The 112,503-nt window shown below is 71.9% G+C and carries 100 protein-coding genes and 1 pseudogene (1 of these 101 only partly in view); 25 read left to right on the forward strand and 76 right to left on the reverse strand.

Going from position 1 to position 112,503, the window contains the following annotated elements; translation table 11 throughout:
* Positions 1 to 423: the 5' end (the start) of a recombinase RecA gene (gene recA, locus K6U06_RS05045; RefSeq protein ID WP_262320812.1), read on the reverse strand. The gene continues 660 nt to the left of window position 1, outside the view; the window shows 423 of its 1,083 coding nt (coding positions 1–423); its start codon is at positions 421 to 423; the stop codon falls past the left edge of the window.
* Between the two features lie 234 nt (positions 424 to 657).
* On the opposite strand from recA, the gene K6U06_RS05050 reads away from it, so the two are divergent.
* A complete protein-coding gene (locus K6U06_RS05050; protein ID WP_262320813.1) occupies positions 658 to 1,302 on the forward strand; it encodes an ACT domain-containing protein in 645 nt (214 codons plus the stop codon).
* A 46-nt stretch (positions 1,303 to 1,348) separates the two neighbouring features.
* On the opposite strand, the gene K6U06_RS05055 is transcribed toward K6U06_RS05050, so the two are convergent.
* From K6U06_RS05055 to rpsO, 15 genes are all read right to left on the reverse strand, one after another.
* A complete protein-coding gene (locus K6U06_RS05055; RefSeq protein ID WP_262320814.1) occupies positions 1,349 to 2,665 on the reverse strand; it encodes a competence/damage-inducible protein A in 1,317 nt (438 codons plus the stop codon).
* Between the two features lie 2 nt (positions 2,666 to 2,667).
* Positions 2,668 to 3,279, reverse strand: coding sequence for a CDP-alcohol phosphatidyltransferase family protein (locus K6U06_RS05060; RefSeq protein WP_262320815.1), 612 nt, complete (start codon positions 3,277 to 3,279; stop codon positions 2,668 to 2,670).
* Between the two features lie 4 nt (positions 3,280 to 3,283).
* Positions 3,284 to 4,609: a 30S ribosomal protein S12 methylthiotransferase RimO gene (rimO, locus tag K6U06_RS05065; RefSeq protein ID WP_262320816.1), complete on the reverse strand. Its 1,326-nt coding sequence runs from the start codon at positions 4,607 to 4,609 to the stop codon at positions 3,284 to 3,286.
* A 28-nt stretch (positions 4,610 to 4,637) separates the two neighbouring features.
* Positions 4,638 to 4,790, reverse strand: coding sequence for a DUF5679 domain-containing protein (locus tag K6U06_RS05070; RefSeq protein ID WP_262320817.1), 153 nt, complete (start codon positions 4,788 to 4,790; stop codon positions 4,638 to 4,640).
* Between the two features lie 38 nt (positions 4,791 to 4,828).
* Positions 4,829 to 5,689, reverse strand: coding sequence for a homoserine kinase (thrB, locus tag K6U06_RS05075; RefSeq protein ID WP_262320818.1), 861 nt, complete (start codon positions 5,687 to 5,689; stop codon positions 4,829 to 4,831).
* A gap of 42 nt (positions 5,690 to 5,731) precedes the next feature.
* Positions 5,732 to 8,260 (reverse strand): DNA translocase FtsK, encoded by a 2,529-nt coding sequence (locus K6U06_RS05080; protein ID WP_262320819.1) that lies wholly within the window; start codon positions 8,258 to 8,260, stop codon positions 5,732 to 5,734.
* Between the two features lie 106 nt (positions 8,261 to 8,366).
* Positions 8,367 to 10,028, reverse strand: a complete 1,662-nt coding sequence (locus K6U06_RS05085; RefSeq protein ID WP_262320820.1) for a ribonuclease J — start codon at positions 10,026 to 10,028, stop codon at positions 8,367 to 8,369.
* A gap of 29 nt (positions 10,029 to 10,057) precedes the next feature.
* Positions 10,058 to 10,963 (reverse strand): 4-hydroxy-tetrahydrodipicolinate synthase, encoded by a 906-nt coding sequence (gene dapA / locus K6U06_RS05090; protein WP_262320821.1) that lies wholly within the window; start codon positions 10,961 to 10,963, stop codon positions 10,058 to 10,060.
* A gap of 92 nt (positions 10,964 to 11,055) precedes the next feature.
* Positions 11,056 to 12,177 (reverse strand): ferritin-like domain-containing protein, encoded by a 1,122-nt coding sequence (locus K6U06_RS05095; RefSeq protein WP_262320822.1) that lies wholly within the window; start codon positions 12,175 to 12,177, stop codon positions 11,056 to 11,058.
* A 284-nt stretch (positions 12,178 to 12,461) separates the two neighbouring features.
* Complete coding sequence (locus tag K6U06_RS05100) at positions 12,462 to 13,331, reverse strand: ABC transporter permease (RefSeq protein ID WP_262320823.1); 870 nt, start codon at positions 13,329 to 13,331, stop codon at positions 12,462 to 12,464.
* Positions 13,321 to 14,151: an ABC transporter ATP-binding protein gene (locus K6U06_RS05105; RefSeq protein ID WP_262320824.1), complete on the reverse strand. Its 831-nt coding sequence runs from the start codon at positions 14,149 to 14,151 to the stop codon at positions 13,321 to 13,323. Before K6U06_RS05105 ends, K6U06_RS05100 begins: the two co-directional genes overlap by 11 nt.
* 134 nt (positions 14,152 to 14,285) lie before the next feature.
* Complete coding sequence (gene dapB / locus K6U06_RS05110; RefSeq protein ID WP_262320825.1) at positions 14,286 to 15,074, reverse strand: 4-hydroxy-tetrahydrodipicolinate reductase; 789 nt, start codon at positions 15,072 to 15,074, stop codon at positions 14,286 to 14,288.
* Positions 15,075 to 15,096: 22 nt separating this feature from the next.
* Positions 15,097 to 16,341, reverse strand: coding sequence for a M16 family metallopeptidase (locus K6U06_RS05115; protein ID WP_262320826.1), 1,245 nt, complete (start codon positions 16,339 to 16,341; stop codon positions 15,097 to 15,099).
* Positions 16,342 to 16,351: 10 nt separating this feature from the next.
* Positions 16,352 to 18,787: a polyribonucleotide nucleotidyltransferase gene (locus tag K6U06_RS05120; RefSeq protein WP_262320827.1), complete on the reverse strand. Its 2,436-nt coding sequence runs from the start codon at positions 18,785 to 18,787 to the stop codon at positions 16,352 to 16,354.
* Positions 18,788 to 19,127: 340 nt separating this feature from the next.
* Positions 19,128 to 19,385, reverse strand: a complete 258-nt coding sequence (rpsO, locus tag K6U06_RS05125; protein ID WP_262320828.1) for a 30S ribosomal protein S15 — start codon at positions 19,383 to 19,385, stop codon at positions 19,128 to 19,130.
* A gap of 251 nt (positions 19,386 to 19,636) precedes the next feature.
* Between rpsO and arfB the strand changes: the two genes are divergently transcribed.
* Both arfB and K6U06_RS05135 read left to right on the forward strand, forming a co-directional pair.
* Entirely contained in the window at positions 19,637 to 20,116 is a 480-nt protein-coding gene (gene arfB / locus K6U06_RS05130; protein ID WP_262320829.1) for an alternative ribosome rescue aminoacyl-tRNA hydrolase ArfB, read from the forward strand.
* 91 nt (positions 20,117 to 20,207) lie between these two features.
* The gene (locus K6U06_RS05135; protein WP_262320830.1) at positions 20,208 to 21,815 is read left to right on the forward strand and encodes a gamma-glutamyltransferase; all 1,608 of its coding nucleotides are present in this window, start codon (positions 20,208 to 20,210) and stop codon (positions 21,813 to 21,815) included.
* Between the two features lie 484 nt (positions 21,816 to 22,299).
* On the opposite strand, the gene K6U06_RS05140 is transcribed toward K6U06_RS05135, so the two are convergent.
* The 22 genes and pseudogenes from K6U06_RS05140 to K6U06_RS05240 form a co-directional block, all read right to left on the reverse strand.
* Positions 22,300 to 23,271 (reverse strand): bifunctional riboflavin kinase/FAD synthetase, encoded by a 972-nt coding sequence (locus tag K6U06_RS05140; protein ID WP_262320831.1) that lies wholly within the window; start codon positions 23,269 to 23,271, stop codon positions 22,300 to 22,302.
* Positions 23,272 to 23,327: 56 nt separating this feature from the next.
* Positions 23,328 to 24,287, reverse strand: coding sequence for a tRNA pseudouridine(55) synthase TruB (gene truB, locus K6U06_RS05145; RefSeq protein WP_262320832.1), 960 nt, complete (start codon positions 24,285 to 24,287; stop codon positions 23,328 to 23,330).
* Positions 24,284 to 24,778 (reverse strand): ribosome-binding factor A, encoded by a 495-nt coding sequence (locus tag K6U06_RS05150; protein WP_262320833.1) that lies wholly within the window; start codon positions 24,776 to 24,778, stop codon positions 24,284 to 24,286. Before K6U06_RS05150 ends, truB begins: the two co-directional genes overlap by 4 nt.
* 116 nt (positions 24,779 to 24,894) lie before the next feature.
* The gene (locus K6U06_RS05155) at positions 24,895 to 25,188 is read right to left on the reverse strand and encodes a DUF503 domain-containing protein (protein ID WP_262320834.1); all 294 of its coding nucleotides are present in this window, start codon (positions 25,186 to 25,188) and stop codon (positions 24,895 to 24,897) included.
* Between the two features lie 17 nt (positions 25,189 to 25,205).
* The gene (gene infB / locus K6U06_RS05160; RefSeq protein WP_262320835.1) at positions 25,206 to 28,445 is read right to left on the reverse strand and encodes a translation initiation factor IF-2; all 3,240 of its coding nucleotides are present in this window, start codon (positions 28,443 to 28,445) and stop codon (positions 25,206 to 25,208) included.
* 9 nt (positions 28,446 to 28,454) lie between these two features.
* Positions 28,455 to 28,748: pseudogene (locus K6U06_RS24615) on the reverse strand (YlxR family protein); the annotation flags it as partial.
* A gap of 35 nt (positions 28,749 to 28,783) precedes the next feature.
* Positions 28,784 to 30,238, reverse strand: a complete 1,455-nt coding sequence (gene nusA, locus K6U06_RS05165) for a transcription termination factor NusA (RefSeq protein WP_262320836.1) — start codon at positions 30,236 to 30,238, stop codon at positions 28,784 to 28,786.
* Positions 30,235 to 30,918 (reverse strand): ribosome maturation factor RimP, encoded by a 684-nt coding sequence (gene rimP, locus K6U06_RS05170; RefSeq protein WP_262320837.1) that lies wholly within the window; start codon positions 30,916 to 30,918, stop codon positions 30,235 to 30,237. Before rimP ends, nusA begins: the two co-directional genes overlap by 4 nt.
* Positions 30,919 to 31,135: 217 nt before the next feature.
* On the reverse strand, positions 31,136 to 32,563 hold the full coding sequence (gene proS, locus K6U06_RS05175) for a proline--tRNA ligase (RefSeq protein WP_262320838.1): 1,428 nt from the start codon (positions 32,561 to 32,563) through the stop codon (positions 31,136 to 31,138).
* Between the two features lie 58 nt (positions 32,564 to 32,621).
* Positions 32,622 to 33,863 (reverse strand): GNAT family N-acetyltransferase, encoded by a 1,242-nt coding sequence (locus tag K6U06_RS05180; protein WP_262320839.1) that lies wholly within the window; start codon positions 33,861 to 33,863, stop codon positions 32,622 to 32,624.
* 39 nt (positions 33,864 to 33,902) lie between these two features.
* Entirely contained in the window at positions 33,903 to 35,144 is a 1,242-nt protein-coding gene (gene ispG / locus K6U06_RS05185; RefSeq protein ID WP_262320840.1) for a flavodoxin-dependent (E)-4-hydroxy-3-methylbut-2-enyl-diphosphate synthase, read from the reverse strand.
* 60 nt (positions 35,145 to 35,204) lie between these two features.
* On the reverse strand, positions 35,205 to 36,530 hold the full coding sequence (locus K6U06_RS05190; RefSeq protein WP_262320841.1) for a M50 family metallopeptidase: 1,326 nt from the start codon (positions 36,528 to 36,530) through the stop codon (positions 35,205 to 35,207).
* Complete coding sequence (gene dxr / locus K6U06_RS05195) at positions 36,527 to 37,729, reverse strand: 1-deoxy-D-xylulose-5-phosphate reductoisomerase (protein WP_410050989.1); 1,203 nt, start codon at positions 37,727 to 37,729, stop codon at positions 36,527 to 36,529. The genes K6U06_RS05190 and dxr overlap by 4 nt, the downstream gene beginning before the upstream one ends.
* A 13-nt stretch (positions 37,730 to 37,742) precedes the next feature.
* Positions 37,743 to 40,478, reverse strand: coding sequence for a phosphatidate cytidylyltransferase (locus tag K6U06_RS05200; RefSeq protein WP_262320842.1), 2,736 nt, complete (start codon positions 40,476 to 40,478; stop codon positions 37,743 to 37,745).
* Positions 40,479 to 40,597: 119 nt separating this feature from the next.
* Positions 40,598 to 41,167: a ribosome recycling factor gene (gene frr, locus K6U06_RS05205; protein ID WP_262320843.1), complete on the reverse strand. Its 570-nt coding sequence runs from the start codon at positions 41,165 to 41,167 to the stop codon at positions 40,598 to 40,600.
* Entirely contained in the window at positions 41,167 to 41,928 is a 762-nt protein-coding gene (pyrH, locus tag K6U06_RS05210; RefSeq protein WP_262320844.1) for a UMP kinase, read from the reverse strand. Before pyrH ends, frr begins: the two co-directional genes overlap by 1 nt.
* Positions 41,929 to 42,014: 86 nt before the next feature.
* Entirely contained in the window at positions 42,015 to 42,824 is an 810-nt protein-coding gene (gene tsf / locus K6U06_RS05215) for a translation elongation factor Ts (protein WP_262320845.1), read from the reverse strand.
* Between the two features lie 163 nt (positions 42,825 to 42,987).
* On the reverse strand, positions 42,988 to 43,998 hold the full coding sequence (gene rpsB, locus K6U06_RS05220; protein ID WP_316044688.1) for a 30S ribosomal protein S2: 1,011 nt from the start codon (positions 43,996 to 43,998) through the stop codon (positions 42,988 to 42,990).
* A 175-nt stretch (positions 43,999 to 44,173) separates the two neighbouring features.
* Positions 44,174 to 45,016: an RNA polymerase sigma factor WhiG gene (gene whiG / locus K6U06_RS05225; RefSeq protein ID WP_410050990.1), complete on the reverse strand. Its 843-nt coding sequence runs from the start codon at positions 45,014 to 45,016 to the stop codon at positions 44,174 to 44,176.
* Between the two features lie 80 nt (positions 45,017 to 45,096).
* Positions 45,097 to 46,431, reverse strand: a complete 1,335-nt coding sequence (locus K6U06_RS05230) for a DNA-processing protein DprA (RefSeq protein ID WP_262320847.1) — start codon at positions 46,429 to 46,431, stop codon at positions 45,097 to 45,099.
* Positions 46,428 to 47,954, reverse strand: coding sequence for a YifB family Mg chelatase-like AAA ATPase (locus tag K6U06_RS05235; RefSeq protein WP_262320848.1), 1,527 nt, complete (start codon positions 47,952 to 47,954; stop codon positions 46,428 to 46,430). The genes K6U06_RS05230 and K6U06_RS05235 overlap by 4 nt, the downstream gene beginning before the upstream one ends.
* Before the next feature lie 110 nt (positions 47,955 to 48,064).
* Entirely contained in the window at positions 48,065 to 48,841 is a 777-nt protein-coding gene (locus tag K6U06_RS05240; RefSeq protein WP_262320849.1) for an enoyl-CoA hydratase/isomerase family protein, read from the reverse strand.
* Positions 48,842 to 48,865: 24 nt separating this feature from the next.
* Here K6U06_RS05240 and K6U06_RS05245 point away from each other — a divergent pair, with 24 nt between their 5' ends.
* Positions 48,866 to 49,084: a hypothetical protein gene (locus tag K6U06_RS05245; RefSeq protein WP_262320850.1), complete on the forward strand. Its 219-nt coding sequence runs from the start codon at positions 48,866 to 48,868 to the stop codon at positions 49,082 to 49,084.
* Between the two features lie 16 nt (positions 49,085 to 49,100).
* Here K6U06_RS05245 and K6U06_RS05250 read toward each other — a convergent pair whose 3' ends face one another.
* The 13 genes from K6U06_RS05250 to K6U06_RS05310 form a co-directional block, all read right to left on the reverse strand.
* Positions 49,101 to 50,306 carry a trans-sulfuration enzyme family protein gene (locus tag K6U06_RS05250; protein WP_262320851.1) on the reverse strand — a complete coding sequence of 402 codons (1,206 nt, stop codon included), beginning with the start codon at positions 50,304 to 50,306 and terminating at the stop codon, positions 49,101 to 49,103.
* Positions 50,303 to 50,755, reverse strand: coding sequence for a YraN family protein (locus K6U06_RS05255; RefSeq protein WP_262320852.1), 453 nt, complete (start codon positions 50,753 to 50,755; stop codon positions 50,303 to 50,305). The genes K6U06_RS05250 and K6U06_RS05255 overlap by 4 nt, the downstream gene beginning before the upstream one ends.
* Entirely contained in the window at positions 50,659 to 50,952 is a 294-nt protein-coding gene (locus K6U06_RS05260; RefSeq protein WP_262320853.1) for a DUF2469 domain-containing protein, read from the reverse strand. The genes K6U06_RS05255 and K6U06_RS05260 overlap by 97 nt, the downstream gene beginning before the upstream one ends.
* Before the next feature lie 103 nt (positions 50,953 to 51,055).
* A complete protein-coding gene (gene lepB, locus K6U06_RS05265) occupies positions 51,056 to 51,685 on the reverse strand; it encodes a signal peptidase I (RefSeq protein WP_262320854.1) in 630 nt (209 codons plus the stop codon).
* Positions 51,686 to 51,748: 63 nt separating this feature from the next.
* Positions 51,749 to 52,099, reverse strand: a complete 351-nt coding sequence (rplS, locus tag K6U06_RS05270; RefSeq protein WP_262320855.1) for a 50S ribosomal protein L19 — start codon at positions 52,097 to 52,099, stop codon at positions 51,749 to 51,751.
* Positions 52,100 to 52,174: 75 nt separating this feature from the next.
* Entirely contained in the window at positions 52,175 to 52,900 is a 726-nt protein-coding gene (trmD, locus tag K6U06_RS05275) for a tRNA (guanosine(37)-N1)-methyltransferase TrmD (RefSeq protein ID WP_262320856.1), read from the reverse strand.
* 13 nt (positions 52,901 to 52,913) lie between these two features.
* The gene (gene rimM / locus K6U06_RS05280) at positions 52,914 to 53,390 is read right to left on the reverse strand and encodes a ribosome maturation factor RimM (RefSeq protein ID WP_262320857.1); all 477 of its coding nucleotides are present in this window, start codon (positions 53,388 to 53,390) and stop codon (positions 52,914 to 52,916) included.
* Between the two features lie 26 nt (positions 53,391 to 53,416).
* Positions 53,417 to 53,689 (reverse strand): KH domain-containing protein, encoded by a 273-nt coding sequence (locus tag K6U06_RS05285; RefSeq protein ID WP_262320858.1) that lies wholly within the window; start codon positions 53,687 to 53,689, stop codon positions 53,417 to 53,419.
* Positions 53,686 to 53,982, reverse strand: a complete 297-nt coding sequence (gene rpsP / locus K6U06_RS05290; RefSeq protein ID WP_262320859.1) for a 30S ribosomal protein S16 — start codon at positions 53,980 to 53,982, stop codon at positions 53,686 to 53,688. The genes K6U06_RS05285 and rpsP overlap by 4 nt, the downstream gene beginning before the upstream one ends.
* A gap of 79 nt (positions 53,983 to 54,061) precedes the next feature.
* Complete coding sequence (ffh, locus tag K6U06_RS05295) at positions 54,062 to 55,432, reverse strand: signal recognition particle protein (RefSeq protein WP_262320860.1); 1,371 nt, start codon at positions 55,430 to 55,432, stop codon at positions 54,062 to 54,064.
* Positions 55,433 to 55,505: 73 nt separating this feature from the next.
* Positions 55,506 to 56,720, reverse strand: coding sequence for a signal recognition particle-docking protein FtsY (ftsY, locus tag K6U06_RS05300; protein WP_262320861.1), 1,215 nt, complete (start codon positions 56,718 to 56,720; stop codon positions 55,506 to 55,508).
* Between the two features lie 31 nt (positions 56,721 to 56,751).
* Positions 56,752 to 57,864, reverse strand: a complete 1,113-nt coding sequence (locus K6U06_RS05305; protein ID WP_262320862.1) for a glycosyltransferase family 4 protein — start codon at positions 57,862 to 57,864, stop codon at positions 56,752 to 56,754.
* The gene (locus K6U06_RS05310) at positions 57,864 to 58,286 is read right to left on the reverse strand and encodes a hypothetical protein (RefSeq protein ID WP_262320863.1); all 423 of its coding nucleotides are present in this window, start codon (positions 58,284 to 58,286) and stop codon (positions 57,864 to 57,866) included. Before K6U06_RS05310 ends, K6U06_RS05305 begins: the two co-directional genes overlap by 1 nt.
* Positions 58,287 to 58,340: 54 nt before the next feature.
* Between K6U06_RS05310 and K6U06_RS05315 the strand changes: the two genes are divergently transcribed.
* On the forward strand, positions 58,341 to 60,191 hold the full coding sequence (locus tag K6U06_RS05315) for a hypothetical protein (RefSeq protein WP_262320864.1): 1,851 nt from the start codon (positions 58,341 to 58,343) through the stop codon (positions 60,189 to 60,191).
* Here the strand turns inward: K6U06_RS05315 and smc are convergent.
* The 10 genes from smc to rsmD form a co-directional block, all read right to left on the reverse strand.
* Positions 60,175 to 63,702: a chromosome segregation protein SMC gene (gene smc / locus K6U06_RS05320; RefSeq protein ID WP_262320865.1), complete on the reverse strand. Its 3,528-nt coding sequence runs from the start codon at positions 63,700 to 63,702 to the stop codon at positions 60,175 to 60,177. The two genes, K6U06_RS05315 and smc, sit on opposite strands and share 17 nt — an antisense overlap.
* Positions 63,703 to 63,752: 50 nt before the next feature.
* On the reverse strand, positions 63,753 to 64,586 hold the full coding sequence (gene mutM, locus K6U06_RS05325; protein WP_262320866.1) for a bifunctional DNA-formamidopyrimidine glycosylase/DNA-(apurinic or apyrimidinic site) lyase: 834 nt from the start codon (positions 64,584 to 64,586) through the stop codon (positions 63,753 to 63,755).
* Positions 64,587 to 64,608: 22 nt separating this feature from the next.
* Complete coding sequence (gene rnc, locus K6U06_RS05330) at positions 64,609 to 65,466, reverse strand: ribonuclease III (RefSeq protein ID WP_262320867.1); 858 nt, start codon at positions 65,464 to 65,466, stop codon at positions 64,609 to 64,611.
* A complete protein-coding gene (locus K6U06_RS05335) occupies positions 65,426 to 65,689 on the reverse strand; it encodes an acyl carrier protein (protein WP_262320868.1) in 264 nt (87 codons plus the stop codon). The genes rnc and K6U06_RS05335 overlap by 41 nt, the downstream gene beginning before the upstream one ends.
* Before the next feature lie 94 nt (positions 65,690 to 65,783).
* Positions 65,784 to 66,755, reverse strand: coding sequence for a phosphate acyltransferase PlsX (plsX, locus tag K6U06_RS05340; RefSeq protein WP_262320869.1), 972 nt, complete (start codon positions 66,753 to 66,755; stop codon positions 65,784 to 65,786).
* 22 nt (positions 66,756 to 66,777) lie between these two features.
* Positions 66,778 to 66,957, reverse strand: coding sequence for a 50S ribosomal protein L32 (gene rpmF, locus K6U06_RS05345; RefSeq protein ID WP_262320870.1), 180 nt, complete (start codon positions 66,955 to 66,957; stop codon positions 66,778 to 66,780).
* 101 nt (positions 66,958 to 67,058) lie between these two features.
* Positions 67,059 to 67,583 carry a YceD family protein gene (locus tag K6U06_RS05350; protein ID WP_262320871.1) on the reverse strand — a complete coding sequence of 175 codons (525 nt, stop codon included), beginning with the start codon at positions 67,581 to 67,583 and terminating at the stop codon, positions 67,059 to 67,061.
* Positions 67,584 to 67,652: 69 nt separating this feature from the next.
* Positions 67,653 to 68,225 (reverse strand): hypothetical protein, encoded by a 573-nt coding sequence (locus tag K6U06_RS05355; protein WP_262320872.1) that lies wholly within the window; start codon positions 68,223 to 68,225, stop codon positions 67,653 to 67,655.
* A 28-nt stretch (positions 68,226 to 68,253) separates the two neighbouring features.
* Complete coding sequence (gene coaD / locus K6U06_RS05360) at positions 68,254 to 68,739, reverse strand: pantetheine-phosphate adenylyltransferase (protein WP_262320873.1); 486 nt, start codon at positions 68,737 to 68,739, stop codon at positions 68,254 to 68,256.
* The gene (gene rsmD / locus K6U06_RS05365; RefSeq protein WP_262320874.1) at positions 68,736 to 69,320 is read right to left on the reverse strand and encodes a 16S rRNA (guanine(966)-N(2))-methyltransferase RsmD; all 585 of its coding nucleotides are present in this window, start codon (positions 69,318 to 69,320) and stop codon (positions 68,736 to 68,738) included. The genes coaD and rsmD overlap by 4 nt, the downstream gene beginning before the upstream one ends.
* Before the next feature lie 50 nt (positions 69,321 to 69,370).
* Between rsmD and K6U06_RS05370 the strand changes: the two genes are divergently transcribed.
* Positions 69,371 to 69,559 carry a hypothetical protein gene (locus K6U06_RS05370; RefSeq protein WP_262320875.1) on the forward strand — a complete coding sequence of 63 codons (189 nt, stop codon included), beginning with the start codon at positions 69,371 to 69,373 and terminating at the stop codon, positions 69,557 to 69,559.
* A 30-nt stretch (positions 69,560 to 69,589) separates the two neighbouring features.
* Here K6U06_RS05370 and K6U06_RS05375 read toward each other — a convergent pair whose 3' ends face one another.
* Positions 69,590 to 72,070 (reverse strand): PAS domain S-box protein, encoded by a 2,481-nt coding sequence (locus tag K6U06_RS05375; protein ID WP_262320876.1) that lies wholly within the window; start codon positions 72,068 to 72,070, stop codon positions 69,590 to 69,592.
* A 282-nt stretch (positions 72,071 to 72,352) separates the two neighbouring features.
* On the opposite strand from K6U06_RS05375, the gene K6U06_RS05380 reads away from it, so the two are divergent.
* The 3 genes from K6U06_RS05380 to K6U06_RS05390 are packed head-to-tail and all read left to right on the forward strand — an operon-like array spanning position 72,353 to position 74,395.
* Positions 72,353 to 73,705 (forward strand): MFS transporter, encoded by a 1,353-nt coding sequence (locus tag K6U06_RS05380; protein ID WP_262320877.1) that lies wholly within the window; start codon positions 72,353 to 72,355, stop codon positions 73,703 to 73,705.
* 49 nt (positions 73,706 to 73,754) lie between these two features.
* Positions 73,755 to 73,997 (forward strand): type II toxin-antitoxin system Phd/YefM family antitoxin, encoded by a 243-nt coding sequence (locus K6U06_RS05385; RefSeq protein ID WP_262320878.1) that lies wholly within the window; start codon positions 73,755 to 73,757, stop codon positions 73,995 to 73,997.
* Complete coding sequence (locus K6U06_RS05390) at positions 73,994 to 74,395, forward strand: PIN domain-containing protein (RefSeq protein ID WP_262320879.1); 402 nt, start codon at positions 73,994 to 73,996, stop codon at positions 74,393 to 74,395. Before K6U06_RS05385 ends, K6U06_RS05390 begins: the two co-directional genes overlap by 4 nt.
* 50 nt (positions 74,396 to 74,445) lie before the next feature.
* Here K6U06_RS05390 and recG read toward each other — a convergent pair whose 3' ends face one another.
* Both recG and K6U06_RS05400 read right to left on the reverse strand, forming a co-directional pair.
* The gene (gene recG / locus K6U06_RS05395; protein WP_262320880.1) at positions 74,446 to 76,626 is read right to left on the reverse strand and encodes an ATP-dependent DNA helicase RecG; all 2,181 of its coding nucleotides are present in this window, start codon (positions 76,624 to 76,626) and stop codon (positions 74,446 to 74,448) included.
* Positions 76,623 to 78,275, reverse strand: a complete 1,653-nt coding sequence (locus K6U06_RS05400) for a DAK2 domain-containing protein (protein ID WP_262320881.1) — start codon at positions 78,273 to 78,275, stop codon at positions 76,623 to 76,625. The genes recG and K6U06_RS05400 overlap by 4 nt, the downstream gene beginning before the upstream one ends.
* 81 nt (positions 78,276 to 78,356) lie before the next feature.
* On the opposite strand from K6U06_RS05400, the gene rpmB reads away from it, so the two are divergent.
* Positions 78,357 to 78,551, forward strand: a complete 195-nt coding sequence (rpmB, locus tag K6U06_RS05405; protein ID WP_262320882.1) for a 50S ribosomal protein L28 — start codon at positions 78,357 to 78,359, stop codon at positions 78,549 to 78,551.
* Between the two features lie 151 nt (positions 78,552 to 78,702).
* Here rpmB and K6U06_RS05410 read toward each other — a convergent pair whose 3' ends face one another.
* Together K6U06_RS05410 and thiL are read right to left on the reverse strand one after the other, a co-directional pair.
* A complete protein-coding gene (locus K6U06_RS05410; RefSeq protein WP_262320883.1) occupies positions 78,703 to 80,583 on the reverse strand; it encodes a helix-turn-helix domain-containing protein in 1,881 nt (626 codons plus the stop codon).
* Positions 80,584 to 80,598: 15 nt separating this feature from the next.
* A complete protein-coding gene (gene thiL, locus K6U06_RS05415) occupies positions 80,599 to 81,567 on the reverse strand; it encodes a thiamine-phosphate kinase (protein ID WP_262320884.1) in 969 nt (322 codons plus the stop codon).
* Between the two features lie 173 nt (positions 81,568 to 81,740).
* On the opposite strand from thiL, the gene K6U06_RS05420 reads away from it, so the two are divergent.
* Together K6U06_RS05420 and K6U06_RS05425 are read left to right on the forward strand one after the other, a co-directional pair.
* Positions 81,741 to 83,543 (forward strand): phosphoenolpyruvate carboxykinase (GTP), encoded by a 1,803-nt coding sequence (locus tag K6U06_RS05420; RefSeq protein WP_262320885.1) that lies wholly within the window; start codon positions 81,741 to 81,743, stop codon positions 83,541 to 83,543.
* A 17-nt stretch (positions 83,544 to 83,560) separates the two neighbouring features.
* Positions 83,561 to 83,800 carry an Lrp/AsnC family transcriptional regulator gene (locus K6U06_RS05425; RefSeq protein ID WP_262320886.1) on the forward strand — a complete coding sequence of 80 codons (240 nt, stop codon included), beginning with the start codon at positions 83,561 to 83,563 and terminating at the stop codon, positions 83,798 to 83,800.
* A gap of 45 nt (positions 83,801 to 83,845) precedes the next feature.
* Here the strand turns inward: K6U06_RS05425 and K6U06_RS05430 are convergent, their stop codons facing one another.
* Positions 83,846 to 85,000: a CaiB/BaiF CoA transferase family protein gene (locus tag K6U06_RS05430; protein WP_262320887.1), complete on the reverse strand. Its 1,155-nt coding sequence runs from the start codon at positions 84,998 to 85,000 to the stop codon at positions 83,846 to 83,848.
* Positions 85,001 to 85,098: 98 nt separating this feature from the next.
* Between K6U06_RS05430 and K6U06_RS05435 the strand changes: the two genes are divergently transcribed.
* Positions 85,099 to 86,298, forward strand: coding sequence for a hypothetical protein (locus K6U06_RS05435; RefSeq protein WP_262320888.1), 1,200 nt, complete (start codon positions 85,099 to 85,101; stop codon positions 86,296 to 86,298).
* Here K6U06_RS05435 and K6U06_RS05440 read toward each other — a convergent pair.
* Positions 86,222 to 86,926 carry a helical backbone metal receptor gene (locus tag K6U06_RS05440; RefSeq protein ID WP_262320889.1) on the reverse strand — a complete coding sequence of 235 codons (705 nt, stop codon included), beginning with the start codon at positions 86,924 to 86,926 and terminating at the stop codon, positions 86,222 to 86,224. The two genes, K6U06_RS05435 and K6U06_RS05440, sit on opposite strands and share 77 nt — an antisense overlap.
* Positions 86,923 to 87,513: a PH domain-containing protein gene (locus K6U06_RS05445; RefSeq protein WP_262320890.1), complete on the reverse strand. Its 591-nt coding sequence runs from the start codon at positions 87,511 to 87,513 to the stop codon at positions 86,923 to 86,925. The genes K6U06_RS05440 and K6U06_RS05445 overlap by 4 nt, the downstream gene beginning before the upstream one ends.
* 303 nt (positions 87,514 to 87,816) lie before the next feature.
* Between K6U06_RS05445 and K6U06_RS05450 the strand changes: the two genes are divergently transcribed.
* Entirely contained in the window at positions 87,817 to 89,994 is a 2,178-nt protein-coding gene (locus tag K6U06_RS05450; protein ID WP_262320891.1) for an ATP-dependent DNA helicase UvrD2, read from the forward strand.
* Between the two features lie 140 nt (positions 89,995 to 90,134).
* Positions 90,135 to 90,572, forward strand: a complete 438-nt coding sequence (locus K6U06_RS05455) for a hypothetical protein (RefSeq protein WP_262320892.1) — start codon at positions 90,135 to 90,137, stop codon at positions 90,570 to 90,572.
* Positions 90,573 to 90,667: 95 nt separating this feature from the next.
* Here the strand turns inward: K6U06_RS05455 and K6U06_RS05460 are convergent, their stop codons facing one another.
* The 3 genes from K6U06_RS05460 to K6U06_RS05470 form a co-directional block, all read right to left on the reverse strand.
* Positions 90,668 to 91,441: an exodeoxyribonuclease III gene (locus tag K6U06_RS05460; protein WP_262320893.1), complete on the reverse strand. Its 774-nt coding sequence runs from the start codon at positions 91,439 to 91,441 to the stop codon at positions 90,668 to 90,670.
* Between the two features lie 132 nt (positions 91,442 to 91,573).
* Positions 91,574 to 91,777 carry a hypothetical protein gene (locus K6U06_RS05465; RefSeq protein WP_262320894.1) on the reverse strand — a complete coding sequence of 68 codons (204 nt, stop codon included), beginning with the start codon at positions 91,775 to 91,777 and terminating at the stop codon, positions 91,574 to 91,576.
* A gap of 296 nt (positions 91,778 to 92,073) precedes the next feature.
* A complete protein-coding gene (locus tag K6U06_RS05470) occupies positions 92,074 to 94,395 on the reverse strand; it encodes an NYN domain-containing protein (RefSeq protein ID WP_262320895.1) in 2,322 nt (773 codons plus the stop codon).
* Between the two features lie 60 nt (positions 94,396 to 94,455).
* Here K6U06_RS05470 and K6U06_RS05475 point away from each other — a divergent pair, with 60 nt between their 5' ends.
* Both K6U06_RS05475 and K6U06_RS05480 read left to right on the forward strand, forming a co-directional pair.
* Positions 94,456 to 95,829, forward strand: coding sequence for a M20/M25/M40 family metallo-hydrolase (locus K6U06_RS05475; RefSeq protein ID WP_262320896.1), 1,374 nt, complete (start codon positions 94,456 to 94,458; stop codon positions 95,827 to 95,829).
* A complete protein-coding gene (locus K6U06_RS05480; RefSeq protein ID WP_262320897.1) occupies positions 95,826 to 96,449 on the forward strand; it encodes an HAD-IA family hydrolase in 624 nt (207 codons plus the stop codon). The genes K6U06_RS05475 and K6U06_RS05480 overlap by 4 nt, the downstream gene beginning before the upstream one ends.
* A 325-nt stretch (positions 96,450 to 96,774) precedes the next feature.
* Here K6U06_RS05480 and K6U06_RS05485 read toward each other — a convergent pair whose 3' ends face one another.
* Positions 96,775 to 100,650 (reverse strand): multifunctional oxoglutarate decarboxylase/oxoglutarate dehydrogenase thiamine pyrophosphate-binding subunit/dihydrolipoyllysine-residue succinyltransferase subunit, encoded by a 3,876-nt coding sequence (locus K6U06_RS05485; RefSeq protein ID WP_262320898.1) that lies wholly within the window; start codon positions 100,648 to 100,650, stop codon positions 96,775 to 96,777.
* A 91-nt stretch (positions 100,651 to 100,741) separates the two neighbouring features.
* Here K6U06_RS05485 and ettA point away from each other — a divergent pair, with 91 nt between their 5' ends.
* The 7 genes from ettA to K6U06_RS05520 all read left to right on the forward strand — a co-directional run bounded on the left by ettA (position 100,742) and on the right by K6U06_RS05520 (position 107,785).
* Positions 100,742 to 102,421, forward strand: a complete 1,680-nt coding sequence (ettA, locus tag K6U06_RS05490; RefSeq protein WP_262320899.1) for an energy-dependent translational throttle protein EttA — start codon at positions 100,742 to 100,744, stop codon at positions 102,419 to 102,421.
* A 53-nt stretch (positions 102,422 to 102,474) separates the two neighbouring features.
* Positions 102,475 to 102,735 carry a hypothetical protein gene (locus tag K6U06_RS05495; protein WP_262320900.1) on the forward strand — a complete coding sequence of 87 codons (261 nt, stop codon included), beginning with the start codon at positions 102,475 to 102,477 and terminating at the stop codon, positions 102,733 to 102,735.
* 37 nt (positions 102,736 to 102,772) lie between these two features.
* Complete coding sequence (locus tag K6U06_RS05500) at positions 102,773 to 103,564, forward strand: alpha/beta fold hydrolase (protein WP_262320901.1); 792 nt, start codon at positions 102,773 to 102,775, stop codon at positions 103,562 to 103,564.
* Positions 103,565 to 103,703: 139 nt separating this feature from the next.
* Positions 103,704 to 104,597 (forward strand): TIGR01777 family oxidoreductase, encoded by an 894-nt coding sequence (locus K6U06_RS05505; RefSeq protein ID WP_262320902.1) that lies wholly within the window; start codon positions 103,704 to 103,706, stop codon positions 104,595 to 104,597.
* A gap of 31 nt (positions 104,598 to 104,628) precedes the next feature.
* On the forward strand, positions 104,629 to 105,516 hold the full coding sequence (locus K6U06_RS05510; RefSeq protein ID WP_262320903.1) for a glycosyltransferase family 2 protein: 888 nt from the start codon (positions 104,629 to 104,631) through the stop codon (positions 105,514 to 105,516).
* 42 nt (positions 105,517 to 105,558) lie between these two features.
* A complete protein-coding gene (locus K6U06_RS05515; protein WP_262320904.1) occupies positions 105,559 to 106,818 on the forward strand; it encodes an NAD(P)/FAD-dependent oxidoreductase in 1,260 nt (419 codons plus the stop codon).
* Between the two features lie 70 nt (positions 106,819 to 106,888).
* Positions 106,889 to 107,785 carry an SDR family oxidoreductase gene (locus K6U06_RS05520; protein WP_262320905.1) on the forward strand — a complete coding sequence of 299 codons (897 nt, stop codon included), beginning with the start codon at positions 106,889 to 106,891 and terminating at the stop codon, positions 107,783 to 107,785.
* Between the two features lie 9 nt (positions 107,786 to 107,794).
* On the opposite strand, the gene K6U06_RS05525 is transcribed toward K6U06_RS05520, so the two are convergent.
* The 3 genes from K6U06_RS05525 to malQ are packed head-to-tail and all read right to left on the reverse strand — an operon-like array spanning position 107,795 to position 111,312.
* On the reverse strand, positions 107,795 to 108,340 hold the full coding sequence (locus tag K6U06_RS05525) for a 2'-5' RNA ligase family protein (protein WP_262320906.1): 546 nt from the start codon (positions 108,338 to 108,340) through the stop codon (positions 107,795 to 107,797).
* Positions 108,337 to 109,407: an ATP-dependent DNA ligase gene (locus K6U06_RS05530; protein WP_262320907.1), complete on the reverse strand. Its 1,071-nt coding sequence runs from the start codon at positions 109,405 to 109,407 to the stop codon at positions 108,337 to 108,339. The genes K6U06_RS05525 and K6U06_RS05530 overlap by 4 nt, the downstream gene beginning before the upstream one ends.
* Before the next feature lie 48 nt (positions 109,408 to 109,455).
* The gene (gene malQ, locus K6U06_RS05535; protein WP_262320908.1) at positions 109,456 to 111,312 is read right to left on the reverse strand and encodes a 4-alpha-glucanotransferase; all 1,857 of its coding nucleotides are present in this window, start codon (positions 111,310 to 111,312) and stop codon (positions 109,456 to 109,458) included.
* 133 nt (positions 111,313 to 111,445) lie between these two features.
* Here malQ and K6U06_RS05540 point away from each other — a divergent pair, with 133 nt between their 5' ends.
* Positions 111,446 to 112,387, forward strand: coding sequence for a DUF72 domain-containing protein (locus K6U06_RS05540; protein WP_262320909.1), 942 nt, complete (start codon positions 111,446 to 111,448; stop codon positions 112,385 to 112,387).
* Positions 112,388 to 112,503 lie beyond the last annotated feature (116 nt).

The following is a 112,503-nucleotide window of genomic DNA, read 5'->3' on the forward strand; positions in this document are numbered from 1 at the left end:
CCGGATCAGCATGTCGGTGATCTCGAGGGCCTGCTCGCCGGTGTCCGGCTGGGAGATCAGCAGGTCGTCGACGTTGACCCCGATCGCCGCGGCGTAGACCGGGTCCATGGCGTGCTCGGCGTCCACGTAGGCACAGATGCCACCGTTGCGCTGGGCCTCGGCCACGACGTGCATGGCCAAGGTCGACTTGCCGGAGGACTCCGGCCCGTAGATCTCCACGACCCGCCCTCTCGGCAGGCCGCCGATCCCGAGGGCGATGTCCAGGGCGAGGGCCCCGGTCGGGATGGCCTCGATGGCCATGCTCGACTTCTCGCCCATCCGCATGACGGCGCCCTTGCCGAACTGCTTCTCGATCTGGCCCATCGCCATATCGAGTGCCTTGTCTCGCTCCACCGTGTGCCTTTCGTGTCGCTCTGCTGTCATTGCCTACCGTCCCAACGTTGGTTGCACCGTGACCCTACGGAAGGGGTGTGACAGTCCCGACCAACCGGCATCTTGAAGAGCGGCGGGGACCACACCGCTGTCATGCAGACACCCTATGCACGAACGGATGTTCGATGGTGGATGGTTTGCGGCGACCGGTCGCCGCCCGGCGGTTCACGGGAGGCTGACCCCGGAGAAACATTGCCGAAATCTGACGTCCGTACGGTCCGGTTCATGCCGTTCCTCGTCCGTCTGCGCATCGCTCTGGCCGATCAGCCCGGCGCGCTGGCCCGCGTGGCCGCGGTGATCGCGGAGCACGGAGGCAACATCACCGCAGTCGACGTCCACCGGGCCGGGGTCAACGCGGTCGACGACGTCGTCGTCGAATGGCCCGACGACACCGCGGACATCGACCGGCTGCGGGACGCCCTGGCCGGCAGCGGCGCCGGCGACCTGCGCTCCCACCAGGCGGCCCGCCAGGTCGACCCGGTGGTCGCCGCCCTCCGCCGGGCGGTCGACATCGTGGCCGCAGGGGGCGGCGACAGCGACTTGATCGCTGCGGTGGCGGAGGTGTGCGCGTCGCCGGCGGTGTGGATATCCCCGGCGGGAGAGGACACCGCCATCGAGGCGGGCCGCATGGCGCGCGAGGGCGGCGGTGCGGTGTCGGTGCGGACCACCGAGCTACCGGCCGCGGTCGCCGAGCGGCTGCCAGGCGAGGCGTGGCTGCTCGCGGTACCGGACCCGGAGGTGGTGGGCGACGGCCGGGTCGTGTTCGTGGCTCGGGGCCCGCAAAGCGAGTTCACCAACACCGAGATCGCCCGGATAGAGGCTCTGATGGACCTTGACGCCCGCGTCGCGAGGATGCAGGCCGGCCGGTAGCCAACCGGCAGAGCGGCTGGTCCTCCGGCCGGGCGGCGGCCCGCTTCTAGCCGGCGGTTGGTCGCGGCTGGTCCGCCGGCAGGCCGAGCAGGCGGCGACGGAGGTGGTCCAAGGCGGAGATGACCGTCAGCGCCCGCACCTCCGGGCGGCCTCCCGGCAGCGACAGGCGCGCCGCGGCGGTCGATCCCTCCAGCCACGACCCGACCCAGACCGTCCCGACCGGCTGCCCTTCCTGCTCGTCGGGCCCCGCGACGCCGGTGACCGCCAGGCCTACGTCCGCGCCGAGGACCCGCGCCGCTCCGGCAGCCATCGCCTCGGCGGTTCGGGAGGAGATGACCGGTCCTTCGGGCACCCCGAGCACGTCGCGCTTGACGTCAGTGGCGTAGGACACCACGCCGCCCCGGAACCAGCGGGAGGCGCCGGGGACGTCTGTGAGGCGTGAGCCGAGGAGGCCGCCGGTCAGCGACTCGGCGACCGCCAGGGTCAGGCCGCCGGCGAGCAGCGCGTCGCCGACCACCGACTCCATGGTCTGCTCGTCCACCGCGAACACCCGGTCGCCGAGCAAGGCCCGCACCTCGGCCTCCTCCCCGTCGAGCAGGGCGGCGGCTTCCGCGTGGAGCAGGCCCTCGGACCCCTCGTCGGCCTCTGCCGTGACCTTCGCCGTGATCCGCACCTTGATCCCCTCCGCGCCGCTCGCCAGGAACGCGATCGCGGGGTTGCCGACCCTCTCGAGGGCATCGAGGCGCGGCGCCAGGATGTCCGCCACCGTCGACTCGCCCAGGCCCCAGGTGCGCAAGGTCCGGCTGGCGATGACCGACCGGTCGCCTGAGCGGGCGAGCAGGTCGGGCAGCACGGCCCGCTCGATCATCTCGCGCATCTCTCCCGGCACGCCGGGCACCGCGTAGATCACCCTGGCCGCTTCGCCGGCGACGGGGCCGGTAACCGGGCAGATCAGGCCGGGCGCGGTTCCCCGCACCTGGGGGATGACCGTCGCCCCCGCGGGGACGTCGGCCTGGCGCCGGTTGTTGTCGGTCATGGGGTGTCGCCAGCGAGCGAACATCTCCTCGATGCGCTGCTCCACGTCCTTGTCTCGCTCCAGCCCGACGCCCATGACCTCGGCGATGGCCTCCCTCGTTATGTCGTCCTGGGTCGGACCGAGGCCGCCGCAGCAGATCACCGCGTCGGCGCGCCCCAAAGCGGCCCGCAGCGCCGCGGTGATGCGGGCCCGGTTGTCGCCGACCTTCACCGCCATCACGCAGTCGAGGCCATGCGCGGCGAGCTGCTCGCCTATCCACGCCGAGTTGGTGTCGATCACGTAGCCGAGCAGGAGCTCCGTGCCGACCGCGACGACCTCGACGCGCACGCTCAGGGCCTGCCGGCCCGCCGGACTGCGCCGGAGCGGCCGTCGGCCAGGTACTGACCGAAGCTGACCACCGCCAGAAGGACCGCGACCCACAGCACCTCGCGCCCGACCGCCGGGTGGTGACGGCCGATGGCCGGGATCAAGATCAGCCCGACGGCGAGGTCCTGGGTGGCGGTCTTGGCCTTGGCCAGGGGTCGGGCCGGGATCGAGACGCCGCCCCGGGAGCGGGCGCTGCGGTACAGGCTCATGGCCACCTCGCGAGCGGCGATGATCACCACCGGAACCCAGCTCACCCTCCCGCTGCCGGCCAGGGCCGCTAGGGCGCCGAGCACCAGCGCCTTGTCGGCCAGCGGATCCAAGAACGCCCCCGAGGTGGTCGGCCCCTCGCGGCGGGCGACCCACCCGTCGAGGAAGTCGGTGCTGGCCAGAACGACCCAGACCGCGACGTTGGCCCACGACGGGCCGAGGACCACGATTAGCACGACCATGAACGGCGTAGCCAGCATCCTGAGCATGGTGATGGCGTTGGCCGGCGTCACCCGCGCGCTGCGCTGGTACTTGAACACCCGAGGGCCGGTGCGCAGCTCGGCCTCCGGCCTGGGGACGCTGGCCACCGGCTCAGCCGGCTCTCGTGAGCGCAGCCGCGGTCACCTCTGCGCCGCTGCCGGCCGGGACGGCGTCTAGGTCGGGGCCGTCCGCGGCGACGATCTCGACATCGACGAACGAGCCCACCGGGAGCGAGAGGGGCACGTTGATGATCCCGTCGATCTCGGGGGCTTCCCGGTGGCTGCGGGCCACACCCGGACTGTCGACGAGCACCCGTGTCGTGGTACCCACTAGGGCGCTGCGGGCCGCCGCGGTGAGGCGATCTTGGATCTCGCTGCACTCCGCCAGGCGCTCCTGCATCAAGGCGGGGGCGACGGCGCCGTCCAGCCCGGCGGCGTAGGTGCCGTCCTCGGCTGAGTACGAGAAGAATCCGGCCCAGTCCAGGCGGGCCTCCTCGAGGAAGGCCAGCAGCAGGTCGTGGTCCTCCTCGGTCTCCCCCGGGTAGCCGACGATGAACGACGACCGGAACGCGGCGTCGGGGTAGCGGGCCCGGATGTCGGCGATGCGGTCGAGGAAGCGCTCCCCTGAACCCCAGCGCCGCATCCGCCGAAGGTGGGGGCGGGAGACGTGCTGGAGGGAGAGGTCGAAGTAGTGGCAGTCCGTGGCGCCCATCACATCGATCAGACCGTCGGTCAGATCGGATGGATACAGGTACAGGAGCCGGGTCCGGGCGGCTCGCTGCGCCACGCCGGCGACGAGCGCCTCGATCTGCTTGGCGCCCAAGTCCCGGCCGTAGGAGGCCAGGTCCTGAGCGACGAGGACCACCTCGGGCACCGCGAGCGATTCCACTTCGGCGAAGATCGCCTCGGGGAGCCGGGAGCGCTGCGCGCCCCGGAACGACGGGATGGCGCAGAACCCGCACTTGCGGTCGCATCCCTCCGCCACCTTGACGTACGCCCATGGGGCCGAGCTGGCCGGCCGGGGCAGGTTGAGCAGGTCGAAGGCGGGGACCGGGACCGAAGCGGCGGGCCCGCCAAGAGCCGGCTTGACCCCAAGGGTGACCGACACCGCCGCCTCGGGGGGCGCCAGCGCCGCGCCGAACCCGGCCACCCGGTCGACCTCCGGCAGGGCCGCGGCGAGCTCGTCGCCGTAGCGCTCCGCCATGCAGCCGGTCACGACCAGCTTGGCGCCCGGCCGGCGGGCGTCGGCCAGCGCCAGCACCGTATCGATCGACTCTCGCCGAGCCGCTTCGATAAAGGCGCAGGTGTTGACCACGACGAGATCCGCCTCGCCGGGGGCCGAGGCCGCCCCGTAGCCGTCAGCTTCGAGGGTGCCGACCAGCTTCTCGGAGTCCACCTGGTTCTTGGGGCATCCGAGGGTTTCCAGCCAGTACCGCACCGCTGCAGCCTACAAGGAGGCCGGGTGCCTACTTCTTCGTGCTGAGCATCCGGTTCATCTTGGTGCCGCAGACCGGGCAGGTGCCCTGTGCCGCGGGCCGCCCGTTGGCGAGTGTGACCTCTTCGCCCTCGAACTCACGCTTGGTCTTGCACTTCACGCAGTATCCCTCGTAGGTGGCCATGAGGCTTCCTCTCTGTAGGCGGACGGGACCACGCCACCCTAGTGACCGGCATCCCCTAGCACGGTGACCCCCTCCCGGTCGGCGTCGAGCAGCAGGACCCGCCCGGGTACGGAGCGGGCCTGCAGCGCCGAGCCGGTGGCGGCTTGGACCGCCGCCGCATCCTCCGCCGCGCACACCGCGAGGAGGCTGGGACCAGCCCCCGACCAGCACGCGCCGAGGGCGCCGGCACCGATCATGTCAGCCAGGATGCCCGGCGCTTCTGGGAACAGCGACGAGCGGGCGTCTTGGTGGAGCCGGTCCTCGAACGCCTCCTGCCCGAGGAGTCGATGATCGGCCAGGCCGGCGACGGTCAGCGCCATCCGCCCCAGGTTGAACCGGGCGTCGGTGTGCTCGACCTGCGCGGGCAGCGCAGCGCGAGCTTCTTTGGTGGCCAGCGCTCGGTCCGGAACCGCCACCACGAAGCGGAGCGCCGGGTCCAACTCGAGGCGGCGGGTGACGGGGCGTCCCGCGACCATGGTCGCCGCGACCAGGCCGCCGAGAGCGGAAGCCGCGGCGTTCTCGGGATGCCCGTCCACCCGGGCGCCGATGGCGAGGGGATCCGCGGCGCCCGCCGCGGCCGCGGTGGCCACCGCCAAGGCCGCCGAGGAGCCGAGGCCCCTCCCGACGGGGATGTCGGAGTGCACCCGAATGTGCAGCCGGTCGTGGCCTACCACCTCGACGGCTATCTGCGCCGCCAGGTGGGTGGCGTCAGCTGGCAGTTCGGATCCGCAGCCGGTGGCGCTCACAACCAGCCGATCTGCGGGGGTGACCTCGACCTCCACGTACAAGGCGAGGGCCACGGCCAAGACGTCGAAGCCGGGACCGAGGTTGGCCGAAGAGGCGGGGGAACGGGCGCGCACGGGCGCACACGGTAGGCGACGCCGGAGCAGCGCCCGCGAGGCTCAGCTCGGGGACCGACCTTCGAGCTCCTCCACCGTCATCAGCACCGTCCGAGCCTTGGATCCCTCCGACGGTCCGACCACCCCGCGCTGCTCGAGGAGGTCCATGATCCGCCCGGCCCTGGCGAAACCGACCCGGAGCTTGCGCTGCAGCATCGAGGTCGATCCGAGCTGGCTGCGCACCACCAGGTCCATGGCCGCCTCCAGCATGTCGTCGTCATCGTCGCTGTCACCGCCTACGCCGTGGGCGCCGCCGGGGGCGTCGTCGCTGCCCTCGACGCCTTCCACGTAGCGGGGCTCGGACTGGCGCCGCCAGAAGGCCACCACCTTGCGGACCTCGTCCTCGTCGACCCACGAGCCTTGGATCCGGCGGGCCACGCTGGAGCTGGCGGTGAGCAGCAGCATGTCGCCCTTACCGATGAGCCGCTCGGCTCCCGGCTGGTCCAAGATGACCCGGCTGTCGGCCAGCGAGGACACCGCGAACGCCAGACGGGACGGCACGTTGGCTTTGATCACGCCGGTGATGACGTCGACCGACGGGCGCTGGGTGGCGATGACCAGGTGGATGCCGACGGCGCGGGCCATCTGCGCGATGCGCACGATCGACTCCTCGACGTCGCGCTTGGCGACCATCATCAAGTCGTTGAGCTCGTCGATGACGATGACGATGAACGGCAGGCGGGCGTACTGCTTGGACTCGGGGCCGTCGGGGCCGACGGGCGCGCCGAGCGGCGCCTCGGTGACCAGGTCCCCCCGGTCGTAGGCGTCGTTGTAGCCGGTGATGTCCCGGACGCCCACCTCGGCCAGGAGGTCGTAGCGGCGCTCCATCTCGTGGACCGCCCAGGACAGCGCATTGGCGGCCTTCTTCGGGTTGGTCACCACCTGGGTCAGGAGGTGGGGCAGGCCGTTGTACTGGCCCAGCTCGACCCGCTTGGGATCGACCAGGATCAGGCGGACCTGATCGGGGGTGGCCCGCACCAGCAGCGATGTGAGCACCGAGTTGATGCAGCTGGACTTCCCGGCGCCGGTGGCACCGGCGATGAGGATGTGGGGCATCGTCGCCAGGTTGGCCAGCACCGGGCGCCCGGCGATGTCCCGGCCCATCGCCACCTCGAGGGGGTGTTTGGCCTCGTGGGCCTCGGCGGAGGACATGATGTCGCCGACGGCCACCAGCTGGCGCTGGACGTTGGGCACCTCGATGCCGATGGCCGAGCGGCCGGGGATCGGCGCCAGGATACGAACGTCGGCGGCGGCCATGGCGTAGGCGATGTCGCGCTGCAAGCTGGTGACCTTGGCCACCTTCACGCTCGGGCCGAGCTCCAGCTCGTAGCGGGTGACCGACGGACCGACGGTCATGTTGACCAGGCGGGTCTCCACGCCGTGGGACGCCAAGGCGTCCTCCAGGGTCTGGCCGAGCCGCTCGATCGCCTTCCGGTCGATCTCGGTGGCCTTCGACCGCTTGAGGAGCGCGACCGGCGGCAGCCGCCACGTCCCGTCGGTCGCGGCCGGGCCGAGCGCGATCTTCATCTGCTCGGGGTCGGCGTCGTGAGCGTCGGGCGCCGGGGGGAGGGTGATGGGCACCGGCGGTCGGACGGGAGCTGCGTCCACCCCGGCGCCGTCCGGCGATGTCTCGTCGTCGACGCCGGGAGCCTCGGGCTGCCCGGTGCCGGAGGTCGGCGCCCCGGCCCCCTTCTTGGAGCGCGCCTTGCGGGCGGTGTGAGCCGCTTCGCTCTCCTGATCGTAGGGTCCGGCGGTCGGATGGCGGGCCGCGGCGTCGCCGCGGGCGTCTCTGTTGCCGGTGTCGAGCGCCCACCGCCAAGCGGCCCGGCATCCCCGGGCGACGCTGCGCAACCCGTAGGCGATCCGCCCGGCCGCGTCGCGCGCCGGGGTCCCGGTCACGACCAGCAGGGCGACGGCCAGCAGCGCCAGGAGAACGAGGGTGGCGCCCCACACGGCCAGCCCGGCGCGCAGCGGGATGCCGGCGCCGGCGCCAACCAGACCGCCCGCGCCGCGCAGCGCAGCCAGGCGGTGCGGCCAGTGGGCCGGCCCCCATGCGTTGTCGGCCAGGCCGGCCAGCGCCAGCAGCCCGACCACCGTCCCGAGCGCCACCCGCGACGGTCGCCGGTGGGCGGCGCGCGCCGACGCCGCGTCGGCGGCCTGCTCGCTGCGCCACGACGGCCGGTGCTCGCCGCTGATCAAGACCCCGCCGAGCCCGGCCAGGGCCACCGGCACCAGGTAGCGGACCCGGCCCAGAAGGTCGCCGGTCGCCGCCTTCGCCGCCCGGCCCGCCGGTCCGGCCAGGTCGCTCCAGATCCCGAGCGCGGCCAGCACGGCCAGCACGATCAGGGCCACGCCCCACACGTCGTCGGTCTGGCGGCCGAGGACCTCGCGCAGGCGGGCCCCGAGCCCCGGCCCGCGCGGCGGGCGGGGGGCGGGCCGGGTGGAGTGACGGCGGGCCGGCGCCTTCTTCTTCGGAGCGGCGCGCCGGGACGAGCCGCGTGAGGACGGAGTACGGCGAGTCGCAGTAGCCACAGCACTCACGAGCGTAACAGCAGCCACTCCAGCCACAAGGGACGATGAGCGCCACCGCTGGACGGCTGCCCCGCCGCGCCGGGGCGCGGCCGCTGGGAAGGAGGTCTCAGACCTCCATGACGACCGGGACGATCATCGGCCGGCGGCGGGTCCGCTCCTGCACGAAGCGTCCGAGGGCCGAGCGGGCCCTCCTCTTCATCGCCTCGTACTCGAAGGACCCGGACTCGGCGCCCTCGGCCAGAGCCTTCAAGACCGCGACCCTGGCCTCTTCGAGGAGGCCTTCCGCCTCGGGCGCGTACACCCAGCCACGGGTGATGATCTCAGGCCCGTTGAGCACCTCCCCCGACTTGCCGTCGACGGTGAGCACGACGATCACCACGCCTTCCTCGGCCAGCACCTTGCGGTCCCGGAGGACGCCCCGGCCGACGTCGCCGACGATGCCGTCGACGTAGAGGTAACCCGCGGGGACCTCCCCCGCGAAGTCGATGCTGTCGTCGGTCAGCTCGATGACGTCACCGTCCTCGGCGAGGAGGATCCGTCCCTCGGCGACCCCCATCTGGCGGGCCAGGCGGGCGTGGTGGCTGAGGTGGCGGAACTCGCCGTGGACCGGGATGAACGAGTTGGGGCGGGTGAGCGAGAGCAGGGTCTTCAGCTCCTCGCGCCGGGCGTGGCCGCTGACGTGGACCCGGGCCAGGCCGGAGTGCACGACCTCTGCGCCCAACCGGCACAACCCGTCGATGACCTTGCCGACGCTGGTTTCGTTGCCCGGGATGGCGTGAGACGACAGGACCACCAGGTCGCCTTCGCCGACGGTCAGCCACTTGTTGTCGCCCGACGCCATGAGGGCCAGCGCGGACATCGGCTCTCCCTGCGAGCCGGTGGAGATCACGCACACCCTGCGAGGATCGAGGTTGGAAATCTTCTCGATGTCGACCAGGCTGGCGTCGGGGATGGACAAAAGCCCCATGGACCGGGCCAGCGCCACGTTCTTGCCCATGGACCGACCGAGGGTGGCCAGGGTCCGCCCACCGGCGATGGCGGCGTCGGCGATCTGCTGGATGCGGTGGATGTGGCTGGCGAAGCAGGCGACGATGACCCGTTTGTCGGCGTGGGCCGCGAAGAGGTCGGCGAGCACCTGGCCGACGCTGCTCTCGCTGTCGGTGTGACCGTCCTCCTCGGCGTTGGTGGAGTCCGAAAGCAGCAGCCGGATCCCCTTCTCGGATGCGATCGCCCCGATGCGCGCCAGGTCGGTGGCCCGCCCGTCGACGGGGGTCAGGTCGATCTTGAAGTCGCCGGAGTGCAGGATCACGCCCTGGGGGGTGTGGAAGGCGGTGGCGAAGCCGTGGGGCACCGAGTGGGTGACGGGGATGAACTCGACGTCGAAGGGGCCGATCTTGCGCCGCTCGTTGTCCTTGACCGGGATCAGCTTGGTCCGCCCGAGGAGGCCGGCCTCCTCGATGCGGCTGCGAGCCAGGCCGAGCGACAACGAGGAGCCGTAGATGGGGAACTCGAGGTCGCGCAGCAAGAAGCTCAGGCCGCCGCAGTGGTCCTCGTGGCCGTGGGTGACGATGCAGCCCTCGATGCGGTCCCGGCGCTCGAGCAGCCAGGTGAAGTCAGGTAGGACCAGGTCGACGCCGGGCATGTCGGCCTCGGGGAACATGATCCCGCAGTCGAGGATCAGGATCCTTCCCTCCACCTCGATGCAGGCGCAGTTGCGGCCGATCTCCCCCAGGCCTCCGAGGAAGACGATCCTGACGGGGCTAGCCACAGAGGGGTCGCAGGCAGTTAGGCAGGGATTCAGACATTCAAAAGCTCCAGTTCGCGAAGGAGGGTGGTGGCCGCCTCGTCGATGCCCGACGGGGCCGGGCCGAGCGGGAGCCGGCACTGGCCGGCGGGCCGCCCGAGGGCGCGCAGGACGGCCTTGGTGGGGATGGGGTTGGGGGCGTCGTCGGAGGACTGGAACCGGTGCGACGAGATGAGCGAGGCGTTGACCGCCCGGGCCCCTTCGACGTCACCTTTCCAGAACGCCTCGGCCATCTGGGCGAGCAGCCGGCCGGCCCAGTGCGACTCGACGGAGATGACCCCGCACGCCCCGACGGCGAGCAGCGGCAGCGTATCGCCGTCGTTGCCCGAGTACAGCTCGAAGCCGGCCGGAGCGCCGGCGACCAGCCTGGCCGCTCCGGCCGGATCGGCCGTGGCGTCTTTGACCCCGGCGATGACGCCGTCGCCGGCCAGGCGCCAGATGACTTCGGGGGCGACCCGCCGGCCGGTGCGCACCGGGATGTCGTAGAGCCACACCGGCAGGTCACCGGCAGCGGCCCCGATGGCCCGCATGTGGGCCTCGATGCCGGACTGCGAGGGTCGGTTGTAGTAGGGGGTGACGGCCAGGATGCCCGTCACCCCGGCCGCGACCGCGGCTCGGGTGAGCTCCACCGAGTGGGCGGTGTCGGCGGTGGAGGTGCCCGCCACGACGGGCACGTCGACCGCGCCGGCAACGGTGCGCCACAGGTCCACTTTCTCCGTGTCCGACAGCGCCGGGCTCTCCCCTGTCGTGCCGCACACGACCAGCGCGTCGTTGCCGTTGGCTACCAGCCACCGGGCCAGTTCCGCTGCGCCGTTCAAGTCGAGGGCACCCGACTCGTCGAATGGGGTGACCATCGCGCACACAACGGTGCCGAGGCGACCGGGGCCTGGGGTTGGCATGCCCTTTACACTACCGACCCGGCCCGGGACCACCCGTCCCTATCGGTGGCGGCGGCTGTCGTCCCGAGCGGCGCAGCCCCAGACCCGGGCGGTCAGTACTGGGCCAGCTCGAAGACGGTGAACTCCTCGGCGGTGTCGGGCAGGTCCTCGAACTCGATGACGCCGAGCTCCTGGAAGCGCTCCCGCAGCCACGTGTCGCCGTTGTCGAGCAGGCCGAGCTTCTTGCAGTTGGGGACGATCTTGGCGAAGAGCATCCGCTGGAACAACTGGCGTTCCGGCGAGCGCGACACGACCTGCATGGCCTCCTTGACCGGCACGCCCATGCGTTCCCACACCTCTTGCTGCAAGAACCGGTCGCGCATGCGCACCGCGGCCTCGTATGCGAACTCCTTGCGCTCGCGCAGCTCCGCGGTGCTCAGACCGGCGTAGAACTCTTGGAGCGACAGCACGCCGAACGCTACGTGGCGGGCCTCGTCGGACATGACCATGCGCAGCAGCTGCTTGAGCAGCGGCTCGGTAGTCGTGTCGTGCAGGAAGCCGAACGCGGCGAGGGCCAACCCCTCGACCATGATCTGCATACCGAGGTAGGTCATGTCCCAACGGCTGTCGCTGATGATGTCGTCGAGCAGCATCCGCAGGTGGGCGTTGATCGGGTAGTTGCCCCCCAGCTTGTCGTTGAGGTACCTGGCGAAGACCTCCACGTGGCGGGCCTCGTCCATGACCTGGGTGGCGGCGTAGTACTTGGCGTCGATCCACGGCACGGTCTCGACGATGCGAGACGTGCAAAGCAGCGCCCCCTGCTCGCCGTGGAGGAACTGCGAGAGCATCCAGCGCTGGCTCTCCACGCCGAGCTCCAGCCACTGCGCATCCGACCAGTGCTCGAAGGGCGTGCCGCTCACGTCGATGTCGAGCCCGTTGGCGCCCATCACCTCCCGGTTGGCGGCGACCACGGCCTCCGGGTCGACGTCGGTCGACCACGGCAGATCGGTGGCGCCGTTCCACTGGGACGACTTCGCCTTCTCGTAGAGGCGGTCCAGGCGGGGCCGGGACCCCTTGGCGTAGTCCCACGTGAAGAGGGAGTCGAAGCGGGAATCGACCCGATGGTCCGCGGCGTCCACGTCGCGGTTGGAGATCGAGAGGATGGCCTCGAGATCGTTGACGTCGGACCTACCGATCAGCTGCTCGTTGGTGGCGGCGTCGCCGGTCACGGTCATCTGGAACCCCCTGTGTCCTGCACCGGCAGGTGCTGAGCTATCACTGTTATCTTAACCACTGGTCAGCAGGTGGTCCAGCCCCGCGGTCGGGCTCTGGGGTACTCCTCGATCCGACGGTGGCCGTCTGCGGGCGCCGTTGCCGCGTTGGGGGCCGTTGCCGCTGTGCGCCCCGTTGCCGCTGTCCGCCCCGTTGCCGCGTTGCCGCGTTGCCGCGACGCGGACCGCGCCCGGGGCGCCTTGCAGGCCGGTGGTCGGCCCGGTGCTCTAGGCAGAAGGCGGGTCGCTCAGCGGTCGCTGCGAGCGTGGCGGCTCCACGCCAGCAGCCAGCGCTCGAGAGCGGCGATGACCAGTGTGAGGGCGACGCCCATCGCGGCCAGGCAGATGATCGCTGCGTAGACCCGGTCGAGCTGGTTGTTGCTCGAGGCCTGGGTTATCAGCGTCCCGAGACCGGCGCTCGATCCGGGAGCGACGAACTCGGCGACGACCGCGCCGATGACCGACAGCGGCAAGCACACGCGGGCTGCCGCGAAGAGGTTGGGAAGCGCCGAGGGAAGCTGCACCCGCCATAGCGTCTCGCGCCTGGACGCATGGAGGGTAGCCATCACGTCGAGCACCCGCGGATCGCTGGAGCGCAGCCCGGTCAACGCGTTGATCAGCGCCGGGAAGAACACGATGATCGAGGTCACGATGACCTTCGGGGTCCGCCCGAACCCGAAGGCGACCACCATCGCCGGCGCCACCGCCACGACGGGGGTCACGTTGAGGACCACGGCGAGGGGCATTACCGCCCGCTGCACCACCCGGACCTGGGACATCAAGACCGCCAGTACCACTGCCGCGACGAACCCGATTCCGAGCCCGAGGAGGGCCTCGACGAGCGTCGTTCGGGCGTCGGAGGCGAACAGACCCGGGTGGTGAGCGAGTTGCGACCACGTCGCCGCCGGGCGGGGAAGCAGGTAGCGATTGTGAGTCGCCAGAAGCTGCCACACCACACCGACCACGACCAGGGCCACCAGGGCAGGAAGGACGACAGCCGCGCCCCGGCGAAGCGGGCCTGACCGGCTGTCCTCGCCGGGGGCCCCCTCGGGGGCGGGCGCCACGCCCACCAGGGCCGACGACCCCGGGTCCTGGTCGGCGCGCAGTTCAGGCGGCATCGGCCCAGCCCTTCCGCAGCGCCAGGCGGACCTGCGTCTCCGCGTCGTGGAACTCCTCGGACAGCTCGACCGCCGGTCCCCGCGGCCGGGCGATCCCGATCGTGATGTCGGCGATGATCCGGCCCGGCCGGCTCGACATCACGATGACCCGATCGGACAGGGCCACGGCCTCGGCCACCGAGTGGGTGACAAACAGCACAGTCTTGCGGTGGGCCTGCCACAAGTCGAGGAGCCGGTGGCGGACCGACTCCCTCGTCAGCTCGTCGAGCGCGGAGAACGGCTCGTCCATCAACAGCACCGGCGCACCGAACGCGAACGCCCGGGCGACGGCGACGCGCTGCTGCATGCCGCCGGAGAGCTCCGCGGGACGCTTCTCGAGGGCCTCCCCCAAGCCGACGGCAGCGAGCACCTCCGCGGGGTCCAGCGTCGCACCTTCGACGCGATGCGCACTGCTCCGGCGCCCTCCGGCCCGGTTGACCTGGAACGGGAGCCGGACGTTGTCGAGCACGCTGCGCCACGGCAGCAGCGCCGGTGACTGGGGCACCAGCCCAATGAGCTTGTCGCGACACGCCTGTAGCGGGCTGGTGTCGAGGACCCGGATGGTGCCCGAGTCAGGGGTCAACAGCCCGGCCACCAGGCGCAGCAGAGTGGACTTCCCGCACCCGCTGGGCCCGATGACGCTCACGAAGCTGCCGGGCGCGATGTCGAGATCGATGTCACAGAGCGCGGCCGTCCGGCGGTCGCCGCGCCCGAACGCCTTCGAGACGCCGACCAGCGAGATGCCCACGTCTTCGCTTCGCTGCCCGGCGTCCGGTGTCATACCGACCATGATGGTCTGCCAGTCACGATGGTCTGCCAGTCAGATGGTCTGAGAGTACGGCCGACCGGCCAGGGCCGGGTCGGCGAGCTCTGCACCGACCCGAGACCCGACTCGGTGGTCACGGCCGGAGGTCGCTACAGGCCGAGGAGGGGGTCGATCCCGACGGTGAGGCCGGGACGAGCCGCCACCGCCTTGAGAGCCAGCACCACGCCGGGCATGAACGACGACCGGTCCAGCGAGTCGTGGCGGATGGTGAGGGTCTCCCCGGTGGTGCCGAGCAGCACCTCTTGGTGAGCGACCAGACCCCGCAGGCGGACCGAGTGGATACGGATCCCGCCGGGTCCTTGCCCGCCCCGGGCGCCCGCGACGGTCTCGGAGCGGGTCGGATCCGCGGCCCACTCCCCCGACGCCGCGGCCATCCGCTCGGCGGTGCGCAACGCGGTCCCAGACGGGGCGTCGACCTTCCGGTCGTGGTGCAACTCGATGATCTCGGCGGTCTCGAACCACGGGGCGGCCAGCTCGGCGAAGCGCATCGACAGCACCGCTCCGATCGCGAAGTTGGCGGCCAGGATGCAGCCGAGCGGGCCGGTGCTCGGATAGAGGTGGGCCAGCTCTTGCTCTCCCGCCGCCCCGAGCCCGGTGGTCCCGATGACCAGGTGCAGGCCGTGCCCGGCGCAGAAGCGGGCGTTGGCCGCGACCGCGTCAGGGGTGGTGAAATCGACCGCGACGTCGGCACCCGCCGCGACCGCGGCGTCCACCTCCGCGCTGTAACGCAGCGTCGTGTCGCGCTCGCCTGGCACCTCGGTTCCGTCGCGCGCCGGGTCGATGGCGGCGACGAGGTGGAGCGCGGCGTCGGCGTCCACCGCCGCGCACACCGCGGAGCCCATCCGGCCGCCGGCGCCGATCACCGCGACGTTGATCATCGAGAGCTCCTGTCCCGGACCGTCAGTCCGACGGTCCGACGACGACGGTGGTGCGGGCCTCCGACAGGAGGGACCGGGCCAGATCGCCGACCGATTCGACGGTGACCGCGTCCAGGCGGGCGTCGAGCTCCTCGACGGTCGGCACCTCGCCGTGCACCAGCTGCGAGTGGGCGATGCGGCTCATCCGGGCGCCTGAGTCCTCGAGTCCGAGGGCCAGGGACCCCCGGAGGTGGGAGCGGGCCGCGGTCAGCTCTCCGGCGGTGATGCCTTCGGACGCCACCCGGTCCAACTCGGCGTGGATCAGCTCGAGGACCTCCTCGACCTGCCCGGGGGACGTACCGGCGTAGACCGCGAAACCGCCGGAGTGCTCGAACGCCAGCCGGTAGGAGTACACCGAGTACGCCAGCCCGCGCTCCTCGCGGATGGACTGGAACAGGCGGCTGGACATGCCACCACCGACCACGTGGTCGAGGACGGTCAGCGCGTGGCGTTCGGGATCGTCGCGTCTGGGACCGCGGACGCCGACTATCAGGTGGGCCTGCTCGGTCGGTCTGACCACCATGGCCTCGCCCTTGGTCGCCGCGCCCGGCGGGTCGCGCCGGGGGCGGGCCCCTCCAGGACGGCCGCCGTCGGCCCGGTCCAGCCCGGCTTGCAGACCGGCGACGATCTGGGCGTGGTCGATGTTGCCCGCCGCCGCGAACACCAGGTTGGCCGGCCGGTAGTGGTGGGCGTGGAACGCGGCGATCCGCTCCGGGGGCATGGCCCTGATGGTCGACTCGTCGCCGAGCACCTCGCGGCCGAGGGGGTGGTCAGGGAAGAGGGCCTCGGCGAAGACGTCGTGTACCAAGTCGCCCGGCTCGTCGCCGTGCATCAGGATCTCCTCGAGGATCACCTGGCGTTCGGCTTCGACCTCCTCGGGGCGGAACGACGGCGACCAGATGATGTCGGAGAGGATCTCCAAGCCGAGCTCGGCGTCGGCGGCCAGCGCCCGGACGTAGAAGGCGGTGTACTCCTTGGCGGTGAACGCGTTGATGTCGCCGCCCACCGCGTCGACGGTCTCGGCGATCTGGCGGGCGCTCCTCGTGGGCGTCCCCTTGAACAGCAGGTGCTCGAGGAAGTGCGATGCCCCAGAATCGGCCGGCTCTTCGTCGACCGAGCCGGTACCGACCCAGAACCCCATCGCCACCGAGCGGACTTCTGTCATCCGCTCGGTGACGACGGTCAGGCCGTTGTCGAGGGTCGTGGTGGCGAGCGCCTCCTGGGTCACCGCGCCGAAGCTAGCGGCGGCGACGGGGGTTGCGGCGGGGGCCACCGCCGCTGGCGCCGTTGCCGCCGGACTCGCCGGCAGGCCCGAGATCGCCGAAGGTGGCGGAGGCTTCCGCCTCCCAGCTCTCCTCGAAGGAGGCGACCGGAGCGGCGTCGCCCTCGTCGTCGGCTACGGCCACCGGGCTGGGGGCGGCTTCGCTGCGCCGCTCGCGCGGTTCGCGGGGCTCACGGCGCGGCGCGGGGGCGTCACCGCCGTCGTCGGCGCCTTCGCCGGTCAGTGACAGCGATACCTTGCCCTGCGGGTCGATGTCGTCGACCCTCACCTCGATGTCGTCGCCCAGGTCGACGACGTCCTCGACCCGGTCGATGCGCTTGCCCCGGCCCAGCTTGGAGATGTGGACCAAGCCGTCGCGGCCAGGGAGGATGTTGACGAAGGCGCCGAACTTGGTGATGTTGACGACCTTGCCCTGGTACACCGCGCCGACCTCGGCCTTGGGCGGATCGAGGATCAGCTCGATCCGGCGCCTGGCCTCGGCTACCGCGCCGCCGTCCTTGCCACCGATGGTGACGGTCCCGACGACACCGTCGTCGTCGACGTTGATGTCGGCGCCGGTCTCCTGCTGCAGGGTGTTGATGACCTTGCCCTTCGGGCCGATCACCTCACCGATCTTGTCGAGGGGGATCTCGAGGCTGACGATCTTCGGAGCGGTCTCGCGCACCTCGGTGCGCGGCGAGGCGATCGCCTCATGCATCACGTCGAGGATCGTGAGGCGGGCCTCGCGGGCCTGGGTGAGGGCCCGGGTCAGGACCTCCGTGGGCAGGCCGGCGATCTTGGTGTCGAGCTGCAGGGCGGTGACAAACTCGGCCGTCCCGGCCACCTTGAAGTCCATGTCACCGAACGCGTCCTCGGCGCCGAGGATGTCGGTCAGGGCGATGTAGTTGTCGTCGCTGCCGTCAGCCTCGCTCCCGGAGATCTTCACCAAACCCATGGCGATGCCGGCCACCGGAGCCTTGATCGGCACGCCGGCGTCCATCAGCGACAGGGTCGAGGCGCACACGGACGCCATGGACGTCGAGCCGTTGGACGCGAGCACCTCCGAGACGAGCCGGAGCGCGTAGGGGAACTCCTCGACCGGCGGCACGACCGGCAGCAGCGCCCGCTCCGCGAGGAGGCCGTGACCGATCTCGCGCCGCTTCGGGCTACCCACCCGGCCGACCTCGCCGTTGGCGGAGGGCGGCATGTTGTAGTGGTGCATGTACCGCTTCTTGTCGTCCACCCCGAGGGTGTCGAGGAGCTGGTCCATGCGGGGCATTCCGAGGGTGGTGACGTTGAGGACCTGGGTCTCGCCACGTTGGAACAACCCGGAGCCGTGAGCGGTCGGGATCAGCCCGACGGTCGCTGACAGCGGGCGGATGTCCGCCGGCTGGCGCCCGTCGATGCGCACCCCGGAGGAGGCGATCCGCTGGCGGACGATCTTCTTGGTCAGCGACCGGACCGCCTGCTTGATCTCCTTTTCCCGCCCTTCGAACTCGCCGGCGAGCTCGGCCACGATCTCCGCGGTGGCGACGTCAGTGGCCTTCTCCCGCTCCGCCTTGACGGTGATGGTGGACACCTTGTCGATGCGGTCGGTGCCGACCTCGGTCACCCGGGCCAACACGTCGTCGCCGTAGTCCTTCTGGGGCACGAACGCCAACGGCGGGCGGGTGCCGGCCTTGGCCACCAGCTCGCGCTGCAGCTCGATCGACTCCCGGATCCAGGTCTTGGACGCCTCGAGGCCCGCCGCGATGGCCTCCTCGGTGACCTTGGGGGCGCCGCCTTGGTACAGCTCCCACGCCGCCTCGGTGCCGCCGGCCTCGACCATCATGATGGCGACGTCGCCATTGTCGAGCTGGCGCCCGGCGACGACCAGCTCGAAGGCCGCCTCGTCACCCTCCTGGTAGGTGGGGTGGGGCGCCCACTCCCCCTCGCCGGTCCAGGCGATGCGCACCGCGCCGAGCGGGCCCTCGAAGGGGATGCCCGAGAGCATCAGCGCGGCGCTGGCCGCGTTGATGGCCAGCACATCGTGAGGGTTCTCCTGGTCGGCGCCGATCACGGTGACCACGACCTGGGTCTCGTTGCGGTAGCCGTCCGCGAAGCTCGGCCGCAGCGGACGGTCGATCAGCCGGCAGGTGAGGATGGCCTGGTCGCTCGGGCGGCCCTCCCGGCGGAAGAACGAGCCGGGGATCTTGCCCGCGGCGTACATCCGCTCCTCGACGTCCACGGTGAGGGGGAAGAAGTCGATCCCCTCCCGGATGCCGTTGGCGGCGTTGGCGGTCACGAGGACCTCGGTGTCGCCGATCCGGCCGACGACCGCGCCCTGGGACTGCTGGGCCAGGAGGCCGGTCTCGAAACTGAGCGTCTTGTCCGTGCCGGAAACGGCGGCGGAGACGGTGGTGGCACCTTCCATGGGTGCTCTCCTTTCGGTCCCGGGATGAGCCCGGGAGTAGGAGCGGCGGGGCCAGTTCCCAGTTGGAGGGCTCCCGACGCCGGCTGATGGGTGCGCCGGGGGGCCTTCGACTGGCAGCTGACCAGAGACCGCCGCTGGTCTGTTGCTTTGGTGCTGCCGGGCCATCCGATGATGTCCGGCTGCCTTGGTGCTGCCGGGCCATCCGATGATGTCCGGCGGTGCAGCGGATGCTGCACGGTGCAGCGGGGCTGCTGGGCAGCGGTGCTGCGTGGGTGCTACTGCGCCGAGTGGCCCGGCGCGACACGAGCGGCCCTTCGGCCGCTCGCTGTCAATTGCGAAGTTATCGCCGCAGGCCGAGGCGGGCGATGAGCTCTCGGTAGCGCTCGACATCGTTGTCCCGGACGTAGTCGAGGAGACGGCGCCGGCGGCCGATGAGTTTCATCAGGCCTCTGCGGGTGTGATGATCACCCTTGTGAACCTTCAGGTGCTCGGTCAGGTGGGCGATGCGCTCGCTCAGGATGGCAACCTGCACCTCCGGCGACCCGGTGTCGGTCGGATGGGTGCGGTACGTCTCGATCGTTGCGGCTTTGTCGGGCATGCAGCAGGAGTTCCTTGCGGCTGGGGTGTGTATGTCGACGTCGGCGCCGTGCGGACTGGGAGGGCAACGGGCCGGTACACCTGGGAAACAGGCGGTGGCACGATGCCTGACCCGGTCGCGTTGGCCCTCGAAGTGGAGGGAGGACGCGCTCGGCCGCAGCGGACGATCTCACAGCGTATCAGAGCCGCCTGTGCGACCCATGCCAGCTGCCCTGCTCGGGGGCCCCGGAGCGCTTCCCCGCGGCGGCAGGGGTGAACACCGAGACGCCGGAGGGTGACGATGTTACCGGTCCTGGTCCGAGGGCCGTGCTGAGGGTGCCCGGCCACCAAAGCGGCCCTGCTCCTCGGGGTCTCACCATCCCGCTGAGCGAGCTGCTGTGGCGTTTCAGCGGCGCTGGCGGCCCCGGCGGCCAGCACGTGAACACCGCCAACACCCGCGCCGAGGTCCGTCTCGACATAGCCGGTAGCCCCTCCATACCCGAGGCCGCCCGCTCGCTTCTCGTGTCGCGACTCGGAGATGTCGTGGCGGTGGCCGCCTCGGACCGGCGCAGCCAGTCGCAAAACCGGGACCTGGCCCTAACCCGCCTCACGGAACGTCTCGCCGGCGCGCTCGAGGTGCAGCGCAACCGGCGCCCCACCCGGCCAACCCGCGGCTCGGAGCGCCGGCGCCTCGAGGCCAAGAAACGCCAGGCCCAGCGCAAGCGAGAACGAGGCGGACGGTGGGAAGAATGACCACCATGGGGACCGTCCTGTGATCGCCGGAGCACCGTTGGACGGGGGGCCGGCGCCCCGCAGATGGTCCACGGGGGGTTTGGTCTGCGCGGTGGACCACCTTGCCGCGTCCGCCGGCGCCGGGATGCTCCGGGCCGGCGGCAGCGCGGCGGACGCGGCGGTCGCGACCAGCGCGGTGCTGGCGGTCACCTCCCAGCACATGTGCGGGATGGGCGGTGACCTCCTGGCAGTGGTGTCCGCACCCGGCCAGGACCCTGTCGCTCTCCTCGCCGTCGGCCACGCCGGAGCCGGGGCCGACCCGGCCCGTCTCCGCAGCGAAGGTCACGTCAGCATGCCGTTCAGGGGAGACATCCGCACGGTGACTGTCCCGGGGTGCGTGGACGGCTGGCTGTCCCTCCACGAGCGTTTCGGACGCCTCCCGCTGTCGGAGGTGCTGGAGCCGGCCACCGCTCTGGCGGCGGACGGCTTCCCGGTCTCCCCCACCTTGGCGACGTCGCTGCGCCTGGTACTCGACTTGGCGGGGGCGGAGGACTACCGGGACGCCGCCGGCCCGGACGGGACCGTCGCGCCCGGCTCGGTCGTCCGCCGTCCTGGGGTCGCTGCGGCGCTGACCGCCATCGCCGGCGAAGGCCGCGACGGCTTCTACGGCGGCGCGTTCGGAGCCGGGCTGCTGAACCTGGCCGAGGGATACTTCGCGCCTGGCGACCTGGCCACCCCGACCTCCCGGTGGGCTCCTGCCGTTTCGAGCCGGGCTTGGGGCCACGACTTGTGGAGCGCACCGCCGCCCTCTCAGGGCTACCTGGCGCTGGCCTCCGCGTGGATGGCGGCGCACACCGCGCTGCCGGGCGACCCCGACGACCCGGCATGGCCCCATCTTCTCGTCGAGGCCTCACGGCAGGCGGGCTACGACCGGTTGGCGGTGCTCCACGAAGGCGCACCGCTGCATTACGGGCCCGACGGAGCGTCCCCTCTCGACCCCAAGGCCCTCAGCCGGCGGTTGTCGGCCATCTCTGCCTCCCGCGCCGCGCCCCCGAACCTGGCTCCCGGGGAGGCCTACGCCGACGGCGACACGACAGCGGTGTGCAGCGTCGACCGGGACCGGATGGGCGTCAGCCTGATCCAGTCCAACGCGGCCGGCTTCGGCGCTCACATCGTCGTTCCCGGCGTCGGGATCTTCCTGCAGAACCGGGGAATCGGCTTCTCGCTCGAGCCCGGTTCGCCGGCGGAGTACGGCCCCGGCCGGCGTCCCCCTCACACCCTCTCCCCGCTCGTGGCCACCGACACCGACGGCGGGTTGCGGCTGGTCGCCGGGTCGATGGGCGGCGACGCCCAGCCGCAGATCCTCCTGCAGCTGGCCGCCCGGATCCTCGCGGCGGGCCAGGACCCCGCCGACGCCGTCGCCGCGGCCCGCTTCGCTCTCTCGGTGCTGCTCCCCGCCGGCGACGGCGCCCGGCGGACCGGCTTCGACACTTGGTCGGCGGGCGGCCACGTCCGCGTCGAGATCGAGGGGCACGCCCCGCCGAGTTGGTCACCCGGGCTCGCCGCGCTGGGACACGAGGTGATCGAGGCGCCGGCGTGGTCGGGCTCGTTCGGTCATGCCCATGCCATCTCGGTCAGCCCTCCCGACGGCGCCGGCCGGACAGTCCTGGCCGGCGGCAGCGATCCCCGGGCTCTCGGCGGGGGTGCCGTCGCCGGCTGAGACCGGATTCGGCCCCTCTTGGGCTGGGTCTGGGCTTGGTTGGGGGCGGTCCGGTTGGGCTGCGGCCCGATGAAACCCGCGACACACCTCGGCCGAGATGGCGGGATGTGTCGCGGCCAGCAGGCCTTTCACCCTCGCAACCCGCGACATACATCGGGTCCCGAGCGAAGGTCTGTCGCGGCTTTCATATTTTCCAGCCGGAGGCCACCCAACGCGCATCCCGGAGGCGGCCGAGCCCCCACAACGCCGACCAGCCCCGACCAGCCCCGACCAGCCCCGACCAGCCCCCACCAGCCCCGACCAGCCCCGACCAGCCCCCACCAGCGCCGACAGCGCCGGCCCAGCACCCCGACAGGCCCCGACGCTCGACAGCCCCGCCCAGCCCCGACAGCGCAAGCCCAGCACCTCACAGCCCCCAGCCCAGCCGACCACCCCGATCGACACCGCCCCGGAGGGCGGGCGCGCCCACGGCCAGCCGCCGGCTCTAGGTCGGCGGCGCCGCCAGCAGCCGGCGGGCTGCGCTGACGTCGTGGCCCATCTGCTCGATCAACGCTTCGACCGAGGCGAAAGCCTCCTGGCCCCGCAGCCGACCGACGAACTCGACCTCTGCGACCTCGTCGTAGAGGTCGTCGTCGAAGTCGAGGAGGTGAGCCTCGAGCAGCGAGAGGTCGGCGTCGACGTAGAAGGTCGGCCGCCGACCGAGCGACACCGCCGCCGGCAGGCGTCGGCCGCCGGGCCGGCGGTACCAGCCGGCGTACACGCCGTCGGCGGGGAGGGCCATCTCGAAGGGCACCGCGACGTTGGCAGTGGGGAATCCGAGGGTCCGTCCCCGCTTGTCGCCATGACCTACGACGCCGCGAACCTGGTGCGGCCGCCCGAGCAGGGACGCGGCCGACTCGACCTCGCCGGCGGCCAGCAGGCGCCGGATCCGGGTGGAGGAGACCGGCTCGATGGCGCTGGCGCCGCTGGCGTCGCGGGCCTCGGCTTGGTAGGCCCTGACCCCGGTGACCTCGAAGCCGCACTCCTCACCCATCCGGGTCAACAACTCGACGTTGCCCTTCCGCCCGTGTCCGAAGTGGAAGTCCTCGCCGACGATGATCCGTTTGACGTTCAGGCAACCGACGAGCACAGACTCGACGAAATCTTCGGCGGACTCCTCTGAGCGGGCTTCGTCGAAGCGCACGACCATCGTCATGTCGAGGCCGGTCGCGCTCAGCAGCTCCATCTTCTGCTCACGGTCGGTGAGCAGCTTGGGAGCGGCGTCGGGCCGCAGCACGCTGGCCGGGTGCGGGTCGAAGGTCACGACCGCGGAGCGGGCGCCGAGCTCGGCGGCGCTGGCACGCACCTCGTTGATGACGTGGCGGTGACCGAGGTGGACGCCGTCGTAGACGCCGATGGTTGCGACAGTGCCGGACTCCGGCCGCGGGCAGTCGCCGGGGTGGTACGCGATCTCCATCAGGGGTGGAGGCTAACTGGCCCCGGGAGCTGCACCCCACCCCGGCGTGTGAGACTTCACCCGGCCAGGACCACCGTGGGCTTCGCTCGCCCTTCGCCGTGGTTCGCGTAGACCGCGAGCAGTTCTCCGGACGGGGCGAGGACCGCCCACGGCCCTCCGCCAGCGGCGCCGAGTTCGCTCTGGGCCAGGACCCGTCCGTGGGCTATGGCGTCTATACGCTCCGGGGGGACGGTGACTGGCTCGAGCATGCGCACGGCCGCCGCTGGGGGTTGAACGTGGGTCGGTTCCAGCTCATCGAGAGGGACGGCCTCCGACAGGTCCCAGGGCCCGACCGAGGTGCGGACCAGATCCCGCAGGTGGGCGCCGCCGCCGAGCGCGGCCCCGAGGTCCGCGGCCAATGACCGGACATAGGTTCCCGACGAGCAGGTGACGTGCGCAGCGAACACCGGTCCGAGCGCTCCGGGTGCCTGCTTTTCGGGAGTCGCGGTGGGCGGCGGGCCGCCCGTCTCACCCATCGCCCGGGTTAGCTGGTTAGCAGGGGTCGGGGGTTCGGCTAGGTCAACGTCGAAGCGGGCGATGTGCACCCGTCGGGGCGGCCGCTCGACCTCGATGCCCTCGCGCGCCAGTTCGTGGAGCCGCTTCCCGCCGATCTTTATCGCCGACACCATCGGCGGGATCTGCTCGATGTCGCCGGTCAGGGCGGCTGCAGCACCTCGCGCGTCAGCCAAAGTGACATGCGTCATGTCCCATTCGCCGGTGGTCTCGCCCGAGGCGTCGAGGGTCGAGGTGGCCCGGCCGAGAACGATGCGGCACTCGTAGGACTTCGGGAGGCCGGTCAGGTACTGGAGGAGCCTCGTCGCCTGCCCGAGGCCGACCAGCAATACTCCTGTGGCGTCGGGATCGAGCGTGCCGGCGTGGCCCACCCGCCGTTGCCCGAAGATCCGCCGGCATCGGCCCACCACGTCGTGGCTGGTCATGCCGGCGGGTTTGTCGACCACCGCCAGCCCGCTGATCACTCGGGCAGACCCTCCGGCCGGTCCGCCTCGACACGGTTGCAGACGTCGGCCTCGCCGCCCCCAGAACTGTCCGCCTCGCCGCCCCCAGAGCCGGCCGCCTCGCCGCCCCCGGACGCGTCCTCCTCGCCCCGCTCCGAGGCGTCCACGTCCGCGAGATCCTCCGGCGGGTCGTCGGGTAGCGGGCCGATGTCGCGCAAGAGGTCCTCGATCCGCTGTCCAGCGGCCACCGCGGGGTCGGCCGCGAACCGCAGCAGCGGGGTCCGCTTGAGCCGCACCTGCCTGGCCACCTCGCCTTGGAGCTTGATCCTGGCTTCCTCGAGCGCCTGCGCCTCCTCCGGGTCCAGGCTCGACATGAGGACAGTCGCCGCGCCGAAGTCGGCGGCGCAGTCCACTGCTGTGACGGTGGCCATGGTTAGGCGCTCGTCGGTGTCGCCCAGCCTGGAGATGGCCTCGGCCAAGATCTCCCGGAGGGTCTCGTTGACCCGGGCCATGCGAGGGAAGCGGCGCGGCGGGGTGAAGCTTCCCCGGCGCCGGCTGGAGCTTTGACCCCCTGAGGACCGGCGCCCGGATCCGCTGCCCCCGCTCGATCGACCCGAACGGCTCGGGCTCACGAGTCGGTCTCCATCCAGTCCCGCCGGCAGGAGGTGACCTCAACCTCCGGGAACGACCACACAAAGCGCTCGACCTCGTCGAGCACCGACGTCACCTGAGGCACTGATGAGGACAGCGTGGCCATGCCGAGACCGGCTCTTTGCCAGAGGTCCTGCCACTCGACTTCGGCCGCCGCCACGCCGAAGCGGTGGCGGCAGCCGTCGAGGATGGGCTTGATGACAGCCCGCTTTTCCTTGAGCGAGTGGCTGTCTGGGAGGTGAAGCTCGACGGTGAGCGCGGCGACGTGCACGGGCGGGTCCCCGGATCCTAGGTCCGCGGGATCTCCCGCTCCTCGAAGGTCTCGATGATGTCGCCTTCTCTGAGGTCCTGGTTGTTGGTGAGGCCGATGCCGCACTCGAAGTTCTCGTGGACTTCGCGCACGTCGTCCTTGAAGCGCCGGAGGGAGGTGATGGCACCCTTCCAGATGATGACGCCGTCGCGGAGGAACCGGACCTTGGACCCTCGGGTGATGACACCGGAGCGGACGTAACACCCGGCGATGGCACCGATGCGCGGCACCCGGAAGATCTCGCGGACCTCGGCTTCGCCGGTGATGACCTCCTCGAACTCCGGGGCCAGCATTCCGATCATGGCGCTCTCGATGTCCTCGATGAGCTTGTAGATGATCTCGTAGGTGCGGATCTCGACGTCCTGGTTGGCGGCCAGGTCGCGAGCCCCGCGATCGGGCCGAACGTTGAAGCCGATGATCGTCGCGTTGGACGCTGCGGCCAGGCTCACGTCGTTCTCCGTGATCCCGCCGACGGCACGGTGCACGAAGGCCAGCTTGACCTCTTCGCGCTCCAGCTTGCGGAGACTCTCAGTGACCGCCTCGAGCGAGCCTTGCATGTCAGCTTTGAGGACCAGGTTGAGAGTGGCCGTCTCACCTCGCTGGATCTGCTCGAAGATGTCTTCGAGCTTGGCGCCGGTCCCGGTGGCAGACGACGTCCGCCGTTGATCGGCAGCCCGGTAGCGGTCCTCGCGTTGCTCGGCGATGTCGCGGGCGGTCTTGGGCTTGTCGGTGACACGAAACTCGTCGCCGGCGGCAGGGACGTTGTCGAAGCCGAGCACCTGGACGGGCATGGAGGGCGCGGCCTCCTTGACGTTGTCACCCTTGTCGTCGATGAGGGCCTTGACCCGACCCCAGGCCGCGCCGGCCACGACGGGGTCACCGACTCGCAGCGTGCCGCTTTGCACCAAGACGGTGGCCACTGGACCGCGTCCCGGGTCGAGGTTGGCTTCGAGGACGGTGCCTCGGGCTCGACCCTCGGGGTTGGCGACGAGCTCTTCGAGCTCGGCCACGACGAGGACCTGTTCGAGGAGGTCGTCGATCCCGAGATTCTGCAGTGCGGAGATCTGCACCATGATCGTGTCGCCGCCCCACGATTCGGGCACGAGGCCCTGCTCGGAGAGCTGCTGCATGACCCGGTTGGGATCGGAGTTCTCGCGGTCGACCTTGTTGAGGGCGACGATGATCGGAACGTCGGCGGCCTTGGCGTGGTTGAGCGCCTCGATCGTCTGGGGCATGACCCCGTCGTCGGCGGCCACGACCAAGATGACGATGTCGGTCACTTCGGCCCCCCGGGCTCGCATGGCGGTGAACGCCTCGTGGCCGGGGGTGTCGATGAACGTCAACAGCTGGTCTTGGTATACGACCTGGTAGGCGCCGATGTGTTGGGTGATGCCGCCCGCCTCACCGGCGACCACGTTGGTGGTCCGGATGCGGTCGAGGAGCAGGGTCTTGCCGTGGTCGACGTGTCCCATGACGGTGACGACCGGGGGGCGAGGCCGCAGGTTCTCCTCGTCCTCCTCTTCGTCGTCGAAGTACTTGGCTTGGAGCTCGGCTTCCTTTTCCTCGCCGGGATCGACGAGACGGATGTTGGCGTTGACCTCCGCCGCGAACAGCTCGATCATGTCGTCGGAGAGCGACTGGGTCGTGGTGACCATCTCGCCCTGCTGGAACAAGAACCGGACGACGTCCGCGCCGGACCGGTTGAGCTTGGGGCCGAGCTCTTGGGCCGTCGAGCCGCGCTCGACGATGACCTCACCCTCCGGGACGGGCGCGTTGGACGCCGTGTAGGTGGTGAGCTCCTGTGCCTCGAGCTCTTCGATGTTGCGACGGCGGCGACGTCCGGGTCGACGACCGCCGGCCCGGCCACGGCCACCGAAGGGGGGCCCACCGCGACCGGGGGGGCCACCGCCGGGACCGCCGCGGGTGCCGCCGGCGGGTGCGCCGGGACGGGAGAAGCCGCCTCCAGCGCCAGGTGTGCTGCGCGGGCCGCTGAAGCCGCCGGGACGGCCACCGCCGGAAGCGGGCCGTCCGGCACCGCCACCGCCAGGACCAGAGGGGCGGCCGGCACCGGCACCGGCGCCCGCGGTGCGGGGGCGGCCCGGGGGCGGCGGGATCGGCTTACCGGACTGCGACACCGGGGGGCGGCGCATGCCGGGGGGCGGCGGGATCGGCTTGCCGGACTGCGAGACAGGCGGGCCGCCGGGGCCAGGCGGGGGTGGCGGGACGGGCCGACCGCCAGGCGCAGGCCGGCGCGCCGCGCCAGCCGGGGCCGGACCGGAACCGGGCGCTGACGGGCCGGCGCCGGGCGCTGCGGACATGCCGCCGGGGGCGGCTGGCGCGCCGCCGGCAGCCGATGCGCCGGGGGCAGCAGCCACGCCGGCGACAGGAGCTGCGCCAGCGGAAGGCGCACCAGGAGCGGAAGGAGCGCCGGGGGCAGGAGCGCTGCCAGGAGCAGGCGGCGCGGCGGGTCGACCCTCAGCAGCGGGTCGGGGCGGCGCGGGCGCAGCTCCGGCCGACGCGGCGGGTGCCATCGGCGGGCGGCCCGGCGTGCCGGGTGCTGCCGGCCGGGGCGGTGATCCGGGGACCGGACGGTCGGCCGGGGGGCGCGGCGGCGTGGGGATGGAGCGGGCCTGGCCGGGAGCGGGGGGCTCGCCCGGCGCGGGCCGGGCAGGCGCCGCCGGGGCGCCGGTGCTCGCAGTGCCAGGACGCGGTGAGCTGGCCTCTCCGGGCCGGTGCGCGGGAGCGGACGGGGTCGGAGCGGACGGGCCGCCAGGAGCGGACGGGCCGCCAGGAGCCGACGGGCCGGCAGGAGCCGACGGCGCGCCGGAAGCAGGCTGGCTCGGGGTGGCGGCTGCCGGAGCGACGGGTGCTGGCGTGGCAGCCGGCGGAGCCGGCGCCTGACCTACCGGGGCGGGGGATGCTGGGGCGGGGGCGGCTGGAGCCGGGGCCGCAGGGGCGGCGGGCGCGGAGGAGGCCGGGGCGGCAGGGGCCGGCGTAGGGGCGGACTTGGCGGCCGGGACCGCATCCTCGGCGGGCTGGACGTCACGACGCAGGCCCTCGCGGTCGGCCTTGCGGCGGACCCGATCGGCCTGCTGGTCCTCGATGCTCGAGGAGTGGCTCTTGACGCCGATGCCCAGAGACACACTGAGGTCGAGCGCTTCTTTGTTGGTGAGGCCGAGCTCGCGTGCCAGCTCGTAGACCCGGATCTTCTTCGCCAAGTTGCTAGGTCAGTCCCTTCTCGGTGACGCCGCGCCCGGAGCGGGAGCGTCGTCCATCCTCTCACGTTCTTGCTGTGTCGTACGCAGCGCCCCGCTGGCACCGGTCGGAACCGGCGTGCGGAAGGCCCGGGAGAACCCGTTGCGCCGCTCGGCGGCCTCGAGGCACGAGGTCAGCGGCGGACCTCCGCGGTGTTCGGCACAGAGCCAGGCACCTCGGCCGGGACCCGGTCCAAGCACCAGCGTACCGTCCGCAGCCCGTCCTACTCGCACGAGTTCCGCGACGGCCCTCCTGGTCCGGCACCCGACGCAGGTACGGACCGGCCCGTCGGCCGTGCCGTTTACGGCTCCGACCCGGCCGGCGCCGCCGGCTCCGGGCCCTCGGCGACGCCCTCGCCACTCTCGACAGCAGGGGTGCCCAGCTCTTCGGCCGCAGGGGCGACCGACGGTGCCGCAGCGGCATCGACCGCAGCAGACCCGACCTCACCGGCAGAGCCGGCAGAGCCGGCAGAGCCGGCAGAGCCGGCAGACTCGCCAGAGCCGGCCCCCACGGCAGAACCACCAGCGCCAGCAGAGTCCGCTTCGGCGAGCGGGGCGGCGGACTCCGCGGCCTCCGCGGCCTCGATCCCCTCTTCGACGGTGTCGGTCACTATCTCCATGGCGGCTTCCTCGGCGGGCGCGCTGTCACCAGGCTCGCCTTGGGACCAGGCCTCGGCGGAGACAGTCTCGCCACCCTCGGCGGGCTGCCAAACCATCTCGCCGGTCTCGGGGTCTTCGACCCACTCCCCCTCCGCCCACTCCTGGTTGGCGTAGGCCTCCTCTTCGGCCATCTGGGTCTCGCTCTTGATGTCGATGCGCCACCCGGTGAGGCGGGCCGCCAGGCGGGCGTTCTGCCCCTCTTTGCCGATGGCCAGCGACAGCTGGAAGTCGTGGACGACGACGGTCGCGGTGCCGGTCAGGTCGTCGAGGTGGACCTCCTTGACCTTCGCTGGTTGCAGCGCTCGCATCACGAACTCGCGGGGCTCGTCTGAGAAGGGAACGATGTCGACCTTCTCGCCTCGCAGCTCGTTGGTGACCATCCGCACCCGGGCGCCGCGGGCCCCGACGCACGCGCCGACCGGGTCGACGTTGCTGTCGTTGGACCACACCGCGATCTTCGTGCGATGCCCCGGCTCGCGAGCCGCGGCCTTGATCTCCACGACACCGCTGGAGATCTCGGGCACCTCGAGCTCGAAGAGCCGCTTGATCAGCCCCGGATGGGTCCGGCTGACGACGATCTGAGGGCCCTTGGTGGTCTTGCGGACCTCGACGATGTACGCCTTCAGGCGGGCGCCGTGCTCGTAGCGCTCGTAGGGGACCTGCTCGGCCTGGGGCAGGAGGGCCTCCACCTTGCCGAGGTCGAGGAGGGTGTAGCGGTTGTCGCTCTGCTGGATGATTCCGGTGACGATGTCGCCTTCCCGGCCGGCGTACTCCTCGTATTTGAGGTCCCGCTCGGCTTCGTTGATCCGCTGGCGCATGACCTGCTTGGCGGTCTGCGCGGCGATGCGCCCGAAGTCCTTGGGCGTGACGTCCCACTCCCGGATGACGTTGTCGTCGTCGTCGACCTCCTGGCCGTAGACGCGGATCTCACCGGTCTCGGGGTCGACGGTGACGGTGGCGAACTCCTCCGCGTCGGGCATCCGCTTGTAGGCCGCCAGGAGCGCGTTGGCCAGCGCGTCGAGGAGAGTGTCGACGCCGATGCCCTTGTCCTTGGCGATCTGCTGGAGGGCGTCGAGGAAGGCGAACTGGTCTTTCATGGCGTGGCGTCCTTGGATGGGGAAGGGGCAGAGGATCGTGAGGTAGCGGAGGAGGGGGACGGTGTGGGCATCGAGGCGGTGGCCTCGCCCGGCGCCGCCGACGCGGGCTTCGAGCCGGCCCCAGCGAGCCCGGCCTCGGCGAGTCCCGCGTCGGCGCGCCCGGCCTTGGCGGGCTTGGGCGCCGCTTTGCGGGAAGGCTTTCCGGTCTTCGGGGTCGGGCCCCACACCAGCACCGTCTTGGCCCGGTCGATCACCTGGTAGGGCACGGCGAGGGCGGCCGCGTCCGCCTTGGCGTCGTCGAGGGCGATGAGGATGCCGTCGGCCTCCACGGCGTGGAGCGTGCCGTGCAGGCGCCGGCTGCCGGCTACCGGCTGGGTGGTCTTGACCGACACCGGCTGGCCGACGTAGCGGCGGTAGTGCTCAGGGGTGCGCAGGGTCCGCTCCACTCCGGGGCTGGAGACCTCCAGCTGGTAGGCGTCGGGGGGGACCAGGTCGGGGCGCTCGTCGAGCAGCGGGGACAGGGTGGCGCTGGCTGCGGACAGGGCGTCGAGATCGACGCCGCCGGGGCCGTCGACGAGGATACGAAGGAAGTCGGCACCGACCTCGACGTCCCACAGCTCCAGGCCGGCGGCCGCGAGAGGTGACTCGGCCAGGTCACGGATGGCTTCAGCCGGACCCATCACCACCTCCTCGTCGTCAAGGTCCGCAAACAAAAGCGTGGGCCCTGGGATCCTGCCGGCAGTCCGACCGGGAGCCCTCACCCACGCCTCCACAACAGCTGCCCTTGTTGGGCGCAGTCGTGCAGTATAGCCGCGAGAGGGCCTCGAACAGGCCGCGACGGGCCGGGCCGCCGGCCCGGACAGGAGCGCCAGGCGAGCCTCGGCGTCGCCCCCGACGTCAGTACGCCTTGGCCACCACTGCTCGCAAGCCCGGCTCGGGCGTCCCGCCGTCGTCGGGGGCGGCGTCGGTGGCCAGCGAACCGTCCGGCCGTTGGAGGCAGCGGACGCTCAGCCCGCTGGCCGCCAGGGTGGCCTCCCCCGACGCGCCGACCAGCTCCCAGGGAACCACCGCGAACCCGTCCTCGGCGGCGGCGGGGACGTCTTCGATGGAGGCGACGACCGTGGTCCGGGCTTCTCGCTGCGCCAGCGCGGACGACAGCAGATCGGCTTGGGCCGACACCAGGTCTGCGGCCACTTCGGAGGCGACGCCAGCGAGGGGAACCGCCCGCTTGGTCCCGTTGTCTCTCCGGACCAGGGTCACGTTGCCCTCCGCGAGGTCGCGGGGCCCGACCTCGACGCGCACCGGGACGCCCTTCAGCTCCCAGTCGACCGCCCGGCGCCCGAACGACACGTCGGTGCGGGCGTCGAGGCGTACCCGGTGGCCGCCGGCGCGCAGCTCCGCCACCAGCGCGTCGGCTGCGGCGCGGACCGCTTCGTCGTCGCGGATGACCAAGACGATCACCTCGACTGGGGCGAGGGCCGGGGGGAGGCGCAGGCCGCGGTCGTCGCCGTGGGCCATGATCAGCGCGCCGATCATGCGGGTCGACGCGCCCCACGACGTCTGCCACGCGTACTGCTGCGCGCCGGTCTCATCGGAGAACTGGATCCCGAACGCCTTGGCGAAGTTCTGCCCCAGCTCGTGGCTGGTGCCCATCTGCAGGGCCTTCCCGTCGCCCATCATCCCCTCGCAGGTCCACGTCTGGGTGGCGCCGGCGAAGCGCTCCCGGGCGGTCTTGTGGCCGATCAGGACAGGGATGGCGAGGACGTCGACCATGGTCTGCAGGTAGACGTCGTTGAGGATCTGGAGGGCGTAGGCCCTGGCGTCGGCCTCTGTGGCGTGCGCGGTGTGGCCTTCTTGCCACAAGAACTCGGAGGTCCGCAGGAACAGGCGGGGGCGCAGCTCCCAGCGAACCACGTTGGCCCACTGGTTGACGAGGAGGGGCAGGTCCCGGTAGCTCTGCACCCATTTGGCGATGAAGCTGTTGATGACGGTCTCGGAGGTCGGGCGGACCACGACCGGCTCCTCGAGTTGCTTGCCGCCGCCGTGGGTGACGACCGCCAGCTCGGGGCTGAACCCCTCGACGTGCTCGGCTTCGCGCTGCAGGTACGACTGGGGGATGAACAGCGGGAAATAGGCGTTCTCGGCGCCGGCGTCTTTGATCCGCCGGTCCATCTCGGCCTGCAAGCGCTCCCAGATCGCGTAACCCCACGGCCGGATGACCATCGTGCCCCGCACCGGGCCGTTGTCGGCCAGTTCGGCGCGGGCGATGACGTCTTGGTACCAGCGGGGGAAGTCCGTGGCGCGTGGGGTGAGCGGCGAGGCCATGGCCTGAGAAGCTACAGCGGTTGGGAAAACGGGCGCCGCGGCGCCCCGCCGGGCCGGCTCAAAAGCCGGTGCCCGAGAACGGCCCCGGCACCGTCGCGAACAGTCGGTCGGCAACGGCGGCGGCGCCGGCCCGCTCCTCGTCCAGCCGCCCCGCGGCGGCCAGGGTGGTGGCGTTGACGCCTCCCAGGTACAGGGCCCCCAGCTCGGCGAGCCCGAGGCGCACGTCGGTGGCGTCGCCGGGGCCGGCCTGGGTGCACGACACGCCGTCGGGGCCGGCGTCGAGGACCCAGCGCCCTGCCGCGGGGTCGGGCCGGTCGTCGAGCCTCGCGACGTCGAGCACCAGGCGGCCGGGCTGGTGGTAGGCGCGGGCGGTGAGGGCGGCGGGGGTGTCGAGGAGGCGGATCCAAAGGAAGTCGTCGATGCGGGTGGTGCGCACCCCGCGAGGCTCGGCCAGCCGGTAGCGGATCGGGTCGTCGAGCGGGCGGGGGAAGGCGGTGATCTCGTCGACCAGGTCGAGGTCGAGCACGAAACGCCAGAGGGCGGCCTCGATCTCGGGGTTCTCGGCGTAGAGGTCCCGGACCTCGACCCGGCCCGGGGTGCCGGTGCGAGAGTCGCGCTCCTTGCCGCGGTAGGCGACGAACCCGCCGTCGGTCACCGCGTACATGCGGGCGCTCATCCCGCCCCGGTACGACGGGAGGTCCCGGATCAGCCCGGACCAGGTCGCGTCGTCGCGCGACACGTCGCCGGCTCGCCGGCGGCGGAGCCGGTCGTGCAGGTCGGGGAGCACCTTGGCCGCCTCCTCCGGCTCGAGGAGCTCGATCGGGACGGGGGCGGGGTGCAGGTCGTGGCGGAACGCGTTCTGGCGTACGTCGATGGCCACCGCGGCGGCGGAGGTGGCCAGCCCGAAGCCGAACCGCCCGTAGATGTGGGACTCCGATGCGAGGAGCCCGGCGAAGGCCTCGCCCCGCTCGCGGGCGTCGTCGAGCATGGTCGTCATCATCCGCCGCAACAGGCCCTGCCTCCGGTGAGTGGGGTGGACCCCGACGCCGCTGACCGCAGCGAAGGGCACCGCCGGGCAGTCCCCGCCTGCCGGCCCGGGGACGGTCACGTCCCGGGAGAACACGCAGCAGTTGCCGACGACCCGGCCTCGGTCGTCGGCCAGCCACGAGCGGCCCAGCTCCAGGTGAGGCGCCCAGTGGGCGACGGCATCGTCGTTGCCGGCCTCCAGGAACGGGACGATGACCGACCGGATGAAGGCCTCCTGCTCACCGTCGCGCATGGCTCGTATCTCAGCTGGCATGCGGACCAGTCTTGCTTCCGGCGCGGGGCCGGCGACGACCTATTTGGCTTCGCCGTTCCTGCGCTCGTCGAGGTGCTTGTCGATCAGCTGGACCTTGGCCTCGCTGTTGTTGGCGTCGGCTCCCTTGTCGTCGAGGAGCGCCATCCGGTCCTTCTCGGCTTCCGCGGCGGCGCCGCTGTCGGCCGCCGCGAGGCGGGCCGCGACGCCTTCTTTCACCAACTTCTCGGCCTCCTCGACCAGAGCCGACACCATCTCCGCCTCGGGAACCACCCTCACGATCTGACCCTGGATGAACAGGTGGCCGCGGTGCTTGCCCGCCGCGATCCCTAGGTCGGCGCTGCGGGCCTCGCCGGGGCCGTTCACCACGCAGCCCATGACCGCCACCTGGAGGGGGATCTGCTTGCCCTCGAGGGCGTCCATGGCTTCCTGGGCGACCTTGTAGACGTCGATCTCGGCCCGGCCGCAGGCGGGGCAGGCGATCAGGTCGACGTTCTTGCGCTCCCGCAAGCCGAGGGCCTCGAGCAGCACCCGCCCGGCGCGGGCCTCCTCGACGGGGTCGGCGGTCAGCGAGTAGCGGATGGTGTCGCCGATCCCCTCGGAGAGCAGGGTGGCGATCCCGGCGGTGGCCTTGACGGTCCCCGCCGGCGGCGGGCCGGCCTCGGTGACACCCAGGTGGAGGGGGCGATCCACCGTCTCCGACAGCTGCCGGTATGCCTCGATCATGAGCGGCACGTTGGACGCCTTGACCGAGATCTTGACGTCGTCGAAGTCGACCTCGGCGAACAGGGCCAGCTCGTGCTGGGCCGACTCGACCAAAGCCTCGGGGGTGGCCTTGCCGTACTTCTTGTAGAGCCGAGGGTCGAGCGAGCCGGCGTTGACGCCGATGCGGATCGGCACGCCCCGGTCCTTCGCCTCCTTCGCCACCAGCTTGATCTCCTCGGGTTTGCGGAGGTTGCCGGGGTTGAGGCGCAGGCAGTCGACCCCGGCCTCCAAGGCGGCGAGGGCCATCTCGACGTGGAAGTGGATATCGGCGACGATCGGCACCGGGCTGCGAGGCACGATGCGGGCCAGTCCCTCTGCAGCCTCCTTCTCGTTGCAGGTGCAGCGCACGATGTCAGCGCCCGCCGCGGACAGCGCGTAGATCTGCGCCAGGGTTCCCTCGACGTCCGCGGTCTTGGTGATGGTCATCGACTGCACCGAGATCGGTGCGTCCCCACCGACCGGCACGGAGCCGACCATGACCTGGCGGGTGCGACGGCGGGGGTACCGGGTGTCTGGCATCGGTATCCGATGCTACCGCTGCCTGCTCGTTTGCCCGTCCGCGCCGCGCTTTGCGCCGGTTCAGCTGACCAGGTCGCGGATGTCGAGGAACAGCGAGGTGGCGCCGAGGAAGACGATGGCGGCCAACGCCAGGTAGAACAACGGCACCAGCTTGCCGACGTCGGCTTGGTAGCGCCGGCCCCGGATCCGGCTACGGACACCTTCGTAGACGGCGATGGCCACGTGGCCGCCGTCTAGGGGCAGCAGCGGGATGAGGTTGAAGATACCGAGCGACAGGTTGATGATGGCGAGCAGCCACAGCACCGTCGGCAGACCGTTTTGGCCCGCTTGGTGGAACAGCTGGACCACCTTGACCGGCGACGCGAACCTCACGCTGCTCGGCGTGACGCTGTCGGCGGCCTTCTGGCTGGTCAACATGTGGGCGTAGTCGGAGATCCCGTGGAACGTGACCAGCCGGCCGAGGGCGTGGAGGGTGAGCGCCGAGACGTGGACCCACGCCCCGCCGGCCTCGCTGATCGACGCGCCCAGCCCGCTGTGAACGACCACCGACGGGTTGATCTCGATGCCCAAGAAGCCGGTCGGCGCGGTGACCTTCGGCAGGCCGGTAGTGCCGACGCCGGATGGGGTGACCTTGGAGAGGTCGACTGGGGTCGGGTACAAGTCGACCTTCGCGCCGGCCCGCTCGACGGTCACATCGAGGCGCTGGCCGGGGTGGGCCTTGATGTAGCCGGTGACCTCGTCCCACGTGGCGAAGCGGTGGCCGTCGACGGCGACGATGCGGTCGCCCAGCTTGAAGCCGGCCTCCTGCGCCGGGCTGGCCCCCGTCGTCAGCCCGTCGATGCCGACGATCTTGGCGCTGCCGGGGATGGTCGGCAGGGGCAGGTAGTTGGCTTGGTCGCCGGTCCAGAAGAACATGGAGAACAGCACGACGATGGCGATCAGGAAGTGCATCGCGGAGCCGGCCAGCGCCACCGACAGGCGGCGGGGCACCGACTTCTGGCGGTAGGTGCGCGCCTCGTCGAGGGGGTCGACCTCCTCCAGGTTGTTCATGCCGATGATCCGGCAGTACCCGCCGAGCGGGAGCGCCTTGACGCCGTATTCGGTCTCCCCTCGCCGCACCGACCACAGCCGGGGCCCGAACCCGACGAAGAACTCGGTGACCTTCATCTTCGCGGCCTTGGCGGTGAGGAAGTGGCCGAGCTCGTGGAGGACGATGCAGACCAGGAGCGCCCCCACGAGGAGCACCGTCTCGCCGACCCCGGCTAGGAAGCCCACGGTGATGACCGCAGCAACGACCAGCACCAGCCGGAGGAGGGCGGCCGGCTGGCCGGCGGCGGCCGGCTCCTCGGTGGGAGGCGGCGGCAGACGGTCGAGGGAGGTGGTCACCGGAGCCGGGCCGTCGACCGGCGCTGGACCGCAGCGGTCGCCAGCTCACGTCCGGTGGCGTCGGCGTCGAGCACGTCGGTCACGCTAGTGGGGTCGATCGGCGAGTAGTCGTCGAGCGCGTCGTTGATCACTGCTGGGATATCGACCCACCGGATCCGGTGGTTGAGGAACGCGTCGACGGCCACCTCGTTGGCTCCGTTGAGGCACGCCGGGGCGGTGCCGCCGGCCCGGCCGGCGGCGTAGGCCAGCCCCAGGCAGGGGAAGCCGGCCCGGTCCGGTGGTTCGAAGTCCAGCCGCCCGAGGGCGCCCCAGTCGATCGCCCCGAACGGGGCGGCGATCCGGTCCGGGTAGGCCAGGGCGTAGCCGATCGGCAGGCGCATGTCGGGCAGCGACAGCTGGGCCAGGGTGGCGCCGTCGGTGGTCTCGATCATGGAGTGGACGATCGACTGTGGGTGCACCACGACGTCGATGGCGTCGTAGTCGACTCCGAAAAGCTCGTGGGCTTCGATGACCTCTAGCCCCTTGTTCATGAGCGTCGACGAGTCGATGGTGATCTTGGGTCCCATCGACCAGGTCGGGTGGGCCAGGGCGTCCTCGACGGTCACCTCGGCCAGCGACACGGTGGGGCGACCGCGGAACGGACCGCCGCTCGCGGTCAGCACCACCCGGGCCAGGCGGTGCCCGGCGGGAAGCGCCGGTAGCGCGGCCATCGCGTCGGTGCCGAGCACCGCTCGGAGGCACTGGTGCACCGCGCAGTGCTCGCTGTCCACCGGGACGATCTCCGCGCCGGGAGTCGCCCTGGCCGCCTGGACGACGGGTCCGCCGGCGATGAGCGACTCCTTGTTGGCCAGGGCCAGGCGACGACCGGCGTTGAGGGCGGCGAGGGTGACCGACAGTCCCGCAAAGCCGACCACCCCGTTGACCACCACGTCGGCGTCGGTGGCGATGGCCGCGAGGGCGTCAGGTCCGGCGAGCACCTCGGTGCCTTCGGGGACCCGCTCCTCGAGCTCCCTGGCCAGCGACTGGGTGGCGATGGCCACCCGCTCGGGGCGCAGCTCATGGGCCTGGGCGACCAGGGCGTCGACGGAGCGGAACGCGCCTATGGCTCGCACGTGGTACTCCCCTGGCGTGGCTCGGATGACGTCGACCGACTGGGTCCCGATGGACCCGGTCGAGCCCACCAGGCTGACCGTCTTCAGTGGAGCACCGGCCTCAGCGCACGACGCCGAAGTACGACGCCAGGTAGAACGCCGCCGGCAGCACCAGGAGCACCGAGTCGAACCGGTCGAGGACGCCGCCGTGACCAGACAGCAGCGACCCGGAGTCCTTGACGTCGAGATCCCGTTTGATCATCGACTCGAACAGGTCGCCGATCGGGGCGAGGATCGCCACCACCACGCCGAGCAGGAGACCGTGCTTGGTCCCTCCCCACGGGCTCAGCGAATGGCCGACCGCGAGGCCGACGACGATTGCGGCCACGCCGCCGCCGATGGCTCCCTCCAGGGTCTTGGTGGGGCTCACCCTCGGGGCGAGAGGGCGCGAGCCCATCTGCCGTCCGACGAAGTACGCCACGATGTCCGCGGCGACCGCGGGCAGGACCGCCCCGAGGAACAGGCCCTTGCCGTGGTGGGCCCGCAGCAGCAGCGCTGCGTAGGAGCCGAGCACCCCTACCCACGTGAACGCGGTCAGGGTCACTGCCACGTTGGCCAGCGGTCTAGCCTCGACTATGCCGAGGAGGTACCAGAGCATGCTGGCGATGAAGACCAGGGCGATGATCAGCGGGAGCGCTCCTGCGCCCCGCCAGTAGGCCCCGAACATCAAGCCGACGGTCGCCACCAAGCCGAGCAGCGTGGCCGGGCGGAACCCGGAGCGCTGCAGCATCCCGTACACCTCGATGGCCGCTGCCACCACCACGGCGGTGGCCAGCACGAGGAGGGCGACGGGGCCCACCGCGTAGGCGATCACCAAAAGCACGATCAGCCCGAGACCGACGCCCAGACGGGAACCGAGGTCGGCGCCAGCGCCGCTGCCCCGAGGCCCGGAACCACCGCCGGGCGCCCGGGGAGGGCGGGGCTCGCGTGGGGGTCGGGACCGGATCGGGCGGGCTGCCCTGGCGCCGACGGCGGCGGGCTCAGCCGCCTCGTCGAGGTCGGCGAAGTCGTCGAAGTCGTCGTCAATGTCCGCGACGACGGCCCGGTGCGACCCCGACCGCTCTTCCTCCAGCCGCTCGAACTCCTCGTCGAAGGAGTAGAGGTCGGAGTGCTCGGTGCGGGTCTGGTCGAGGGCGCCGAGGCCGACTTCGTCGTCGACCAGGTCGGAATACTCGGTGGGATGATCCCACCCTCCTGTGGCGTCGTCGCGCCAGCGAGTGCCGGAGGCACCGAGGGCTTCCCACGCGGCCAGGTCGTCGTCGGCGGGGCCGGGCAAGATGCGCGGTACCTCGCCGGTCGGGGGGTCGGTCCAGTGCGGCAACTCGGTGCCGAAGCCTCCGGTCACGGTGATCCCTTCCTCGGGCTGGTGCAACTCGTTGGGGTCGGGTTCGGCAGCGCCGGGTATCCCGCCGCTGGCCGGTGCTGCTTCCTGGGCGGCCCAGGACGGACCGGCCGCGGACGGGCCCGAGTATGACGGGCCGGTATACGACGGGGCGGTGTACAACGAGCCGGGGTCCGGCGCAGTCCGCCCCGGCTCCCCGGGCCCCGGATCGGACGGGCCGGGGGATGAAGGCCCGGCGGCTGGGTCTGCGACGGATCGGTAGACGGCGGACCCTTCACCAGGGGCGGCGGGTCGGTCAACGCCGGGTCGGTCGGCGGAACCCGAACCGAAGGCTGACGGGCGCTCGCTCCACGGGCCTTCATAGGCGGGTGCCGGTGGCGGCGCCGGCGCCGGCTGATATCCAGGCACCGACCAGGCTGCGTCCTCGGATGTGCCCGTCGCCGGCCACGGGGCGGACGCGGGTTCGCCACCAGACAACGGTCGGTCGCCGGCGGCAGCTCCCGACGTCCAGGCGGGGGCCGGCTGCCCGGGTGCGGGCTCGGCACTCGAGGCCGGGTACCCGCCGGCCGGCGGCTGGGGGTACCCGATGGAGGCCCCTCCGCCGGCGGCTGGCATGTCGGGGGGCTGAATGCCGAGGGCGGCCGATTCGGCCGCGGCCGGGTCGGCCAGGCGACGCAGCTCGGAAGGCGGTAGGCGCGGTTCGGACGGCAGGCGCGGTTCGGGCGGCAGGCGGGGCTCGGGCGCCAGGCGGGGCTCGGGCGCCAGGCGCGCCTCGGCGGCCATCGCGACGGTCGGATCGGCGCCGGCGGGCGCCGCCGACGCGGCCGGAGCGGCTGGAGCGGCCGGCTCGAAAGAGATGGCCTCCTGCACCGCGGTGGGCTCATCGGCCGCGAGGGACTCCTCCACGGAAGACCCGCCAACCGCGGACTCGCCGGCTGCGCTCGGTTCGACCACCGCGCTCGGTTCGACCGCAGCGCTCGGTCCCACCGCCGCAGCAGGCTCGGCCGACGCAGCAGGCTCGGCCGACGCAGCAGGATCGGCCGACGCAGCAGGATCCGCTGGGCTGGCCGGGTCGGGGACGCTCGGCTCGGCGTTGGCTATCGCGGGAGCGGGCCCCTTGCGCCGCTGCCACGGGCGAGGATCGTGCGCCTCCTCGGGGCTCACCGCCCGACCACGGGCGACGGGGAGGGTGTGCTCACCCCGGGCCGGCTGGACGATCGGCGGGCGGGGCACCGCCGCCGCCGGGTCGACCGAATCGGGCAGAGGGAAGCGGTGGGGCGGGCGGGGACCCGACGGCGCCGGCGGGACGTCACCGAAGCGCAACTCGTCCTCGGAGCGTCGCCCGGCTGCCTGCCCGGCGTCGATGGCGGCCTGGGCCTCCTCCGGCTTGATGATGCGGACTCCCTCGCCGGAGCGCCGCTCGCCTCGATCGTCTCTGTCGCTGCGTTCGCTCATGTCACCACCTCGTCACGCTGGGGCCCTGGCCTGGCTGCTGCGCTCGGCGTCTCGCACTTCGTGCCCACGTATTACCTCCTCGCCCAGGTCGGTTGGCGCCAGCATGCGCCGGCCGCACCTCAGACCTCGAGCAACTCGCCTTCTTTGTGTTGGAGCAGACGCTCGATCTCCGCGATCCGCTCCTGGGTGACCCGCTCCAGCTCCTTCTCAGCTCGCTCCAGCTCGTCGGAGGAGATCTCGCCGTCCTTCTCGAGGGCTTCTAGGTCCTTGCGGGCCGCGCGGCGCAAGTTGCGGACCGCGACCCGTCCCTCTTCGGCCTTGGCGTGGGCCACTTTGACCAGGCCTTTGCGCCGCTCCTCGGTGAGCGGCGGGAACGACAGTCGGATGCTCGCGCCGTCGTTGTTGGGATTGACTCCCAGGTCGGAGGTCTGAATCGCCTTCTCGATGGCTTTGAGCGACCCCTTGTCGTACGGGGTGATGAGAAGGGTCTTGGCCTCTGGAGCCTGGATCCCGGCCAGCTGCTGGAGGGGGACGTCGGAGCCGTAGTACTCCACCCGCAGCTTCTCGACCAGAGCGGGGGCGGCCCGGCCGGTCCTCAGGCTGGAGAACTCAGACTGGATGTGCTCGATGGCCTTGGCCATCTTCTCCCGCCCGTCCTCGAGCACCGCGTCGACGTAGCTCTCGTCCATCAGTGGATCAGCGTACCGATCCCGCCCCCGCCGATGGCGCGACGCAGGTTGCCGGGCTCCATGATGGAGAAGTAGACGATCGGCAGGGAGTTCTCCTTGCAAAGCGTGATCGCGGTGAGATCCATGGCCCGGAGGTCCTCGCTGATCACCCGGTCGTAGGTGGCCTCCTCGATACGGGCCGCGTCGGGGTGGGTCCTCGGGTCGGCGTCGTAGATGCCGTCGACACCGCTGTGAGTGCCCTTCAACAGCACCTCGGCGTCGATCTCGATGGCCCGCAGTGCGCCGGCGGTGTCGGTAGTGAAGAACGGGTTGCCGGTCCCGGCTGCGAACACCACCACCCGCGACTTCTCGAGGTGGCGGATGGCCCGCAACCGGATGTAGGGCTCGGCGATCTGGGACATCCCGATCGCGGTCTGCACCCGGGTCGGCTGCCCCTGACGCTCGAGGGCGTCGCGCAGCGCCAGGGCGTTGATCACGGTGGCCAGCATCCCCATGTAGTCGGCGTTGGCCCGGTCCATTCCCGTCGCCGATCCGGTGGCGCCCCGCCAGATGTTGCCGCCGCCGACAACCACGGCCATCTGCACGCCGGTCTCGGCGCACACCTCGGCGATCTCCTTGGCCACCCGCTCGACGGTGGCACCGTCGATCGTCTCATCGGCCGCGTCGCTGGCGAACGCCTCGCCGGAGAGCTTCAGGAGCACCCGCCGGTAGGGCGACGACGTCCCAGGTCGGTCGGACGGGCTGCCTTCTTCACGATCCACGGTACGTCCACCCTAGTGGGCAGGCACCCGGCTGGGGGCGTGGCCGGGACTCCGGCGAGCCCCGGCGAGAAGGCAGCCCGCCCGGCTCAGCCTTCGATGACCGCCTGAGCGAAGTTGACCACGGTGGCCCCGGCTAGCACCTGGCTCACCGTCTGCTTGTCGTCTTTGGCGTAGGGCTGCTCGAGCAGCACGCCGCCAGGCACCCGCTTGTACCAGCCGTTGAGCTTGCCCTCGACGATCTTGGGCAACGCCGCCTCCGGCTTGCCCTCGTTGCGGACCGCGGCCTCGAGCACTTCCCGCTCGGCCGCAACGGCCTCGGCGGGGACCTCGTCCCGGCTGAGGTACTGGGGCTTGCCGAACGCGATGTGGACCGCGATGTCGTGGGCCAGTTCGGCGGTGCCGCCGGCCAGCTCAACGATGACGCCGTTGACGCCCCGCCCGTTTTGAACGTGGAGGTAGGTGTCGAGGACGTTGCCCTCGCCAACCTCGAAGCGGGCGACCTTGCCGACCTCGATGGGCTCCTTGACCACGATGCGCAGGTCGTCGAGCTGGTCCTTCTTGGCCTCGACGGCGCCCTCCCCGTCAGCGGCCACGGCCTCAGCGAGCTCGCTCAGCAGGCTCACGAAACCGGGGGACTTGGCCCCGAAGTCGGTCTCGCACTTGAGCTCGACCAGCGCACCCGCCTTGCCGTCAGGGGTGACGGCGACCGCGACCCCGCCCTGGGTGGCGTCGCGCCCGGCGCGCTCCGCGGCCTTGCCGAGGCCGCGCTCGCGAAGCCACTTGGTGGCCTCCTCCATGTCGCCGTCGTTCTCGGTGAGGGCCCGCTTGGCGTCCATCATGCCGGCGCCGGTGGCGTCGCGGAGGGCCTTGACGTCCTTGGCGGTGAACTCTGCCATTCTCCTACTGCTCCTTGGTCGGCCGCCCGGCGTGGGGGCGGCGCTGGTGTCCTGCACGGGGGTCCGTGCTGGTCGGGTGATGCGGGCTGGTACCCGCCGCCCGTACCGGGCGGCGGGCGGTCGCCGACGGCCGCTCAGCCCGAGGCTGGGGCGGCCCGGCGGGTCAGCTTGCGGACGGGTCGGCCGCGGGCGCCTCAGCAGCCGGCGCCTCAGCAGCCGGCACCTCAGCAGCCGGCACCTCGCCAGCAGGGGCCGCGGGGGCTGCGGCGGCGGGCGCCTCGGCCGCGGGGGCTGCGGGCGCTGCTGCGGTGGTCCCCTCGCCGTCGGCCTGGATGCGGGCCGCGGACAGCCGGGCCTCGCGCTCCGCCGCCTGGATGGCCGCCTGACGGCGAGCCTCCCGCTGCTGCTCGGCGCGGCGGGCCTCCTCCTCCGGATCGAACGGGGCGGGGGCTGCGGGCACCGGGGCGCCGCTGCGGGCGGCGCGCCGGGACGCGATGTAGCGGCCCTCTTCGACGGCGTCGGCGATGACCCGGCACATCAAGGTCCCGGCCCGGATCGCGTCGTCGTTGCCCGGGATGACGTACTGGATGAGGTCGGGGTCGCAGTTGGTGTCGACCACCGCCACGATCGGCAGCCCGAGCTTGTTGGCCTCGGTGACCGCGATGTGCTCCTTCTTGGTGTCGATGATGAACACCGCTTCGGGGAGCTTGCCCATGTTGCGGATACCGCCCAGGTTGCGCTCCAGCTTGTCCAGCTCGCGCGACAGGATCAGCGCTTCCTTCTTGGGCATCGCCTCGAAGTCGCCGGCCGCCCGCATGCGCTGGTACTCCTGCATCTTCTTCACCCGCCCGGCGATGGTGTTGAAGTTGGTGAGCATGCCGCCGAGCCAGCGCTCGTTGATGTATGGCATGCCGCACTTGGCGGCGTAGCTGGCGACGGGATCCTGGGTCTGCTTCTTGGTCCCGACGAAGAGGATGTTGCCGCCGTCGGCGACCAAGTCCCGGACGTAGGAGTAGGCGACCTCGATGCGCTCCAGCGTCTGGTTGAGGTCGATGATGTAGATGCCGTTGCGCTCACCGAAGATGAAACGGCGCATCTTCGGGTTCCAACGGCGGGTCTGGTGCCCGAAGTGGACACCTGCTTCCAGCAACTGACGCATCGTGACGACGGCCACGGGGGCTCCTTTTCCATCGGTTGATCGGTGATGCCCGGCGACCGCGCCGCTGCCGGGTGGCAGTGACGACCGTGGGTGCCGCCGGGGGGATCGTGCTCCCCGCCTGTTCGGGGAGGCCCGTCAATGGTAGCGCAGGGTGCCTCGCTGGCCGCCCCGGGATGCGCCAGGACCGCCCTCAGGCGGATTCGCGCTCCGCCATGAGCATCCGGCCCCGGAGCTGGAGCACCGCCTTGGTGTGGATCTGGCAGACCCGGCTCTCGGTGACGCTGAGTACCTGGCCGATCTCCGCCAGCGTCAGGCCCTCGTAGTAGTAGAGGGAAAGCACGACCTTTTCCCGGTCGCCGAGGCGGTTGATAGCGCCGGCGAGGATCTGCTTCATCTCTTCGACCTCGTAGGCCATGACCGGGCCGGTGCCCTTGTCTGGGAGGGTGTCGCCGAGGGTCGTCGACTCGTTGCGCTCCCCGCCGCCGCCGGAGACCACCTCGTCGAGAGCCACGATGCCGACGAAGGAGATCTGGGTGAAGATCTGCTGCAGCTCGGCCTCGGTGATGCCCAGCTCGGCGGCCACCTCCTCGTCGGTGGGGGTCCGAAGCAGGATCCCTTCCAGCTTGGCGTAGGCCCGCTCGACGGAGCGGGCCTTCGCTCGCACCGACCGGGGCACCCAGTCGATCGAGCGCAGCTCGTCGATGATCGCCCCCTTGATCCGAGTGATGGCGTAGGTCTCGAACTTGATCTGCCGGTCAGTGTCGAACTTGTCGATGGCGTCGATCAGCCCGAACATGCCGTAGCTGACCAGATCCGACTGCTCTATGGTGTGGGGCAGCCCGACTGCCACCCGGCCCGCGACGTACTTGACTAGCGGGGCGTAGCGCAGAATCAGCTGGTCGCGGAGCAGCTTCTCGCCGGTCCGCTTGTAGTCGGACCACAGCCGGGCCACCGCCTCCAACTCCTGCTGACGGGCCGCTGCTTCTTCAGGGTCCGGTTCCGGGTAGGAGGTTCCACCTCGCCCCTTGGTCACGCCAGCCACATGGGGAGGCTATAGGACCACGGCGCGGAGTGCGGGCCGCTACTGGCGGCGCGTATCCCCGCAGGCCGCCGTCACTCCCTCCGGCCGCCGCCACCGGCCGTCCGCTGCCACCACCCGCGGTCCTCGGTGAACAGGCCTTGGGCAGCCAGCTCCTCGAGGATCCGGCCGACCGATCCCACCGGTCGGCCTGCTCTCTCGACGATGCGGCCGAGCGACGTCGGCCGCCAGCCCACGGCTTCGAGCACCTCCCCGTGCGGGCCGTCCGGGCGGCCCAACGGTCGGGGGGATCGCAGTTCCGGACCGACAGACGGCGGCGGCGGCGACGACGGCGGATCATCGGAGCACGACTGGGGCGGAGCCGGACCGCCGGCGGACGGCGGCGGGGCGGGGCGGGCCGGGTCCAGGCGCAACTGCTCCGGGCGGGCGACGGGCGCTGGGCGGCGCCGGCCGCTGCGCCGGGGGCGGTGGTCCACCAGGCCGAGCGCGTCGAGGACGTCAGCGGCGTCGCGCACCGGGCCGGGACCGTCGTAGAGAAGCTGGTTGCTGCCGGCGGCGAAGGGGGCGTGGACCGGGCCGGGCACCACCCGGACCTCGACGCCCCGGTCGATGGCCTTGTCGGCGGTGATCAGCGATCCGCCGGTGACGTGGGACTCGACGACTACGACCATGTCCACCAGCCCGGCGATCACCCGGTTGCGGGCCGGGAACCGCCAGGCCTGGGCCGGGCGGCCCGGCGGCGTCTCGGAGACGACCGCGCCGGCGGCGGCCACCCGCTCCCACAGCGCAGCGTGGCGGGCCGGGTAGGCCACGTCCACCCCGCTGGCGGCCACGCCCACCGTCGAACCGGTGCCGGAAGGGGCCCCGGGCGCGTCCAGGGCCCCCAGGTGGGCGGCGCCGTCGATCCCGAGCGCCAGGCCCGACACGACGCACACGCCGGCGCCGGCCAGGTCCCGGCCGAGGTCGTAGGCGCTGGCGCGGCCGTCGGGCGAGCACCGTCTGGTCCCGACCACAGCCACGCAACGGCTCTCCAGGCGCCCCAGGTCGCCGCGCCAGAACAGCACCCCCGGCGGTTCCGGATCGCTGAGCAGCCGCCGGGGGTAGCGAGGATCAGCCGGCCAGGTCACGCCGATCCCCCGCCGCTGCCAGGCATCCCACCAGCGCTCGAGCGGCGCGCCCGCGGCCGCGGCGGCCCAGCTGAGCCGGGGGCCGGCGCCCCCCGACGAGCCTCGGGCGGGTGGCCGCACGATCTCCCCGCGCCGCACCGAGTCCCAGATGTCCGCCGGCGCGCCGCGCTCCAGCAGAGCGCACAGGGTGGCCGGACCCATCCCGGGAAGGGCGGCGAGCGCCCCCGCGTACGCCCCCTGGGCCAGTCGCCACCCGCCACTCCCCGTCGCCGAGGCGGTCACGACGCCACCACCTCGAAGGTGAACGGCTCGGCCCGCAGGGCCAGCGCGGCGTGAACCGCTTCCTCGTCGATCGGCCCCGGACCGCCTTGCAGGTCGGCGAGTGTCCTGGCCACCCGCCGGACCCGGTGCAAGCCTCGCGCCGACAGCCGACCCTGGCGGAGGCGGACCTCCAGCAGGCGCCGGCCTGACGGGCTGAGGGGGGCGAGGTCGTCGAGCCGAGCCGCGGGGATCTCGGCGTTGGACGCCACCCCCCTATCGGCGGCCTGCTGGCGGGCCCGCGCTACTCGCCCGGCGACCGTCGAAGTCGACTCGCCGGGCGGCCGGGCGCCGGCTGGCGCGATGAGGTCGGTGACGTCGGGTCGCTCGACCCCGACGCGCAGGTCGAAGCGGTCGAGCAGTGGGCCCGACACCCGGGCCGCGTATCGGGTCCTGGAGGCTTCGCTGCAGCGGCACCCGCCTGGGGAGCCGTCTCCGCCGCAGGGGCAGGGGTTGGTGGCCGCCACCAGCAGGAAGCGGGCCGGGAAGCTGACCGCGGCCCGGGCCCGGCACACCAGGACCCGCCCCTCCTCGAGCGGCTGGCGCAACGTGTCGAGCACGTCGGCGGGGAACTCGGCCAGCTCGTCGAGGAAGAGCACCCCTCGATGGGCACAGCTGATCTCGCCGGGGCGCATCCGGGCCGTCCCGCCGCCGACGAGCGACACGGTCGACGCGGTGTGGTGGGGAGCCCGGAACGGCGGCCGGGTGACCATGACCCCGGCCGGCAACCGCAGCCCCGCGGCAGAGTGGATGCGGGTGACCTCGAAGGCGTCGTCGGGTCCCAGATCGGGCAGCAAACCCGGCAGCCTCCTGGCCAGCATGGTCTTACCGGCCCCGGGAGGACCCACCAGCAGCAGGTGGTGACCGCCGGCGGCCGCGACCTCGAGGGCCAGACGACCGAGCGGCTGGCCCCGCACGTCACACAGGTCCCCCTCGCCCGCCGGCCGCGACGGCGCGGGCAGCGCCGGGACCGGGGACCAGCCGTCGTCGCCTCGCAGGGCGGCGACCACCTGCCGAAGGCTGCTGGCGGCCAGCACCCGAGGCCGGCCGACCACGGCCGCCTCCGCCGCGGCGTCGCGACCGACCACGACCGCTCCGGCTCCTATCGCCGCGGCCAGCGCGACGGTCCCGTCCACCCTCCGGACGCTGCCGTCGAGCCCCAACTCCCCTATGAACCCGCAGTCGGTCACCGCCTCGGCTGGGAGCTGGCCGGCCGCGACGAGGGTGGCCACGGCGATGGGTAGGTCCAGCCCGGAGCCGATCTTGCGCTGCCCGGTCGGGGCCAAGTTGACCGTGACCCGCTTCTGCGGCCAGGCCAGGCCGCTGGAACTGAACGCGGCGCGGACCCGGTCCTTGGCTTCCCGGCACGAGGCGTCGGGCAACCCGACGATCGAGAACTGCGGTAGCCCGGTCGTCACGTGGACCTCGACGCGGACGGTCAGGCCGTCGACCCCGATGAGGGTGGCGGACGGTACGGCGGCGAACATGGGTCCTCCCGGAGACGGCGGATGCGGTGGGAGGGGCCGTGCGCCGGCCGCCGAGCGACGCCTACCAACCTACGGGCGGGGTGTGACCGTCCCCGGGCGGAGCCGCGGGTTCAGCGTCCGGGGAACTCCGGCGGTCGCTTCTCGAAGTAGGCCTTCATCGCCTCGCGCACGTCGCCGGTCGAGAAGTTGTACGCCTGGGCTGCCGCCTCTGCGTCGAGGGCCTGGTCCACCGAGCTGGTCAGGCTGTCGTTGAGCAGCTGCTTGGACAGCGACAAGGCCAGCGGCGGCCCGGCAGCGAGGCGCCCGGCCCAGTCGGCGACCGCCTCGTCGAGCTCGTCGTGGGGCACCACCTTGTTGACCAGGCCCATCGCCGCAGCGTCGTCGGCGCTGAACATGTCGGCCAGGAGGACCATCTCCTTGGCCTTGTGCATCCCGACCAGCCGGGGCAGCAGCCACGACCCGCCGAAGTCGATGCTCAACCCCCGCTTGGCGAAGATCTGCGAGAACCGGGCCCGCTCGGACGCGATAACCAGGTCGCAGGCCAACGCCAGGTTGGCGCCGGCGCCGGCCGCGACGCCGTTAACCCGGGCGATGGTCGGTTTGGGCAGGCGGATCAGGGCCAGCGCAGCCTCACCGACGCGGCGCATCACTGTCAGCGGCGGGGCGGCCCGCTCGCCGCCTGCGATCGATGCCATATCCGCGCCGGAGCAGAACGCATCCCCCGCCCCGGTGACCACCAGGACCCGGTCGTCGTCGCTGGCCGCGACCTCGCGGAGGATGGAGAGAAGATCGGGCCACATCTCGGCGGTGACGGCGTTGTAGCGCTCCGGCCGGTTGAGGGTCAAGGTGACCACGCCACCCGCCCGCTCGACGAGGAAGGGTTCCATGCCGGCGAACGGTAGCGTCCGGCCGTGCCCGAACACGGCGAAGGCGCAGCGGAGACCCCGGTCACCGTCCGGTTCGTCCACCCGTTCCAGGCCACCAAACGCTACGTGTGCCCGGGCTGCCAGCAGGAGATCCCTCCCCGCACCGGGCATGTGGTGGTCGTTCCTGCTGGGGACGTGGCGGCCCGGCGCCACTGGCACCGCTCGTGCTGGGAGCAACGCCACCGCCGCCGCCCGGGACGCTGACCGGGCGGCCGCCGGGTTAGGACAGCGCCGCGTCCAGGTCGTCCCACAAGTCGTCGACGTCCTCCACCCCGACCGACAGCCGCAGCAGTCCGGGCGGAAGGTCCCCCTCGCCCGACCACCGACCGCGCCGCTCGATGAGGGTCTCGACGCCGCCCAGGCTGGTCCCGGCGGTGGCCAGCTGGCATTTGAGGGCCACCGCCTCGGCCGCGTCGGCGCCTCCGACCACCTCGAACGCGAGCATGGCGCCGAACCCCGACATCTGCCGGGCGGCGAGGGCGTGACCGGGATGGTCCGCCAGACCCGGGTAGCGCACACCGGTCACCCGGGGGTGACCCCGGAGCCTCCCGGCGAGCTCCGCGGCGTTGGCCTGGCACCGCTGCATACGCACGTCGAGGGTCCGGATGCCCCTCAGGACCAGCCACGCCTCCCACGGCCCGGGGATGCCTCCATGAAGCGACCGGCGCGTCGTGAGCGACGCGAGGACGTCGTCTCGGCGGGTCGCGGCCACGCCGAGCACCACATCGGAGTGGCCGGCCAGCCACTTGGTCGCGCTGTGCACCACGACGTCGGCGCCTAGATCGAGCGGTCGTTGCAGCAGCGGCGTGGCGAAGGTGTTGTCGACCGCGACGTCCAACCCCATCTCGTGAGCGCCGGCGGTGAGCGCCTCGAGGTCGGCGATAGCCAGCAGCGGGTTGGTCGGCGACTCGAGCCACAGCAAGCCGCCAGCGCCGAAGCTGCCCGGCGCGCCCGACGGCCGGCCGGGCGCGGCGGCGACCTCGCTGCATGCGTCGAGGGTGGCCTCGGTGTCGGCGATGTCGACGGTGCGGAACCTCAGCCGCCCTCGGCCGGCGACGTCGGAGAGGTACCGGCGGGTGCCGTTGTAGGCGTCGGCGGCGATCACCACCCGCCCGGGGACCGGGAGGCACTCGAACACCGCGGAGATGGCCGCCAAGCCCGATGCGTACGACAGGGCCTGGCCGCCTTCGAGGCCGCCGACGGCGTCTTCGAGGGCTTCCCAGGTCGGGTTGCCGTCCCGGCCGTACATCAAGTCGCCACCCTGGTGGAACGTCGACGACAAGACGATGTCGGGGTTGAGAGGGCCGCCCGGCGACCGGGGAGGACGCCCGAGGTGCACCGCCAGCGACGCCGGGGCCAGCGCCGAACCCGGCGGCCGAGGAGGTGGAGAAAGGGGACGGCGCGGTCCCTCGTCGTCGATGCTCAAAATGCCCCCTCGATCAGCTCTACCTGCTCACCCATGACCGCGGCCACGTCGAAGCGGATCTCCCGGGGCCGCGGCCCGTCCCACTCGGCGAGCCATCGGGCCGCCAGCCGGCGGATCCGGGCCCGTTTCTGGTGGTTGACGGCTTCTGCCGGCACCCCGAACGCGGTAGAGGTGCGGGTCTTCACCTCGCAAAAGACCAGCGAACGGCCCTGCCGGGCGATCACGTCCAGCTCCCCGTCTCGGCAGCGCCAGTTGCGGGCCACGATCTCGTAGCCGTGGTCTCGGTACCACCCGGCGGCCAGCTCCTCGCCGGCCGCTCCGAGGGCGCGGCGCTGCCCGGCGTCGACGATGACTACAGCTCCTTCTCGGGGAGCTCCTCGACGTTGACGTCTTTGAAGGTCACTACCCGCACCGACGACACGAACCGGGCGGGCCGGTACATGTCCCACACCCAGGCATCGCCCAGCTCGATCTCGAAGAACGTGCGGCTGCCCTCCCCCTTGGCCTCCATCTTCACGTCGTTGGCCAGGTAGAAGCGGCGCTCGGTCTCCACGACGTACCGGAACATCGGCAGGACAGCCCGGTACTCCTGATACAGCTGGAGCTCGATCTCGGTCTCGTAGCGCTCGAGGTCCTCAGCGCTCATCGCCGCTGGTCCCTTGTCATCGCTGCCGACCGCAGACCCGGGGTGCTCATGGCCCCATGGTAGGACCTGGCGATGGGCTCGGCGGAGGATCGCCCGGCGCCGCTCACAGCGCCGGTGAGGGGAGAGTCAGAAACGACAACCGGGTCGGCGGCCACACCCGCCACACCGCCCGCCCGACGACCGAACTGCGCTTGATCGCACCGAACACCCGGCTGTCCTCGCTGTCGCCGCGGTTGTCGCCCATGACCCAGAGGGTCCCGGCGGGGATCCGGTACGGGCCGAAGTTGGATGTGAGCGTGCCGGGTGCCAGGTACGGCTCGCGCAGCAGCAGCCCGTTGATGTACACCCGGCCGTTGCGACCTTCGACGGTCTCGCCGGGCAGCGCGATCACCCGCTTGATCAGCACCGAGGAGTCGTCGACCAGCCCGATGGCCTTGCCGAGCGAGCTGAGAAAGTGGCCCACCGGATTCCCCGACGACGACCCGGGAGGGAGGACACCGGGCGGCGCCTTGAACACGACCACGTCGCCGCGCCGAGGGGCGTGGAGGTGGTAGGAGAGCCGGGACACCACCACCCGGTCGTTGATCTGCAGGCCTGGTTCCATCGACGCGGACGGGATGTAGTAGGCCTCGGCGACGAAGCTGCGGACCAGTACTGCCACCACGACGACGATGACCGCCAGCACCAACGCCTCCGCGGTCCGCCGGCGGCGGGTGATGGCGGTGCTGGTCACCCCGGGATGATCAGGCCGTCAACGCGCTGCGAACGCCTGCACGTGTCCGACCGACGCGAGCCGTCAGCGGACGACGCGCTTCTCCTTGATCTTGGCGGCCTTGCCGGTGCGGTCACGCAAGTAGTACAGCTTGGCCCGGCGGACGTCGCCGACGGTGAGCGGCTCGATCTTGGCGATGACCGGTGAGTGGAGCGGGAACGTCCGCTCGACGCCGACACCGAAGCTCAGCTTGCGGACGGTGAAGGTCTCCCGCAGGCCGCTGCCCTGCCGGCGGATGACCGCCCCCTGGAAGATCTGGACCCGCTCGCGGGTGCCCTCGACCACCCGGACGTGAACCTTCAAGGTGTCGCCGGGGGCGAAGTCGGGGACATCGTCGCGAAGGCTGTCGCGGTCAACGAGATCGGTGGGGTTCATGACTGAGGGCTCCGTAGCTGCGGGGGACATCTCAGGATAGAGGATCGGGGAGGGGGACGGCGATCGGGGCGCCGTTCAGGCCTCCAGCCCGAATTCCGCGAGCAGCGCGACCTCCTCGGGGGTGGCGCCGCCCCGGGCCGCCCACAGGTCCGGGCGGCGGTCGCGGGTGCGGGCCAGGGACTGCGCCCTCCGCCATCGGGCCACTCGGCCGTGGTCGCCTGACCGCAGAACCTCGGGCACGTCCCAGCCCCGGAAACTGGCCGGGCGGGTGTAGTGCGGGTACTCGAGGAGCCCGTCGGAGAAGCTCTCCTCCTCCGCGGAGCTCTGGTTGCCCATCACTCCCGGCACCAGCCGGGTGACCGCCTCGACCACGACCAGCGCCGCGACCTCCCCGCCGGAGAGCACGAAGTCGCCGAGCGACAGCTCGCCGTCGACCAGGTGATCGGCGATGCGCTGGTCGACACCTTCGTAGCGACCGCAAAGCAGCGAGAACCCGGGCCCGGCGGCCAGCTCCCGGGCCCAGGACTGATCGAATCGTCGGCCGCCGGCGCCGAGCAGCAGCAGGGGTCTTGGGACCGGGGCCGCCTCGACCGCGGCGAACACCGGTTGGGGGGCGAGGACCATCCCGGCGCCGCCGCCGAAGGGGCTGTCGTCGACGGAGCGGTGGGGGTCGGTCGCGGCCGAGCGCAGGTCGGTGACGCCGAGGTCGAGCAGCCCGGCCCTGCGGGCCTTGCCCATCAGGCTGGCGTCGAGCCAGGGGGCCACCAGGTCGGGGAAGATGGTGAGGATCCGGATGCGCATGGCAGCGGGCGGCTCAGAGATCGTCGAACAGCCCGGCGGGGGTGTCGACGCGGAGCAGTCCCGGCTCGCGTCCCACGACGAAGCGCAGCGGGACCAGCGCGCCGGAGTCGAGGACCAGCAGGTCGCTGGCCGGGTTGGACTGCACGTCGGTGACCGCGCCTCGCTCCACCCCGCCGGCGTCGAGCACCCGGCAGCCGATCAGCTCGTGGACCCAGAAGGCGTCGGGATCGTCCATCGGGGCGGCTCTGAGCACGGTGCCCCGGAGCGCTTCCGCCGCGCTGCGCCCGGTGATCCCGGCGAAGGTGACCACGAAGCGACCGGCGCCGGCGCCGCCGGGAGCCGGTGCCGACGCGGTGACCTCCAGCGGGCCCCGGTCAGTTTCCAGGACTGAGCCGGGAGCGACGCGCTCGTCGCGGTTGGTGGTGAGGGCCACCACCACCTGGCCTCGCAGGCCGTGCGCCCTGACGATGGTGCCGACCTCGAGCAGCATGCCCGGTCGCCCTTCGGGGGGAGCGCTCAGTCGACGATGTCGACGCTGACGTCGACGCCCTCGCGGGCGCCCGCGGCGCGCACCACACTGCGGATCGACTGGGCGATCCGGCCCCGCCGGCCGATGACCTTGCCCATGTCGTCGGGGGCCACCGACAGCGACAGCTTGACGCCGTTGCGGGTCGGGCTGGACTCGATGCTGACCTGCTCAGGCCCGTCGACCAGGTGGGTCGCCAGGTAGGTGAGGACCGCCGTGGCCCGGGGGGCCTCGGGGACGTCGGAGTCGACCGTCTCGCTCATTGGTCGGCGGCCGGGGCAGCGGCGAGCGGCTTGACGCCGGTCTTCCACTGCTCGATGGCGCCGGACTGGGTCAGGAGCCGGGTCACGGTGTCGGTCGGCTGGGCCCCCTCCGACAGCCAGTGGACGGCGCGGTCGTTGTCGATGAGCACCCGCGACGGCTCGATGCGGGGCTCGTAGGTCCCGAGGATCTCGATGAACCGGCCGTCGCGAGGCGAGCGGCTGTCGGCGGCGACGACCCGGTAGACGGGCTGCTTCTTCTTTCCGATCCGCATGAGGCGGAGTTTGACGGCCATAGTGTGTGGATTCTCTTCCTGGTCTCTGGATCCAGCCGGCGGCAGGAACCCGGGCTGGTCTGCGGTCCGACCGAACAGCCTAGCGGCCGCGCTTCTTGGACTTCTTGGCAGCCTTTTTGTTGTTGCGCCGAACGGCGGATCTGGCCACCCGACCGCCGAGGCCGGACATCCCGGCCATTTGGCGCATGTACACCTGCATCTGCTTGAACCGGTCGAGGAGGGCGTTGACGTCGGTGGTCGTCGTGCCGCTCCCTTTGGCGATGCGCAGCCGGCGCGACCCGTTGATGATCGAGGGGTCCCGCCGCTCCTGCGGGGTCATCGAGCGGATGATCGCCTCGATCGGGCCGAGGGCGTTGTCGTCGATCTCCGCGTTGCGCAGCTCCTTGGGAAGACCCGGCATCATGCCGACCAGCCCCGACAGGGAGCCCATCTTCTTGACCTGCTGCATCTGGTCGAGGAAGTCCTCGAGGCTGAAGCGGCCCTCCTGCATCCGGGCCATGGCCTCTTCGGCGCCGGCCGCGTCGACGTGGGCTTCGGCCTTCTCGATCAGGGTGAGCACGTCGCCCATCCCGAGGATCCGGTCGGCCATGCGGTCCGGGTGGAACAGCTCGAACTCGTCCTGCTTCTCGCCGGTCGAGGCGAACACGATCGGCCGGCCGACGACCTCTTTGACCGACAGGGCGGCGCCGCCGCGGGCGTCGCCGTCGATCTTGGTCAAGATGACCCCGTCGAGCTCGAGGGTGCGGTGGAACGCCTCGGCGGTGGCGACCGCATCCTGGCCGGTCATCGCGTCGATGACGAGGAACGTGTAGTGCGGCTCGACGGTCTCGGAGACGCGCCGGACCTCGTCCATCAGCTCGGCGTCGATCGACAGCCGGCCGGCGGTATCGACGATGAGGACGTCGCGCCCGAGACGGATGGCCTCGGCCAGGCCCTTTTTGGCCACCGTCACCGGGTCCGACTGCTCGGAGAACACCGGGACGCCGGCCTGGGCGCCCAGGACCTTCAGCTGCTCGACGGCCGCCGGGCGCTGCAGGTCGGCGCCGACGAGGAGGGGGTTGCGCCCCTCCCGCTTCTTGAACCAGGCCGCCAGCTTGCCGGCGGTGGTGGTCTTGCCCGCTCCCTGGAGGCCGGCGAGGAGGATCACCGTCGGCGGCCGGGACGCGTAGGTGACCTTCAGGGTCTCCCCGCCGAGGATCTGGCGCAGCTCGTCGTGGACGACCTTGACGACCTGCTGCCCCGGGGTGAGGCTGGTCGACAGGTCGATGCCGACCAGGGCGTCTCGGACCCGGGCGACGAAGTCCCGGACCACCTTCAAGTTGACGTCGGCCTGCAGGAGGGCGAGGCGGATCTCCCGCAGCGCCTCGTCGACGTCAGCCTCGGTCAGCCGGCCCCGCCCGCGGAGGCGGGTGAAGACGGTGTCGAACCGGTCGGTCAGGGACTCGAACATGCGGTCTACCAGCGTAGACGACGCCCGGCCGCCCGCGGCCCCGCCACCCTCGGGGCCGGCTCGGGCGGGACGGTCAGTCGGCGTCGATTAGGGCGTCGACGAACTCGACCGCGTCGAAGTCGACCAGGTCCTCCGCTCCCTCGCCCAGGCCGACCAGCTTGATCGGGATGCCCAGCTCGGACGCGATGGCCAGGGCGATCCCGCCCTTGGCGGTGCCGTCGAGCTTGGTCAGGACCACGCCGGTGACCTCCACTGCGTCGGCGAACTGCTTGGCTTGGACCAGCCCGTTCTGCCCGGTGGTGGCGTCGATGACCAAGAGCACCTCGCTGACGTGGCCCGGCTCGCGACCGGCGACCCGACGGACCTTTTTCAGCTCCTCCATCAAGTTGACCTTGGTGTGCAGCCGCCCGGCGGTGTCGGCCAGGACCAGATCGGCCTTCTTGGCCGCCGCGTGCTGGACCGCGTCGAAGATCACCGCGCCCGGATCGCCGCCCTCGTTGCCTCGGACGACCTCCGCGTCGACCCGCTCCGCCCACATGGCCAGCTGGTCGGCGGCGGCGGCCCGGAAGGTGTCGCCGGCGGCCATGACCACGCTGTGGCCGTCGCGCCGGGCCCGCTGGCCCAGCTTGCCGATGGTGGTGGTCTTGCCGACGCCGTTGACACCCACGAACAGCCACACGTTGGTCACGCCGGACTGGAGGTGCAGTTCCCGGTCGCCCTCCAGGAGGCTGACCATGTCGCCCTTGAGCGCGTCGACCAGGGCGTCGGGGGTGGTGAGGCCCTCCTTGCGGACCCGCGACCGCAGGTCGTCGAGCATCTTGGCGGTGGCGTCGACGCCGACGTCGGCCAGGATCAGGGCCTCCTCGAGCTCGTCCCACGTGGTGGCGTCGATCTTCTCCCGGCCCCGGACCGAGGTCAGGTAGCCGGAGAACAGGTTGCGGGCCTTGCCCAGCCGATCCCGGAACCGGGGCCTTTCCAGGACCTCCGGCTCACCTTCGAGGACCTCGAGCTCGGCCGCCTCAGGTTCGGCGACCTCGGGCTCGGCGACCGCGGGCTCGGTGACCGCGGGCTCGGCGACCGCGGGCTCGGCGATCTCGGGCTGGGGCGGCGCGCGAGGACCGGCTTCGGTGGGTCTCGGCGGCTGGGTCGGCCGGGTGACCGGCGGGGCCGGCGGCCGCCCCGGAGGGGCTTCGAGTCGGCGGCCGCGGCGCCGCCCGGTGACCAGGAACGTCGCCGTGCTCAAGAGCACGACCGCGACGACGATCAGGACGATGATGAGCGTGAGCATGACGGGCCGAGCCTAGGCAAGCCCCCGCGCTCTACCGGCGCCCGGCTTCGATCTGGCGGTACCAGTCGGTCATCTCTCGGGCGCAGCGCTCCCACGAGTACTCCCCCACCTTGGCCCGGCCCCGCTCGATCAGCGCGTCGCGGGCGGCGTCGTCGGCGAGCAGCCGGTCGATGGCTGCCGCCATGGCGCCGGCGTCGCCGACGGGGACCACCGACGCGGCGTCGCCGACGGTGCCGGGGATGGCGCCGGCGTCGGTGGTGACCACCGGCACCCCTGCGGACATGGCCTGCAGCGGCGGGTACCCGAAGCCCTCGTAGAGCGACGGGTAGGCCAAGACCCGGGCCCGGCGCAGCAGCTCGCCGGCCAGCTCCGACGACGCGTAACCGAGCAGGTCGACGCGGTCCCGGAACGGCGAGCGGGCCACCGCTTCGGCGAACACCTCGGAGCCCTGGGCCGAGCGCCCGACGATCACCAGCCGGGTGTCGCGGCGCTGCGACGCCACCTCCTCGAACGCTCTAAGCAGGCTCGGGTAGTCCTTGCGGGGTTCGATCGTGCCGATGGCGAGAACGAAAGACCCTTTGGCCCGTACCTGTTCGACCACCGCGGGGCCGGCCTCAGCGGCAAGAGCCGGGACTCCTGACGCCACGACCGCCAGCCGGTGGCGCTCCACGCCGAAGTACTCGACGATCTCTTCCGCGACGAACGCGGAGTGGGTGTGGATGTACGCCCCCGACCGGAGGGCGTGGCGGATCCGCTCCGGGTAGGTCCTGACTATGGCGTCGGTCATCTCCGGGTAGCGCACCGGGGACAGGTCGTGCACGGTCATCACCCGGGGAGCCTTCGCTGGGGGCACCACGTAGTTGGTGCCGTGCACGATGTCGCAGGAGCCGGCGATCCATTCGATCGGGGGTCTGTCGAGATGCCGCCACGCCTGGGTGACCAGGCGCCCGGGGATGGGCAGGTTCCGCAGCCGCACGCTCGGCGGGAGGGACGCTTCGAGCGCCCGCCGACCGCGGATGGTCGTGGCGTACACCGCGGCCTCGATGTCTGGCATCCGCGCCAGCGCGCCGAGCAGGCCGCTCGTGAAGCTGCCGACCCCGGACTGCGGCCCGAACAGGGGGCCGGCGTCCACGAGGACCCGCATCAACCTCGGGTCTGCTCGAGGGTCGCCTCGAGCGCGGCGACCCGATCCCGGAGTCCGGCCAGTTCTTCCTCGGCTCTGCGCAGCTCCTGCTCGACTCTGGCGGTGCGGGCGTCGAGCGCCGCGGCCAGGTTGGAGAGGCCCCGCCCCATGGTCACGATGTGCTCGGAGATCTGCGCGGTGCGAGTGGCGAGGGCCCGCCCGAGCGCCCCTTTGACCAGCCGGCCCGCCGGGCGGCGGGACGCGACGGGGACTTCGATCGGGATCGACAGGTGAGCCAGCGCGTCGATCCACGCGGTGACCTCGTCGGACCCCGACGGGGCGGCCAGCGCGCGGGTGGCCCGCCGGACGTGGGCCAGGTAGCCGGGGGCCGTCGCCTCGAGCCGCTGCTCGGGGGTCTGGGGCGGCGGGTCGACGCTCGACATGGGAGTCGACGGTAGCCGGTCCCCCAACACGGGTCTGTGCTAGAAGGACTCCCCGTGCGCGTGGAGGACGAGGTGATCGCCGACGCGCCCGCGACCGCGTCGCGCCGGCGGGCGGCCGCTCCCGGCGTCGCGATCGCCGCAAGCTATCTGGGTCTCGCCGCCGTCGCGTTCTGGCACATCGTCACCCATCCGACCACCATCGCCATGAGCAGCGGAGCGGGCGACTCCGCGACCTTCGCCTGGCAGCTGGCGTACGTCCCGTGGGCCATCGCCCACGGGCACGACCCGTTCGTGGCGACGGTGGCCAACTACCCGGCGGGCCTCAACCTCCTCGACAACACGTCCTTGCCCCTGCTCGGGCTGATCGGTTCCCCGGTCACCGCCCTGTGGGGGCCGGTGGCGACGCTGAACCTGTGGTGGGTGCTGGCCTTCCCGCTGTCGGCCGCAGCGGCCTACCTGCTGGCCCGGCGCTTCACGACGTCGCGCTCTATCGCCTGGTTCGCCGGTCTGCTCTACGGGTTCGGGCCCTACCAGGTGGCGCAGGGCGCTGGTCACCTCAACCTGGCATTCGTTCCCGTCCCCCCGCTCGTGATGCTTTTGCTCTACGACCTGCTCGTCGCTCCGGTCCGAGGGCAGCCGACCCGATCCCCGCGTTCGATCGGGGCTCGGCTGGCCGTCTTGGTCATCGTCCAGTTCTTCATCTCCTCAGAGATCTTGGCCACGACCGCGGTGTTCGCCGCCTTGGCGGTGGTAGTGGTGGCCCTCGCCAACCGCTCGGAGGTCCGGGGAGGCGCCCGCCGTGTGGCCGAGGCCGTGCCGGTAACCGCGGGCATCGCGGCGGTCGTGCTGGCGTGGCCGCTTTATGTCGCGCTGGCCGGCCCCGCTCACGTGCGGGGCACGATCTTCGGCTACCGCTACTACTTCTCCGCGGTGTTCGGCCCCGTGTTGCCGTCGTCGCTTTTCGTCGTGGCCACCCGCCACCTCCACTCGCTCGGCGACCGGATCGGCGGCAACCCGGTGGAGAACGGCACCTACCTCGGCGTGTTCCTCGTGGTGCTGCTCGTGGTCGCTCCCTTCGTCGCGCGCCGCCGGCGGCTGACCGTCGCGGTGGTCCTCGCGGCCGCGTCGTTCGTGCTGTCGCTCGGCGTGTCGCTGCATTTCGGGGTCTCGCGCTTCGCCCGCTACGACGCCAAGATCCCACTGCCGGCGGCGGTGCTGTACAAAACACCGATCGTCAATCAGGCGTTCCCGGTCCGCTACTCGCTCTACGTCGACCTGTTCGCCAGCGTTGCGGTGGCCATCGTGTTGGACCTCCTGCGCCGCGACCGGGCCCCCGGCCCGCCCCGGGCCGGGGGGCACCGCCAGCACCGCCGGCTGCCGCCGGCGCGGCGTCTCGCGGTGTTGCCGATCGTGGTGGCCGCGCTGGTAGCGGTGCCGCTGATCCCGGCGTGGCCCTACAACTCCCAGGGTCGGGTCGCGGTGCCCTCTTTCTTCACCTCCTCCGCGCTCGACCAGGTCCCGGAGGGCAGCGTGGCGCTGGTGTACCCGATCGCCACCAACACCCTCTCCAACGCCGAGGTGTGGCAGGCCACCGCCCGCTTCCGCTTCGCGATGCCCGGCGGTTATTTCGTGCTGCCGGCCGGGTCGGGCCGAGGGTCGGTGTACACCGCTGACACCCTGGTGGAGCGGACCCTCTCAGGTGTGGTCGCAGGGCCCAACCCGTCTCGCAGCGCGACCCTCCGCCGGGAGCTGCGAGCCCAGCTCGGCAGCTGGCACGTGAGAACGGTGCTGGCGCAACCGGTGGGCACCGACCCCGTCGGTTTCTTCACCTGGCTGGTCGGGCGGCCGCCGGGGAGCTGCACCGGCGGGATGTGCGTGTGGCCGCGGGTCAGCTGGTCGGGCTGACCGGTGCGCCGACCCGTTCGCTGACCACCCGCGACGATCCACCGGGGGCCATCGTGACCCCGTAGAGGCAGTCGGCGGCCTCCATGGTGCGCCGCTGGTGGGACACGATCACCAGCTGCGCCTCGTCGCGGAACTCGTGGACCAGACCGAGGAAGCGGTGCAGGTTGACGTCGTCGAGGGCGGCTTCGACCTCGTCCATCAAGTAGAACGGCGACGGTCGGCTGCGGAACACCGCGAACAGGAACGCCATCGCGGTAAGGCTGCGCTCGCCGCCGGAGAGCAGCGACAGGCGGCGGACGTTCTTGCCTGACGGGCGCGCCTCGACCTCGATGCCAGTCTCGAGCAGGTGGTCGGGGTCGGTCAGGCGCAGGCGGCCCTGGCCGCCCGGGAACAGCGTGGCGAAGAGCTTCTCGAAGTTGTCGGCGACGTCGGCGTAGGCAGCCCGGAACACCTCGACGATCTCGGCGTCGACGGCCTTGATCACCTTGGCCAGCTCGCGGCGGGCGGAGCGCACGTCCTCGAGCTGCGCCTCCAGGAAGGTGTGGCGCTCCTGGAGGGCGGTGTGCTCCTCCAGCGCCAGCGGGTTGATGGGCCCCATGAGCCGCAGCTCCCGTTCCAGCTCCGACCGGCGGCTGGTGGCGCTGGTGCCGGGGGGAAGCACCGGCTCGGGGGCGTCGCGGGTGGCCTCCGGTTCACAGTCGAGTTCCCGGCGGACCGCGTCGGTCAGCGTCTCCAAGCGGACCCGGGCCTCGGCTTCGTCCACCTCCGCCCGGTTCTGGCGTTCTCGGGTCTCGGCCAGCTGGCGTTCCGCGGTGGTCCGCTCCCGCCGGAGGACCTCGAGGCGGTCAGTGACCGCCCGCAGCGAGTCGCTCTCCTCCCGGCGGGCGCTGCGCAGCCGTTCGACGACGCCGTCGAGCTCGGTCTCGCGGGCCGCGACCAACGCGGCGAGTCGGGCGGTGGCCCGGTCGGCCGCTACCAGCTGCTCACGGCGCAGCGCCGCTTGAGCCCGCTCCGCGGTGGTGCGGGCCAGCCGCTCGTCGACTTGGGCCATGCGCCGGGCGGTCATCGCCCGCCGCTCCTCCAGGCCGGCGGCTCGCACCTCGAGGTCGCGGCGCAAAGCAGCCACCGCCGCGGCCCGCTCGGCCAGCCGGGACCGCGCGGCCCGCTCCGCCAGGGCGGCCTCCTGCTCGGCGGCGGCCTCCGCCTCCAGCGCCGGGAGCATGGCGTCGAGCTCCGCGATGCGGGCCTCCTCCCGCTGCAGGCGGGCGGCCATCTCGCTTCGGTGCCCGCCGGTGGCCTCGCTGTCGCGACGGGCGTCGGCCAGCTCGGCCTCGGTGCGGGCCAGGGCGTCGGCGGCTGCCCGCCGCCTCGAGCGGTTGGCGTCCGCGGCGCGCACCGCCTCGGCGCGGGCGCTGCGAGCCTGGTCCAAGGCGCTGCGAGCGGCCCGGGCCTCACCGCCGGAGGCCGCGGCGTGCTCTGCGGCCGCCGCGGCCCGGGACCGGGCCTCGTCGAGAGCTGCTCCGGTGACCCCGGCGCCGCCGGCCCCGACCCGCCACACCCCTCCGGCGCCGCGGTCCCCGTGCCGGCTGACCACGGTCAGCTCCGGGTGGGCGGCGGCCACCGCCACCACTTCCTCCCAGCCGCCGCCCACCGCGACCGCGCCGGCGAGGAGATGGTCGAGCATGTCTGCCACGCCGGGCAGACGGGCCCGGACGTGGGCCCGCACCAGGTCGGTACCGAGCGGCGCGCCGCTTGGGGATAGCGACCCGCGGCCGGCGGGAGCGGCGAGCGCACCGGAGCCGCGGACGGGCAGGACCGCGCCTGACACGTCGAGGTCCCGGAGCCTGCCCAGCGCGGCGCGGGCCGCGTCGTCGCCGGCCACCACCACCGCCGCAATCGCCTCCCCGGCGGCGGCCTCGAACGCCGGCTCCCAGCCGTCGTCGATCTCGACTAGGTCGAGGAGCGTGCCGAGGACCCCTTCCACGTCGGAGAGCCGCTCGGCACCGGCGCGGGCCCGGGCCTCGTCGAGGGCCTGGGCGAGCGCTTCGGCCCGTGCGTCCCAGCGGTGGCGCTCACCGTCCGCGCTGCGGCGGGCGTCTTCGGCCGCGGTGCTGGCGGCCTCCGCCTCGGCGAGGGCGGCCGCGCCGGCCGCCACCGCCGCGTCCAGCGCCGGGCCGGCGTCGTCGCACTCGTCGAGGACCTGACGGAGCCGGACCACCTCGGCGTCGAGACGCCCGGCTCGCTGGTCGACGCCGTCGTTGCGGGCGTCCAGCCGGCGCAGCTCGCCCCGGGCCCGTTCCACCGCGCTGCGCAGCGCCCGCAGCTCGGCGCGGACCTCCGCGGTCGGGTCGCCGGGCCCGCTGCGGTTCTGGGCACCCCACCGGGCTTCGACCTCGGCGGCTTCCTCGGCGACGGCTGCCTCGGCCTCCAAGAGCTCCTGTTCGTCGGGGACCAGCAGCTCGGCGTCGCGCTCCGCCGCGGCCATCTGGTCCACCAGGGCTGCTGCTTCGGCCTCCAAGCTGGCGACGACGTCCTGGTCGATGGCCGATTCGAGGGCTCGGGCCACCCCCCGCCGGCGTTCCTCGAGCAGTGCGGTCAGGCCGCGGGCGCGGGCGCGCAACCCTTCGGCGTGGGACACGGCGTCCCCGAGATCCGCGGTCTCCTGCCGACGGCGGGCCTCGTTGACCGCGGCCTCGGCCTGCAACACGTCGGCGTCGAGGCGCGCCAGCGCGCCGCGCAGGGCGGCCTCCTGCTCGCCCAGCTCGGAACGGGACCGCAGGCCGCCAGCCAGGCGAGCCTCGATCGCCGCCAGCTCCCGGCCGGCCAGGTAGCGGCGCAGGGCGGTCAGCTCCTCCACCACGTCGCCGTGGCGGCGGGCGGCGTCGGCCTGCTTCTCGAGTGGGCGCAGCTGGCGGCGGACCTCGCGGAGGAGGTCCTGGAGGCGGACCAGGGACGCCTCGGTCGACTCGAGTCGCCGCTCTGAGCGCTCCTTGCGCCGGCGGTACTTGAGCACGCCGGCAGCTTCTTCGATCACCACCCGCCGGTCCTCTGGCCGGGAGCTCAAGATGGCGTCCAGGTTGCCCTGGGACACGATCACGTGCTGCTGGCGGCCGACGCCGGTGTCGGAGAGCAGCTCTTGGATGTCGAGGAGCCGGCACGGGGACCGGTTGATCGCGTACTCCGACTCACCGGTCCGAAACAGGGTCCGGGTGATCGTGACCTCGGAGAACTCGATCGGCAGCAGGCCGGCGGCGTTGTCGATGGTCAGCGACACCTCGGCCCGCCCGAGCGCAGCCCGTTTGGGGGTCCCGGCGAAGATGACGTCCTCCATCTTCGCGGAGCGGACCGTCCGGGGGCCCTGGGCGCCGAGGACCCACGCCACCGCGTCGACCACGTTGGACTTGCCACTGCCGTTGGGGCCGACGACGACTGTCACCCCGGGCTCGAACTCCAGGGTGGTCGAGTCGGCGAACGACTTGAACCCCTTCAGTGTCAGCGACTTGAGGAACACGCGCCAGCCAACCTAGTTGGGCCGGGCCCGCCCTTCGGGTACCTCCCCGGTCATCGCTGGCATCGGGGGCAGGAGAAGCTGGAGCGGCCCATCTCCCGGCGCCGGACGATCAGGCGTCCGCAGCGGACGCAGGGCTGGCCCTCCCGTGCGTACACCGTGTGGTGGAGTTGGTAGTCGCCGGCAGCGCCGTCGACGTCGCGGTACTGGGCGTCGGCCAGCGACGACCCCCGGTGGGCCACCGCGGTGCGCAGGATGTCGCCGATCGCGGCGTGGAGCCGGCGGATCTCGGCGGTGGTGAGGGACTCGGCGGGGCGATCCCCGGCAAGCTTGGCCGCGAAGAGGATCTCGTCGGCGTAGATGTTGCCGATCCCGGCTATGCGGTGCTGGTCGAGGAGCAGCGGCTTGAGCCGGGTCCGCCGGCCGTCCAAGACCGCGGCCAGGGTCCGCCACGAGGGAAGACCCTCGAGTGCGTCGGGGCCGAGGAGGGCCAGTTCGGGCAGCACCCCGGCGGGGTCGTGGCCGGTGACGAACACCTCCCCGAAGGTGCGAGGGTCCACAAAGCGCAGCTCGGGCCCGGAGTCGAACGACCACACGACATGGGTGTGACGGGGGGGCGGGTCGCCGGCGTCGGCCCGCAGGAGCTGACCGCTCATGCCCAGGTGGACCACGATCACGTCCCCGCCGCCCAGGCGGAGCATCAGGTACTTGCCGTGCCGGTCGACCGCGTCGAGGACCTGCCCCCGGGACCGCCCGACCAGCTCGGCGGCGTCGGCGTGGCGTCGGATGGTGCGCCGGCCGGTGGCCGCGACGTCGGTGATTCGCCGGCCGGTGAACGCCTCGGCGACGCCGCGCCGGACCGTCTCGACCTCGGGTAGCTCGGGCACAGCGCCGCGGGACCGGGAGTGGTTAGTGGCCGGCCGGCGCGACCGCGGGTCCCGCCGCCGGGCGGGGGGACGCCTCGGCGTCGAGCAACGCCCGCAGCTGCTCCCAGGCGGCGCGAGCGGCGGCCTGCTCGGCTTGCTTTTTCGAACGTCCCCGGCCGGTCCCCCGCTGGCGGCCCTCGACTTCGACCACCGCCTCGAACTGCTTGGCGTGGTCGGGGCCCTCATCGGAGACGCGATACACCGGCAGGTCATCGAACGAGCGGGCACACAGCTCCTGCAGGCGGGTCTTGTAGTCCTGGCCGCCGGGCCCGGCGGCCGCCTCCTCGATGCGCTCGCCGAGGAGGCGCATGACCACCGCCTCGGCGTCATCCCAACCGCAGTCGAGGTAGATGGCGCCGAGAAGGGCTTCCATGGCGTCGGCCAGTATCGACGGCTTCTCCCGGCCGCCGGACTGGCTTTCGCCCTTGCCGAGGAGGATGGCCGCGCCTACGCCGAGGTCGGCGGCGACCTCGGCCAGGGACGCGGAGTTGACCACCGACGCCCGGACCTTGGCCAGCTCCCCTTCGGGCAGGTCGGGGTAGGTCCGGTACAAGTGGTCGGTGACGACCAGGCCGAGCACCGAGTCCCCTAGGAACTCGAGGCGTTCGTTGGATGGCTGCTCTGGGTGTTCCGCGCACCAGGAGCGGTGGGCCAGGGACTGGGCCAGCATCAGCTGGTCGTTGACCCGCCATCCGAGGCGCTCGGCCAGGGCCCGGTGCGCGGCGGTCCGTTCGGTGGCGCTGGCGGGTGTCGCCGTCTGGGTCGGGTCGGCGGGCAGGAGGCGGTCCTGGGTCCCGGGCTCAGGCCGCGTCGAGCTTGGCGACGACGTAGTCGACCGCATCGCGCACCGTCTTCAGGTCCTCGAGGTCCTCGTCGTCGATGCGGAACCCTACGGTGCGCTCCCCGAGCTCTTCCTCGAGGGCCTCGACCAGCTCGATGAGGGCCAGTGAGTCGGCGCCGAGGTCGTCTCCGAAGCTGGCGCTCTCGGGTATCGAAGACGGCTCGATCTCGAGGATGTCGGCCAGGCAGCCGCGCACCAGGTCCAGGACCTGCTGGCGATCCATGGGGCTACGTTCGACGTGGGTCTCGGCGGGCAAGGGAAGCTCTCCTGGTGGGTGTACAGCGGAATCTACCGCGGGTGGGTCGCTCAGGTATCGGTCAAGACACCGCAGCGGCGAGCAGGTCGACCAGCCCGTCGGTCACCGCGGCGTGCGCCACTCGCACCGCGTTGACGATGGCGCGGGCGCTGGAGGACCCGTGGCTGATGACGCAGACCCCCGACACGCCGAGCAGCACCGCTCCGCCGGTGGTGTCGGGGTCCATCTCCTCGGCGAACGGCAGGAGGGCGGGCAGCAGCACTGCGCCGGCGGCCTTGGTCTCGTCGTTGGTGTCGAACGACGCCAAGACGCTGCGCATGGCAAAGCGCATCCCGCCTTCGAGGGTCTTGAGGACGACGTTGCCGGTGAAGCCGTCGGTCACCACGACGTCGACGCTGTCTGTCATCACGTCGCGGCCTTCGACGTTGCCGATGAAGTCGACTTCCGCCCCGGCGGCTCCCGCGGCGAGGAGGGCGTGGGTCTCCTTCACCAGCGGGTTGCCCTTGGTCGCTTCCTCCCCGATCGACAGCAGGCCGACGCGGGGCACCGCGATCCCGTAGCGCTGGCGGGCGAACACCGACCCCATCTGGGCGAACTGCACCAGCCACGCCGCGCTGCACTCGGCGTTGGCGCCGGCATCGAGGAGGACCGTTGGGGTGGTCCCGGGCACCGGGATGGGCGTGGCGATCGCGGGGCGGGCCAGGCCTTTGAGCCGGCCCATCCGCAGCAGGGCGCTGGCCATCGTGGCCCCGGTGTTGCCGGCGCTGACCATCGCGGAAGCTCGCCGGTCGCGTACCGCCTCGGCGGCGCGCACGAGCGACGAGTCCTTCTTGGTCCGCACGCCGCGGGCGGCGTCCTCGTCCATCCCGATGACCTCGCGGGCGGGGATGACCTCGAGGCCACCGGTGTCGGGGAGCCGGTCGGGGTCACCGACGAGCACGACGGGCAGGCCGGCCTCCGCCGCCTGGCGGGCGCCGAGCACGATCTCGTCGGGGGCCCGGTCGCCGCCCATGGCGTCGACCGCGACCGGCATCACTGAGGCCAGGATCAGGTCCTCAGCTGACGTCGAGCGCCTGGCGCCCGTGGTACCACCCGCATGTCGGGCAAACCACGTGGGGCAGCTTGGCCTGGTGGCATTGGGGGCAGATGCTGCGGGCCGGTACCGACAGGGTCCAGTTGCTGGCCCTGCGGCTGCGGCTCTTCGCCTTGGAGGTCTTCTTCTTCGGGACGGCCATCGTCGGGCTTCCTGTGTGGGGAACGGAGGGCGCGCGCCATACGGCGCGCCGGAGCCCGACCAGTCTAGGTGCTCGGGAGCGCCTCGTGCTGCCGGGGCCGCTCAGCCCCTGCCGCGAGGCTTCAAGTCGTCGAGCACGGCCCAGCGCGGATCGGTCGGGGCGTGCTCGCAGCCGCAGGGTCCATCGGCCAGGTCGGCGCCGCAGATGGGGCACAAACCGGCGCAGTCGGGCCGGCACAACGGGGCCAGGGGAAGCGCCAGGAGCAGGGCGTCGCGCACCAGCGGCGCCAGGTCCAGCTGCTCACCCGAGAGCGGATAGGTCTCCTCGTCGTCGTCGCTCGAAGCGGTGCGGGGCCGGTAGATCTCGCGCACCTCGGCATGAAGCTCGCCGCCGACGGGCCGCAGGCACCGCCGGCACTCCCCCTGCCACGGCGCGGAGACCTCACCGCTGACCTCGATGCCGCCCACGATCACGTCCAAGTCGACGTCGGCCTCGGCTTCGGCTCCGGCCGGCACGGACGTCCCGGCCACCACCAGCGGATCTCCGTCGACCAGCTTGCCGACCGGGCCGCTGCGCTGCTCGTGGCGGCGGACGCCGGGGCTGCGCCGGATGGCCGTGATCGGCACCAGCCACGGGCTCGGCGGCACGGCGCTAACTCCGGTGGGGCGGCGGCCCGCACCGTCCGGCGCGCACCACTACCCCTGGTCCTGGTCGAAGAACGCCTCCTCGCCGCCCAGGGTGTCGTCGGTGAGTCCGGTCCCGGCGATGCTGGAATCGGTGGCGACGACGGGCGGGGGGGCGAGGGAAAGCTTCTGGCGACCGGCGGCGACGGTCTTGATGGTTCGCTCGAGGACGATCTCGAAAGACGCAAGCTTCTGGTCGACGTAGTCCTCGGCCTCTAGGCGCAGCTTGCGGGCCTCGTCGCGCGCCGCCTCGAGGGTCCGCCGGGCGGTGTGCTGGGCCTCGCGGACGATCTCGGTGCGCTGCACCATCCGCTCCGCTCTCTCCCGCGCCGACTCGACGATCTCCTCGCCTTCGCGTTGGGTCTTCAGGAGGTACTCCTCGCGCTCCTTCAGCATCCACCGGGCGTTGCGGACCTCGTCGGGAAGACGGTTGAGGGCCTCGTCGAGCAACTCGAGGACCTCCTCTTTGTTGTCCAGCTTCACCGACGAGGAGAGGGGAAGGGCCCGGGTGTTCTCGATGATCTCGATGACCCGGCGGACCAGGGTCTCGGTGTCGATCTGAGGGCGGGCGTCGGGGGCGCTCATCGGACCGGTCCCAGGATGGTTGGGCGGGTCACTGCGAGAACTTCTCCTTCAACTTGGTAAACACCGGTCCCGGCACCATGGTGCCGATCCGGTCGGCGCCCCCGAAGCGGGCGAACTCGCGAACGTACTTCGACGCGATGAACGTGTACTCCGAGGAGCAGGGGATCAGCAGGGTCTCGATACCGGACACCGACTTGTTCATCTGGGCCTGCTGAAGCTCCGACTCGGCGTCCGACGACACCCTCAGCCCCTTGACGATGACGTCTGCGTTGACCTCGCGGGCCAGGTCCACGACGAGGCTGGCGAAGCTGCTCAGGGTCACGTTGGGCAGGTGCACCACCGAGTCGGCGATCATCTGCTGGCGCTCCTCGAGGGTGAACAGCGGAGCGCCCTTTTGCGGGTTGCGCACGGCGGCGACCACGACATGGTCGAAGAGGTGGGCGGCGGTTTCGACGATCTCCAGGTGCCCGTTGTGGAACGGGTCGAACGACCCGGGGAACAACGCGGTCCTCATCGATCGTGACCTTCTTGGATCGGGCCTCCCTCGCGAGGGGCACACACCGGGCGCAGCATGGTGACCACGGTACTGCCGTAGGCCTTCTCCCTGACAACATCCCACCCCTCCGCCGCGTTCAGGCTCCGGCCCGTCTCGGCGACGAGGATGCCGCCGAAGCCGGCGGCGGTGAGGGCGGCCAGCAACTCCGGCCACCCCTCGAAGCGGTACGGCGGGTCGGCGAACACGACGTCGGCGCCGCCCACCAGCGGCGCCGAACCGGCCGCGGTCACGGCGTCGACCACGAGCACGCTCGACCCTGGCCCGTCGAAGCCGAGGGCGGCCAGGTTGGCCCGGACGGTCGCCGCCGCGCCCCGGTCCCGCTCTACGAAGGTGGCGGCGCGCGCGCCGCGAGACAGCGCCTCGATCCCGAGCGCCCCGCTGCCCGCGAAGAGGTCGACGACGGTGGCGTCTTGCACTGCGCCCAGGCTCGTCAACGCGTTGAACACCGCTTCGCGCACCCGGTCCCCCGTCGGGCGGGTGGACCGGCCGGCAGGAGCCTGGATGGCCCGGCCTCTCGCCGACCCGGCCACCACTCGCATCCGCCAACGGTACCGGCCCGCCAACTCCGGTCGTGGGCCAGACTGGGCCTGTGCCTCGTCCACCGGCCCCCGACACCACCATCACCTGTGTCGACTGCGGAGGCGTCGCGCACCTGATCACCACCTGGCCGGAGGACGACCCGCCCTGGCCGGGCGATCTGCTGACCTACCGCTGCGCCGACTGCTGGGACCGCTGGGACACCATCATGCCCGAGGTCCCCGAGGGGCCGGAGGCCTGAGCCGGTCGGAGGGCCGAGCCGGCCGGCGCGTCAGGTGAGGCCGTCGCGGTGGCTGCGCAACCAGCCGGGGACCTGCGAAGGCTCGAGCGGCGGGCTCCACAGGTAGCCCTGACCCAGTTCGCAGCCGAGACCGATGAGCGCGCCTTGCTGTAGGGCCGTCTCCACCCCCTCGGCGACGCAGGTCAGGTGCATGGCGTCGGCCAGGCCGATCACCGACCGGACGATGGAGGTGTCCTCATCGGAAATGCCGAGGTTGCGGACGAATGACCGGTCGATCTTCAGCGTGTCGACCGGCAGCTGGCTGAGGTACGCCAGCGAGCTGTAGCCGGTGCCGAAGTCGTCGATGGCCAGATGCACCCCCGAGCGCTTGAGCTCCTCGAGGACGGGCAGCGACCGCTCGATGTCGTCCATGACGGCCGTCTCGGTGATCTCCAAGTGGAGCAGTTCCGGCGCCAAACCGCCGGCGGCCAGTATCTCTGTGACCAACCCGGCCAGGGTCGGATCGTCGAGCTGGCGGGCGGACAGGTTGACCGACACCCACAGCGGGTCGGAGGTCGGGTCGTCCCGGTTCCACCCCGCGACCTCTCTGGCGGCGTGGTCGAGGATCATCTGCCCCAACCCGACGATCAGGCCGGTGGCCTCGGCGGTGGGGATGAAATCGACCGGGCTGATCAGGTTGCCGTCGCCGGTCTGCCAGCGCGCCAGCGCCTCGAACCCCCTCACCTTCAGGGTCCGCAGGTCGACGATCGGCTGGTAGTGGGCGACGAGCTCGCCGCGGCGCATACCGGCCCGGAGGGCCCTTTCGCCGTGGAACATGGTCTCGGCCCGGATCTGCAGCGAGTCGTCGAAGCGCGACGCCCGACCCCGGCCCTGGGCTTTGGCCCGGTACATCGCGGCGTCGGCCTCCGACAGCAGCCGGTGGCTGGTGCTTTCGGGCCGGCTCAAGGTGATCCCGATGCTGGCCCCGATGATGCTCTCCGCGCCGGCGATGGAAAAAGGGGTGGCGAGCACTCCCGTCACCCGCTCGACCAGGCCGGCCACGTCCGAGTCGCTCACGTCGACGCACACCAGGACGAACTCGTCGCCCCCAAAGCGCGCCACGCTGTCACCGGGGCGGACCGACGCTTGGAGGCGACGGCCCATCTCGATCAGGAGCCGGTCTCCGACGACGTGGCCCAACGCGTCGTTGACGTTCTTGAACCCGTCGATGTCCACGAAGAGCACCCCGGTGCGAGTGCCGCTGCGCCGACCGGCCGCCAGGGCGTGGTCCAGCCGGTCGATCAGCAGCGCCCGGTTGGGCAGGCCGGTCAAGTCGTCGTGGAGCGCGCGGTGGCGCATCTCGGCTTCGATCCGCTTCCTGTCGCCGATGTCTTGCATCTGGGCCATCAGGTAGAGCGGCTCTTCGTCGTCGCTGCGCACGACGTTGACGGCCACCTCGACCCAAAGGTCGGTACCGTCGGGTCGAACGCAGCGCCACTCGCTGCTGTGTGACTCGGCGCCCATCTCCAGCTCGCCCAGCGCGGCATCGAAGAGGTCCTGCTCGTCGGGGTGGAGGAACTCGGGCCAGCGGTGGCCGAGGACCTCCTCCCTGGTCCGGTCGAGCATCCGGCACATCGCCGGGTTGACCGCGGTCAACACGCCGTCCAAGGCGGCGATGAGCATCCCGAAGCTCGAACGGGCGAAGGCAGTCCGAAACCGTTGCTCGGCTTCGGTTCGCGCCTGGTCAACGGAGAGGTCGTGGGCCAGCGCGCAGGCTCCCGCCACTCCCCCGTTGCCGTCGAGCAGCGGCCACACGCTGAGCCGCACCCGCCGGGTGGTGCCGTCCTTGTGGACCCGTACGGTTTCGAGGCGGTCCACGGTCGAGCCGATCGCGACCTTGGCCAGGATGTCGCGAAGCTCCGGGAGCCGGTCGGGGGGGACGATGAGGGATATGTGGCGCCCGACCGCCTCCTCGGTGCTGTAGCCGTAAAGCGCCTCTGCTGCGTTGTTCCAAGAGGTGATGGTTCCCTCGACGGTCTTGGTGAGGATCGCGTCGGTCGACGACTCGACGATCGCGGCCAGCCTCTGCAGGTCTTGGTTGGCCTGGCGGGCCTCGCTGGCGTCGTGGGCGATGGTCGAGGCGCCCTGTACGGTGCCGTCCTCGGCGAAGAGCGGCAAGACGCTGAGCGACACCCAGACCTCGGAGCCGTCCTTGCGCCGGCGGAGGGTCTCGAGACGTTCGATGGCTTCACCGGCAGCCACCCGCTCGAGCATTACTGCCAGCTCGTCGAGGCGACCGTCGGGGACGAGGATCCGCACGTGGCGGCCGAGGACCTCCTCGGGGCTGTACCCGTATAGGCGCTCCGCCGACGCGTTCCACGACGTGATGATCCCGTCGACGGTTTTGGACAGGATGGCGTCGTTGGACCAAGTGACGATCGCCGCCAGGCGCTGGAGGTCCAGTTGACGCCCGGCAACGCTCTCGGAGCCGTCCTCGGACGGTCGGGGGCCCTGCGATGGAGTCTGGCTCATCGCGCGCGCCGGTGAGGCGGTCGGCTCCTGCGATCGTCCCCGGTGCGCAGGCACACGTCCCACCGTTGTCCCCCAACATGCAGATTCAGGCTGCCGGCTGGATAGCTCAACCGCAGGCTCGATTCTCGGTGGCGAAAAACCCTACGCGGCGCGCTGTCGTGGAGCAAGAACCTCAAAACGCCCTGTACGATAACCGCCCAAACCCGAAAATCGCGCTCGTCGCCGACCGCATCCCCGAGCGGGTCTGACTCATCCATGCATGCGACCCCTCACGACCGGGCCATGACCGCCGCCCCCTCGACGACAAGTCCGACCGTCGACCACCGACTCGGGCTGCGCGCCAACTGGTGGCAGTTCTCGCTGTTCACCGTCATCACTCTGCTGGTCGGCGCGACCATCGGCGTCGAACGAGTCGCCTTACCACCGCTCGCCAAGCACACCTTCGGTGTCGTCTCCGTCCTCTACACCGTGTCGTTCGTGGCCGCCTTTGGCGCGGTCAAAGCTGTGATGAACCTCGTCGCCGGGCGGCTCTCCGACCGCCTCGGCCGCAAGCGGATCCTGCTCGTCGGCTGGGCCTTCGCCCTGCCCTACGCCCTATTGATCATCTTCGCCCAGGCATGGTGGTGGGTGGTACTGGCCAACCTGTTCCTCGGTGTCAACCAAGGGCTGACCTGGAGCATGTCGGTCACCGCCAAGATCGACCTGGTCGGACCGGCCGGCCGCGGCCTCGCGGTCGGCCTGGACGAATCGGCCGGCTACGTAGGAACCGGGATCGGCGGCCTCGCCGCCGGCCTGCTCGTCGCCTCCTACGGGCTACGCCCCGCCCCGTACCTGCTCGCCCTCGGCGTGGTAGCCGCCGGCGCTTTGATCACCTTCGGCCCGGCCCGCGAGACCCTGCCATGGGCCCGAGCCGAAGCAGCGCGCCACCACGCCGCCCACACCGACCAGACGGCCATGCCCGGGGTCAGGCAGCTAGCGCGCTACATGAGCTGGCACGACCGCAGCATGCTTGCCGTCTGCCAGGCCGGGATGATCAACAAGGTCGCCGACAGCCTGGTTATCGGCTTCTTCCCCCTCTACTTTCTCCGCCGCGGCCTGTCTGTGGCCACCGTCGGCGTCCTCGTCGGCGTCTACGCCTGGGTGTGGGGACTGGGCCAGGTCCCCACCGGCTGGCTCGCGGACCACGTCGGGCGCAAATGGCCCATCACCGCCGGCACCTTCCTCATCGGCGCCGGGATCGCGATCATCGCCTCCACCACCACCGTGGCGGTCTGGTACCTCGGGGCCACGGTCATGGGCGGGGGAATGGCCCTCGCCTACCCCAACCTCATCACCGCCGTCGGCGACAGCGCCCACCCGGCCTGGCGGGGTGGCGCCCTCGGCGTCTACCGCCTCTGGCGCGACAGCGGCTACGCCCTCGGCCCTCTCGTGCTTGGCGGCATCGCCGCCCTCTCCGGGATCAGCGCCGCGCTCTGGGTCGGCGCCGCTCTCCTCGGCGCCTCCACCCTCGTCCTGCTGGCGCTGCTCCGAGAAACCGAACCCGGCCGGCGGGCCGCAGCCCCTCCATGGCAGAGTCGCCCCGAGTGGATCACCGGACAACCGGTTTCTGAGCCGGCGGGCCAAGCGACGCTCTAGTCACCGGTCGCCGACTGCACTGCCGGATCGACTCAGATAATCTGATTGCATGCCTGAGGTGAGTGCGACGGAGGCTGCCAGGAACTTCTCGACCATCCTCGACGCCGTGGAACACCGCGGTGAGCACTTCACGATCGTCCGGCGCGGCCGGGTGATCGCCCAGCTCGACCCCATCGGTACGGGGAAGGGCGCGGACGTCAAGGCCATGCTCCGCCGGCATCGGAGCGATCCCTCCTTCGCTGACGATGCCACCTCGGCCCGGGCGCTGCTGGAGATCGAGACCCGACCGTGAGCCGGCTCCTCCTCGACACGACCTTTCTCATCGATGCCAACCGCTCCGGCGGCGAGCTCGATGCGGTCATCGCCGATGACGACGAAGTGGCCATCGCCGCCATCACCCTGGCCGAGCTCCTCGTCGGCGTCCAGTTCGCAGACGATGCCCACAGGGCTGCCAGACTCCAGTTCGTCGACGACGTCCAACACGTCGTGCCCGTCGTCGACTACGACACCAACGTCGCCGCCGCCCACGCCGACCTCCTCGTGGCCACCCGGCGGCAGGGACGACCCCGCGGGGCCCACGACCTCATCATCGCCGCCACCGCGACCGCAACTCAGCGGGAGGTAGTCTCAGCCGACATCGCCGCCTTCCGCGACCTACCCGGCGTCGCCGTGCGAACCCACCGGCCCTGACGGCCCGGCGCCATCGTCCTTTGGATCTACGGCCACCTGACGCTCCCGAATCAGCTCTTGAAGAGGAACTCCCGTTCCTCGTCGTCGACGAAGAACCGGATCTCGTCGGCGAGCTCTTGATGATCGGCGAGGCTCGGGTCGCTGTCGACGATCTCGAAAGCGACCTGCCGGGCCAGCTCCACGGTCTTGCGGTGCCGGCGCAGCGAAGCCAGCTTGAGGTCGGTCGCCCCCTTTTGACGGGTGCCGAGGATCGTGCCCTCGCCGCGCAGCTCGAGGTCGATCTCGGCCAGCTCGAAGCCGTCGGTGGTAGCCGCCAGGGCCTTCAGGCGGGCTTCGCCCTCGGGGGTGCTGCCCTCGCCGAGCAGGTAGCACCAGGACCGGTCGGCTCCGCGCCCGACCCGGCCGCGCAGCTGGTGAAGCTGCGCGATACCGAAGCGGTCGGCGTCCTCGATCACCATGACGGTGGCGTTGGGGACGTCGACGCCGACCTCGATGACGGTGGTGGCGACCAGGACGTCGATGTCCCCGGCCCGAAACGACGCCATCACCGCCTCCTTGTCCCGCGCCGGGAGCTGGCCGTGCAGCAGGCCGAGGCGCAGCCCGGTCAGCTCGGCGGCCACCAGCCTCTCAACCTCCTCGGCCGCGGACCGGGCCTGGATCTTTTCGGAGCCCTCCACCAGGGGGCACACCACGTAGGCCTGCCGGCCGGCCGCCACCTCGGCCCGGACCCGTTCCCACGCGCCGGCTTCCTCGATCGGGCCCCGGGCCCAGGTGGTGTCGATCGGGGTCCGCCCCGGCGGCAACTCGTCGAGGACGGTGGTGTCGAGGTCCCCGAACACCGTCATCGCCGCGGTCCGGGGGATCGGTGTGGCGGTCATGACCAGCACGTCTGGGACCGCGGCCGCCTTGTCACCGCCGGCCTCCGGCTGGCCGCCCTTGCTCCGCAGGGCGGCGCGCTGCTCGACGCCGAAGCGGTGCTGCTCGTCGATGACGATGACCCCGAGGTCAGAGAAGGCCACCGCGTCGGTGAGCAGGGCATGGGTCCCGATGAGGATGTCGATCTCGCCGGAGCGCAGCCGGGCGTGGAGCGCCCGGCGCTCGGTGGCGGTCGTGCGGTTGGTCAGCAGCCCCACCGCCAGGTCTCGGTCGGCGAAGAGGCTGCCGTCACCGGCGGGGACCTGCAGCCCGGCGAGGAGGGCCCGCACGCCGGCCGCGTGCTGCTCGGCGAGCACCTCGGTGGGCGCCATGAACGCGCCTTGGTGGCCGCCTTCGACCGCGGTGAGGAGGGCGGCCACCGCCACGAGGGTCTTACCGGAGCCGACGTCGCCTTGCAGCAGCCGGTGCATGGGGTGGGGGCCGGCCAGGTCGGCGTCGATCTCCGCCAGAGCCCGCTGCTGGGCTGAGGTCAGGGGAAAGGGCAGCCGGCTGAGGAAGCGGTGAATCAGGGCCCCGCCGACTTGGTGGCGGATACCGATGGCCTCCCGCTCGATGAGGCGCTTGCGTAGCACCAGGATCAGCTGGAGGCGCAGCAGTTCGTCGAAACCCAGCCTGCGCCGGCCCCGCTGGGCCGCGCCCATGTGCTCGGGGAGGTGGGTCTGGTGCAGCGACCACGTCCGCTCCGCCAGGTTGTGCTCGGCGCGCACCGCCTCGGGGAGCGGGTCCTCGAGGGTCCCAACGACGTTGGCCAGCGCGTCTTCGACCATGATCCCGTAGTCCTGACTGGATAGGCCAGCCTTTTCCGACTCCGGGTAGATCGCCACGATGCGACCGGTCCGGTTGCCGATCAGATCCACCAACGGGTTCGTCATCTGCAGGCGGCCCTTGTAGCGATCGACCTTGCCGGAGAACACCGCCTCGGTCCCTTCTGGCAGCTGCCGGGCCCGCCACGACTGGTTGAAGAACGTCGCACGCAGGTAGCTGCTCCCGTCGAACACGTCGATCTCCACCATCGCCCGCCCGTTGCGGGTCCGGCGCGACGCCACCTTGCGCACCGTCGCCAAGACGGTGGACTCCTGGCCTTCGACGATCGTGGCGATGTCCTCGCGCAGGGTCCGGTCGATGTAGCGGCGGGGGTAGTGGGTGACCAGATCGAGCACGGTCCGGATCCCCACCTGCTCTAGAGCGTCGAACCATTTCGGGTGGGCCTTCACCGACCCGAGCTCGCCGACCCCGACGGCGTCGAGGTCGGCCAGGGTGCTGGCCCGGCCGGTCGGCGGGCCCGTGGCGCTCACTCGATCGAGAACAGGTACGGGTAGAGCGGCTGACCGCCTTGGTGGATCTCGGCGGTCATCTCCGGACGGTGCTCGGCCATCCACTCGGTGATGCGCCGGGTCTCCGCGGCGGCGGCCCCCTCCCCCACGATCAGGGTGGCGATCTCGTGGTGGGCGTCGTCGATGAGCCGGTCGAGCAGGGCGATGGCGGCCTCGGAGGCGGTGGCACCGACAGCCTCGATCCCACGGCGGGACAGGCCGATGTAGTCGCCGGCCCGGACCGCACCGACCTCGCTCTCGGTGTCGCGGACCGCGGTGGTGACCTCGCCGGCCACCACCCGCCCGGCGCTGATGGTCATCAGCTCGGCGTTGGCGTCGACGTCTCCCTCGGGGTCGTACTCGAGCAGAGCCGCGAAGCCCTCGGGGATGCCACGGGTGGCGACCACCCGCACCGCTTTGCTCGCCTGCGCGGCTGCCGCCTCGGCGACAGGAACGATGTTTTTGTTGTTGGGGAGGATGATCACCTGCTCGGCGGGGGCCTTGGCGATCGCGTCGAGCAGCTCCGCGGTGGAGGGGTTCATGGTCTGCCCACCGGTGACCGTTGTCGTCACGCCGAGCGAGTGGAAGATCCGCCTGATCCCGTCGCCGGTGCAGACCGCCACCACCGCGCACTCGACCGGCTCCACCGGCGGGTCGACGTGGGTGCCGGCCGCCGCCTCGCGCACCCAGCGCTCCTCCTCCACCTCCTCCCACAAGTCGGTCACTCGGATCTTGCGCGGGCGACCCACCTCGAGCGCGGCCTCGATGGCCGCGCCGATGTCCGCGGTGTGGATGTGGCAGTTGTACAGGCCGTCGCCGCCGACCACCACGATCGAGTCGCCGATGCCGGCCCACACGTCGCGGAACGAGTCGATCGTCGCGTCGGGAGCCTCCAGGAGATACATCACCTCGTAGCGGAGGTCGTCGGGGCCGTCGTCCCCCGCCGGCTCGTCCGGTGAGCTTTCAGCGGCGGGCGCCGCCGCCCCGGGGACCGACGTGTCGGGCTCGGGGAGCGGCCGGCCGCCTACCACGTGGCACACCGCATCGAAGAGGAGCACCAGGCCGCTGCCCCCGGAGTCGACGACCCCCGCCTTGGCGAGCACCGGGAGTTGCTCGGGGGTGCGAGCCAGCGCCTCGTAGCTGGCAGAGCGGGCCAGGTCGGCCAGTTCGAGCAGGTCGTCGGAGGCGGCGGCGTGCACCGCGTCGTCGGCCGCGGCCATCACGGACAGGATCGTGCCCTCCACCGGGTGCTGGACGGCCTTATAGGCGCCCTGGCGGGCGGCGGAGAGTGCGTCGCGCCACACCGGCCCGTCGATCGAACCGGCGGCGCCGAAGGTGGAGGCCAGCCCCCGGAGGATCTGCGACAGGATGACCCCGGAGTTGCCTCGCGCCCCCATCAGGGACCCGTGACTGATGGCCTTGGCCACGACGGTCAGGTCGCCGTCGCCGCGCTCGGCCACCTCGGCCACCACCGACTCGAGGGTCAGGGCCATGTTGGTCCCGGTGTCGCCGTCGGGCACCGGGTAGACGTTCAGCCTGTTGATGATCTCCTGGTGGGCCCGCAAGGCGTCTCGGTAGGCGGTCACTATGGCCACGAGGTCACCCGCCGCCAGGCGCTCAAGCGTCTGCATGACGGGATGCTAACCTCGTCGGTCGGTCCTGAGGCTCACTGGAGTGAGCCGCACGACGTCCTAAAGAGAGGTTGTCCCGTCATGGCAGCGGTCTGTGAGGTGTGCGGCAAGCACCCCTCGTTCGGAATGAGCATCAGTCACTCCCACCGGCGCACCAAGCGTCGTTGGAATCCAAACATCCAGCGCATCCGGGCCATGGTCAACGGCAGCCCGAGACGGGTCCACGTGTGCACGTCTTGCATCCGGGCCGGCAAGATCCAAAAGGTCGTGCGCTAGCCCTAACCGGCGACGATGACCAGGCATGAGACGCCCGCCTCCGGCGGGCGTCTGGCGCGCCTGGGCCGACGCTGGGGCGCCGTTCGGATGGGGCTAATCGCTGCGGTGTGCAGTGTGGGCGGCGTGGGGCGTGCGGTGTGGAGCCTGAGGTTCAGGCGCCGCCCTGGCGCGACGACAGCAGCGAGTAGACGTCCTCGCTGCGGAAACGCAGGTGGCCCCCGATGGTCCGCAGGCTCGGGAGCTTGCCGGCGGCCGCCCAGTTGATCACCGTGCGCTCGGTGACGTCGAAGAGGACGGCGACCTCGTGGCTGCGCAGGAGCTGCTGGCCGTCGGGCAGCGACAGGTTGCGTCGGCCGCCGCCGGCCGGTCGCTCGAGGGGCCGGACGCCGCTCCAACCGGTGGGGGCGGCCGGCGGGGCGGCCGCCGGCGCGGGCCGGCGGACCTGGAGGAGTTGGACGGTCAGCTGGCGTGCGGCCGCGGTCAGGGCCCGCTGCTCCCGTCGGGTGACCTGGCGCAGCCACCGGTCCACCAGGCTGAACACCGCGATCACCGCACCGTCTTGATCGCGCAGGGCGATGCCGTACGCCCAGCGCAGCGACATCGGGCGCTGGGCGAGCGGCCCGCGGGACAGCTCGGGGTGGGTGCCCATGTCGGGGATCTCCACTGCCTCTCGCCGGCTGGCGATGGTCGTCCAGAGCAACGGATCGTTGAGTCCGTCGCGCTGGTCGAGGCCGTGGGCCAGGGCGCTCCACTTGCCGCCGGGTTGGACCACCGCGAGGACAGCCCCGGTCGACTGGGCAGCCAGGGCGCCGAGCAGCAGGAGGTCGGCGAACGCCTGACCTGCGGCGGCCTGCCCGGCGGCGCTGTGGCCGTTGGAGAGCATGGAAGGGGCGGCCGGCGGCACCGGCGCCGGCAGCGGGGCCAGGGACGGGCGCGCCCCGGCGTCGGCGGGACGGGAGTCAACCGGGCTGGGAGCTGCGGTCTCCGGCAGAGCGGCGCGGGGGGCCGGGCGGGTCGGCCGGCCGGGGCGCAGGATGTGCTGGCGGAGGTGGTCGCGGGCTTCGCCGATCATCGTGGCGGCCGTCGACATGGTGGAAGGCAGTGCGGAGGAGACCGCGTCGAGCAACCCGACGACGTGGACGTCACGGACCTGGGTGCGGTCCGGACCGGACAGCTCGTCGTCGAGCCAGTCGAGCAGGACCGTGACGTCGCCGGCCCACAGCGAGGCGGCCAGCAGATCGCCCACGGCGCGCACCGTCGTCTGGGCCCAGGCCTCGTCGGGCCCGCCGGTCCCGGCGGCGGCCATGGTGACCGCCGGCCACGCGGCACGCACCAGCGCGGCGTCTTGTGGCTCCTCGACGTTCATGGCCAGCGCGCCCCCGGCCTGGTGCCACCGGGCGAGCATGGTCAGCATGCCGGCAGGGTCGGGCGCCCACGCGGTAGCCCCGATCCGGGCAGCCCGATGGCCGTCGGCGCCGTAGGCCGGCCCGCACGCGAGGACCGGCACGCCCACCGCGCCGGCGGTCGCGGCCAGGGCGGCGATGGCGGGCAGGGACCGTGCGTCGTCGCAGGCGAGCACCAGGGCCAGCGGCGCCAGCGAGCGGAGGTGGCGGGCGAGGGACTCGACGTCGTCGACTGGCGCGATGAGCTGCGCCGGGTGGCCGGTCGCGAGGAGGGATTCGTAGGCGCCGTCGGCGTCCAGGCTGGTCGTCGCCGACGGCGCGGCCACCACGACCGGCCGGCGGGTGACCCCGGCCGGCGGCGCCACCGCGGGCTCCCCGGCGCGGATCAGGGCCCTGCGGGCCAGCGCGATGCCGGCGGAGAGGGCTGCGGCGTCGAGCTCACCAGCGCGGTAGCGGCGCTGCAGCAGCCGCGCCGCTGGAAGCAACGTCGCGCCTATGACCTCCGCGGGGCCTTCGGCGCTGCGCAGCCGCCCGAGCCTTTCGAACACGGCCGGGGCATCCTGGCTGGCCAGGAGGTCAGCGATGATCTCGGCGTGTTCGGTTGTCGACTCGTGGGTGTCCGCCTGCATATGTTCGGTGGTCGGCTACCCCGGCTTCGCACTTGAGGGAAATCTCGGCATTTGCCACTCGTGTTGCCACCCGGCGGGAGGCAGTGCAGAGCCCTTGAAGGTCCGGGTCCCTGGATCGGCAACGACCCGGCCGACCACGCTCGGCGCTGGCAACCCACCGAACGCGGTCCTCACCGCGTCGGCGTCGGGAGCGGAGAAGATCAGCTGGTAATCCTCGCCCCCTCCGACGGCCTCCTCGAGCGTGGCCGCGGGTGCTATCGGCAGGCCGGTCAGCTCGAAGCCGACGCCGGAGCGGTCGGCGAGGTGACCCAGGTCGGCGGCGAAGCCGTCGGACACGTCGATCATCGCGGTGGCCCCCGCCCGGCGGGCGGCCCGGCCCTCCGCCAGGAGCGGCACCGGCCTGGCGTGGGCCCGGACGGCTGCGGCCTCGCCGGGCTCGAGGTCCCCCGCTGCCGGTCCGGCCCCGCGGGCGTGCCCGGCGCGGAGAAGGCGGAGGCCTGCTGCGGCCGCGCCGAGGGGGCCGGTGACCCAGAGGTCGTCGCCCGGTCGAGCGCCGCTGCGCAGCACCGGATCGCCTTCGACGGTCCCGGTCACCGCCACGGTGACGACGAGTACCGGGCCGTTGGTCAAGTCGCCGCCGACCACCGGGCAGCAGTACAGGCGGGCGGCGTCGCCGATGCCGCGGTAGAGGGCGTCGAGGTCGCTGTCCCCCGGGCCGCTCACCGTGACCAACGCGTGCCCCGGCTCCCCGCCCATGGCCGCCAGGTCGCTGAGGTTGGCGGTCATGGCCTTCCACCCCAGGTCGTCCACCCCAGTGAGGGAAAGGTCGGCGTGGACCCCGGCGACGACGGTGTCCGCGGCGAGGAGCAGCCAGCCGTCGCGGCCGTGAACGACCGCAGCGTCGTCGCCGATCCACGTCTCTCCTGCCGCCGGGACGGGAAGGCTGGCGGCGATCCTCTCGATGGCGCTGAACTCGCCCCTCAAAGAGGTGATCCGATACGGTGACCCACCAGGTCAGCGTAGGCAGCCGGCGACGAGTTCAAGGGCACGTACGAGCTGGGTGGGCAGCGCCCAAAGCGTCCGTTCCCCTGGAGGCGATGGCGGGTACAAGCGCTGAGACCGAGTCAGGACCGCCAGATCAAGGAGACCGTCCGACTGTGACTTCGCCGACCCCCCTCACCGACAACGCGGCTCTGCTCGCCTGGGTAGACGACTGGGCCGAGCTGCTCGGTCCGGATCGCGTCGAGTGGTGCGACGGCTCTGCCGAGGAGTACGACGCGCTGTGCCAGCAGCTGGTCGACGCCGGGACCTTCACCCGGCTGTCGGACGCCAAGCGGCCCAACAGCTACTGGGCCACCTCCGATCCCGGTGACGTCGCTCGGGTCGAGGACCGCACGTTCATCTGCTCCGAGAAGGAGGAGGACGCCGGCGCCACCAACAACTGGAAGGCACCGGCAGAAATGAAGGCGTCGATGCGCGACCTGTACCGCGGGTCGATGAAGGGGCGCACGCTTTATGTCGTTCCGTTCTCGATGGGCCCGCTCGGCTCTCCGATCGCGCACGTCGGCGTGCAGCTGACCGATTCGGCGTATGTCGCGGTGTCCATGCGGATCATGACCCGCATGGGCCGCGGGGCGCTGGAGGTCCTCGGGTCCGACGGCCAGTTCGTGCCTTGCGTCCACTCCCTCGGTGCTCCGCTGGAGCCCGGCCAAGCCGACAGTTCGTGGCCGTGCAACCCCGACAACAAGTACATCGTGCACTTCCCCGAGACCCGGGAGATCTGGTCCTACGGCTCCGGCTACGGAGGCAACGCCCTGCTCGGCAAGAAGTGCTTCGCCCTGCGCATCGCCTCGGTCATGGCCCGAGACGACGGCTGGCTGGCGGAGCACATGCTGATCGTGAAGCTGACCTCGCCCGACGGTGAGGTCCGCTACATCACCGGGGCGTTCCCCTCGGCGTGCGGCAAGACCAACCTGGCGATGCTCATCCCGACCCTCCCCGGCTGGAAGGTCGAGACCGTCGGCGACGACATCTGCTGGATGAAGTTCGACGAGGAGGGCGTGCTTCGGGCCATCAACCCCGAGAACGGGTTCTTCGGCGTGGCGCCTGGCACCAACGACAAGACCAACCGCAACGCCATGCTGACCCTCTCGGGCAATGTCATCTTCACCAACACGGCGCTGACCGACGACGGTGACGTGTGGTGGGAGGGTATGACCAAAGTGCCGCCCGCCCACCTGACCGACTGGAAGCGCCAGGACTGGACTCCCGAGTCGGGCACGCCGGCGTCGCACCCCAACGCCCGGTTCACCGCTCCTGCCTCACAGGATCCGGCGATCGCCACCGAATGGGAGGATCCCCGCGGCGTGCCGATCTCGGCGATCCTCTTCGGCGGGCGCCGTTCGACGGTGGTGCCGTTGGTCACCGAGGCGTTCGACTGGAAGCACGGCGTGTTCCTCGGCTCGCTGATGGCCTCGGAGACGACCGCGGCGGCAGCCGGGGCGGTGGGCAAGCTCCGCCGCGACCCCTTCGCCATGCTGCCGTTTTGCGGCTACAACATGGCCGACTACTTCGCTCACTGGCTGCGGGTGGGCGAGGCCACCGACCCGGCCAAGCTGCCCAAGCTGTTCTACGTGAACTGGTTCCGCAAGGGCGCCGACGGCTCGTTCCTGTGGCCCGGCTTCGGGGACAACAGCCGGGTGCTCGAGTGGATCTTCGAGCGCTGCGCCGGCCGGGGCGACGCGACCGAGACGCCTATCGGCTACATCCCGACCGCGTCGGCGATCCCGACCGAGGGGATGGACATCACCCCGGAGGCGATGGCGGAGCTGCTGCGCGTCGACGTGGAGGGCTGGAGGGCGGAGGTGCCGCTCATCGCAGAGCACTACGAAAGCCTCGGCGAGCATGTCCCTGACGAGCTTCACCAAGAGTTGGCCGCCCTGGAAAAGCGGCTGGCGTAGCGGCAGGGAGAGCGGACATGGCCGTGCAGGCATACGTCCTCATCCAGACCGAGGTCGGCCGGGCGGCCGCCGTGGTCGCCCACGTGCGGGACCTGCCGGGGGTCGTCGCCGCGGACGACGTCACGGGCCCCTACGACGTGATCGTCAGGGCTCAGGCGGAAACTATGGACGAGCTGGGGCGCATGGTCGTCAGCCGCGTGCAGCGCACGGAGGGGATCACTCGCACTCTCACCTGCCCGGTCGTCAACTTGGACTGACCCTCCGGGCGGCGCCGGCGGCGCCGCCCGGACGGTTGGGTCGACTCAGCGCACGGCGCCGGCCGCTCGCAGTTCGCTGATCTCGGCGGCGGAGAATCCCCAGTCGGCCAGCGCTCCGTCGGTGTGCTGGCCGGCCGCGGCGGGCGGCCCGGCGATGGACGCCGGGGTGCGGCTGAAGCGGGGGGCGGGGCTGGGCTGAGTGACGCCGTCGCGCTCGGTGAAGGTCTGCCGGTGCACGTTGTGGGGGTGGGCGGCGGCCTCCTCGAGGTCGAGGACCGGGAAGACGCACGCGTCGCTGCCCTCGAAGTCGGCGGCCCACTCGTCGCGGGTACGGGTCCGCACCACCGCCGCCAGGCGTTCCTTCATCGCCGGCCAACTGGCCCGGTCCCACTGGTCGGGGACCGGCCCCTTGCCGTCCACGTCGTCGGCCAACCCGACGATGCGCACCATCTCGGCGAAGAACTGCGGCTCGATGGACCCAAAGCTCAAGTAGCCGCCGTCTGCGGTCTCGTACACCTCGTAGAACCAGGCGCCGGTGTCGAGCATGTTGGTGCCCCGCTCCCCCCACTGCCCACCGGCCCTAAAGCTCCAGATCATCGCGGTCAGCAGCGCCGACCCGTCGACCATGGCCGCGTCCACGACCTGGCCCTGCCCGGAGCGCGACGCCTCCAAGAGGGCGCACACGACGCCGAAGGCGAGCAGCATCCCGCCGCCGCCGAAGTCGCCGAGCAGGTTGACGGGGGGCACGGGGACCTCGCCGGCCCGGCCGACCAGCGACAGCGCGCCCGACAGTGAGATGTAGTCGATGTCGTGACCGGCGGTCGACGCGACCGGGCCGTCCTGACCCCACCCGGTCATGCGGCCGTAGACCAGCTTGGGGTTGCGGGCCAGGCAGTCGTCGGGGCCGATCCCCAGGCGCTCCGTGACGCCGGGGCGGTACCCCTCGATCAGGGCGTCGGCCTTCTCCACCAAGCGCAGGACGGTGTCTCGCCCGCCCGGGTGCTTCAGGTCCACGCCGACCGACCGACGGCCCCGGCCGAGGATGTCGTTGACAGGGGTGGCCGCGGCGTCCGACACGGCTTGTGACCGGTCCACCCGGAGGATCTCCGCTCCCATGTCCGACAGGACCATGCCCGCGAAGGGACCCGGTCCGATCCCCGTCAGCTCCACGATCCGATAACCCGAAAGCGGTCCGCTCATCCCAAGCTCCTCCCTGGTAAGTCCGGGTGATCTTCACCGGCCGGGCCGCCGCGGACAAGTCCACCGCTCGAGGCGCCGGGCGCTAACGTCCTGCCGGCGTGAACGTCATCGACGTGACCATCGCGGGCGGCCCCGACCTGGCAGCGGCGGTCGAGGTCCAAGACGTGGCCGGCGGGCGCTCGTTGCGGCTGTCAGTGGCCAACGACGGCCCGGTCCCCGCGACCGTGGAGCGGGTGCTGGTCCCGATCGAGATCCCGACCACCCGCAGTGTCTCGGCCCTCGGCTGGGACCGCGACGACCCCGGCTGCCAGGGCCGTCCCTCCGGCGCCCTCCGGCCCGGTGCGCCGGCGCTCAGCACCGACCGTGGGGCGGTGGGCTGGCTGGGCGCCGCCCACCACCGGGGGCACGTCGGGTTGCAGCGCGACGGCTGGCTGCTCACCGCGTGCGCCGAGATGGGCGGCGTGCTGCTCGGCCCTGGCGAACGGGTCGAGCTGGACCGCTTATGGCTGGGCCCGGACCTGGCCGGCTACGCGGCCGCGTGGCGCGCCGAGCGGGGCGAAGCCCGCGACGTGGGTGACGTGACGGGGGCGGTGGTGGCCGTCGGGGCGTCGAGCGGCGCACTGGCGCAGGCGGCCGCCGAGGTGGAGCGAGCCGGCGTCGCCTTGCGTTCGCCCGCCGGCCCGCAGCGGCCTGCGGGCGTCGCCGCTGGCCTGCTGGTGGCCGCCGGTCCCTCGGACGCGGAGACCGTCGCCCGAGCCGCGGCGCGGCGGGGCTGGGGGTGGGGTCTGGTCCTCGCTCCCTTCGGGCCGCGGGGCGTCGTGCTCGACTTGTCGCACCCCGATGCGCTCCAGGCGGCCCGCTGCGAGGCCGCGGCGGTCGGCGCGCGCCGCCCGGACTGGGTGGTGGTCACCGGCGCCGGCGAGGCGCTCGCGGCGGCGGAGTGGGGGCGGGCGTCGACCACCCCGGCCGCGGCCGTGCACGCCGGGCTGGCGGCGGTGCGCGCCGGCATCGGTCCCGGCCCGGTCCTGCATGTCGCCGGCGGGCCGCCGGCGGTCGCCGCGGGGGCCGCCGAGGTGATCGACGTCGGACCCGGGTGGCCTCACCCCGATCCGGCCGCCGCCGTGGCCCGCCGGGCCGCCCTGCACCGGCAGGCGTGGACGGCGAGTCCCGGCGCCTTGGCCTACGGCACGCCGGAGGCGGTCTTGCGCAGCCTGGCGGCGCTCAGCGGCCCGCGGCTGCTCTGGCCCTCAGGGCTTCGCCCAGCACCCGCAGGCGCGCCAGCGCCGCCGGTGTCCTGACCCCCCACCAGAAGAGGTCCTTGCCGTCGACCATCTCTACGGGGGCCACCACCTCCAGCTCGCGCCGGTGGCGTTCCTTGAACGGGTATGGCTCCGACGGGGCCAACACGAAGGACACTCCGAGCGCGGCCACCCGTCGCAGGTCCTCCTCCGGGTATCGCCCGTCGCCGCCGGCTCGCACCTGGAAGCCGGCTGCGGCCAGGAGCGACGCGCCGTAAGTGCCGTTGCCGATCGCCATCCACGGCCGGCGCCAGATCGGCACCCACACCGGGACAGCCGGCCGCGCCGGCGGCGCAGGCGTCACGGCCCCTTTCTCAACCTCTTCGGCGCCCACCGCCCGGGCCATACCGTCCAACGCCTCCTCGACGTCCTCGACGCCGGTGATGTGCAGCACGTGGAGCGGGATGCCAGCCGCGGCGAGGGCCTCGGCGTCCTCCCGGCGGTTCTCCTCCCTGTCGAGCACCACCAGGTCCGGGCGAAGCGCGGCGATCGCTTCGATGTCAGGGTTTTTGGTGCCGCCTACCGTCGGCAGGTCGGGCTGCTCGCAAAACCGGGTCACCGCCACCGGGTCGACGCCCCACGCTCGCAGGGTCTCGGTCGCCGACGGGACCAGGCTGACCACCCTCACGGCCGGCTCAGGAGGCGGGCCTTTTGCGCCTCGAACTCGGCTTCGGTTAGCACACCCCGCCTGCGGAGTCCGTCGAGGCGGTCGATCTCCTCGGCCACCGAGACGCCTCGCTGCGTGCGGCTGGCGTCGATCTGGCGGTAGATCTCGTTTTGGATCGCGCCGGGGTGAGGCAGCCACGGGAACACCTCCCGGCTGTCTCGCCCCGCCGACTCGAGGACCAAGTCGCCGGCGCCGAGCACCCGCTGCCAGATCGTCTGGCGGTACTCGATGTCGCTCAGGTGGTCGAGGGGGATCTCCCGGCCCCTCCGGGCAACCAGCCCCTGCCGATGAATCAACCGGTCGGTGGTGACGAAGAGGTGGGTGCCGCTCCAGCGCACGTAGCGCACCACGAGCCACGCCAGGGCGACGCCGAGCACCACCACGACGGCCAGATCGACCGGGCGGGCCGCTCCGATCACCACTGCGGCGACCGCGCCGGCGAGCACCGCGACCGCGGCGGCGACGGGACCCGCGAAGTACCACCAGTGGGTGCGGACGTCCGCGACGACCTCTTCCCCGGGGTTGAGCAGGCGGGCGGGAAACGGCATGCGCACCAACGCTAAGCCACGCGTCCGATCCCCTGCCGCCGGGGGGTACTTGACGTGCTGCGCCGGGCCAGGCATTGTGGGCGCTGAGAGGTCACCGGTTGCTGCGCCGGCCAGGGTGGTTCGGGGGGACTGCCCGCCTGGCGCGCAACCGGTGCCTTTGTTTGTTGGTCCGTTCCAATCGGCGAAGCTGCGGCCACTGTTAGGTGTTCGGACACCGCTCTCGGTGGCAGCGGTTCGGGTCGGGGGCGGCACGCCCGGGCATCCACCAGACGGTCACACCCCCGTCGTACGTTTGCCTGGGTGATGAGCGGTCGAGAGCCAGTGGACGCGCCGCCCGTCGTGGCCGGCGGTGGCCACGGCGGCGCGCACCGGCAGGACGCCGATGACCTGCTCGCCGGGCTCACGCCCGCTCAGCAGCTGGCCGTGACCGTCGAAGCCGCTCCCCTCTGCGTCCTTGCCGGCGCCGGTGCCGGCAAGACCCGCGTCCTCACCCGCCGAATCGCCCATCGGGTCGTGACCGGCACCGCCGACGCCTCGCACGTCTTGGTCATCACCTTCACCCGCAAGGCGGCCGGCGAGCTGGCCGACCGCCTGGCCGGCCTGGGGCTCAGGGACCGGGTGCAGGCGGGAACCTTCCACGCCGTTGCCGCCGCCCAGCTGCGGCGGTGGTGGGCCGACAGAGGCGTGAGCGCTCCGACCCTGCTCGACCGCAAGGGCCGGGTCCTCGGCCCCCTGGCGTCGGGCCGTCCGGGCCTGGCCGGCGTCCCCCTCGCCGAGCTGGCCGGCCACATCGAGTGGGCCAAGGCCAGGCTCATCGGGCCCGGCGACTTCGAGGAAGCCGTGGCCGCGAGCCGCCGGGTGCTGCCGGTGCCCGCGGGAGCGGTCGGCGCGCTCTACCGGCGCTACGAGGACGAGAAGCGCCGGCGGGGGCTGATCGACTTCGACGACCTCCTGGGCCGCTGCGCTGATGCGTTCGACACCGACCCCGGCTTCGCGTCGGCGCAACGGTGGAGATGGCGGCACGTGTTCGTCGACGAGTTCCAAGACGTCAACCCCCTGCAGCACCGGCTGCTGCTGTCATGGCTTGGGACCGGCACCGACCTGTGCGTGGTCGGCGACCCCAACCAGGCGATCTACTCGTGGAACGGCGCTGATCCTCGGCTCCTCGACACCGTCGTCGAGCGCTGGCCGTCGACGACGGTGGTCCGCCTCGACGACAACCACCGCTGCAGCCCCCAGATCGTGGCCGCGGCCGGCGGGGTCCTCGGGGAGGAGGGCAGCCGGCTGCGTTCGAGCCGCGGCGACGGGCCCGTCCCGGTCATCCGGTCGTTCCCTAGCGACGAGGCCGAGGCCCACGGCATCGCCGGCGCCATGCGCGCCGCGCACGGCGACGGCCTGAGATGGTCCGACATGGCCGTGCTGGTGCGGACCAACGCCCAAGTCGGCGCTTTGTGCGACGCCCTCGAACGGGCCGGGGTGCCCCATCGCGCCCCCGGCCGGGCGTCGCTGCTCGACGACCCGGCGGTCGCGGCGGTGCTGGCGGGGTGGCGCAGCACCCCCGGCCGGCTGGTCCAGATGGCCGCCGCTGACCTCGAGGCTGCGCTCGACGCCCGAGACGGCGCCGACGGGTGGCCCGCAGGCGTCGAGCGCACCGACGACGCCGCGGCGGCGCTCAGCGCCCTGGTTGACCTGGCTCGCAGCTTCGAGCGCTTCGAGGGGCCTGGCACCGTGGAGGGCCTGATCGCTTGGGCCCGGGCCGCCGCCGGTGACCGCCCAGGCGCCGCCGACGCAGTGACTGTGTGCAGCTTCCACCGAGCCAAGGGCCTCGAGTGGGAGGCGGTGTGGGTGTGCGGCATGGAGGCCGGGCTCGTCCCCATCGGACGGGCCGACACCCCCGCGGCGCTGGCCGAGGAGCGACGGCTGGTGTATGTCGCGCTGACCCGAGCGGCGACGCGCCTGACGTGCTCTTGGTCGGAGACCCGCCGTTTCGGGGCGAAGGCCGTGCCCCGCTCCCCGTCGCCGTGGCTGGCTCTCATCGCCGCGCCGGCCCGGGCTGCGGCGCTCGCATCTGGTCAGGTCCCGCCCGACCCCCTCGGTCGCGGCGGCCCGGGAGCGGGGTCGGACGAGGAGCCGACCGTGCTCGACGCCGACGCGTGGCGCTCCCGGCTCGACGAGCAACGCCAGCGGCTCGCCGAGCAGCGCTCCCACCCCCCTCGGTCGCGCCGCGGCCGGCGGGTTGAGCTCCCCGACCCCGACCGCGACCTGCTCGCCGCCCTCCGGGCGTGGCGGGCGTCGGTAGCCCGGGCTTCTGGGGTGCCGGCCCACGTGGTCCTCCACGACCGGACCCTCGACGCCGTCGCCGCGCTGCGACCGGCCTCCGCCGACGAGCTGGTAGCGGTGCCCGGGGTCGGCCCGGTCAAGGCGGCCCGGTTGGGTCCGGGGCTGCTGTCGGTAGTGGCCGAACGCAAGGCGACGGCCTAGCAGCTGCGGCGTTTCGGCGGCGGTCGGCGCTGCCCTCCCCCTGCAATTTTCAGGTTTGGTGCTGTTCTTCGCGGGGCCGGCTTGGAACGTCAACTCTTTGGGTAGTGACGCGCCCGCTTTCGGGAGCTAGCATCAGCGGTGTGGGCGTTTGGTACTCGATAGAGGTCTTCGACGGCAGCTCGTCGGCATCGGTGTGGGCGGAGGCCCACGGCGATGTCTTGATGGAGACGGCGCTCACCAGTGGTGCGACGGACTGGACCTGGCACCGGCACAGCTGGGGCGTCGCCTTCGAGGTTGAGTTTCCCGACACCGCCGCGTGGGAGGCCTACCGGGCCATCACCGCGGTGCAGACCTCGCTGGACGCCGTTCCCGACCCCTTGACCGGGCTCATCGTCTACCGCGGTCGCGGCGGAGGAGCGGGCAGCCCGCTGCCCCGCAAGCCGCGGCCGATGATCGGTTCCGGCTCCGCGGCGTTGCCGCTCCCATGGGAGCTCGGACTCGACGAGCTCACCTCGGTGTGGTCGATCGTGGCGCCCGTCGCCCCGGCCGCGGCCGTGGCTTGCGTCCAGTCGCGGTAGAAGCCCGCTGACAGCCCGCTGAGCGCTCCCTGGGACCGGGCACCGGGCGCCGGCCTCCCCCGGGTTTCCTTCCCGGCGGCGACGCGCGGGGATGGTCAGATAGCGACGTCGACGAACACCGGGGCGTGGTCTGAGGGTTGCTTGCCCTTGCGGGCCGTGCGGTCGACCAGCGCCCACTCCAGCGAGTCCGCCAGCGGCCGGGACAGCAAGAGCAGGTCGATGCGCATCCCCCGGTGCTCGTGGAAGTCCCCAGCCCGGTAATCCCAATAGCTGAAGAGCCGATCGTCGGGATAGCGAGCCCTGAACGCGTCGACCAGCCCCCACTCTTCCAGGCGTTGCAGCGCGCTGCGTTCGGGTTCGGTCACGTGCGTCGAGCCCACGAACCGCTTCGGGTCCCACACGTCGCGATCGGTAGGGGCGATATTGAAGTCCCCGCACACCGCCACCTTGTCGGCGGGGCTGGTCGTGGACTCCAGGTGGCGGCGGAGCCGCTCCAACCAGTCCAGCTTGTACTGGTAGTGCGGGTCGTCCACGGCGCGCCCGTTGGGGACGTAGACGCTCGTGACTTGAACTCCGCCGCAGCGGGCGGTGATCAAGCGGGTATCAGAGTCAGCCTCGATCCCTTCGGCGAAACCCATTACCACGTCGTCGATGCCGACTCGCGACAGGATCCCGACGCCATTCCAGCGGCCGTCACCGTGGTGCACCGACTCGTAGCCGAGCGCCGAGAACGCCATGTGCGGGAAGGCCGCGTCGGCGAGTTTGGTCTCCTGCAGGCATACCACGTCCGGCGCGGCGTACCGCAGCCACTCCTCCACCCGCGGCATGCGGACGTTGAGGGAGTTGACGTTCCAGGTGGCGATGCGCATGGCGGCGGCCATCGTAGCGACGCCACGCGTACGCCCCGCCGCCTGGCCGGTCACGGCCCGGGCGTCGTGCGCCGCTGGCTTGGGGCCGCGCCGGCAGCCCTGTCGGCTCGCTAGCCGCGGGCCCCGGTGCGGCTAGGAGCGGAGGCCGTGCCCGAGATGCAGCCGGCCGAGAAGATGGCCGGCGCTCACGCGGCCTCGACGCTGCGCGGGGTTCATGAACGCCCGGAACCGGGTGATCTCCTCCTCGTCTTCGGGGCTCAAGTCGTCGAGGTGGCCGAGCGGCTCCAGCATCGCCCGCCGCTGCTCCTCGGTCATCGTGTCCTCGGATGCGTCCATCCCCGCCTGCCTCTCATCCCCGCCCGGTCGCCGCTGAAATGCGGCCGGTGCGCCGAGCGGATCGTAGCGTCGCAACCCCCGCCGTAGGGTGCATTTCCGGCATCCGCGGGCAAAAGACTGGCTTTTCTGCTGCGCGCCGTCAGCGGTGGCACGTACGCGCACCGCGGTCTCGGCGCGGTTGATCGCCGCGGCGCAGGCTGCTTGGTCGCGGCCGCGACGCGAGCCCTCCGACCTTGCCCTTGTCGCGCCTGTTCCTGCCCTTGTCGGGCCTGTCGGGGGCCTTCCGTCTCCGCCCGTCAGGAACTGCGGCCGGTGGTCCCCCGGCGCGGGGTGGAAGCCGCCGCGGTCCGCCGTGGTGAGCGTCGACCAGCGAGGGTGGGCAGCTTGGTCGCTGCGTCCTCGCCCCGCTGCTGCTCGCGCCCCGGCGTCTCGTCCGCCCCCGGGGGTTGCCCGGTGTCCGGGGCCGGGGCCGGAGCGCGGGACGCCGGCGCCTTGGTGGCCTTGGCCGGCGTCTTCGCCACGGTCTGGGCGGCCGTGGCGGCCTTGCCTGCGCCGGCCGCCCGGCCGGCGTTGGAGGCCTTGCCGGCGTTGGAGGCCTTGCTCGCGCCGGTGGCCTTGGTCGCGCCGGCGGCCTTGCCAGCGTTGGAGGCCTTGGTCGCCGGGGACGCTGCCGTGCGTGTCGGGGGCATGAGAGCCGGTGCCGGCTCGGCGGGTGGGGCCTTCGATGCGGCAGACCTCGAGGTGGCGGTCCTCTTGGCGGCGGTCCTCTTGCTCGCCTCGGCTGCCGGAGCCTTGTCCGCCGCCTTCGCGGCCTTCGCCGGCGCCTTCGCGGCCTTCGCCGCCTTCGCCGGCGCGCTGATGGCCTTGGCCGGAGCTTTCACGGCTTTGGCTGGTGTCTTGGCCGGTGCACTGGCGGCTTTGGCCGGAGCCTTCGTGGCCTTGGATGGGGACTTCCCTGCGGCTTTTGCGGGCGTCTTGGCTGGTGCTGTGCCGGCGGGGGCGTCGGCACTCGCGCCGCCTCTCGCGTCGGCGCTCGCTTTGGCGCCCCGGAGAGCAGATGCCGCCTTACCTGCCTTGGTTACCGGTCCGGCTGCCTTGCCCGGGCTCTTGGCTGCTCGCTTCGATGCGCTGCCAGCAGCGGACGGCGATGCGCTCTCCCCGCCGACCGGCGATGCTGCCGCCGGCTCTACGGCCACAGCTTCGCGGGCCTTGGCCCGGGACCTCGTCGTCTCCGCCGGCACCGCCGGCACCGACTCGCCGCCCTCGGCCGCCTTCTTGGCTGCGGCCTTGCGGGCAGGCGCCTTCTTCGCCCGGAGCGCCTCCATCCCAGCCCGGCCCGTGGTTCCCTCCGCCGCCGCAGGACCGGCAGGCGCGGCCTGGGGGGAATCCACCCCGGCGGGTGCGGCCTGGGGCGAGGCGGCCTTGCGCCGCCGCGGGGGAGCCGGGGGCCTTTCGGCGCCGTGCGCCGCACCCTGATCGTCCGCTCCGATCTGAGCGGCGGGCTCTGCCGCCGCCGGCTTCCGGCCCCGGCGCGACGGCGCCGCAACCACCTCGGCAGCCTCCGCGACGGGAGCCGGCTGCCCGGTCTCCGCGCCGGAGGACCGCCGCCGCGACCGGCTCCGGGTGGCCTTCGCCGGGGCGGCCTCGGTGTCGTCGTCGGAGCCGACGATCTCAGCCTCGACCGTTTCCTCCGTCGGCCTACCGGCCACTCGGGCGAAGCCGGGGAGGGCGAGCTCGACGCCCCTCCGGAGCGGGTCGAGCGCCTGGACGACGAAGACCCGGTCCTCCCCCTTGGTGAGCACCTCGCGAGCCGAGCGCGGGGGTGGCTCCCCCATCGCCGACAGAGGTAGGTAGCAGCGGGTGCCGTCCACGACCACGAACGCGCCGTGCGACGAGAACGAGTCGACGGCGCCGGTCACCTCCGAGCCAAGCGGATGAGCCGCGATGAAGGTGATGAAGGCCAATGGCTCGTTGACCGGCTCGGCGGGCGGCTCGCTGGTCTTCCGGCGCCGACGGCGTTTGGCGTCGTCGCTGCTTACGGCTTCCTCGGTGGCCGTCGCGATGGCCGCGGCCACCTTCTTGCCCCGCCTGGGACCTTGATCGCGTCCCCGGGCCGCCGCCATGTCCAATCCGGTGGCGCTCTCCGGCTCAGGCTGGCGCTTGCGCTTCGCTTCCTTGACCGCCTCCCGGCTCTTCGGGCCGCGCACCGGCGTGCGGGGCGTGAAGATCCAGCCGACCCCGGGCACGGGCTTGCCTCCGATGAGGCGGCCGTTGTTGAACAGCCACTCGTACTCGCCGTGGAACTCCTGGAACGAGTCGTTGGACAGGACCGTCGCTCCGGTCTTGTCGGCGATGCGCAACAAGAAGGCGTCGCCTCGGCCGATGGCGCCCGCCGGCGGAGAGACCACCTCGTTTGCTGCCTCAGCTTCCTCGAACATCTTGACCTCGGACGGGTCGATGCGATGCGCGAAGGACGCGTCGACCACCACGGTGACGGTGTCATCCGGATATTCGACGAGGAACTCCCTCACCGCCTGGTCCAGCTGGGCCAGGCTCGGCAAGTTTCGACCTTCGGTTGCAATGTTGGAGCCGTCAACGACGACGTGGCGTCCCTGCATGTTGCCTATGAGTTTGGCATCTGGGGCCCTCCAACTGAGGGAGCCTCGTAGAGTACGGCCGTGTCCGAGACTCCCAGCGCCAGTGATTCCTCTTCCGGAAGCAGTGATTTGGCCACCGGCGAGGTCACCGAGCTGCTCCAACAACTGATCCGAAACGGCTGCGTCAACGACGGTGGAGAGGCCTCTGGGCACGAGACCCGGTCGTCCGACGTGCTGCGCAGCTACCTCGAAGGAACCGGCCTGGACCTCGAAGCCTACGAGCCCCGCCCCGGCCGGTCCTCGCTCGTCGCCCGCATCGAGGGCACCGACCCACAAGCACCATCCCTGATGCTGATGGGCCACACCGACGTCGTCCCGGTCACCGAGGAACGCTGGCGGCGGGACCCCTTCGGCGGGGAGCTGGTCGACGGCGAGGTTTGGGGTCGGGGCGCAGTCGACATGCTCGACCTCACGTCGTCGATGGCAGTGGCCTTCTCCCGCCTGGCCCGCTCCGGTTGGCGGCCGCGGGGAACGCTGATCTATCTCGCAGTCGCCGACGAAGAAGCCCTTGGCGCCTGGGGCGCCGACTGGCTCTGCACCCACCAGCTCGACGCGGTCCGCTCCGACTACGTCGTCACCGAACCCGGAGGGACCCGCATCGCCGGCCGGGACGGCTGGCGTCTCCCCGTGGTCACCGGCGAGAAGGGGACCTACTGGGTCCGCCTCCGGGTTGCAGGCACCCCCGGGCACGGCAGCCAGCCATGGCACACCGACAACGCCCTCGTCACGGCCGCGCAGGTCGTCTCACGCATCGCCAGCTACCAGCCCGCCACCCAGATCCACGACGCTTGGCGCCGCTTCGTCGACGGCGCCGACTGGGACCCCGACGTCAAGGCTGCGCTCGTCGACCCGGCGCGGCTGGAGGCGGCGCTCGGCCAGCTCCCCCTCGGCACCGCCCGCATGGTCCACGCCTGCACCCACACCACCTTCTCACCCAACGTGGTGCAGGGCGGGAAGAAGACCAACGTGATCCCCGACGAAGTGGTCCTCGACGTCGACATCCGGACTCTTCCCGGACAGCAGGGCACGGACATCCAGGCCATGCTCGACGAGGCCCTCGGCGACCTGCGACCGCGCGTCACCGTCGAGCTGGTGGCAGACGACCCATCCACTGCGTCGCCGCTCGACACGCCGCTTTGGGACAGCCTGGCACGGGTCACCGCTGGGCTGGTTCCGGGCAGCGCCCTGATCCCGACCATGACCGCCGGCGCCACCGACGCCCGGTTTTTCCGGCGCATCGGCGCCACGTCCTACGGTTTCGGGCTGCTCAGCGAGAAGATCGGATTCGAGCAGTACATGGGCATGTTCCACGGCGACGATGAGCGGGTCGACGTCGAGTCGCTGCGGCTCTGCGCCGATCTCTACGAAGCGCTGGCCCGGGACCTGCTGTCGTGAGTGGCGGGATCCGTGCGGTCCTGTGGGATTTCGGCGGGGTCATCACAACCAGCCCCTTCGAACGCTTCGCCCGCTACGAGGACGCCAACGGCCTGCCGCTCGGCTTCCTCCGAGGCCTCAACTCGCTCAACCCTGACACCAACGCGTGGTCGCAGTTGGAGCGGGGCGCCATAGACGTCGACACGTTCGTGGATCTCTACGAACGGGAGGCCGAGACGGCCGGCGGCAAGATCGACGCTCGAGCGGTGCTCGACGTCGTCGCCGGCGAGATCCGCCCGGCCATGGTCGAGGCGGTCCGCCGATGCCACGACCGGATGAAGACAGCCCTCCTGACCAACAACTTCAGCGTCGGCGGGGCCGCCGTCGACTACGGAGACACCCTCGATCACTTCGACCTGGTACTCGAGTCCTCCCGAGCCGGTGTGCGCAAGCCGGATCCCCGCTTCTACGAGATGGCCTGCGCGGAGCTGGGGATCGAGCCCGGCGACGCAGTGTTCCTCGACGATCTCGGCATCAACCTCAAGCCGGCCCGCCACATGGGCATGCGAACGATCAAAGTCGTCGATCCGCAGCAGGCGCTCGACGAGTTGGAGCAGCTCGTCGGCTTCGCCCTCCGCTGAGCCCCGGCGCGACCGTCGCGCACTCGCGCACCCGCGCTGAGCGCCCCGTCTCGCGCCCTCGCCGAACGCCCGACGCGCGCCATGGCGCGATATGGGTCTCCATCAGTACCATTTCGCGCCTGGCGCGGTTTAGCCCGACCCGACCCGCCACCGGGGGCCCGGAGCCGTGGCCCGTGACGGGCCACGGACCAACGGACGGACAGCGGACAGGCGGACGGACACGCGGACAGGCGGACGAACAGGCGGACAGGCGGACGGACACGCGGACAGGCGGACGAACAGGCGGACCAGCGGACGGGCAGGCGGACTGGCGCGCCAGCCGGCGCTACGAGACCCGGAGGGCTCGAGCGAGGAGGTCGGCCTGCTCCAGCTCGTGCATCGCGTGGCTGCCGGTGGCCGGCGAGCCCGACGCCACCCGGCTGACCTGCTCGAAGCGGTAGTCGCCGCCGAGCAGTCGGGCCAGGCGGTCGCGCACGAAGCCCCAGGCGCCCATGTTCTCCGGCTCCTCTTGCAGCCACACCACTGAGTTGGCTGCGGGGTACGAGCCGACGATCGCGGCGATGTCCTCCTCCGGCCACGGATGCAGCTGCTCGACGCGCACGACCGCGACCCCAGCCGTCGCCGAGCCGCCAGACGACCCCGACCCTCCGGCGGCCGCCTTGTCGCGGGCCACCATCGCGTCGAGCGCCACCTTGCCAGTCGCCAGGATCACCCGGGTGACCGACGAGCGGTCGGTGACTCCCGGGTCGTCGAGGACCTCGCGGAAGGAGCCGGTGGCCAGCTCGTCGACCTTGGAGTACGCCTCGCGGCCCCGCAGGTAGCGCTTGGGGGTGAACAGCACCAGCGGCTTGCGGCTGGGATGCATGACCTGCCGGCGCAGGAGGTGGAACAACTGGGCCGCGGTCGTCACGTCGGCGACTTGGAGGTTGTCCTCCGCACAGAGGTCGAGGAACCGCTCCATCCGCGCCGACGAGTGCTCCGCGCCCTGCCCTTCGTAGCCGTGGGGAAGGAGGAGAGTCAGGCCCGACGTCTGGTTCCACTTGATCTCGGCCGCGGCCAGGAACTGGTCGATGATGATCTGCGCCCCGTTGACGAAGTCACCAAACTGGGCCTCCCACGCCACCAGCCCGTCCGCCTGGACCAGCGAGTAGCCGTACTCGAAGCCGAGAGCGGCGTACTCCGACAGCAGCGAGTCGTAAATGTCGAAGCGCCCGGCCGGGACCGTCGCAGCGCCCGCCGCGGACGACGATCCTGCTGTCACCCCCGTCGACAGGTGAGCAAGGGGGATGTACTCGGCGCCGGTGCGGTAGTCGACCAAAGCGGCGTTGCGATGCCCGAAGGTGCCTCGCCGGGTGTCCTGCCCGGAGAGCCGCACGCTGTGCCCCTCGACGAGGAGCGTGCCGTAGGCCAGCGCCTCGCCGAGCGCCCAGTCGACGTCGCCGCCGGCCCACAGCTTCTGGCGGGCGTCGAAGACCTTGAGCAGCTTGGGGTGAACGGTGAACCCGTCGGGATAGGTGTGGAGGCTCTGCACCAGCCGCTCGAGCACCTCGACGTCGACGCCGGTCGGGATCCGGGCCAGCACCGGGGCCGGCTCGGGCGGCGGCGGCAGCTCGGTCGGCTTCGGGGGGGCCGATGCCCGGGTCTCGTCGAGGGCCGCCTGAAGCCGGGCGGAGAAGTCCCGCAGGGCGTCCTCTGCTTCGTCCAGGGTGATGTCGCCCCGGCGGACCAGCGCCTCGGTGTAGAGCTTGCGGACGCTGCGGTGCTGCTTGATGAGCTGGTAGAGCAGCGGCTGGGTGAGGGAAGGGTCGTCCTGCTCGTTGTGACCGAAACGGCGGTAGCAGACCATGTCGATCACGACGTCTTTGTGGAACGCCTGACGGAACGCGAACGCCAGCCGGCCGACCCGGACGCACGCCTCCGGGTCGTCGCCGTTCACGTGGAAGATCGGGGCCTGCACCATCTTGGCGACGTCGGTGGCGTAGATCGACGAGCGGGCCGACTCCGGGTTGGTGGTGAAACCCAACTGGTTGTTGATGACTAGGTGGACCGTTCCGCCGGTTTCGTAGCCCGGCAGCGCGGACATGTTGAGCGTCTCGGCGACGACGCCTTGCCCGGCGAAGGCCGCGTCGCCGTGGATCAGCAGCGGCAGCACCGGGTGGACACCGGCGTCGGCGGCACCCGATTCGGGGTCCGAGGAGGAGCTGACCGAGCCGGGCGAGCCTAGGGCGCGGTCCTGGTAGGCCCGGGCCATGCCCTCCACGACGGGGTCGACGGCCTCGAGGTGAGAAGGGTTGGAGGAGAGCACCACGTCTAGCGGCGTGCCGGACCGGCCGGTGAAGGTGCCTCGAAAACCCTTGTGGTACTTGACGTCGCCGGATCCCTGCACGGTTCCGGGGTCGATGTTGCCCTCGAACTCCTCGAACAGGTCGCCGTAGCGCTTGCCGACGATGTTGATCAAGACGTTGAGCCGCCCCCGGTGGGCCATCCCGAGCACGGCGTGCTGCTGTCCGGCGACTGCCGCGTCGTCGAGGATGGCGTCGATCAGCGGGATGGCCGACTCGCCGCCCTCGAGGCCGAAGCGCTTCTGGCCGATGTACTTGGTGTTGAGGAACTGCTCGAGGGCCTCGGCGGCGTTGAGCCGGCCGAGGATCCATCGGTGCTCCTCGGAGGCCAAGGTGGTCGAGACCCCCTCGACGTGCTCTTGGATCCATCGCTTCTGATCCGGGTCCTGGATGTGCATGTACTCGACGCCGACGGTGCGGCAGTACGCGTCGCGCAGCACGCCGAGGATGTCGCCGAGCTTGCGCCGCTCGATGGCGTCGCCGCTGCCGAGGCCGCCGGTGACGAACTCCCGGTCCAGGTCCCACACCGTGAGCCCGTAGGTCGCGGGGTCGAGCTCCGCGTGCATCTGCGGGGCCTTCCAGTCGAGCGGGTCGAGGTGGGCGATGAGATGACCCCTCACCCGGTACATGTTGATCAGGTGGTCGACACGGATCTGCTTGACCAGGTGGGTGTCGGACCCGTCGGCCAGGTCGTTGGAGTCGGTGCGCAACGCCACCGACTCGTAGGGGACGCCCATGGCCCGGAAGACGTCCTCGTAGAAGCCGTCGGCGCCGGTAAGAAGCTGGTGGATCTTCTGGAGGAACAGCCCGGACTCGGCGCCCTGGATGATCCGGTGGTCGTAGGTGGAGGTGATGCTGACGACCTTGGAGACCCCGAGCTCGGCCAGCACCCGGGGGTCGGCGGCCTGCCACTCGGCGGGATAGTCGATCGTGCCGACGCCGATGATGGCGCCCTGGCCGGGCATCAGCCGGGGCACTGACTGAACGGTCCCGATGGTGCCGGGGTTGGTGAGGCTGACGGTGGCCCCGGCGAAGTCGTCGGCGGCGATCTTGTTGGTGCGGACCTTGCGGATCAGCTCCTCGTAGGCCTGCCAGAAACCGCGGAAGTCGTAGGTGTCGGCGTCGCGGATGACCGGGACGAGAAGCATCCTGCTGCCGTCGGACTTCTGGGTGTCCACGGCGATTCCGAGCCCCACGTGCGGATGGTGGACCACGGCGGGCGCGGCCTTGGCGTCGCCGGCCGGGGCCGGGACGAACGTCGAGTTGAGCGACGGCACCGACTGCAGCGCCCGCACGACGGCGTAGCCGATCAGGTGGGTGAAGCTGACCTTGCCGGCGGTGCCCGAGCGGCTCAGCTGGTTGTTGAGGATCTTGCGGTTGACCTCCAGCAGGCGGGCGGGCACGACCCGGAAGCTGGTAGCTGTCGGTACTTCCAAGCTGGCCGCCATGTTGGCCACGATCCGGGCCGCGGCACCGCGAAGCGGGGTGCCCTCCGGCGCTGCCGCCGGCGCCGGTGCGGGCGCGCCGGCTGGGGCGCTTCCGTTGGCGGGGGCGGCGGGTGCAGGTGCAGGTGCAGGTGCAGGTGCGGCGCTGGCGGGCGCGGCGCCGTTCGCGGCAGCGGGCGCCGGCGCGGCGGTGGCCACCGCGGTGACGCTTTCCTGGTCCTCGTCGTCGTCCTCGGGCGCCGGCTGGTTCAGCGTCGGGCGGGCCAGGTTGGCGCCCCCCGGTCGGTAACCCCGGAAGAACTCCCTCCAGCTGTCGCTGACAGAGGCTGGGTCGTTCCGGTACTGCTCGTACATCTCGTCGACCAGCCAGGCATTGGGGCCGAACGCATCGCGGGGGGAGTCGTCGGGTGGCATCGCCCTCCAGAGTACGACCGCGGCCACGCTGCGGGCACGGAGGCCAGGACCCGGGCCCGTGGACGGCGTCTCACCGGGCACACTGGGGGGCATGCCTGCCCAGTTCATCTACACCATGCGGGACCTTCGAAGGTTCTACCCCCCCGACCGGGAGGTGCTGCGCGGCATCAACCTGTCGTTCTACCCCGGGGCGAAGATCGGCGTGATCGGCTCCAACGGTTCGGGCAAGTCCTCGCTGTTGAAGATCATGGCCGGCGTCGACGACGACTTCACCGGCGAGGCCCGCCTGACGCCCGGCTTCACCGTCGGCTATCTCTCGCAGGAACCGCAGCTCGACCCGGCCAAGGACGTCGCCGGCAACGTCGCCGACGGCATCGGGGAGATCAAAGCGCTGGTCGACCGGTTCAACGAGGTCTGCAACGCCATGGGCGACCCCGACGCGGACTTCGACAAGCTGCTGGCGGAGCAGGCCGCCTTGCAGGACAAGATCGACGCCGCCGGGGCGTGGGACCTCGACCGGACGCTGGAGATCGCCATGGACGCGCTGCGCCTGCCGCCCGGCGACGCTGACGTCACGACGCTGTCGGGCGGGGAACGCCGCCGGGTCGCGCTGTGCCGGTTGCTGCTGTCCAAACCGGACCTGCTGCTGCTCGACGAGCCGACCAACCACCTAGACGCCGAGTCGGTGGCCTGGCTGGAGCGCACCTTGCAGGAGTACCCGGGCGCGGTCTTGGCGGTCACCCACGACCGGTATTTCCTCGACAACGTCGCCGGTTGGATCCTCGAGCTCGACCGCGGCGCGGGCATCCCGTGGGAGGGCAACTACTCGTCCTGGCTGGAGCAGAAGCAGGAGCGCCTGGCCCGCGAGGAGCGCAGCGACAAGTCCCGCCAGCAGACCCTGGCCCGGGAGCTGGAATGGATCCGGATGTCTCCCCGGGCCCGCCAGAGCAAGGGGCAGGCTCGCATCAACTCCTACAATCAGCTCGTCGCCGAAGCCGAGGCAGCCGAAAAGCGGGCCGACAAGCTCGAGATCTCCATCCCGCCCGGCCCCCGCCTGGGGGACCAGGTCGTCGAGGCCGATCACATCGTCAAGGGATTCGGCGACCGGCTGCTCATCGACGGCCTGTCGTACCTGCTGCCGCCGGGCGGCATCGTCGGGGTGATCGGCCCCAACGGTGCGGGGAAAACGACGATGTTCCGCATGATCGTCGGGGACGAGAAGCCCGACGCCGGCTCCCTGACCGTCGGGTCGACCGTGGCGCTGGCCTACGTCGATCAATCCAGGGACCAGCTCGACGCCGCCAAGACGGTGTACGAGGAGATCACCGACGGCGTGGACCGGATAGTCGTCGGTAACCGGGAGCTGCACGGCCGGGCGTACGTGTCGTCGTTCGGGTTCAAGGGTTCGGACCAGCAGAAACTGGTCGGGACCCTCTCCGGCGGGGAGCGCAACCGAGTACAGCTGGCCAAGGTGCTCAAGAGCGGGGGCAACGTGTTGCTCCTCGACGAACCGACCAACGACCTCGACGTCGACACGCTGCGCGCCCTAGAGGACGCTTTGCTGGCGTTTCCGGGTTGCGCCGTGGTCATCAGCCACGATCGGTGGTTCCTCGACCGGATCGCCACCCACGTCCTGGCGTTCGAGGGCGACTCGGAGGTCCGCTGGTTCGAGGGCAACTTCAGCGATTACGAGGCCGACCGTCACAAGCGGCTCGGCACCGACGCGGACACCCCGCATCGCATCAAGTACAAGCCGCTGGTGCGCGATTGACGGGCTGGGATCTGGTGCTTCAGCGCCGGTGAGGGCCGGCCGATACACCGCCCATGACCGCCCAAACTACGACCTTCGCCGCGGCGGCGGTCGTCTCTCCGACACCCCGGGTCAGCCGCGCCGCTGACCGCTCCATCGATCCCGGCAACGACGCGGTGTGCGCCCGCTGCCGGGAACGGATCAAGTTCTCGGCCCGCTCCCAGGCCCGCCAGGTGATCGCCAACGTGTATCAAGACGGGCGCTGGCAGCGAGTCGAGCATTACCACGCCCTCTGCTACGCCGACGTCGGCCGGCCGTACGGGGAAGCGGTCTGAGCCGCCGGTCGGGGGACCTCCGGTAGCGTCCCCGCCAGTGCCCACGCCCCCCGGCCTTCACGTCCACACCCGCCCCCCGCTGGAGCCCTCGACGACGGCGCCGGCGCGAGTCGTGCTGGTCCACGGCGCGATGGACCGCGGCGGGAGCTTCGGGCGCGTCGCGCAACGCCTGCGCGACCTGGAGGTGGTCACCTACGACCGGCGCGGGTACGCCCGGTCGATGGGCGCCGGTCAGGGGGAGAGCTTCGACGATCAAGTCGAAGACCTCCTCGCGGTGCTCGACGGGCGCCCGGCGGTCCTCGCCGGGCACAGCTTCGGCGGAAACGTGGTGCTGGCGGCCGCCCAAGCCGTACCTGATCTGGTCCCGGCCGCAGTCGTCTTCGAGCCGCCGGCGCCATGGACCCCCAACTGGCGGTCCCGGACCCGCGACTCGGCGCCGGGTCGCAGCCCCGAGGAGGTGGCGGAGCGGTTCATGCGCCGGATGGTCGGGGACCGCATCTGGGAGATGCTGCCCAAGGCCACCCAGCTCCAGCGCAGGGCTGAGGGCGTCACGCTGCTGCGAGAGCTGGAGGCGCTCGGCGACCAGCGCCCCTACCAGCCCGAGCGCGTCACGATCCCGGTGGTGGTCGGGTGGGGCACCGCGTCGGCGCCCCACCTGATGAAGGCGGCACGGGACTTGGCCGGGGAGCTGCCCGGCGCCATCCCGTGGGAGGTGGAGGGGTCCAGCCACGGGGTGCACCTGAGCCACGCCGCGGAATTGGCGGCGATGATCCGCCTCGCGATCGAACGGGGCCGGGCCCCGGCCGGGGATACCTCCTCCGCCGATTGACCGCAGCGCGCACCGGCAGGGTAGGAAGGTGCGCAGGCCTGCCGATGTGCGCAGGTCGCATACCACCGCCGCCGGCGAGCCACCCGACCGACCCGCCCGCGACCACGACCGCACGGCCCGCGGGCCGAGAGGAGCACCGATGCGCATCGCCGTCACCGGGAGCCACGGGCTGATCGCCGGGCACCTGATTCCCGCCCTGCGAGGCGCCGGCCACGACGTGACCGCGCTGGTGCGCGGCCCGGCCGCACCCGGCGAGGTGCACTGGGACCCGGAGAGGGGCGAGCTCGACCCGGGCGACCTGGCCGGCGTCGACGGGGTCGTCCACCTGGCCGGCGCCGGGCTGCTGCGGCGCTGGACCGACGGCGGCAAGCAGCAGATCGTCGACAGCCGCGTCAAGGGCACGACCCTGCTCGCCGAGGTGCTCGCCGGTCTCGACCCCCAGCCGAAGGTGCTGGTGTCCGCGTCGGCCATCGGCTGGTACGGCGACCGGGGCGACGAGGTGCTGAGCGAAGACAGCACCCCCGGCACCGGGTTCCTGGCGGAGGTGGCGCAACGATGGGAGGCATCGACGGCCCCGGCGATCGACGCCGGCATCCGGACGGTGTTCTTGCGCACCGGGATCGTGCAGTCCACCGACGGCGGCGCCCTCAAAGCCCAAAAGCCGGTCTTCGCTCTCGGCCTCGGCGGCCGTTTGGGCTCGGGCCGGCAGTGGGTGAGCTGGATCAGCCTGGACGACGAGGTCGGCGCCATCCTGCACGCCCTCGGCGACGAGCGCCTGTCTGGTCCGGTCAACCTGACCGCTCCCAACCCGGTGACCAACGCCGGCTACACCAAGGCCCTCGGCCGGGCCCTGCACCGCCCGGCGGTGATGGTCGTGCCCGGCCCGGTGATCTCGGCGGTGATGGGCTCGGAGATGGCCCACCAGATGCTCCTCGGCGGCCAGCGGGTCCTGCCCGGCCGGCTGGAAGCCTCCGGGTACCGCTTCGCGCACCGCACCATCGACGAGGCGCTCGCCGATCTCCTGAAACGGTGAGCTCCTCGCCGCCCCGCCTACCCTGCTGCCCGTGACCACCGAGCGTCTGGGCGTCGTCCTCGTCCACCGTGACCGCCCCGACACCGTCGCCGCCACCGTCGCCGCTTTCGCCGGGCAGGACGTCGAGACCGACATCGTCGTGGTCGACAACAGCGAGGACCCCGCGGTGACCGCCACGCTGCGCCGGTTGCTGCCCGCCGACGTCACCGTGCTGCGCACCGGCGCCAACACCGGCTTCGGGCCGGGCGCCAACGTCGGCCTGCGCCACTGGCTGGCGCAGGGGCGAGGCGAGTGGGTGGCGGTCGCACCCCACGACGCGTTACCCGCGGAGGGGTGCCTGGCCCGGCTGTTGGCAGAGGCCGCCGCCCGGGCCGACGCGGGGCTGGTCTGCGCCGAGTTCGGCGACGGGTTCGACCTGGTTCCGGCGCTGGACTGGGTGATCGGCGGGTTCTACCGGCCGGCCACGCGCGGCGACGGCTGGGAGGACGTCGACTACCCCCACGGCACGCTGATGCTGGCCCGGCGGGCCGCGCTGGAGGAGATCGGCCTGTTCGACGAGCGCTACTTCGCGTACTGCGAGGAGGTCGACTTGGCCCTGCGAGCCCGCGCCGCGGGCTGGCGCGTCGGCATGGTGTGGGGAGCGGTGGTCACCAACGGCACCCTCCCCGCTCAGCTGATCGCCGACTACCTCCAGATCCGCAACACGCTGCTGCTCATCAGCACCCGCTTCGGCCGCTACCCGACGGCGGTTCGCGCCGTCCTGGCGGTCTTCTCTGCCCTCGGGCGGGCCCGGCGCGACCCTGGACGGGCCGCCTTGCACCTGCGCTTGGAGAGCCGGGCGGTCGCGGACTTCTTCCGGGGACGGTTCGGACCGCCACCCCCCGACGTGGTGGCCATGTGCGCCGGGCAGAGCAGCTGAGCCGACTGCGCATTGGCGGACCCACATCGTAGGTTTGGAGGGGTGAACCAGGCCGGCAGCTCCCGCAGCGCGGACGTCGCGATCGTCGGCGCCGGTCCCGCCGGCACCGCCGCGGCCATCAACCTGGCCCGCGCCGGCCGGTCGGTCGTGGTGGTCGACAAGGCCCGCTTCCCCCGCGACAAGTGCTGCGGCGATGGCCTGACCTCCGCCGCGCTCCGCCACCTAGACCACCTTGGTCTGGACCCCTCGGCGGTGGCGTCATGGGAACCACTCGGCGGGGTCCGGATCCGGATCCCGGCCGGGACCGAGCAGCGGTTCGCGTTCCCCGACGGCCCCGGCACCTACGCCGCGGTGGCCCGCCGCTCCGACCTGGACGCGGCGCTCGTCGACCTGGCCCGGGCGGCGGGGGCGGAGGTCGTCGAGGGGGTGGCGGTCACCGGAGCAGAGGTGGCGCCGGGAGGCCCGGTCCGCCTGACGCTCGGCGACGGCTCCACTCTGGCGTCGTGGTACGCCCTGGGCGCGGACGGGATGTGGTCGCCGCTGCGCAAGTTGCTCTCCGCGGGAGCGGCCGGCTATCTGGGCGACTGGCACGCAGTTCGGCAGTACTTCTCCCACACCGGGCCGGAGGCGCGCGAGATGTGGGTGTGGTTCGAGGAGGACCTGCTGCCCGGGTACGCCTGGTCGTTCCCGCTCCCGGGCGGCGGCGCCAACGTCGGCTTTGGCATCCACCGTCACGCCGACGTGCCGACCGGTTCGATGAAGGCGGTGTGGGCCGACCTCCTGGACCGGCCTCACGTCGCCCGGGTCCTCGGGCCCGACGCGACCCCCGACGGCCCCTGGAAGGCGTGGCCGATCCCGGCTCGGATCGGCTCGTCGCCTCTCTCGGCGGCCGGGGGGCGGGTGATCTTCGTCGGTGACGCGGCCCGCGCCGGTGACACGATGACCGGAGAGGGCATCGCCCAGGCTCTGGAGACCGCGCAGCTGGCCTCGACCGCGATCTTGACCGCAGGGGCCGGTGCCCCGTCGGTCGCCGCCCGCCGTTACCGGGCCACCGTCACCGGCGGGCTGCTGGCCGACGACCTGCTCGGCCGGGCCTTCACCCGGCTGATGAGCCACACCCGGGGCGCCAACGGCTGGCTTCCCGTCGCCATGAAGACCGAGTGGGGCCGGCGCCAGTTCGCCCCGTGGATGTTCGAGCACTTCCCGAGGGCCCTGCCGGCCACGCCGTACCGCTGGAGGCGGGGCATCCTCGAGCGGCCCGGCGCGTTCGCCGGCACAGCCGGCCCGCACCCCGCCGCCTGAACCGACGCCTCCGCCGGCCGCCCGGGACCGGTTGGCTGTGTGTCCGGATGCTGCATTACCGTCCCGTCACATGGCAGACATCGGCTTCGACGGCAAGGTAGCGATCATCACCGGCGCAGGTGGTGGCTTGGGCCGCCAGCACGCCCTCCTGCTGGCGTCGCGAGGCGCCCGAGTGGTCGTCAACGACCTCGGCGGGTCGGTCTCAGGCGACGGGTCGGACAAGGGTCCGGCCGAGACCGTCGTGGCCGAGATCAACGACGCCGGCGGCGAGGCGGTCGCTGACGGCAACAGCGTGTCGACCCCCGAGGGGGGCGAGGCGCTGGTCAACACCGCGATCGAGGCGTTCGGGCGGGTCGACATCGTGGTCAACAACGCGGGGATCCTGCGCGACAAGACCTTCCACAACATGACCCCCGAGCTGCTCGAGCCGGTCATCGACGTCCACCTGAAGGGCGCGTTCTACGTCACCAAGCCGGCGTGGCTGAAGTTCCGCGAGCAGGGCTACGGGCGGGTGGTGAACACCTCGTCCAACTCCGGCATCCTCGGCAACTTCGGGCAGAGCAACTACGGCGCGGCCAAGATGGGCCTGGTCGGGCTCACCCGGGTCCTGGCCGCCGAGGGCGCCAAGTACAACATCAAGGTCAACGCCATCGCGCCGATCGCCAAGACCCGCATGACCGAGGAGCTCCTCGGCGCCGGCGCCGACCGGTTCCAGCCGGAGCTGGTCTCCCCGGTCGTGGCGTGGCTGGCCCACGAGGACGTCCCGGTGACCGGCGAGGTGTACACCGTTGGAGCGGGCCGCGTCGCCCGGTTCTTCATCGGGATGACCGAGGGGTACTTCAACCCGAAGCTGACCGTCGAGGACGTCGTCGAGCACTGGGACCAGATCCGCGACGAGTCCGGCTACACCGTGCCGTCCGGGCCGGCCGACGAGTTCCGGGCTTTCGCCAAGTTCCTGGAGGGCTGACCGCCCGCTTCAGCGCAGCGCGGTGCGCCACCGGCGCGACCACCGGCTGCCGTCGCCGACCATCACCCACAGCTCCTCGGCCCGGCACTTGACGGGAAGATAGGGGCGCAGGGCGTCGGCGACGGCGCCGAGCTCGTCGCCGTCGCTGGCGTGTCCAATGGTCAGGTGCGGCACGACCTCGTCGAACTCGTCGTCCCACGGCGGGGTGGCGAACCGCTCCGCCAGGCGGTTGGTGAGGCTGCGGAACACCTCGGCCGGCTCGGGAGCCAGCCAGAGGACCTTCCGTCCGAACCAGCCGATGTCGGTCAGCTCGAAGTCGAACGCCTCGTCGTCGGCCACCGCGTCGGCGAGCTCGTCGAGGTCGGCGTCGGTGATCTCGTCGGGCGGCAGCCAGGGCACGATCACGGTGATGTGCGCGGGAACGCCGGCGGGCGCGACCGGGTCGTGGGTCTGGCGCCACCGGTCGACGATCGGCTCGGCGTCGGGCACCGGGACGAGGATGGCGCTCTGGCTGCGCCCGCTGCTGGTCCCCGGCGACCCGCCGCCCAGCTTCACTGGCCCGACGCGCCGAACACGTCGGCCAGCAGCGCCGGCACAGCCACCTCGACCTGGTCGTAGGTGCAGCTGCGGGCCGTCCGGTCGGGACGCCACCGACGGAACTGCGCGGTGTGGCGCAGCCGGTTGCCCTGCAGGTGCTCGAAAGCGGCCTCGACGACCAGCTCGGGGCGCAAAAGCTCGAAGCTCAGGTCCTTCTTGGCGTTCCAGCGGCTCACCGCCCCCGGCAGCCGCCGGCCGTCGGCGTCGCCCGCGTCGGCCCACCCGGCCCACGGATGACCGTCGGGGACCTCCCGGAACGGCGCCAGGTCCTCGAGGATGCTGCGCCGGCGGGCGGCGGGGAACGACCCGATGACCCCCACGTGCTGCAGCCGGTCGCCGTCGTAGAGGCCGAGCATCAGCGACCCGACCGCCTCGGGGTCCCCCTTGTACCACCGGAAGCCGCCGACGACGAAGTCCGCGGTGCGCTCGTGCTTGACCTTCAGCATCACCCGCTGATCCTCCCGGTACGGGAGGGACCCGGCTTTGGCCACGACGCCGTCGAGCCCGGCGCCCTCGAAGCGGTGGAACCAGTCCCCGGCCACCGCGGGGTCGCGGGTGACCGGGGTTACGTGGACCGGTGCCGGCACCCCGGCGAACGCGTTGCGCAGCGCCTCGCTGCGGGCCGAGAACGGCTCGGGGCGCAGGTCCCGGTCGCCGAGCGCGAGGAGGTCGAAGGCCACGAACGAGGCGGGCGTCGTCTCGGCGAGCATCCGCACCCGGGACTCGGCGGGGTGGATGCGCTGGCTGAGCGCGTCGAACTCCAGCCCGCCGGGGCCGGCGACGACGATCTCGCCGTCGACGACGCAGCGGTCCGGGAAATGGGCCTTGACGGCTTCGACGACGTCGGGAAAGTAGCGGGTAAGCGGTCGCTCGTTGCGGCTGCCGAGTACCACCTCGGCGCCGTCGCGAAAGGCGATGCAGCGGAACCCGTCCCATTTCGGTTCGTACCAGTAGTCGCCGAGGGGGAGGTCTCGGGTGAGCTTGGCCAGCATCGGCGATACCGGTGGCTCAACGGGCAGCTGCACCGCGCGGAGCATACCCGGGGGCGCCCTCCCTACCCGCGGAAGGCCCCTTCACCCTCCGGGGGGTGCGACCGAGCGCCGCCGCAGGTGCTCGGCGATGCGCAACGCCAGCGGGGCGGTTTCCAGGTCCTCGATGGGCGACGGCAGCGCCAGCGACCAGTTGGGCCACGCGGTGGTGGTGCCGGGCATGTTGGGGCGCTCCTCGACGGCAAGTGCGTCGTCGAGGGTGGCGGTGACCACCGCGCACGGCGCCTCGGCGAGCAGCCGGTAGGCCCCGTCGACGACGTCCTCGACCGGGGTGGCGTCGCCGCTTCCGGTGGCGTCGGCCAGTTTGGCGCGCATGGCCTCGGAGCCCTCCTCGTTGGGAGACAGCTCCAAGCGGCGCTGGGCGTCGAGGTCGGAGCCGCTCCACACGCCGGCCACCGTGGGCAGGTCGTGGGTGGTCACCGCGCCGAGCGCCTGGCGGGGCCAGGTGGTCGGCGGCCCCGGCTCGAACCACAACAGCCGGTAGGACAAGACGTCGCGTTCGGCCAGCTCGGCGCGGACGTGGTCCTCGACGGTGCCGAGGTCCTCGCCGACGACGAAGGCCCCGGCTCGCTGCGCCTCGAGGGCCAGGATGTTCAGCAGGTCCCAGTAGGGATAGCGCACGTAGGTGCCCTGGGCGGCGGAGCGGTCCTCGGGGATCCAGTACAGCCGGAACAGCCCCATCACGTGGTCGAAGCGCAGGCCGCCGGCGTGGCGCAGCCCGGCTCGGACCGTCTCGATGAAGGGCCGGTAGCCGGCGTCGCGAAGCTTCCAGGGGTCCCACGGCGGTAGGCCCCAGTCCTGCCCGAGGGTGTTGAACTCGTCGGGGGGCGCCCCCACCCGCATGCCGTCCGCGAAGGTGTCCTGGTACACCCAGGCGTCCGCGCCGCCCGCGTCCACGCCGATCGCCAGGTCCTGCATGAGGCCGCCCTCGGCTCCCGCGGCGGCCAGCTGGCGGTCCAGGTGCCACTGCAGCCACTGGTGGTAGCGGATCCTCCGGGGCCCCTCCCCCGACGACGAGAACGCCTGCACCGCGGCGCTGTCGGGGCGGCGCAGCTCGGCTGGCCACTCCTGCCACGGGACGCCGTGGATCTCGGCCAGCGCGCTCCAGGTGGCGTACCCCAACAAAGCGGAGCCCCGCTCGTGGCAGAACCGGTCGAAGTCCGGGTCGCCCCCGAACCGGGCGAAGACCCCCTCCAGCGCCGCCGACTTGAGGGCCCACACCCGGTCCCGGTCGATGCGACGCTCCGCGTTGAGCGCCCGCCCGGCGGCGGCCAGCTCGTCGATCCCGTCGGTCGACCCGGCCGCGATGTCCTCCACCCGCAGGTACAAGGGGTTGGCGAAGCACCGGCTGCTGGCGAAGTAGGGGCTGGGCTGCTGGTGGGTCAGCGGAGGGGCGGCGTGGAGCGGGTTGATCAGCGTGATGCCGGCACCCAGCCCGCTCGACCATCGGGCCAGGCGGCGCAGGTCGGCCAGGTCCCCGATACCCCAGCTGGCCCGGCTGCGGGTGGCGTAGAGCTGGGCCGCCCACCCCCACCGGGGGGCCCCGGCGTCGGGGCAGCGGCCGGGGCTGGCGATCAGCGGGAAGGGGGCGGCGTCGCTGTCGGGATGCAACTGGTGGTAGCCGAGCGGCAGGTCGGCGGGGAGCTGACCGTCGACGCGCACGGTCGCCCCGTCCTCGAGGGTCAGCACGCCGGGAGCGACCGGCGGCAGCTGGTGGTCGAGGCGGACAGCGAGGACCGGCACGCCGTCGTAGGGGTCCACGCCGGACTGCGCCCCCATGGCATCGAGGACCTCGCCTACAACCTCGTCGCCCGGCTCCCGCCAAGCCCCCATCGCGTCGTGGTATCCGGGTTCGACGCCCCACCGCTTCGGGTCGATCACCGGTCGGTGTCCGCCCGGGCGGCCACCGCGGCGCGCTCGGAGGGACCTAGCGTGAGGACCGTGAGGTCATCCCAGCAGCGATGACAGCGGTCGGGCAGGCTCGGCATTGGCGCTGTCGTTACCCGACGGCCGAGTGAGCGAAACGCTGCTCGGCGGGGGTCCGGCCGCGGCCGCGCCCGTCGCCCTCGGCGGGGCGGCGGTGCGGGCCGGGACAACGTCATGGGCCGACCGTAGCTTGGTGCGCGACGGCGGCTTCTACCCGAAGAAGACCATGACCGCCCGGGAGCGCCTGGCCTACTACTGCTCCCGGTTCTCGATGGCCGAGATCGCCACGACGTTCCGGTTCCCTCCGACCCCCGAGCTGTGCGCCCAGTGGGCGGAGCGTACCCCTGACGGGTTCAGCTTCGACGTGAAGGCGTGGTCGCTGCTTGTCGGGCGCCCGACGCTGCCCGACTCGCTCTACCCGGACCTGCAGGGCGCGGTGCGCGCCACCGCCAGGGACCGCCGCCGCCTGTACGCCGCCCACCTCCCAGCCGATGTGCTCGAGGAGTGTTGGGCGCGCTTCGCCCACTCGCTGGCGCCGCTACGACGAGCCGGGCGTTTGGGCGTGGTCACGCTCTCCTACCCCACCTGGTTTTCTCCGCGTCCCGAAGCGTGGGACGAGCTGTCTCGGCTCCCCCGGCGCCTGCCCGACACGGCCGTCGCCGTCGAGCTGCACAACCCCAAATGGTTCGCGGGGGACGCCTGCGACGCGACCCTGGAGTGGCTGGAGGCACGAGGCATCGGGTTCGTGTGCGTCGACGGGCCACCCGACCCGGCCGGCGAACGGCACCCGGTGGTCGCCGCGACCTCCGACACCGCCGTGGTGCGGTTCTGTGGCCGGCGGGCGGTGGAGGGTGAGCCGTGGTCGTCGCCGTACCGCTACGCGGACGAGGAGCTGGCCGGGTGGGTGCCCGCGGTCCGGGACCTGGCCACCTCCGCGCGGGAGGTCCATCTGATCCTGGACAACTGCTGGCGCAGCGACGCGGTCGACAACGCCGCGACGCTGCTGCGGTTGCTCGGACCGACCGGCTAATGGGGATCGACCACCTCGCTGGTTGAGTGAGTGAGGCTGGTCGCTGAGCCGCCAGCAGGTCAGCACTCTCTCCGGCAGAACGTCGAGTTCTAGGCCTAGATCGTGCGCCTGCTGGT

The organism is Acidiferrimicrobium sp. IK, from assembly GCF_025499425.1.
Lineage (GTDB): Bacteria > Actinomycetota > Acidimicrobiia > Acidimicrobiales > Palsa-688 > Acidiferrimicrobium.

Excerpts from the sequence above, each read along its gene's own strand:
- K6U06_RS05050 (WP_262320813.1), top strand. The coding sequence starts at position 658 with ATGCCGTTCCTCGTCCGTCTGCGCATCGCTCTGGCCGATCAGCCCGGC.
- K6U06_RS05070 (WP_262320817.1), bottom strand. The coding sequence starts at position 4,790 with ATGGCCACCTACGAGGGATACTGCGTGAAGTGCAAGACCAAGCGTGAG.
- dapA (WP_262320821.1), bottom strand. The coding sequence starts at position 10,963 with ATGCCAACCCCAGGCCCCGGTCGCCTCGGCACCGTTGTGTGCGCGATG.
- K6U06_RS05095 (WP_262320822.1), bottom strand. The coding sequence starts at position 12,177 with ATGACCGTGACCGGCGACGCCGCCACCAACGAGCAGCTGATCGGTAGG.
- K6U06_RS05100 (WP_262320823.1), bottom strand. The coding sequence starts at position 13,331 with ATGCCGCCTGAACTGCGCGCCGACCAGGACCCGGGGTCGTCGGCCCTG.
- K6U06_RS05105 (WP_262320824.1), bottom strand. The coding sequence starts at position 14,151 with ATGACACCGGACGCCGGGCAGCGAAGCGAAGACGTGGGCATCTCGCTG.
- dapB (WP_262320825.1), bottom strand. The coding sequence starts at position 15,074 with ATGATCAACGTCGCGGTGATCGGCGCCGGCGGCCGGATGGGCTCCGCG.
- K6U06_RS05120 (WP_262320827.1), bottom strand. The coding sequence starts at position 18,787 with ATGGAAGGTGCCACCACCGTCTCCGCCGCCGTTTCCGGCACGGACAAG.
- rpsO (WP_262320828.1), bottom strand. The coding sequence starts at position 19,385 with ATGCCCGACAAAGCCGCAACGATCGAGACGTACCGCACCCATCCGACC.
- K6U06_RS05140 (WP_262320831.1), bottom strand. The coding sequence starts at position 23,271 with ATGGAGATCGCGTACCACCCCGGCGACTGCCCGCGGCCGGAGTCCGGC.
- K6U06_RS05150 (WP_262320833.1), bottom strand. The coding sequence starts at position 24,778 with ATGGCCCGGGTCAACGAGACCCTCCGGGAGATCTTGGCCGAGGCCATC.
- nusA (WP_262320836.1), bottom strand. The coding sequence starts at position 30,238 with ATGAAAGACCAGTTCGCCTTCCTCGACGCCCTCCAGCAGATCGCCAAG.
- rimP (WP_262320837.1), bottom strand. The coding sequence starts at position 30,918 with ATGGGTCCGGCTGAAGCCATCCGTGACCTGGCCGAGTCACCTCTCGCG.
- proS (WP_262320838.1), bottom strand. The coding sequence starts at position 32,563 with ATGGCCTCGCCGCTCACCCCACGCGCCACGGACTTCCCCCGCTGGTAC.
- K6U06_RS05180 (WP_262320839.1), bottom strand. The coding sequence starts at position 33,863 with ATGCCAGCTGAGATACGAGCCATGCGCGACGGTGAGCAGGAGGCCTTC.
- ispG (WP_262320840.1), bottom strand. The coding sequence starts at position 35,144 with ATGCCAGACACCCGGTACCCCCGCCGTCGCACCCGCCAGGTCATGGTC.
- K6U06_RS05200 (WP_262320842.1), bottom strand. The coding sequence starts at position 40,478 with ATGAGCGAACGCAGCGACAGAGACGATCGAGGCGAGCGGCGCTCCGGC.
- frr (WP_262320843.1), bottom strand. The coding sequence starts at position 41,167 with ATGGACGAGAGCTACGTCGACGCGGTGCTCGAGGACGGGCGGGAGAAG.
- tsf (WP_262320845.1), bottom strand. The coding sequence starts at position 42,824 with ATGGCAGAGTTCACCGCCAAGGACGTCAAGGCCCTCCGCGACGCCACC.
- K6U06_RS05235 (WP_262320848.1), bottom strand. The coding sequence starts at position 47,954 with ATGTTCGCCGCCGTACCGTCCGCCACCCTCATCGGGGTCGACGGCCTG.
- K6U06_RS05240 (WP_262320849.1), bottom strand. The coding sequence starts at position 48,841 with ATGGAACCCTTCCTCGTCGAGCGGGCGGGTGGCGTGGTCACCTTGACC.
- K6U06_RS05260 (WP_262320853.1), bottom strand. The coding sequence starts at position 50,952 with ATGAGCGCTGAGGACCTCGAGCGCTACGAGACCGAGATCGAGCTCCAG.
- rplS (WP_262320855.1), bottom strand. The coding sequence starts at position 52,099 with ATGAACCCCACCGATCTCGTTGACCGCGACAGCCTTCGCGACGATGTC.
- trmD (WP_262320856.1), bottom strand. The coding sequence starts at position 52,900 with ATGCGCATCCGGATCCTCACCATCTTCCCCGACCTGGTGGCCCCCTGG.
- rimM (WP_262320857.1), bottom strand. The coding sequence starts at position 53,390 with ATGCTGCTCGAGGTCGGCACCATCGTCAGGGCGCACGGCCTGCGAGGC.
- K6U06_RS05285 (WP_262320858.1), bottom strand. The coding sequence starts at position 53,689 with ATGAGCGAGACGGTCGACTCCGACGTCCCCGAGGCCCCCCGGGCCACG.
- rpsP (WP_262320859.1), bottom strand. The coding sequence starts at position 53,982 with ATGGCCGTCAAACTCCGCCTCATGCGGATCGGAAAGAAGAAGCAGCCC.
- ffh (WP_262320860.1), bottom strand. The coding sequence starts at position 55,432 with ATGTTCGAGTCCCTGACCGACCGGTTCGACACCGTCTTCACCCGCCTC.
- ftsY (WP_262320861.1), bottom strand. The coding sequence starts at position 56,720 with ATGCTCACGCTCATCATCGTCCTGATCGTCGTCGCGGTCGTGCTCTTG.
- K6U06_RS05305 (WP_262320862.1), bottom strand. The coding sequence starts at position 57,864 with ATGCGGGTCCTCGTGGACGCCGGCCCCCTGTTCGGGCCGCAGTCCGGG.
- K6U06_RS05310 (WP_262320863.1), bottom strand. The coding sequence starts at position 58,286 with ATGTCGAGCGTCGACCCGCCGCCCCAGACCCCCGAGCAGCGGCTCGAG.
- rnc (WP_262320867.1), bottom strand. The coding sequence starts at position 65,466 with ATGCGGTCGACTACGTCGTCGCCAAGCTCGACGCGGCCTGAGCCCGGG.
- K6U06_RS05335 (WP_262320868.1), bottom strand. The coding sequence starts at position 65,689 with ATGGATCGCCAGCAGGTCCTGGACCTGGTGCGCGGCTGCCTGGCCGAC.
- plsX (WP_262320869.1), bottom strand. The coding sequence starts at position 66,755 with ATGCCGGTCGCGGTCGACGCCATGGGCGGCGACCGGGCCCCCGACGAG.
- rpmF (WP_262320870.1), bottom strand. The coding sequence starts at position 66,957 with ATGGCCGTCCCGAAGAAGAAGACCTCCAAGGCGAAGAGCCGCAGCCGC.
- K6U06_RS05355 (WP_262320872.1), bottom strand. The coding sequence starts at position 68,225 with ATGAGCGCCCCCGACGCCCGCCCTCAGATCGACACCGAGACCCTGGTC.
- coaD (WP_262320873.1), bottom strand. The coding sequence starts at position 68,739 with ATGAGGACCGCGTTGTTCCCCGGGTCGTTCGACCCGTTCCACAACGGG.
- rsmD (WP_262320874.1), bottom strand. The coding sequence starts at position 69,320 with ATGCGAGTGGTGGCCGGGTCGGCGAGAGGCCGGGCCATCCAGGCTCCT.
- K6U06_RS05375 (WP_262320876.1), bottom strand. The coding sequence starts at position 72,070 with ATGAGCCAGACTCCATCGCAGGGCCCCCGACCGTCCGAGGACGGCTCC.
- K6U06_RS05380 (WP_262320877.1), top strand. The coding sequence starts at position 72,353 with ATGACCGCCGCCCCCTCGACGACAAGTCCGACCGTCGACCACCGACTC.
- K6U06_RS05385 (WP_262320878.1), top strand. The coding sequence starts at position 73,755 with ATGCCTGAGGTGAGTGCGACGGAGGCTGCCAGGAACTTCTCGACCATC.
- K6U06_RS05400 (WP_262320881.1), bottom strand. The coding sequence starts at position 78,275 with ATGCAGACGCTTGAGCGCCTGGCGGCGGGTGACCTCGTGGCCATAGTG.
- rpmB (WP_262320882.1), top strand. The coding sequence starts at position 78,357 with ATGGCAGCGGTCTGTGAGGTGTGCGGCAAGCACCCCTCGTTCGGAATG.
- K6U06_RS05410 (WP_262320883.1), bottom strand. The coding sequence starts at position 80,583 with ATGCAGGCGGACACCCACGAGTCGACAACCGAACACGCCGAGATCATC.
- K6U06_RS05425 (WP_262320886.1), top strand. The coding sequence starts at position 83,561 with ATGGCCGTGCAGGCATACGTCCTCATCCAGACCGAGGTCGGCCGGGCG.
- K6U06_RS05430 (WP_262320887.1), bottom strand. The coding sequence starts at position 85,000 with ATGAGCGGACCGCTTTCGGGTTATCGGATCGTGGAGCTGACGGGGATC.
- K6U06_RS05445 (WP_262320890.1), bottom strand. The coding sequence starts at position 87,513 with ATGCCGTTTCCCGCCCGCCTGCTCAACCCCGGGGAAGAGGTCGTCGCG.
- K6U06_RS05450 (WP_262320891.1), top strand. The coding sequence starts at position 87,817 with ATGAGCGGTCGAGAGCCAGTGGACGCGCCGCCCGTCGTGGCCGGCGGT.
- K6U06_RS05460 (WP_262320893.1), bottom strand. The coding sequence starts at position 91,441 with ATGCGCATCGCCACCTGGAACGTCAACTCCCTCAACGTCCGCATGCCG.
- K6U06_RS05465 (WP_262320894.1), bottom strand. The coding sequence starts at position 91,777 with ATGGACGCATCCGAGGACACGATGACCGAGGAGCAGCGGCGGGCGATG.
- K6U06_RS05470 (WP_262320895.1), bottom strand. The coding sequence starts at position 94,395 with ATGCAGGGACGCCACGTCGTCGTTGACGGCTCCAACATTGCAACCGAA.
- K6U06_RS05485 (WP_262320898.1), bottom strand. The coding sequence starts at position 100,650 with ATGCCACCCGACGACTCCCCCCGCGATGCGTTCGGCCCCAATGCCTGG.
- ettA (WP_262320899.1), top strand. The coding sequence starts at position 100,742 with ATGCCTGCCCAGTTCATCTACACCATGCGGGACCTTCGAAGGTTCTAC.
- K6U06_RS05495 (WP_262320900.1), top strand. The coding sequence starts at position 102,475 with ATGACCGCCCAAACTACGACCTTCGCCGCGGCGGCGGTCGTCTCTCCG.
- K6U06_RS05505 (WP_262320902.1), top strand. The coding sequence starts at position 103,704 with ATGCGCATCGCCGTCACCGGGAGCCACGGGCTGATCGCCGGGCACCTG.
- K6U06_RS05520 (WP_262320905.1), top strand. The coding sequence starts at position 106,889 with ATGGCAGACATCGGCTTCGACGGCAAGGTAGCGATCATCACCGGCGCA.